We start from the raw sequence: 115,343 nt of genomic DNA, 5'->3' as shown, positions 1-115,343 counted from the left end.
AAACCACAATTTCGTCGGTATTATGGTTTAAGATGGATAATCTGGTTATATTATTTATTGATTTTTGTGTATTTTATGATTATTATTATATTGTCTTCGTTTTACTCATTTAGTCTCATTTTTTGACCTTCAATTTATAAGAAGGTCTTTTTTTGGTTTAAATTTGGTTCAATTATAAATATTTTATCTTAATAATCGCGAAGAACAGAGCGTAGGATTTTCCCAGATCTGGTCATTGGTAGTTTTTCACGAATTAAAACCCGGATGGGCATTTTAAATGAAAAACTGTTTCTGATGTACTGTTCTACCGCCGAGCAGTATTGTTCTCTTTCTTCCTTCGCCGAAAAAGAATCTTCGAGCGCAAGATATACTTTGAGGATCACGCTTTCACCATCCTGGCTGTTAACGATGACACCTGCTTCGAACACTTTGGGATAATTATAAAGAGCAGACTCTACTTGGTAATAACTTACAAATTTATCATTAACGATAAGACCGTCAAGCTCCCGGCCATTTAAGATTTCAAAGTCAGGTAGTGCTGCATATCCGGACATTGCGTTTTTCCTCCCTTCTTGTGACAAAACATTGCAGTTATAGACTAAGCTGTAAAATGCGTATAAATCTTATATTTTAGTCGTATTTGTATTATAATATTAAATGCGGCTTTTCCCTACCGATTTGAGGTTAATGGCATTGTTGGAAGGCTGAACAGCTCTAATTCTCATGTTAACTGTTTTCAGGAAGAATATCTTTGATTTACGTATTGACAGATACCTTTTTCAAGATATTTGGGTATAATGTAATAGGAATAGAATACCGGAAGGAAAGATGCACATTGCAATTACATATTCATTTTGTTGGCATAAAAGGAACCGGGATGAGCGCCCTTGCCCAGATTACACCGTTGATAGAAGATGCCGTGATTACCGGATCCGATGTGCCGCAAAGATTTTTTACAGACGTTGTATTAGAGAAGGCAGGCATTGAGGTCCTGAACTTTGACCCAGAGAATGTTGTCGGCGCTGATTTGGTTGTCACCTCTGCCGCTTACTGCGACAGTCACCCTGAGATTAGCCGGGCCAAAGAGCTTAACATACCGGTACTGACTTACCCTCAATTTCTGAGCAAACTGATGTCCAAGAAAAAAGGAGTCTGTGTAACTGGGACTCACGGCAAGACTACGACAACTGCCATGGCTGGAAAAATCCTGCTTGATGCAGGTTTGGACCCTACGATTGTCGTAGGCAGCGACGTGCCCTGTATTGGCGGCAACGCCCATGCCGGTCAGGGAGAACTCTTTTTAGCCGAATCCTGCGAATACCGGAGGCACTTCTTAAATTACTCTCCCGAGCACCTGATTATTACCAATATGGAACTGGATCATCCCGATTATTTTAAGGATTTGGATGATGTGGTCTGCGCTTTTTCCGAACTCGCCTGCAAGCTGCCTGCTGAGGGTAATCTGATTATCTGGCATGACGATCCGAATATAGATAGGATTAAGACCAGAGCAACGGTTACAACTTTTGGTTTCTCGGCCGATGCTGATGTCAGCGCTGCAAACGTTGTTTTCGATAATGACGGAAGCTGTTTCGATGTGATGATGAATAAAAAAAATATAGGTAAGCTGCATTTGACTGTTTCAGGAAAACATAACATTCTGGATGCCCTAGCTGCCATAGCCCTGACTTCTCGGCTCGGAATATCGTTGGATACCGTGCTTCAGGCGCTGAGCGGCTTTAATGGTACCAAAAGAAGATTCGAACGTCTTGGCACAAAACACGGGGCAGTTATTGTTGACGATTATGCCCATCACCCGACAGAAATCCAAACGACCCTGGACGGAGCAAGGCTTTCCTACCCCGACAGAAGAATCCGGGCAGTATTTCAGCCTCATACCTTCAGCCGGACTGAAAAACTTTTTTATGAGTTTTCTCAGGCCTTTCAGGATGCCGATGAGGTTTTGCTGGCAGAAATTTTTTCCTCGGCGCGCGAAAAAAAAGCCGGAGTCAACCCGATCTCTTCAGCAAAACTTGCCGACTTGATGAAAGAAAAAGGAATTACCACCCGTTATTTTCCAACGCTTGACGAAATCAGTTCTTATCTTGACCAAACCCTGGAAGAAGGCGATCTCGTTATTACGCTCGGAGCGGGTGATATTTACAAAGTAGGGCAAAACTTGGTCTCTTGAGCGCTGTTTCCTGACCGCTGAGTAACTTCAATGATTCATACAGGAGAAACCGATGAAAAATAAGTTGATTTTTTCTTTGCTTGTCATTCTATTTGGGATTTTTTTCATAAGCGGTTGTATTCAAATGAGCATTCCTGATGCTTCCCCTGATTCTCAGGGTTCGCAAACATCCGCAGAAAACGTTCCGATTGATACCTTTATGCTAAGAATCGGCGCTGCGAGTAAGGAGGCGATAAATTATCACGATGTTGCCAGCATCGCTGTTTTAGTGAATAAACAAAATCAGCTTCCCTCCGATTATGTTCCACCGGATCTGGTTGAAGTCAACATTTCTTTTACTTTTGAGGAAAAAGCTGAGAAAAGAATGCTGCGTCAGGAAGCTGCTGCGAAGCTCGAGGAATTATTTTCTGCTGCGAAAGAAAATGGTGTAATACTTTATGGTGTATCAGGCTACCGCTCCTATCAAACGCAGCAGGATTTATTTGCGAGTTTTACCCGGCGGTACGGAACCGAGGAAAAAGCCAACCAAATCAGTGCGAGACCCGGTGAAAGTGAACACCAAACCGGCCTGGCAATGGATGTATCCTGCCAGAGCGTTAACTTCGGTCTGGAAGAGACATTTGGAGATACGGACGAATATGTCTGGCTGAAAGATAACGCTCATCGTTTCGGTTTTATCATCCGCTACCCGAAGGGCAAAGAATACCTGACGGAATATACCTACGAACCTTGGCATCTTCGCTATATCGGACAAGACCTGGCCACGAAACTCTATGAACAGCATCTCACTTACGAGGAATACCTGTTCTTCAAGATTTGATCTTATTATTCGTAAACTTGCATAGATATGGCACGCGCGTTAAGTAAAAAAATATTCTTCACCGGCGAATACCGTTCCTGCTGAATTGCTCAATATGACATACAACGTCATTCCAGTCATAACAGCGGATGACACCTTCCGGAAGATTTCCGCGGTTATAAGGCGCATCCATCAGTAGCACCGGAATGCCCATGGAAACGATCTCCACTGAATTGGAAATAAAGTCATCGACGAACACATCAATACCGTGTTCCTTGACCGCAATGGTCTTGCTAAGCCCCCCTGTGAATATCTTTTCACCCGGGGGGATTTGTTTTTCTTCAAGCCATTTTTTTGTGATTAGTTCCTCAGCTCCCGGCTTTCTGGCTGTCACATAAATGATTTCATGCCCTGCTTCTGTTAAGGAAACGATGCTCTCGACTGACCCTTTGACCGGCTCCGGTGTTGAGAAGAGAACTTCCATATTTTTGTCAAAAAAGGTGTCAAGTTCATTCCAGTCAACGTCGTAGATTTTCGACATATCATCATTGTCAATTTCCATAATATTTTTGCCGTATTGCCTGTTGAGTTCTTCTGTGAACACAGGAAAACTGTCCGCGACGACGCCGTCTATATCTAATCCGATCCGTAGTTTCATCTAATCCAACCTCTCCGGTTTTTCTAATTCGATGGTTGGGGGCAATTGCCGTTTATGCTCACTCATTTTATGCAGTCTTTCGATTTTGGCGACAACATCGTCAGGAATCTTTTCTCCCAAAAGATATTTATCGATAAGATCATAGGAAAAACCCATCTCTCCCTCATCGGTCTGTCCCTGCCAAAGACCAGCAGTCGGTGTTCTGGAAGCTATTTTTTCCGGCAGGCCCAGTGCCCTTGCCCAGGCTCTTACTTCCGTCTTGGTAAGTGAGCTGATCGGCAGGAGGTCCACGCCGCCATCCCCATATTTCGTAAAATATCCGGTATAGCTCTCAGGGGCATTGTCTGTCCCGACAACCAGATACTCCCTGATATTGGCTACCGTATACAGCGTAGACATACGGAGCCGTGCTTTAAGGTTCCCTTGTCCTGCTTGCTGAATATTCAGAGGCGTCTGATTAGCTTTTAAAGCGGTCTTCATCTGGTCATAAATGGCTGCATGCGCTTCCCCGAGATCAATCTCGATCACTTCCATCCCAAGGGTCTCTGCAATCAAATAGGCATCCTCGCGATCCGCAGGATTTGATTGGCATGGCATGATCACACCAAGGCAGTAATCAGGAAATGCTTTTTTGCATAAAGCTGCCACCACCGCAGAATCTACACCGCCGGAAATTCCGCAGACCAAACCTTTGGTATTTGCCTCAGTGTTTTTCTCGCGCAGCCATTCCACAACCTGCTTTTGGCGTTCCAGTATTTCTTCAGTACTCCACACCGGTACGGCCTCCTTTTTTATTTCACAATAGTTTAATGATCATTCAAATATTTATCAAAAGTTTAGACATAAAATTTAAATTTTATATTTTTTTAAAACCCATTCTTTTAACTTAATCCACAATATCCACATTTTTATCCACAAAATTTTAAGATGACCGTTGGATTCTGTCAGCATTCTTTGCTATGTACCGTCATTTCAGCATCGCCGGCTATTTGTTATTTTCACAATTTTTACATTCTAATTACATATTCTTAACATATTCTTAAAATTTCTTGATTAATACTCTGAAGGCAGCAAAATGTACCATTATTCGTGCTAAATTTACACTTGATTGTTTTCTTAATTGTTTTTTACCACCTGAGTTGATCCAGATTTTCTTTACTAAACTGTATCGCTGTCTGAACAACCTCCGGTGCAGGACCTCCGGTAACGCTCCTCTTCTGAACGCAGGTTTGAAGAGAAATAGCCTCATAAAGATCTTCCTCGAAGAATTCGGATACTGTTTTCAGTTCTTCCAGCGTCAGATCCTCCAACGAACAACCCCTGTGGGAACATTCCAGTACCAGCCTGCCCACAATCGCATGGGCTTCGCGGAAAGGAACATTCTTCTTAGCCAGATAATCAGCCAAATCTGTGGCATTGGTAAAGCCCTTCTTAGCTTCCCTTGCCATAATATCGGCATTCACTTTCATGGTAGCCAGCATCGGTCGGATGACCAGCAGCGATTTTTGGATGGTGTCCACAGCATCAAACACACATTCCTTGTCTTCCTGCATATCTTTGTTATAAGCCAGAGGAAGTCCTTTCATAACGGTGAGCAGTGTTATGAGATCCCCATACACCCTGCCGGTTTTCCCTCTGACGAGTTCTGCGACATCAGGATTTTTCTTCTGCGGCATAATACTCGATCCGGTGGCATAGGCATCATCAATCGAAACGAAACAGAATTCGCCGCTCGACCAGATGATCAGTTCTTCACACAGCCTGCTCAGATGCATCATCATGATAGATGCCGCTGCCAGGAATTCCAAAGCAAAATCTCTATCGCTGACGCCGTCTAAACTGTTGAGCGTGACGCCGTCAAAATTCAGTTCAGCAGCTACTTCTTCCCGACGCAAAGCAAAGGTCGTACCCGCCAGCGCGCCCGATCCGAGCGGGGAGAGGTTCAGTCTCTTGCGAGTATCTCCGAACCGTCCCAGATCGCGCAAAAACATTTGGACATAGGCCATAAGATGATGGCTCAGGGTGATCGGCTGGGCCTTTTGCAGATGGGTATATCCGGGCATCCAAGTCTTAAGATGTTTGGAACACAAGTCAAGCAAGGTTTCCAGCAGCGCAGTGAGGAGATCTTTGGTGTTGTCGATTTCTTCTCTTAAGAACAGCCGAAAATCCAGCGCAACCTGATCATTCCGGCTGCGGCCGGTATGGAGCTTTTTACCGGCATCACCGATTCTCTCCGTAAGTAGTTTCTCAACGTTCATATGGATGTCTTCGGCTCCGACTTCAAATTCAACCCTTCCCGCCTGAATATCCGCCAGAATGCATTCCAGTCCCCCTATTATTTTCTCCGTTTCTTCGGCTGACAGGATACCTATTTTGCCGAGCATTCCGGCATGAGCGATGCTGCCCATAATATCAAATTTATAGAGGCGCCGGTCGAATGAGATCGATGAGTGGAAATCTTCGACCAGGGAATCGGTGTCTTTCTCAAAACGTCCTCCCCAAAGTTTCATTGATTTAACTCCTTCCGAATCAAAATTAAGTATAGTATAACGCAACAATATGACAGAACACAAGAATGCGCAATGTGCTTAGACAATTGACATCCTTGTGTTCTATGCCCGCAAATCTATGCTCGCGCACCGTTGCGTATCATGATTAACGTAAGCCTGATTTTCTCTCCATTAAAGCGCGGACTTTAAGAGGCAGTCCAAACAGATTAATAAAGCCTTCTGCGTCTTTCTGGTTGTAGACTGCATCTTCGCCAAACGTTGCGAATTCTTCATTATACAGTGAATAAGGGGATTTTATCCCTACCGGTGTACAGTTTCCTTTATACAGTCTCATCCTGACGGTTCCGGTAACATTTTTCTGTGTAACTTTTACAAACGCATCGAGTGCTTCTCTCAGCGGTGAATACCAGACACCATCGTAGACCATCTCCGCATATTTCAGCGCAATTTGTTCCTTATAATGCAGGGTCTGACGGTCAAGGGTCAACAGTTCCAGCGCCTGATGCGCGGCATAGAGAATTGTCCCGCCGGGGGTCTCATATACCCCGCGCGACTTCATCCCGACAAGCCTGTTTTCGACCATGTCGACAATCCCGATCCCATTCTTACCGCCCAGGGCATTCAATTTCTCGATCAGCTGAATCGGTGCAAGCTTCTCTCCATCGACAGCGACCGGTATGCCCTTCTCAAAATTGATCAGCACATACGCGGCCTGGTCCGGCGCCTGCATCGGAGAAACCCCGAGTAGATAGAGATCATCCTTCGGTTCATTCCAGGGATCCTCGAGGTCACCACCTTCATGGCTTAAATGCCACAGGTTACGGTCCATGCTGTACGGTCTGTCCTTGGTAACCGGGATAGGGATTCCGCGTTCTTTGGCATAATCAATCGCATCATCCCGCGATTTGATGTCCCACTCTCTCCACGGAGCAATAATTTTCAGATCAGGATTCAGTGCTTTGACAGCCAGTTCAAAGCGGACCTGATCGTTGCCTTTCCCTGTCGCGCCATGCGCAACAGCAACTGCGCCTTCTTTTTCGGCAATCTCCACAAGCCTTCTGGCAATAAGCGGACGCGCAAAGGATGTTCCCAGAAGATATTTGCCTTCATACACGGCTCCAGCCTGAAGTGTCGGATAAATGAAATCCGTAATGAATTCTTCTCTCAAATCTTCAATATACAATTTGGTGGCTCCGGTTTTAGCAGCCTTCTCATGAAGAGGTTCCAGTTCCTCTCCCTGTCCCAAATCTGCCGCCATCGCGACAACCTCATAGCCATAGTTTTCTTTCAGCCATGGAATAATGATGGACGTATCCAGTCCGCCTGAATAGGCAAGTACTACTTTAGCCATACGCTGTCTCCTTTATTTTATAATTATTACATGACCAGCGCCATAATCGCTTTATGGGCATGAAGCCGGTTTTCAGCCTCCTGGAATACCACGGATTGAGGACCTTCAATCACTTTGTCGGTGATCTCTTCTCCGCGGTGGGCAGGCAGACAGTGCATGACGATCGCTTCAGGATGAGCTGCCCCAAGCACCTCGTCATTGATCTGGTACGGCGCAAAAATTTTCTTCCTGATTTCGCTTTCTTCTTCTTGTCCCATACTGGCCCAGACATCGGTATAGAGAATATCCGCTCCCCTGGCAGCCGCCACAGGATCTTCGACGACCTGCACCGTACTTCCGCTGAGAGATGCATTCTTCCAAGCCAGATCCATAATTTCCGGAACCGGCTGGTATCCCTGAGGTGAGGCAATCACAATGTTCATGCCCATCTTGCTGCCGCCAAGCAGCAGGGAATTTGCCACATTATTGCTGTCACCGATATAGGTTAATTTCAGTCCCTGAATCTTGCCTTTTGTTTCTTTAATAGTCAAAAGGTCAGCCAGAATCTGTGTCGGATGCAGAAAATCGCTCAGGCCATTGATAACCGGCACGGAGGAATGCTCGGCAAGATCGAGAACCTCCTGGTGGCTGAACGTTCTGATCATAATGCCGTCGACCATCCTGGACAAGACCCTTGCTGTATCCTGGATCGGTTCACCGCGGCCCAGCTGGATATCGCGGGCGCTCAGGAACATTCCGGAGCCGCCAAGCTGATAAATACCGGCCTCAAATGCCACTCTGGTTCTCGTCGAAGATTTGGTAAAGATCATCGCCAAAACCTTTCCCTGCAGGACAGGGTGGGAAATCCCGGCATTTCTCTCAGCCTTCAATTCCATGGCGACGTCAACCATATATGAGATTTCTTCTGCTGTGAAAGCATTCAGTGTAATAAAATCTCTGCCTTTAAACTTGTCTTTGTTTAATTGAACCATCATTATTCTCCTTCATCTCAATAATACGCAATATTGCATTATTATACCTCATCATGCATAATTATTCAATAGCCCTGATGAAAAAGAAGCTATCCCCAGACGAGTAACCTTTACCCTCCTGAGGATTAAAAGAAGACTGAATCCACGGTCTATTTACCTGCTTGTTCAAAAGCATCTATAACGTCAGCTGGAATCTGTTCGACATAAGATGCAGAATACCAGTATCTTACGTTAGAATATTTGATCAGAGAATTCTCTCCACGAGTGTAATCAGATGATAAGACAGAGCTGCGACGATTGCTGTGGAAGGAATCGTCAGACACCAGGCAATCAGCATCTGCTGCGCAACGCCCCAGCGCACGGCCGAAATACGTTTGGCTGCGCCTACTCCCATAATGGAACCGGATACCACGTGCGTGGTACTGACCGGCAGATGGAGACCCGGAAACGCCGTCGCTACCCAGATAACGATCGAGGATGACAAATCTGCGGCAAATCCGTTGATCGGCTCAATTTTAAAGATTTTAGCACCAAGGGTATGAATGATTCTCCAACCACCCACTGCTGTACCACAAGCAATGGCTAATCCGCACAGGAGCTTTACCCAGAGCGGAACATCCATTGTCGACTGTACCCCAACGGCGACAAGCGCCAGCGTGATAATACCCATGGATTTCTGTGCGTCATTGGAACCATGGTTAAACGCAAGGAGTGCGGCTGAAACCATCTGCAGCCTCCGGAAGATACTGTTCGTTTTCATCGGCGCTTTATTGCGGAACAGGTAATATAGAATGGTCATGATCAGATAACCGAGTCCCATGCCGACGAGCGGCGAGCACAGCAGCGCCAAGATAATTTTCTTGATGCCGGCCCCCTGGACAACACCGAGTCCCGCTGCAGCGATCCCGGCTCCGAGGATTCCCCCAATAATTGCGTGGGAAGAACTGCTCGGAATACCAAAATACCATGTCAAAAGATTCCAGAAAATCGCTCCGATCAGTGCGGCGATCATCACTTCGGAAGTAACACTGTTCACATCGACAATGTCCTTTGCAATGGTCTTGGCAACCCCTGTGCTGTACATCGCGCCGATAAAATTGAGTACCGCGGCCATAATGATTGCGGTTCTTGGCGTAAGCGCTCTTGTCGAAACCGAAGTGGCTATGGCATTGGCAGTATCATGAAATCCGTTGATAAAATCAAATGCCAACGCAAATAGTACGACAACGAATAATGCAATATGCAGACTAGACATATTTTAATACGACCCCTTTTATTACAAGCGCAAGATCTTCACAACGGTCCGTGGCGTCTTCCAGATGTTCCAGTATTTCTTTCCATTTAATGATTTCAATCGGATTGCTTTCATTTTCAAACAGCTTGCCTACTTCACTCCGGTATAAACGATCTCCCTCGCTTTCCAGTTTATGAATTTTTTCTGTGTTTTCAAGAATAAGATTTAATTTGGTGCGAATATTGGGAAGGTTGTCCACAGATATTTTAATAATATGAATACAGTCATCCAGAACCCGAATCAGCTCCTCAACCCCGGAGTGGGGCGGCGTCGCTTTATACATAATCATCCGTTCCAAGGCACCTTGAATAAAGTCAATGATATCATCCATGTTTGTCGCCAACGAGTAGAGGTCTTCCCTGTCCATTGGCGTCACCAGTGTCTTATTCAGGTTATCAATGATCTTGTTGGTGATGTCGTCGGCACGGTGTTCCAAATCAATGAGTTCCTTCATCTTAACCGGGAAAGTGGTAGGATCCTTAACTGCTTCTTTTAATACCAGCGAGCTTTCGCAAATAAGCTGCGCGTTTTCCTTCATAAGTACAAAAAAGTCGTTTTCTTTTTTTGACACAGTCTTTACCTCCTCCTTTATCATAACCTGGTGAAATCTTCCCACACTATATTAGCACAAGGGCCGAGGATAAGATACTTAAATTTATAAAAACAGGCACTTAAAACAATAGGTAGAATAGACCGAAAGATTCAGCCAAAAGCTCTCTCCAGCATCAGCTTAATCCGGTTGATCTGGTTCACTTCACTGGCTCCGGGATCATAATCCACGGCAACGATATTGGTTTGGGGATACTGATCTTTCAGGGTCTTAATCATTCCTTTGCCGGTAATATGATTTGGCAGACAGGCAAACGGCTGCATGCAGATAATATTATTGGCGCCACTTTTGATTAGTTCCACCATTTCCGCAGTCAGCAGCCAACCCTCTCCGGTTTGGTTGCCCAGGGAAAGGAATGGTTTGACACTTTCCGCCATCTCCTGAATCGTCGGCGGGATATCGAATCTTTTACTATTCTTTAAGGCAGCCCTTAAATCTTCACGATAGCTTTCCGTATACTTGACCAACAGATTTCCGATGACTCTGGAAGATCGCTTACCGGCAAGATATCTGTAGTTAAATTCCTTCCCGTAGCAGCAGTAAAGGAAAAACTCCATCAATCCCGGAACTACCATTTCTGCACCTTCTTTCTCAATAAACTCGGCCATGTTGTTATTCGCCGCAGGGTGAAATTTTACGAGGATCTCCCCGACCAGTCCAACCCGTGGTTTTCTCTGCTGAATAATCTCAATATTTTCAAAGTCCTGAACAATTCCCTTCAGATTTTCACGAAATAAGCTGCGGTCTCCATTGGCAACATTGATCTTGCAGATATCTATCCACTTTCTCAGAAGCTGATCCGCTGTTCCCGCATTTGTTTCATAAGGCCTTACCCGGTAGAAAACCTTCATCAGCAGGTCTCCGTAGAGCATGGCCATGATTGCTTTAACCGCCATGGAGACTGTTAACTTAAATCCGGGGTTTTTCTCCAAGCCTGCGACATTAAGCGAGAGTATCGGAATGTGCTCCAGTCCTGAGACCTGAAGCGCTTTCTTTAATAGCCCCAAATAATTGCTGGCCCGGCAGGGTCCCCCAGTCTGGGTTATAATGACCGAGGTGTTGTTCAGATCGTATCTTCCGGATTTTAACGCCCTTAACAGCTGCCCGATAATAATAACCGAAGGGTAACAGGAATCATTGTTAACATATTTCAAGCCTTCTTCAATATCCTCTTTTTCAACTATAGCCAGTACTTCAAAACGGTACCCCTCCGAACGGGCGACCTCCTGGGCAAATTCAAAATGGATCGGCGCCATCTGCGGAGCAAGAATGGTATGTGTTTTACGCATTTCCTTGGTAAATATTGGTCTATGAACGGCATTTGGCCCCTTTGCCGGGCCCTCTATAGGATGATCATGTTTTATTCTGGCATCCATCGCAGCTTTAAGCGAGCGAAGCCTTATTCTGACTGCACCCAGATTGCTGACCTCATCTATTTTAATCATGGTATAGATTTTACCGGCTTTATGTAAAATTTCCTGGGCTTGTTCCGCAGCAATCGAATCCGGCCCGCAGCCGAATGAGTTTAACTGGACAAGCTCTAGCTCCGGTCTTCCGGCAACAAAATCTGCTGCTTCGTAAAGTCGGGAATGATACATCCACTGGTCCAGAACCCGGAGTGGCCTGATGACTTTTCCGAGATGGGCTACCGAATCCTCTGTAAGCACTGCCATTCCGAGGGCCGTGATGACTTTAGGTATGCCGTGGTTAACTTCCTGATCCAGATGGTAAGGCCTGCCGGAAAGGACAATCCCGCGATTTCCTGTTTCTGCAAGCCATTGCAAGACCTCTTCTCCTTTTTTGCGGATATCCCGTTTGAAATTCAGATCTTCATTCCAGGCTACGTCGACGGCCTGGATGATTTCTGCAAGGGTAATGCCTGAATGTTTCAGTTCTTCATACAATCTCTTACTAAGCTTTTTTTTATCTTCATACGGCAGAAAAGGATTCCAGAATTGGACACCGCTTTGCTTCAACTCGTCCATGTTGGCTTTGATCACTTCCGGATAAGCGTTGATTACCGGGCAATTAAAGCAGTTGTCCGCCCCGGCTATTTCTTTTCTCTCCTTCGGTATGCAGGGATAAAATATGAGTTTCACGCCTTGTTTAATCAATGACACGATATGACCGTGAACAAGTTTGGCAGGATAACAAACGGTATCGGAAGAAATTGTCTCCATGCCCGCCTCATAAACCTTCCGGGTGGAAACCGGCGACAGCTCGACCCGGAAACCAAGACGGGTGAAAAAGGTAAACCAAAAAGGATAATTCTCGAACATATTTAAAACCCTTGGGATCCCGATGGTTCCTCTGACTGCTTTTTCTTTGGCCAGCGGCGTATAATGAAAGATCCTGTTCAGTTTATAGGCATAGAGATCCGGAATTTCATCTGTTTGATCGCGTTCCGATCCTTTTTCACAGCGGTTTCCTGTAATGTGCCTGCGCCCGTCACCGAAACAGTTGACCGTAAGTAAACAGTGGTTCTGACAGTTTTCGCAGCGGGCTGCGCTGACTTCCACCGAAAAGTTATTGATTTGATCTGGGGAAAGCAGCGACGTAACCACTCCCTCCCGCCAGGCGTTCCCGGCCAAGAGGGCCGCACCAAAGGCACCCATGAGGCCGGCAATGTCCGGACGGACGACTTCTCGGCCAATGGTCCGTTCCAGGCTGCGAACCACAGCATCATTCAAGAAAGTCCCTCCCTGGACAATAACCTTTTCACCAAATTCCTCAGAGCTTTTTAACTTAATTACTTTATAGAGCGCGTTTTTGATCACGGAGTAGGATAATCCTGCCGAAATATCCGCGACCGTCATGCCTTCTTTTTGGGCCTGTTTTACTTTGGAATTCATGAAAACGGTACATCTCGATCCTAAATCGGCAGGATTTTGAGCCAAAAGTCCTTTGCGGGCAAAATCCGCCACATTCATTTCCAGTGACCTCGCAAATGTTTCAATAAAAGAACCGCAGCCGGATGAACAGGCTTCATTTAGCATAATATTTTCAATTACACCGTTTTTTACTTTGAGGCATTTCATATCCTGTCCGCCGATGTCCAGAATCAGGTTGACTCCAGGCAGAAAATGATTGGCAGCTGTGTAATGAGCAATGGTCTCGACTTCCCCCATATCAAAAAAAAGAGCTGCCTGAGTCAGTTTTTCTCCGTAGCCAGTCACGGCAGAATAAGCAATTTTCGTGTTTTCCGGGAGCCTGCTGTACAGTTCTTTCAGAATATTGACTGCTGAAGCCAAAGGGTTGCCTTCATTATTAGTATAGGCGGAATAAAGAAGGGCGCCTTGCGGATCGATCAAAACAGCTTTTGTCGTGGTAGATCCTACATCCAGACCTAAAAAACATTGGCCCTGGTACATCTCCAGCTGATTTGTGCTGACAATATTTTGGGCATGCCGCCTTACAAACGCGCGGTATTCCTCTTCATCTGCAAAAAGAGGATCAAGTCTAGCTGTTTCATACTGAAGCTTTTTTTTGTCTGTTTTCAATTTTTGACCAAGCTGTTCAAATGTAATATCTTTATCCTGAGCAGAGGCGAGGGCCGCTCCGATAGCTACATAAACTTCGGAATTTCCCGGCACAATCATATCTTCATCCTTCAGCCCCAACGTTTCCTGAAACCGAACTCGCAGCTGCGGCAGGAAGTGAAGTGGTCCTCCGAGGAAGCCAACTTTCCCTTTAATTTTATGTCCGCAGGCAAGCCCTCCGATGGTCTGATTTACAACCGCCTGAAAGATCGAAGCTGCAATGTCCTCCTTGCGGACTCCTTCATTTAAGAGAGGTTGAATATCCGTTTTGGCAAAAACCCCGCATCGGGCGGCAATCGGATAGATGACCCGGCTATGGGCAGCCAGCGCATCCAGACCAGCCGCATCCGTCTTTAACAGGACAGCCATTTGATCAATAAAAGCACCGGTTCCTCCCGCACAGATCCCGTTCATCCGCTGATCAAACCCCTTGTCAAAAAAGGTTATCTTGGCATCTTCTCCGCCAAGCTCAATGACAACATCCGTTCCTGGCAGATAACGATCCACTGCTTTGCTTCCGGCAATGACCTCCTGAATAAATGAAATGTCCAGATGTTCAGCCACAGCCAGTCCGCCTGAACCTGTAATTGCTACCGTCAGCGAAAATGCCGCATATTTCTGACCGGCTTCAGCCACCAGCCTTTGCAACGTGCTCCAGATATCCGAATAATGCCGGGTATACCGGCTGAACAACAGAACGCCTTCCTTATTTAAGACAGCGATTTTAACAGTGGTGGAACCTATGTCTATCCCAACATGAAGGTTATTCTTATCTTTGTCAGTGATTCTGTGATGATGCGAATCCAGATTACATTCCCCCTCAAACAAATTCAGCAGAATTATTTTTCCATCTGAGGGGGTTATTATTCATTGTCTACCTTACCGTCTGAAGTTATTAGAAAAATAATATAAATTTTTCTACCCACATTCTGTCCTTCGTGTTAATATAGTCTTATGAAATCACAATGGAATATTATTACCCAGAACAGATGGAGCTCTCAAAATAGAACCGCTGGAATATAAATGATGAGAATCCATAGATTTATGAAAAAATGACTTTTCGATTCCGTGAAAAAGCTAAATCATCAAGGAAGTTCCTTTTGAATTGGATTAAGGGGGATGGGTCATGGGTAAACAAATCTATCGGTCTCAAAACAAAGTGATTGCAGGGGTCTGCTCTGGAATTGCGGAATATTTTGAAATAGATCCTACGATTGTACGGATTATCTGGCTGCTCGCATTTTTTGCTGGGATCGGAATTCTTGCCTATCTCGTCTGCTGGGTAGTGATTCCTCAAAAACCTTTTGGCTCATTCGGCAGTTCTCAGAACTATGCCGACTCGGCAGATATTCCAAATAATGATCATAATCAGGCCATCAATAAGGACAAAAGCCTTAAAGTATTTGGCATTTCGCTGATCATTGTTGGTACTGTATTTTTGTCAGACAGACTCTTCGACTGGTTCGACATTGACATCCTGCTACCCATAGGTTTGATTGCCGTTGGCGTTTACGTATTGTTTGCGAGGAGAGATCATTGATGAAAAAAAACATTGCCCTGGGTGCGGTGATCATTCTGGTCGGTGTAATCTGGCTCCTTAGTAATCTTGATGTTTTTTCGTTTTCGATCATCGGGACTTTTTTCCTATCACTCAGGAAGCTCTGGCCTCTGCTATTGATTGGTGCCGGTGTCAGTTTATTGATTAACAAGAACTCCATGATGAAAATGATTGTTTGGATCATTATCGTCATCTGTATCATGTTTTATGGTATTTATGGAATGAATAACGGCACTTTGAATTACCCGGAATTTAAATTGCAAGAACATCTTTACTGATTACATTGACCTTAAGTTGTTTTTTGAAGGCCTTTTGTCTCTCCAGATGATACAATCTGTATCAGAAAGATAAATATTTTGTCTATTTTAATAATTTTGATCTAGCTATGACTTTTTCGTGTTGGCTTATTGCAAACTTTTCAGCCGTTTTATATTTTGGCACGCTTCTTGCATTTATTAATTTGGAAAATAGATAAACTTTATATATATTTGGATGATTTTTTTCGGTATATTGCTCACTGCAATAATATATTTTTACGAAAATGTATTATCTAAATATTTATAATTTTTATCCTATTTTATATTTAAGTAAGAATTTTATTTTTTGGACATGTGGAGGAGGAATTGCAGAATGAACACATTTGATGCTCTGGCAGCAAGAGGAGTATCCCGACGCGGCTTTTTGAAATTGATGGCTGCGACTACGGCAGCTTTGGGTCTCCCTGCTGCAGTATCTCCCAAGGTCACTCAGGCTGTTGAGACTGCCTTGGAAAAACCGCCGGTAATCTGGCTTCATGGAATGGAATGCACAGGCTGTTCCGAGTCACTTTTGGCAACACTGAATCCGTCAGCGGCTGAAGTGGTCCTGGATATGCTTTCGATCCGTTATCATGAGACCATTATGGCAGCTTCCGGCTATAAGGCCGAGGAAGCTTATCTGGAGGCCCTGAAAGAAAACTTTGTGCTCGTCGTCGAAGGAGCTATTCCCTCAAAGGAAGACAGGTATTGCATGGTGGGCGGCAAACCTTTCCGGGAAACCGTCCTGGAAGCTTCCAAGAAAGCTAAAGCCATTATTGCTGTCGGCAGCTGCGCAACCGATGGCGCCGGAATTCCCGGAGCCTGTGAGGTTGACGCTGTCGGCGTCCGTGAACTGTTGAAACAAAACAACATTTCAACTCCTGTCATCAATCTTCCATGCTGTCCGGTCAAACCGGCCACCATGCTCGGAACGATTGTTTACTACTTGACCTATGGTACGGTTCCGCCGCTCGATGATCAGGCCCGGCCGGTCGTTTTCTACGGTAAGCTGCTTCATGACAACTGCCCGCGCCGCGGACAATTTGAAGCCGGAAATTATCTGAAAGACTGGAACGATCCGGCCCAAAAAGACTATTGTCTAATCCTGAAAGGCTGCAAAGGCCCGAAGACGTATACCGACTGCGCACAGGTTTGGTACAACGACAATACCAACTTCTGCATCAACGCCGGTTCACCGTGTTCCGGCTGTTCAGAGGCAGGATTCTTTAAAGTCTTTAGCCCTCTTTATGACAAACAGGAAATCTTTGAACTTCCCGGCACTGGGCCGATCAATGTCGATACAGCCGGTAAGGTTATCGGAGGCGTTGCTGTAGCAGGCGTTGCTGTTCATCTCGCAGCTACGGCAGCAACAGGCCGTTTAGGCAAAAAAGACCATGGACATGAGGAGGAGTAAGGAATGTCTGCACAAAAAATTGTCATTGATCCAATTACCCGTATTGAAGGCCACTTGAAAATAGAAGTAGAGATCGAAAATGGTTTCGTCTCTAACTCCCGTGTCATAGGCACCATGTACAGGGGTCTTGAAAACCTGGTTGTCGGTCGCGATCCCAGAGATGCCAGTTATGTTACAGAACGTGCCTGCGGCGTTTGCTCAACAGTACATGGCTTAGCTTCCGCGCTGGCTTTGGACGCCGCTTTTGGTGCTGAAGTCCCCTACGGCGGCCGCCTTATTCGGAATCTGATTTACGGCGCAACGCTCTTGCATGACCACCCGCTCCATTTCTATCATCTGTCTGCTCTGGATTATTTGGATGTCATGGCGATTGCCCAATACAAAGGCAATGATGCTGGCTTGAAGGGCGTTAAGGACAAAATTTTGAAACTGGTTGCAGCTAACGATACAGCGCCTCTGACGCCGCGTTACAACCCCGATCAATATTGTGTCAACGATCCTGAACTTGTTACGATGGCTGTTGCGCATTACCTGAAAGCCTTGGAAATGCAGGCAAAAGCCAAGAAAATGTCCGCAATATTTGCCGGCAAACAACCGCACCAATCCTCGATCGTAGTTGGCGGCGTCACGATACTGCCGACACTGGAGCAAGTCTTTCAATACCGTTCTATGCTGATGGAGCAGATCGCCTTCGTTGAAAATGTCTACCTCCAGGATGTCCTGACCTTCGGAACCGGGCCGCTTCTGCCTCTAGCCCAGGCCGGCGTTGGCGGCAGTCATGGCAATTACATGTCTTATGGCGGCTTTGCCGGAGATGCAGAAGGGAAAGACTTGTTATTTACATCGGGTATCATTCTCGACAATAACCTGGCGACCGTTCATCCGTTCAGCATCGACAAAATCACGGAAGATATCACGCATGCCTGGTACAAGAGCGACAAAGGCAGAACTCCTTATGAGGAAGACACGGTTATTGACTTGGATAAGAAGGACGCCTATACCTATGTCAAAGCACCGCGCTATGAAGGCAAACCGATGGAAGTCGGACCGCTCGCCCGTATGCTCGTCATGCAGCCGAAAGTGCTTATGGACGTTATTACGAAATACAGCATCAAACCCGGCGCTGTTGCCCGTCATGCCGCCCGGGCGGTGGAAACCATTCTTATGGCTAAGAAAATGCTCGAATGGGTCGATTCCCTCATTGCCGAAATGGGCAAGTCGAACTTTAAGATCCATGATACCGATCATTGGGAAATCCCCGAAAGCGGTCAGGGCGCAGGCTTGATTGAGGTTGCCCGCGGGTCGCTCGGCCACTGGATTAAAGTTGAAGACCATAAAACATCAAATTACCAAATGGTCGTCCCCTCGACTTGGAACTTTTCACCGATAGATGGAAACGGCGTTTTAGGCCCGGTTGACAAATCCATGATCGGGGTACCGGTACCGGATCCGGACAATCCGATTAATGTAGTCCGTGTAATCCGTTCCTATGACCCGTGTCTGGCTTGTGCAATTCACCTAATCGATCCGAAAAGCAACGAAATCAAGAAATACCATATTGGCTTCTAAGGAAAGAGAGGGAACGTAAAATGGTCAAAGCGTCTGATCATCCGTTGTTTCAACGGATCACCCACTGGATCAACTTAATTTCTTTTGCGATTTTGATCCCGACCGGCTTTATCATCCACTCACCGGCTCAGGGAATCAATATGAACGTTGTTAGGAATCTTCACTTTATCTTTATGTATATTTTGGTGATTAACGGGATTGTACGTTTGTACTACTCCTTTTTCGGCAAACATAAAGATTACAAGGAGTTTTTCCTTAACAAGCTCGATCTGAAGACCTTTATCCCTCAGATCAAATACTATCTGTTTATCAGCAAGGAACATCCAAAAACCGGCAAGTACAATCCGATGCAGAAATTAGCATATATTGCTATTCCGTTTCTTATCGCGTTTCAGGCGATTACCGGAATCATCCTGTATCTGCCGATGAAGTTCCCGGGAGCTACCGAAGCCCTCGGAAGCCTGGCAGCTGTCAGAGGTCTTCACTATGTTTGTATGTGGGTCTTAATCCTGTTCATCGTTGCCCACCTTTATCTGGTGTTTACCGAAGCTATGGATCAGCTTGGCTTGATGTTTTTCGGTAAGACCGGTAAGAGAGAAAAACAAAAAGCAGGAAAGACAGATCAGACAGCTGTGAAGAGCTGATACGCTAAAAATTGTACTAAGCATTATTACCACTAAAAGTAAAGTTAGTACCAAGTCAACCCTAAACCTTATCTATTCTGTTAGCAGATTATTATATTAGGGTTGACAAGGTACTATCTTCATTCTATCACTAGCTTTATTTTACGAAACTTTATAGGAAAGGACTTTCACGTATGACTCCACCAAAAATTATGCTGATGGGCGTAGGCAACGTTTTACTAAGTGACGAAGGCTTAGGCGTTCAGTTCCTGAATGAATTTAAGCCCGAGGAACTGCCTGACAACGTCGAGCTGTTAGAAGGCGGAACAGCCGGTCTGGAACTGGTCCATCTGATCAAGGAAACCGATTTCCTGATCATTGTGGATGCGATCAATGCCCAGACAGAGCCCGGCAGTGTCTTCCGGTTCTGTCCGGAAGATATCCGGGTTTTCCCGGAGAAGTACCAAGTATCGTTTCATCAGGTGGGCATTCTGGAAGTTCTCGCACTGGCAGACATTCTGGGTAATACTCCCCAAACCCTGATCTACGGTGTTCAACCGAAAAGTCTTGAATGGGGCATGGACCTGTCCGAGGAGATTAAGGCGGTTTTCCCGCGACTCAAGGAACAAATGTTCAAAGAGTTTGCTCAGATTAATGCCGCATCCAGCTTCCTGGCTATTCCGCCTGCCGAATAGGCATAAAGCGCTTAAAGCGTAACTTTAAATCAAAAAAGATACTGCTGATAGTTTTATACTATTGGCAGTATCTTTTTGTGGCTCTATGTCAAATGTCGAGGTAAGCCCCTAGACAGAAGTCACTCTAAACCGATATGACGCTGATAATAGCTTTAGACTGTTATCAAAAGAAAGCACCTCAACTATTTCAGCTTATCCAGAAAACGATGCAGCCTTCTCATACCTTCGGTTATCTGTTCCGGAGAACTTGCATAGGAGATCCGTAAATATCCCGGCGCCAGGAAAGCACTGCCGGGTACGACGGCAACTAGTTCGGAATCAAGCAGCCTATTACAGAATCCGATATCATCTTTGATCTTCTGTCCTTCAAAGGACATGCCGATACAGTTCTTAATGTTTACAAAAACATAAAAGGCACCTTCAGGTTCCGGAAAGGAGATATGCGGCATTTCACGCAAAAGTCCGCAGATCAGATCCCGTCTGTCACTAAAAGCTGCCTTCATTCTCAGCACATCTTCCCCGCTTTCCCGCATCGCCCCGACCGCGGCCCATTGGGCAATGGAGCAGGCATTCGAGGTCAGATGGCTTTGAAACGAATTGATCTTGGATGATAACTCGAGCGGGGCAATCGAATAACCGATCCGCCAACCTGTCATCGCATAGGCTTTGCTCACCCCGTTAATGATAATTGTCCGGGAAGCCAGCTCCGGCATAAGCTGCAGCGGATTAATATGTTTGTTCTGGCCATAAACCAGCTTCTCATAAATCTCATCCCAAATCAGCCAGAGATCATGCTTTTGGGCGATCTCAGCAAGGCCTCTAACGGTCTTCTCGTCAAATAGGACCCCTGTCGGATTGGATGGAGAGTTCAGCAAAAGTGCGATGGTTCTGTCCGTAATTGCGGCTTCCACGCGGTCCAATCTTGGTACAAAACCACTATCTTCTGTTTCCACGATCACCGGTTTCCCATCTACAAGATGGATCTGTTCGATATAGCTTACCCAAGCGGGTGCAAGCAGGACAATCTCATCCCCTGGATCAACGATCGCTGCCAGCGCTTCATATATGCAAGGTTTGGCTCCCGGACCAACGACTACCTGTCCCGGATCAAATTTCAGACCAAATTCCTTTCGGTAATAAGCACAAATTTCTTGACGAAGCTCAGGAACCCCAGGTGTTGATGTGTAATGAGTTTTTCCTTTTTCCATCGCTTCCGCCGCATACTTGAAAGCGGACGGCGGGGACACAAAATCTGGTTCCCCGGATCCAAACGAAATAACATTCTTCCCCTGACTCTTTAGTTCTTTGGCTTTGGCATCAACAGCCAACGTAGCAGACGGCTTCATGCCCAGAATGCGCTGGGACAGCTTCATACTTTCAAATCCTTTCACCTATGGCGTTCTGTATATGATGCAGACATCATGATTGCAGGCATTATTATTGAAACTATTTATTATCATATCGTAAACAATCAAAAATTTCATCATATTTCTGCCATTTTGGCAAGATTTTCGACACTTTTAGCTCTGATCTTTTCTTTTAGATTCATAGTCTTCGATAGCTTTTTTCAGGGCCTGGGGACCCAGCACAGAACAATGGACTTTACTTGCCGGCAGGCCATCCAGCGCGTCGAAAACGTCTCTGCCGCCTATGTTTAAAGCCTCCTCAATACTTTTCCCTTTCACTAAAACCGTAAACATGCTGCTTGCTGCTACCGCCGCGGCACAGCCAAACACTAGGTAACTGATATCCGTCAGGATACCATCCTTTACTTTCAGATAGATCGTCAGCGAATCTCCGCAGGACACATCTCCAAAGATTCCCTCGGCATCTGCATCAGGCATGCTGCCCACATTTTGTGGGCACATAAAATGTTCAATAACTTTATCCGAATAATCCACGTTTCTTCCTCCGGTCTAATCTCAATCTGTTTTCTCCAGAATCGTTCCAACCCTTTCGACCTATATCTTTAATAGTCTACAACCAAAATTCTTTTTTCTCAAATCTAAACGAGCGTGGTCTACAAAAGAGTGTTCTTGCATAAACATAGTATGGCGTGCAGCGGCACAGGCAGCTGCAAATCCGTAAACAAAGTGCTGCATCCATAAAAAGGATATTTGTCAGATGTATAGAATTATCGATTAATTACGTCTAATATGTTGTTAAACACGCTAATCTGTTATCAGATACTTCTAGATATAATATTAAACTGACAATACCATCGTATTGTGTCGAAAGGATGGTTAATTGATGGCAAAGAATTTCAGGAACTTGATGAGTTGGAAAAAGTCAATCGGCATCGCCTTAGTTCTTGTGATGGCTATCAGCATTTTTTACGGATTTGACTTTTTCCGTCTGAATGACAGAACAGTTTTGGCCTCGGATATCGCTATTACTGCGGTTGACTTTGATCAGCTCGGGGTTGATACCACGACGACCTTTTTACTTACCAGCAAAGAAAGCCTGACTGAAAAAACAGTAAAGGCATCGCTCAAGCTTAGTCCGAAATTTTCCTACACCTTGGATAAACAGAATAACGGCAAGAGCTATAAAATTATTCCCGAGGGAGAATTAGCACCGAATACGATTTATCGTCTGGCCTTTGATCCGGAAGCATCGGGAAAGGAAAACCTCAGCTGGGCCTTCCAGACCAAAGCATCCTTTCAGGTGCTTCGTTCCCTTCCCGGAGATAAAAGCACCTCTGTTCCGGTAGACACAGGAATTGAATTGACTTTCTCTTCCGACAACTATGAAATTAGCAGCCTGAAGGATTATTTCAGTATCTCACCCGAGGTGAAGGGGGCTTTCGAAAAGCATAAAAAAACGCTGGTATTTACGCCGGAAGCACTGCAACCGGCCACCGTCTACACAGTCACGCTCAACAAAGGCTTTGTACTCCCCGGTACGACGGAAACCTTGTTCGAAGACTATCGTTTCAGCTTTGAGACCGGGACGGTTGAACAGAACAATCCTCCTTTTACGTTTGATCTGAACACAAGTCTGACCGAATTCAGCACCAGTGAGCAGCCTGCATTTTCCGTATATTTTACCAACAATACGTATTTGGGAGGTCAAATCATAGACACGCCTCCGCTTCATATCAACCTTTACCGCTATCCGGATCACCAAAGCTTTCAAGCCTCTCTCTCGAAACGGGATGTGCTGCCTGATTGGTCCTACTATACCTGGAACCATTATCTCGAAAAATTACCGTCAGCCTACATACTGGCTGAATATGACACCGAATTTCTGAAGACAGACCCTTACAATCAATACATCATGCTCCCAGAAACGCTGGAAGCAGGGTACTATTCCGCAGAATTCCAGGCAGACGAATCCGTCAGGCAAGTCTGGTTCCAGGTAACCGATCTTGCCGTCTACCTTGCCCAGGGACAGGATGAAAGCCTCTTTTGGGTTAATGATCTGCAGACCAAAACATCCGTTGCCGAAGCCACTGTCAGTCTTGAAAATAAGAAGATTACTGCCAGTACGGATAAATCCGGTACGGTTCTGATCAAGCAAAAGCTGTCCGGCGAGCAGAGAAGCTATGCCTGGATCCGGCAGGGAGGCAAAGAAATCCTCGTCCCTATAGAGACCTGGTATGAAGAAAGTAACACCGGCCAGATCAATCCGTCGGATTACTGGAAGTATCTCTATTTGGACCGAGCCCTTTATAAGCCTGGGGATACGTTGAACTTCTGGGGAATCGCTGCACCGCGATCCGGGAACAGTACGCAGGGCAGCCGGATTGAACCGCTTCGTGATCTCACGATTGAAGTGTATAGTTATGACGGCGCTTACTACCCGGGGGGTGAGATTTCCCCGGTCCTGACCCAGGAGACCGCAGTAAAAGATGATTGTTTTCAGGGTCAAATCAAACTTCCCGTTCTAAAACCCGGTTACTATGAACTGCAGGTTAAATCTGGCGATGTTCAGCTGCTCTCACGAAGCTTTTCCGTAGAAAACTACCAAAAACCGGCCTATCAAGTAACATTGACTCAAGATAAGAAAGCCATCTTCGCTGGAGAGAAGGTGAATTTTCAGTTCTCAGCCGCCTTCTTTGAAAGCACGCCTGTCCCAAGTCTGTCTTTGCACTACTTTTTGTCTGATCAGGAAGGTGACCTGACTACCGATGCCAAAGGAACGGCGATACTTTCCTATACCGGCAAGGCTCATGCAGAGAATTATACGGACTACGATTTCCAGACATGTGCGGCCAACGCCACCCTTCCCGAAGCAGGTGAAATCTACAATTACGCTGAATTGCTTGTCTTTAAAAGCAAAGTCTACATCAACGGCCAAGCGATCCGCCAGAAAGATACCTATACCCTCTCCGCCAAATTATCATCTGTTGATTTGACCAAGCTAAACAATGGAGAATTTGCTTCTGAAGAGAACTATCTTCAGGGACCGGTTGCCAATGCCCCGGTGAAAGCTAAGCTCTACCAGGAAGTCGTTACAAGAACCGAAACAGGTCAGTACTATGATTTCATCAGTAAAAAAGTAGTCAAATCTTATAATTATGACTATGCCACAAAACTGGTCAGTGAGTTTGCACTAACAACAGCTTCTGACGGAATGCTGAAATATACAGGTCAAATTGATCCGAAGGAATCCTACAATCTCTATCTTACAGCACAGGACAGTGATGGCCGATCCTTTACAAGACAATTAACTATCAGCAAACAGGATCCTCAGCCGGATAACGCTTATTACTTCCTGCAGGGAACACCTGGTATTGACGGTTATAATCCTGGGGACCAAGTTCAGGTGTCCATGATGGTCAATAACCAAGTTTTAAATCCTGCCGGAAGAAATATTTTATTCTACCACGGTCAAAAAGTCATTGATGCCTACCAGGTAAGCACTACCCCTAAGTACAGCTTTTTGTTTACCGATTTATACATTCCGAATGTTACCGTAGGCGGGGTCTATTTCGACGGGAACAGCTACTATGAAGCGAGCAGCGTCATGATATCGTTTGCAAGCCAAACAAAAAAACTGAATGTCGCGGTACAATCGGATAAGACTGAATATCGGCCCGGCGATAAGGTTCACTTAAGCCTTAAAGTGACCGACAGCAACAATGCCCCTGTTAAAAGGGCCCAGATTAATCTGAATCTTGTTGATGAAGCCCTATTCAGCCTGCAAAACCAGAGTGTTGACCTTTTAAACAGCCTCTATGGTGATAATCAGTATCTGACACTGATAACCAGAAAGTCCCATTATCACCCCGATTTCTATGGTTTTGCCGAGTCTGGCGGGGAGGGCGGTTCGGGACGTAGTGATTTTCGGGATACCGTACTCTTCACCACGCTGCAAACCGACAGTGGCGGGAATGCCTCAACGGACTTCACCCTGCCGGACAATCTGACATCCTGGCGGGTTACCTACCAGGCTTTTACTCAGAATCTTCAGGCTGGTAGCGGTACCTCGCAGCTTCCGATACGTCTGCCGTTCTTTGTCGAAGTGACACTGAACAGCCATTATCTAGCAGGAGATTCTCCAGTCGTCCTTACACGCTCTTATGGTGAAAAACTCAAAAACAGCCAAAATGTTTCTTATACCATGAAACTAATCAGTCCCAGCGGGAAGGAACAGACCTGGCGTCAAAGCGATACAGCATTTTCTGCTGCAGATTGGAAGCTGCCGGCCCTCGAAGCAGGTACTTACCGTCTGACCGTATCCGGCAGTCAGAATGGCCTTACTGACACACTGACCAAGGAATTTACCGCAGTGAAATCGTTTCAGCAGAGGATTGTGTCGGACCGAAGTCTTTTAACGGAAGGCCAGGGACTCAAGGGTTCTTCTGAAGAACCAACGACAGTGATCTTCAGTGATTCTGAGAAGAGCCAGTACCTCCGGGGTCTTTACCAGCTGATCTGGAATAATGGAAGCCGCCTCGAGCAAAAGCTTGCCGCCCAGGAAGCCACCAAGCTTTTGAAAAAGTACTTCTCCGACAGTCCCGAATCTAATATCCCTCTGGTTGGAGATAGGGAGGATCGGGATTCTCTGCTCCCTTGTCAGCGGCCCGACGGTGGAATCAGCATCCTCTCTTATGGAGAAAGTGATCCGGCCTTGTCGGCAATGGTCGCTTCCGCTGCCCCAGGTGTCTTTGATGATCAGGCCTTAATCCGCTATTTTTACAGAATTCTGGAAGCTGAAGACACAGGAGAAGCAGGAAAAGAGGGAGATCAAGGAAATCAGGGGAGTCAGACACCTGCGGCAGAAGATGAAAGTGTGATTCTTCTCGGGCTCGCTTCCCTGGGAGAGCCTGTTCTTCTGCAGATTGACAGCTATATGCAGAAGGAAGATCTGTCTGCGGAAGCAAAGATCAACCTGGCTCTGGCTCTGCTGGAAACCGGGGATGGAGCCTACGCCAAACAGGTTTATAAGGAATTGCTCAGCACTTATCAGCAGGACCTCGGTTCCGTACTGCGAATCAACGTAGGAAGCGATCAGGATGATATGATTCTGGCTACAACCCGGATGGCACTTCTGGCAGCACGCCTGGACCAGCCGGAAAAAAACAAGCTTTACCAGTATCTGCTTGAGAATCCGGGCAAAGATATTTTGAATACGCTCGAGCAGCTGGAAATACTCCGCTACAACCTTCAGTATATGGCCTCTTCGCCGGTAAGCTTTACCTATGAACTAAACGGAAAAAAAGAGACCAAAATCTTAAGAAATATGAACTTCTTTAAACTGACCATTCTTCCTGAGGATTTGACGGAGATATCATTCACCAGGATCAAAGGCAAGATTGGCATGGTGAGCTGCTACAACGTTCCGATTCAGGCCGGAGAAGGATCAGAAAATACCGATCTTGAGATCAGTCGTACCTACCGCGTCGGCAGTACGGAGACAAATACCTTCAATCGCCAGAACCTCGTCCAGGTCGTGTTAAGCTATAACATCGGCGATAAAGCGCCCCAGGGGCTTTATGAAATTGTGGATGTGCTTCCTGCCGGTCTTGCTCTTATCCCACGTCCCGAAAATTACAATGAAGACCCAACTGCCAAAAATCACTGGGATTATCCGACAGAAGTCAACGGCCAAAAGCTGGTCTTCCACGTCAGCAAGGACAAAGGCACGATTACGTATCTGGCACGAGTCATCTCACCTGGTGAATTCAACTGCGAAGCACCCGTTTTGAGCAACATTAAGAACAGTATCGTTTACACAAGCGGCAGCCTATCCAGGATTGTGATCAAATAAAAATGGGGGCATGACCTATTACGAATATTCGCTGCTTCGTTTTATGTAAAACCGTCTTAAACATGACTGCCTTACTATTATTATGCTTTTCTTTCTTACTCCTGTCCGGATGCGGCGGAACAAGCCTAACGGAAAAATCCTCCGGTGACGGCAGGATATCCGTTTCCTCCCATTCCGGTTTTATCACCCGGGAGGAATTAAATGCTATCTTGGCCGACCAGCCTGCTGTACCGTCCAAAGCAGATAAGAGAATCGTAAGTGCCGTGATGCCTCATCATCTGACAGCTGCCCGCCTAATTAACGATCTGATGCAAATACTTGCCGCGCAGGAGCCAGGCCTAATCATCCTGGTGGGCCCAAATCATCTTAACAACGGGAACCGGATTATTACAGGTCTGGATAACTGGGAGACTCCTGAAGGCCTTGTCGAAACGGATCAGCCGACGGTCACCCTTCTGCTTAAAAACAGCCTGGCAAGCAGAGATGAGGGAACCCTCTCTTCGGAACATTCCATTGGCTCTCTGGCACCGCTTATTAAGCATTATCTTCCCAAAGCAAAGATTGTACCGCTCATTCTGCATCATGATGTCACCCTTCAGGAAGTCAATACGCTGCTTACCGGACTAGAGCCCTGTCTGAATGAACATACGGTTCTGATCTCATCGGTTGACTTTTCGCATTATCTGACCCGGGTCGAGGCCCAAGGCAAAGACCGCGAAACCTTGAAATATATGCAGGAATTTAATTATCCTGCCCTCTTCAGGCTGGGCAATGATTACCTGGATTCTCCCGCATCGCTTGCCGCATCTTTCCGGCTGGCCGAGAAACAAGGAATCCGGGCTTTTCACGTTTTGGGCAACACAAATTCCGGTATACTCCTGCAAAACGATATGACTCAGACAACCAGCTATTTTACGCTAGTGTTCTACGCTGATACAGATAGTGATTAACCTTTGGGAATTAACGTCTTCTATTTAACTAGTGTAATTACAACAGTCTTAAACCTAAACAAAGGGGCTGTAACTGAACTCAGGCTACCAAGAGCGAGTCTCCAATATCTGAAGTAATTAATAGTTATATGGGTAAATCTGGGAAATAGAATCGGTTTAACGTTCCCTTTAAGTATCGACAGCTTGATCCCTGAAAATCATAAAAAGGAGGGCGTAACGGAACTTTGATAGAGTTTGGTTACGCCCTCCCTTTTCATTCATTTTAATCTGTTGGTTTTTATTATCTGTTCTTACTTCACGCCAAAGCTCCTTTGAAAGGCCTGCTCCAGAATTTCCATTGCCCGGTCAATTTCGTCAAACGTGACTGTAAGCGGCGGCAGGAAACGCAGGGTCTTGCCTCCGACACAGTTGATCAGCAGTCCGTTTGCACAGCAGTCGCTCACAATCTCGGGTCCTTTTTCTTCAATAGGCAGGCCGACCATCAGTCCGAGCCCCCTGACCTTACCGGGCAAATCAAATTTTTCAGCAAGCTTCTGCAGCTTATCCTGGAAATAATACCCCTTGTTCTCGACCCCGGTCAGAAAATCTTCCCGGGTCATGATCTCCATCACTTTGCAGCCGACAGCCGAGACCAGATGGTTGCCTCCGAAAGTCGAAGCATGGTCTCCCGGCTGGAAAGAAGCTGCTGCGTTGTCTGCTGCGAGCATCGCACCAATCGGCACCCCATTGCCCAGCGCTTTGGCCAGCGTCAGGATATCCGGCTTTACGCCGGACCACTCATAGGCAAACAGTTTTCCGGTCCTGCCCAGTCCGCACTGGACTTCATCAAAGATCAGCAACGCCCCATACTTATCGCATAATTCCCTGGCTCTTTGCAGAAACTCACGCGAAACAGGTTGGACACCGCCTTCCCCTTGCACAGGTTCGATCATTACAGCGGCAGTCTTTTCATTGATGGCCCGTTCCAATTCGCTCATATCATTCAGCGTGACATAGGAGAATCCTTCCGGCAGCGGCTCATATCCCTTCTGGTACTTGGCTTGGCCTGTGGCTGTTATCGTTGCCAGCGTCCTGCCATGGAACGAATTCTTCAGGGATACGATCTGAATTTTTTCAGCCCCAAAATGCTCCTTGGCATACTTCCTCACCAGTTTGATGGCAGCTTCGTTGGCCTCCGCTCCGCTGTTGCAGAAGAATACTTTATCCGCGAACGAATTGTCCGTCAGCATCTTCGCGAGTTTGACCTGCCCAGGGATCCAGTACAGATTGGAAGTATGCAGGATCTCTCCGGCCTGTTCGCGGATGGTTTCCACGATCTCCGGATTGGCATGCCCGAGTGAGGTTACAGCCAGACCCGCGACAAAGTCCAGATATTGCTTGCCGTCACTGTCCCAGACCAGCGATCCGGATCCTTTGACTAACGCCATTGGCAAACGGCCATACGTATTCATGACATTTTCTTTGCCCATCGCGATCATTTGTTCCGTATTCAGCTCTATATTCATATCGACCATCGACCCTTCTTCTCTATAATACAATTTATTGAATATTCTCCGTTTATTTAATCATCGTCCCGATCCCACCGTCAGTAAACAACTCCAGCAAAATCGCATGCGGCTGTCTGCCGTCCAGGATATGAACGGTACCTGTTCCCTGTTCCAGCGCGTTTACTGCACATTCTACTTTCGGTATCATTCCGCCTTTAAAGATCCCTTCCGTCATCATTGCCGGTACATCTTCCTTCGGGATAACGGAAATAAGAGACTCCCGATCATTGATATCTCTCATAATTCCCTTGACATCGGTCAAAAGCAGGAATTTGTCAGCTTTTAAGGATCCGGCGATGGTTCCGGCAGCCGTATCGGCATTTACATTATAGCTTTCACCATCATCTCCACCGGCCAGCGGTGAAATAATCGGAATATATCCCTGATCCAAAAGGCTGGTAATGATCCCCGGCGTAACCTTCTTGATCTCACCGACATACCCAAGATCGATTTCCTCGACCAATCCTTGTTCATTGGCCAATTGCATCGGTTTCTTCTCGGCGACGAGCAGTTTGGCATCCTGGCCGTTCAGCCCTACTGCCTTTCCGCCAAAGCTGTTTAGCATCGAAACAATCTCCGTGTTCAGCTTTCCGACCAGGACCATCGCTGCAATTTCCATGGTCTCTTTATCCGTAACCCTTAAGCCCTGCACAAACGTGCTTTCTTTGCCGACACGCTTCAGCATCGTATTGATTTCCGGTCCCCCTCCGTGAACAATAACCGGACGGATACCAACCGTATGCAGCAGCAGGATATCGAGCATGACCTTTTCTTTAAGCTCCTGATCAATCATGGCATGCCCGCCATATTTGATCACAACGGTAGACCCGGAGAATTTTTGAATATACGGCAAGGCTTCAATCAGAATATTGGCTTTATCTAAATTGCTGATCTTCGCACTGAAATCTTCCATTTTGATGCGCCTCCTTTACTCCTCTTCATAAGGTGTCTCTAGAAAACTCAAGTGTTTAACAGATAATTACCAGTAACTAACATCCATATTCAATGATCACTAATTACGCTGATATTATTACGTCCGGTAATCAGCGTTGATGTCGATATACTTATGTGTAAGATCACAGCCCCAGGCCACAGCCTGTTCGTTTCCGTCACCCAGAACGACGTCGACCTTAATGTCTGTATTCTTCAGCAAAACCGAAGCTTCCGTCTCGGAAAATGGCAGGCCCTGTCCGTGTGCAGCGACCTGCAACCCGTTCAGGTAGATATGCGCTTTGTTTGGATTAAAGTTGGCCCCTGAGTATCCTGCTGCAGCCAGAATCCTTCCCCAATTGGCATCTTCGCCATACATGGCAGATTTCACCAAATTAGAGGAACAGACACTGCGGGCAATCATTCTAGCTGCTTCCAATGATGCGGCCCCTGCGACTTTCACTTCCAGAAACTTGCTGGCCCCTTCGCCGTCTCTTGCAATCGCTTTGGCCATCGTACAGCAGGCTTCCCGGAGCATGGCAGAAAAGTTCTCCCATTCCTGACCTTCCGGCGCAACCCCCGATAATCCGTTGGCCAAGATCACGACCATATCGTTCGTACTGGTGTCGCCATCCACGGTTACCATATTAAAGCTTTCATCCGTTACTGCCTTCAACAGCCCTTTCAGCTTATCCTGCGCAACCTGCGCATCTGTCGTAATAAAACATAGCATCGTTCCCATATTAGGATGGATCATGCCCGAGCCTTTAGCCATGATGCCAAGCTTTATAGCTCCTTGGGCGCACTGCAGTTCTAAAGCGAGTTCTTTGCAAACCGTGTCTGTGGTCATAATAGCCAACGCCGCCTGGTGGGCGTATTCAGTTTTTTCACTTGCGGAGACTTTTCCCTTAAGTGCCTGAACTTCCTTTGCGGCCAGCCTGATCCCTGGGATGACTTTAGCCAGCGGCAGTTCCTGCCCGATTACCCCTGTGGACGATACCAGGATATCTTCCGGAGCAAGAGCGAGCTCTGTTGCGGTCACCCTGGCCATCTCCGTGGCAGCGTTGTCACCAATCTCGCCCATACAGGCATTGGCATTACCGCTGTTGACAATAACAGCCTGCGCTTTGCCGTCTGCAAGATGTTTCTTGGTGAGTACCAGCGGATGGGCCTTCACGACATTGCGCGTGAACATCCCTGCCGCACTGGCCGGGATCTCAGATAAGATCAGCGCCAGGTCGTATTTGTCTTTATGTTTTATGCCCGCTTTGACCCCGCAGGCATAAAATCCAAGCGGTGCGGAAATCCCGCCATTTATTTCTTGCCAAGGATACAATTCATCCGTCATTTTTATTCCTCCTTAGATCTTTTCTGTCTCTAGAAGTTTGGGGACAAAAGAAACGTCCATTTGTCTCCCTATGGCCAGAGCGCAGTGGTTTGAAGCCCAGTCGTTTCCGGCAGATCAAACAGGATGTTCATATTCTGGATGGCCTGGCCAGATGCTCCTTTGACCAAATTGTCAATGACGGAAACCAGGACGACCCTGCCGGTCCGCTGGTCATATCTTAGCTGAAGGAATGCGTGGTTGCTCCCATACGTATATTTCGTTTGGGGCCACTCTCTTTCCGGCATCACATGAATAAACGGTTCCTTCTCGTAAGCTTGCTGCCAGCAATCCCACAGTTCCTGCTCCGTTATGCCGCTCTTGACACCGGCATAGATGGTAGCCAGTATGCCTCGGGTCATTGGCACGAGATGTGGGGTAAAACTAATCACGACTTTCGCATCCGCCGCACCGCTTAGCTGCTGCTCGATCTCCGGTGTGTGGCGATGCACACCAACACTGTAAGCTTTAAAATTCTCATTCACTTCGGAATAATGAAGGTTCTGGACAATCCCGCGGCCTGCTCCTGAGACACCCGACTTGGCATCGATGATGATGCCGGTCGGATCAAGCAGTCCTGTCCGGAGTAGCGGTACCAGCGCTAGCTGAGATGCTGTGGGATAACAGCCCGGATTTGCCACAAGGGCTTTCCCCGCAATTTCATTTCTGTATAGTTCAGGCAGTCCGTAGACAGCCTCTGGCAGCAAAGCTGGATCAGCATGCTTAACCTTATACCAATTTTCATACTCCTGGACGTCTTTAAGTCTGAAGTCGGCTCCAAGATCCACGATTTTTATGCCGCGTTCCATCAATTCCCTGGCTCTGGCCGCTGCTATGCCATGCGGCAGCGCCATAAACACCACGTCGACATCAGGTATCTCCTCTGCCTCCAGCACGTTTTCCAGACTTTCCTGAAGGTGAGGGCAAATATCTGAAATACGCTTTCCCGCAGATGTAGAAGAGCCTAAATACGCCAGCGTGACCTCCGGATGGTTATTTAATAAACGAAGCAGTTCCTGCCCTGTATAGCCGGTTGCTCCAAGAATTCCAACTTTAATCATCCATATCCCTCCTGTAACGATAATGCAGCGTTTAGTTTATTAATAATTTATTTTAATAATTATACACTTACGTGAATAATTATTCAATACCTAAGTCCTTAAATTTTTACTTTTCTCCAATACTTCTTTTAAATTATTCTGATCAATTTTTCTATCTATTCTCTCAGTTTATCTTACTATACATTCCGTCTTTTTCCAAAAAAAATACTCTCCGTTATGCGAAAAGTATTTGAGATCTTACAACAGTATTTCGGCATCATCATAACATTAATGAATATGCACCTTCGTTCCCTGCGGTATGTTATCATAAATCCATTTGGCGTTTTCCACTTCTAGCCTGATACAGCCATGAGAAGCCGGTGTACCAAGTTTGGCCGCTTCTTCGGCAATCATTTTTTTCTGTTTATCCATCGGGACAGAATGGAAAAGGTACACACCCCAGTCTTTGAAAGAGACCCAGTATTTGGCACCCTGCTGGTATTTTTCGGAGAAAAACCATTCGCCGCGGTTTTGAATTTCAAAATCCCCCAGCGGAGTCAAATTATTGGCGCCTGTCGACGCTGTGAATTGTTTAATTTCAGAACCCTGATAATAGATCCGGACAATTTGTTCGGTCACATCAACATCAATCCTGTAGTCACTTTGTTGGGTTTCCTGAGATTTGGCCGTTTGATCCTGCTGTCCGTTCGCGGATTCCTGCTGCTTCGCTTCAGCTTTCTGATCATTTTCTGCACCCTGGTTATTCCCACCGCTGTTTTCAGCCGTTCCATTCTGTTGGTTATGATAAGAAGTCTGGTTATCTTGCGGGGTTGTCTGGTGCTGATTAGAATTGTACCGAGAAAACACACTGACTACTTCAGATCCGCCCAGAAAGCTCATTAACCCGGCAACAATAAATAATATAACTACCGTGGCAAGTGCGATTTTAGATTGTTTTCTTTTCAAAATGATCTTCTTCCTTTGCTGCATAATGGATTCATTTCTGATGTTCTTATTAAACCCTGAACCGATAGCCCGCTCCCCAGACCGTTTCGATATATTGCGGGTTGGAAGGGTCGCTTTCAATTTTATCACGCAGCCGGGCGATATGAACCGTGACCGTAGCGGAATCACCGAGCGCCTCAAGTCCCCAGACCTTTTCGAATAATTCGTCTCTGCCGAATACCCGGTTGGGATGCTTGGCCAGATATAAAAGCAGCTCAAATTCTTTCTGGGCGAGATTGGCTTCCCGGTTATGGATATAGACCCTGCGGGCTTCTTTCTCGATCCTGAGTCCACGGATCACAACAGCGTTGTTGCTTATCTGCTTTTCGCTGAATTTCTTCTTCAGTTTTTCATAATTCTGCAGATGCGCTTTGACCCTGGCGATAAGTTCACCGGGGCTGAAGGGTTTCGTGATATAATCATCCGCTCCGAGATTAAAGCCTTTGATTTTGTCGATTTCCTCTTTTTTAGCAGATACCAGAATCACAGGGACCTCTTTTTCATCTCTTAGACTGCGCAGAATCTCCAGACCATCCAGACCCGGAAGCATGATATCAAGGATTAGAAGATCATAGCCGTTTTCCTGGAACTGCTTCAGACCGGCAGAACCATCCGTACAAATGTCGGCTGCAAAACCTTCCACTTCCAGGTAATCTTGTTGCAGTTCCGCAATATTCAGATCATCTTCAATAATCAGAATTTTTTTCATAACAGTCCTCGTTTTGGATGGTTTTCTTCATGTAGACTTAGAGTTGACATGGTACTCGTCTTTAAGATAGGCCAGTGAAATCAGAATACTCATTCCTTCCTTGCCGTGGGACATTGCCCAGATAATCCCCTGATGCCCCTCGACGACCTGTTTGGCAATCGCAAGTCCGAGGCCGCTTCCCTCAATCCCTGTTCTGGCCTGATCGGAACGATAAAACCGGTCAAAAATATACGGCAGATCCTTTTCACTGACTCCACACCCATTGTCCTGAAACTCCATAATAATACTGGAAGGAGTCTCCCTGAGCAGAACCCTTATTACCGCCTCATCTTTGTCCATATACTTACGAGAGTTGTCCAGAATATTCATAATAATTCTTTTCATTCGTTCCCGATCAAGAAAAACGCAGCGCTTTTGGGTCAGATCACTGAACATTTCCGTGTGAATTCTATTGTTTCCGAGTTCAGGTTCACTTTCCAGCAAGCAGCTTTTAATGAATTCCTGAACATCGGTCCTTTCAAAATTAAACGGAATCTGGTTTAGATCAAGTTTGGCGTAGAGCAGCAAATCATCAATCATCTTATCAACCTGCTCAGCCTTTACATAGATGGTTTTCAAATATTTCTCCGTTTTTTCCGGGGTATTTGCGACGCCATCCAAAATGCCTTCAACATAACCCTTAATCGAAGTAACGGGAGTCTTTAGATCATGGGATATGCTGGATATCAGCATTTTTCTGTTGTCTTCGTATTTCAGCTGGGTATGGATCGATTCCTTGAGCTTAAGGCGCATAAGCTCAAGGTCCCGGCACAATGCTTCAATCTCCCGGTCACCTTCTTCGGCAATCTGGCAGTCCAGGTTGCCGGTCCGGATCTCATCTGCAGCATGTTGTAGATGATTCAGTGGCTGCAAAACCGCCCGCGAAAACTGATAGGAGATCAGGATGTTCGTAACAATGAAAGAGCAAAGGAACGTCAGGCCGATCACAATGAGGAACTGAATCAGGCCGTTAGCTGCCTGATCCGGCGGAACGAGCAGCAGCACGGTTCCCCCAGCAGTATCTGCAGGATCCTGCCCAATAATCTGAACCGTAAAGGACTGACCACTGATCACAATGCTTTCCTTGCCAGGCTTGTTTTGTCCTGCTTCCAAGGCCTTAGCCAGCTCAATTTTGCCAATTCCCGGTGCATCCAGCGAGGTATAGATCATGCTATCATCCTTCAGGATGATCAGTTCGCCTCCGATTTCGGCTATTTTCTGGCGCAACAGCCGCTGGAACTTTTCATCGGCAATCGCGTCGGGACTCTCCTGCTGGATCAGTCTTTCTGTATCCATCAGTACTGCTTCAATCTGAGAGGCCCGCTGGTAGCTTTCCCAGGAATATATATTGCCATATAGTTTGCTGTATATAAACAGATAAGCCATGGCGACCAGTGCTGTAATCAGCACCGGAATCGCCACGGTAGCTGCATTTGCTGCAATTAAACGCTTCTTAAGATTCATTGCCGGTCCTCTTATTCAGTCATTTAGCATCATTTTTAAGCAAATTCTGAAATCTAGAACTCTTTTTTATCAAACAAATAAAACCCCGCTGCAAAAAACATCAGTGCGTAGCCAAGCATCAGACAAAACTCCCGGCCAATCTTCGCCAGCGGCAAAGAATTGGCCAGCCACAAATTGTACCAGTCGAGCTGTGTGGTAACCAACAGGCTTGAGTACTCGGAAAAGAAAATACCAAAAGCCTTGATGGCCAGAAAAACAATAATTGCAACAAAAAATACCGACGTGCCGCTCTTTAGAATATTGGCCAAAAACACAATCCCTAGGGCCAATGTAAACAGCGGAAACAAGCTGATCACATAAACGAGCACGGTTCTCGCTACAGCGGTAAGCGTAGCGGAATTGGCATTAAACAGAAAACCGGCCAGCATGGAAAAGACCATTAAGATCAGCAGGTTGGCCAGAATAAAGACCGCAATGGCCGTGACTTTGGCCGTATAGATTTTCAGCCTGCTGACCGGCCTGGTCAGCGTGACGCGCATCAGGTTATGGGAGAACTCCCCGGAAAAACAGTCAATGGCAACGAGCGCTGTAAACAGCGGCAGAATCGTATTGACGACGACCGACAAAACCAGTACGGGAAATTCCACGCTGCCGGTGCCTCTTACACCAAAGCCGGTTCTGACACCAACGACGGCCAGCTGCCCCAGTACAATCACAACCAGTGAGATAATCAGCGCAACCAGGGCTTTTTTCTTTTTGTACAGCTTTTCAATTTCATTGATCAAAGCAGCTTTATACGCGGCCATTGCGTTCCACCTCACTGACAAAGTAATTCTCCAACGTGGCGTAATTTTGCAGAATCTTTTCCGTGCTGTCCACATTGAGCATCTTTCCGTTGACGATGACCCCGATTCTGCTGCAGGTAAGTTCAACATCATGGATCAGATGGCTTGAAATAAAAAAGGTGGTTCCTTCCTGTTCAGCCATCTGCTTAATGAGATTACGGACATCAATCATCCCCTCGACATCGAGTCCGTTCAATGGCTCATCCAGGATCAAAACTTTGGGCCTGGCCAGAATAGCCGCAGCTAAACCCAAGCGTTGCTTCATGCCTAGGGAGAACTTCCTGGGTTTTTCCTGTTTGTATTTGATCATACCGGTAAGCTCCAGAACCTCATCAATTCTGTGGTCATCGACTCCCGGGTAACACCGGGCACGCTGCCTTAAGTTTTCATAAGCGGTCAAGAACGGATAAGAGTCAGCAATTTCAATAATACAGCCAACTTCCGCCATGGCCTTCTCATATGATTCGGTAATACTATGCCCGAAAATCCTGACGTCACCGCGGTCCGGCCGGATCAATCCGGTCATGATCTTCATTGCCGTTGTTTTTCCTGCACCGTTTGGCCCAAGAAAACCAAAAATATCCCCCTGATCAATTTCCAGATTGATATCGTCAATGCCCCGGCCGTTTTTATACAGTTTGGTCAGGCTGCATATTTCAATCACTTTTTCCATATAATTGCCCCCATTGTGCACTGCAAGGAGCCTGCCGGGATTCCCCGGCAGCTCCAATTTAAAGTTATTGCTATTTGTTATTCGTTTTGTTACTTGTTATTCCTTATCTATCATCTAACATTGCATCTGTTCATTCCAGAACAGGCGAGAAGACGGAATCGTAAGACCCGCTGGATATGTTCAAGTTGAAATACACCTTGGCATTTACTTCATCCAGATAGATGCTTCCGGACCGGTTCGATCCGTCATTATCTCTGAATTCAAACATGGCATCCGATTTTGTCTGATTGGAAGTTGTGGCGTCAAACGTAAAGGTCAGAGCATTCTGAGCATACGTCTCAAAGCCTTCTCTGTATTTCTCGGAATATTCTCCGGCAATATTTGCGCTCTCAACATGGGCAATTTTCAGAATGCGTTCGCCAATCTTGACAAATTTACCGTCTTGCTCAATGATAATATCGTTTTTAAATGTCCCGATAAACTTTTCAGGATTGGAGATCTGAGGTCCGGCGCTGGTTCTTTCTGTTGTTCTCTGAACTTTTTTGCCGCTAAGGTCCGGCTTCTGAACAATTGTTTCATTGATATCCGTTAATTTAACAAGCGTTTCCATCGTAATTTCATGGACCTGCTCCTGTGCGTCCTTTCCGGATAATATCACTGTTGCCAGAATATAATCCAAGAGACCGTCGGAATTAACTGTGGCCGACCCTTCAATTTGTTTCACATAGATATCCTGCGTTAGTACAGGGATTCTGGCACTATAGCTGTTTTGTCCCGAAAGAGCCTGTTTGACCTGAAGGGAGGCCACCGCGTTGACCAAAGCCGGAATCTGTACTTCAGACAGGGAACCAGAAAGCGCTTTGCTGCCATCGGCATTCTCCTGAACGACCACATGGTCCTTCAAACTGCCGACAACCGCATCCACAATCTTCTCAACATCTTCCGCTTCATCCTGTTTAAAAGGATTGTCAAATACATCCGTTTCGCGCTCTTGGGTATATTCGGTATAGTAATAGGCTTCATTGCCGGTGCCGATATCCGTACCATTGATCCAGGTGTTCTTATCCGTATAATAATAAGAATCGGAAACCTTTCCGTCCTGACTCAGACTGCGGGAGCTGTCCTCGGTCGCCCCATTCAGCCGGTCAAATTTTTTGACATCGCTCTGGGAACTGATGATTTCACCGTTATACTTTATGGCAAATGAATAATCCAGGGTAAAGTTGTTAAATTTCTCTGAACAGCTCGCTGCGCTTTGCTTCAAGCCGTCCTTAAGCGTATCATAGCCGCTTTTGCTGACAATGTCCGCCAGTGCAGTCGTCGCAAACAACAGAATCCCGACGGTAAAGACTACCGGCAGCACCGCTTTTTTAGATATTCTCATCTTCACTTACTCCTTTTCAAATATTGGAAAGCTTCCTGATCTTATTTTACTCCCAATATCTTGAATATCCGTAAACAGAATCTAAACAATTTATAAACAATGCTTCCGGGCAAAATAGACAATTCTTCTTTCAATTTTTTACTCTTTGAAATAGATTTGAAATGGCGTTAAGCACGAGACTTGAAAGGTCAGGTGCGTTGCAGCTTCCAAAGTGATTATCTGATATATTCGGGATTAATTACGTATCTTCCTTTATTTATTGTTAAGATGATGATTTCAGGATTAATCGGCTGCCGCCACCGGCTGTTCCTTGGCCAGATAATTGCCCACTCCTTCGAAAATAGCCATGGCCAGCTGCTGCTGATAAGCACTTTCGTTTAATTTCTTTTCTTCTTCCGGATTGGACAGAAAACCGACTTCAATCGTCACGGCCACCATATCCGTATTCTTGAGGATAAAATAGCTTTGGTTCGCTTTTGCTTCCCGTTTTTTTGTTCCGACTTTATTCAAACTTTGCTGTATACTTTCAGCCAGCAGTTTTCCTCCCTCGGATTCCGGATGGTAAAACACTTGCGGGCCATGTTGTCTTTGATCGGAAAAACTATTGGCATGAATACTCAGATATATTTTAGCCTGGGATTCCATAGCGGTTTGAATCCGGTAGGCCAAGTCCTCTCTTTTGCGTTGAAGCAAGCTTAAAGAAGTCCCAAAATCCCGGTCCTGCTCCCTTAGCATCACAACTTTGCTTCCGGCCTGGGTGAACAGTACCTGCAGCCTTTTAGAAACCTGCAGGTTCACATCCTTCTCCAGGGTTTTATTGACGCCAACAGCCCCAGGATCAACCCCGCCATGACCGGCATCGATCGAAATGGTTACCCCGCCGAGTATCCAGCTCCATCCGGGAACATCCTTGGCGGCATGCGCTACTGTTTTCTGGCTGAGAAAAATTCCGGTTACGGCCAGAAGAACGAGAATGCTTGATGCCAGTATGATCTTTAGTCTTAGCATTCTCTGTCTGCGCTTCAGTCCGCTGATCCATGAATAATTTGGTTGTTTAGTCATGGTCTTCCCCCTCTCACCTATATCTATGGTGAAGGGTAGTGAATTATTCAGAAGGGAATGATTTCAGTGACCTTTGATTGGATAAGATTTGCCTGTCAGCATGTTCAGTGATTTTTGGCAATTATGCCACCTGTAAAACCTAGAAGTGTTTTCGCCTTGGGTTGCCTTACTTGGTCATACTGTTTTCAATGGTTTATTAACAGAATTTTTATTGAATAAATTTTATTCCTTCAACCAGACAACAATAACCAAACGATAACCAAATAATAAAAGAGTATCTACCGCGTTGCAGATTAATTTCCAAATATAATGCCTATAAAAAATCCCCCAACCTTTAGTTGAGGGATTTGTTGTTTGTCTGATATTAACGTTTCGAGAATTGAGGCGCTTTGCGGGCTTTTTTGAGTCCGTATTTGCGACGCTCTTTCATACGCGGGTCACGGGTAAGAAAACCTGCGCGTTTTAAAGCCGGACGAAGACTTTCATCTGCTTTAAGCAAAGCTCTGGCAATACCCATTCTAAGGGCACCGGCCTGGCCGGTTGTACCGCCGCCGTGAACTCTGGCAATTAAATCGTATTTCCCTAAAGTTTCAGTAACTTCTAAGGGCTGCTGAACAATCATCTCTAAAGTTTTCTTGCCGAAGTATTCACTTAGGTCTCTGTCGTTAATCGTATATTTTCCGTTACCGGCCAGAAGTCTGACCCGGGCAACTGCATTTTTCCTTCTGCCTGTACCTTGATACTGAAGCTGTGCTGACATGCTTTTACCTCCTTCCAACTATTTCATATTCCATACTTCTGCTTTTTGGGCCTGATGCGGATGTTCCGGTCCCGAGTATACTTTAAGTTTCTTATACATCTGTGCACCAAGTTTGTTGTGAGGAAGCATTCCTTTTACAGCATGTTCCATAGCTTTTTCGGGGGCTTTGCTCATCAGCACTCGGTAGGTCATTTCTTTCAGTCCGCCTGGATAACCGGTATGCCAGCGATACATTTTCTTATCCAGTTTATTGCCGGTAATCAACGTTTTATCTGCATTGACGATAATGACAAAATCACCTGTGTCAACGTTCGGGGTAAATATCGGCTTATGTTTTCCTCTGAGCAAGCGGGCGGCTTCAGCTGCCACTCTTCCCAAAGAAACACCGGCTGCGTCAATGACTAACCATTTACGGTCCACCTCATGGGCTTTCGCAAATTGCGTGGTGGTCATGTTGGTTCCCTCCATTTTTAATCGCGTCCATCATGTTTTCATGTACGATTTTTGAGTTCGTTATATCATCACCGGACGTGACGGGCTCATTCACGTTTCGGTAAAAGACTACTTAAAAATTTTAACTAAAATAACGTCTTTCGTCAACCTATGGTTTCCTATTTCTTAAAGTTCCGGAAAGATTTCACCGGGACTGGATGCGTCATAATTGACATAGGTCAAGGTGAGTCCTCTGGCCGGAGCAGTTTCACCTGCTTTGGTTCGATCCCTGGACGCTAGTACTTCAGGGATTTCTTCCGGCTGTGTTCGGCCTTTACCCGCATCCATCAAGGTACCGGCAATAATTCTTACCATGTTATATAGAAACCCGTCACCAATACAGGTAACAGCGATTTGTTCATCCAGCCAACATACTTTACAGCGGTACAGTGTCCGGACAAAACTTTTAGCCGAAGACCCGGCAGCGGCAAATGCACTGAAGTCATGTTTCCCTTCAAGCTGGGAAGCAGCCATTTGCATGGCGCTGACATTCAGCTGCAACGGCTCATGGAGAGAATACAGTCTTCTGAATACGTCAGGAATTCGTCCGTTATCGATTCTATAATCGTATCTCTTCCACTTGGCGCTTTTCCTGGCACTAAAATCTTCAGGCATATCCCTGGCCTCGCGTATTCTGATATCATACGGCAGAATACTATTCATGGCCTTAGGAATCTTCTCCTGCGGAATACGCGCTTCTGAGCAGAAATTAATCACTTGGCCGGCAGCGTGTACACCAGTATCCGTCCTGCCCGCTGTTGTGATTTTTATTTCTTCGGCAAAAAGCTTCTTCCAGACCTTTTCCAGTTCTCCCTGGATAGTTTGTCCATGTTCCTCTGGCTGGCGCTGGAATCCGTGGTAGTTTGTACCATCATAGGCTAATCGCAGAAGGATGTTGCGCATTTTTTTCTCCAGCAATCTTATAATATTGAACTGGACGGTATGCTTGTTTTCAAAAGAGCCAACAGGAAGTTCGAAGCTGAACATGTGTCAATGTTCAGAGGTACGATTCATGTGTGTGATTAATGGTTATCGATACGCTTATTTGGTTTCGTTACCCGGTATCAATCAATTCCTGGTATCCGGCTTCCGTTATCTGCGATCGAACACCGAACCTCGAACTTCGAACTTCAAAATTAGGCCTTCATCTTAGTCCACAAGCTCAACTAAAACCATTTCGGCAGCATCTCCACGACGATAGCCGTTTTTCATGATTCTGGTGTAGCCACCCTGCCTATCGGCATATTTCGGAGCTATTGTATCAAAAAGCTCTTTTACTACCGTCTCATCCAGCAAAAATTCCATCGCCTGACGTCTGGCAGCCAGGTCACCCCTTTTGCCCAGGGTAATCATTTTCTCTGCCAGGGAATTCAGTTCTTTTGCTCTTGCTTCTGTTGTCTCAATCTTTCCATGCTTCAGCAAGGAAGTTACAATATTTCTTAACATAGCCCTTCTGCGGCTCATGTTAACTCCAAGCTTACGGTATGCCAACTGTGATCCCCCCTTTAGGTTTAATCTTCCGGAGTACGGAATCCCAGCCCAAGTTCTCTGAGCTTGTGTTCGACTTCTTCCAGAGATTTGCGCCCAAGATTGCGTACTTTGATCATATCTTCTTCAGTTCTTTGTGTCAGTTCTTCAACGCTGTTTATGCCGGCGCGTTTCAGGCAATTATAAGATCTTACGGAAAGATCCAGTTCTTCAATGGTCATTTCCAGAATCTTATCTTTGGCCTCTTCTTCTTTTTCCACCATGATTTCAACATTACCCAGATTATCGTTCAGTCCGATAAAGAGCCTCAAATGTTCGCTCAAAATCTTGGCTGCGAGACTCGTTGCCTCTTTCGGGGTAATACTGCCGTTAGACCATACTTCCAGGGTAAGCTTGTCAAAGTCAGTCATCATACCGACCCGGGTATCTTCTACAGCATAGTTGACTTTATAAATTGGGGTAAAGATGGAATCGACAGGAATAACGCCGATTACCTGATCTGCTTTTTTATTCTTCTCAGCTGAGACATAGCCGCGGGAACGTTCGACGTTCATTTCCATGAAGAGGCGTCCGTCTTTATCCAACGTGGCGATCTTCAAATCTGGATTGAGAATCTCAATATCGGGACCGGTGATAATGTCTCTTGCGGTAACAACCCGTTCCCCTTCACATTCCAAACGCAGAACGCGCGGTTCATCCGTATGGCCTTTGAGAGCGAGGGATTTAATATTGAGAATGATCTCAGTTACGTCTTCCAAGACTCCTGGAATGGTTGAGAATTCGTGTAGTACGCCTTCTATTTTTACTGAAGTAACCGCGGACCCGGGTAGAGAAGAAAGCAGGATACGACGCAGGGAATTCCCCAAGGTAATGCCATAGCCTCTCTCTAAGGGTTCAATAATGAATTTGGCATAGGTATTATCTTCAGATCTCTCAACACATTCAATATTGGGCTTTTCGATTTCAAGCATCGGAATGCACCCCTTCTTTCCCGGAAAAGTTTAACGAGAATATTTCTCTACGATAAGATGTTCTTCAATCGGAATCTGAATATCTTCACGGGTTGGCATGTTGATGACAGTCCCTGTGATGCTGTTGATATCCAGGCTTAACCATGCAGGAACAGCACGATCCTTTAAGGATTCGGCCATTTCCTTGATTCTATTGTTGTCTCTGCTGCTTTCTTTAATCGAAATTGCCTCGCCAGTGCTGACGAGATAAGATGCAATATCGACGCGTTTGCCATTGATTGTGATATGACCATGTGTCACAAGCTGACGTGCTTCGGGTCTGGATGAAGCAAAGCCAAGTCTGAAAACAACATTATCCAAACGGCGTTCCAATAAACGGAGAAGATTTTCCCCGGTCATACCTTTTTGACGGGCAGCTTTGTCGAAATATCCACGGAACTGTTTCTCAAGAACGCCGTAGATCCTCCGAACTTTCTGCTTTTCTCTGAGCTGAATGCCGTACTCAGTCGGTTTTTTGCCTCTAGCCTGTCCGTGCATGCCCGGAGCATACGCCCGACGGTCCACAGCACATTTATTGGTATAGCAGCGATCCCCTTTCAGGAATAACTTCTGACCCTCACGCCGGCACAGACGACATACTGATTCTGTATATTTAGCCATGTTTTACACCCCCTATACTCTTCTGCGTTTGGGCGGCCGACATCCGTTATGCGGTACCGGAGTTACGTCCCGAATAAGGTTCACTTCCAGACCTGCCGCCTGCAATGCTCTGATTGCGGCTTCACGGCCTGATCCTGGACCTTTGACAAAACATTCAACAATTTTGAGCCCATGCTCCATTGCTGCTTTGGCAGCTGTCTCTGCAGCCATCTGCGCAGCAAAAGGTGTGCTTTTACGTGATCCTTTGAAACCCAAAGAACCGGAACTGGACCAGGAAAGTGCGTTTCCGGTCGTGTCTGTAATGGTGACAATCGTATTATTAAAAGTCGACTTAATATGTGCTATGCCGCTTTCAACATTTTTACGTTCTCTTTTTCTGGTACGAACAACTTTACGAGCCATGCTTCAATGCCCCCCTTTACTTTTTCTTCTTTCCGCCAATTGCTCTTGCGGGACCTTTGCGTGTACGGGCATTGGTTTTGGTCCGCTGTCCGCGCACAGGTAGTCCACGACGATGGCGAAGGCCACGATAACTGCCGATTTCCATCAGTCTTTTAATGTTAAGGGACACTTCCCGACGCAGATCGCCTTCGACCTTGTATTCTTTATCAATGGTTTCCCTGATCTTGGCGACTTCGTCGTCTGTAAGATCTTTGACCCTGGTGTCAGGGTTAATCTGTGTTTTTGTCAGGATTTTTTTGGATTGAGAATTGCCGATACCATAGATGTAGGTAAGTGCAACCTCAACACGTTTGTCCCGAGGTATATCCACCCCTGCGATACGTGCCATCTAAATTTCACACCCCCATGTTCGATAATTAGTTCCAGTTACTTGATTTTCATATTTAGCGTCCGACTTTGTTAGTGTTAATCGGTCCAAAGGCGACAACCCGCACATATTGCTAATCGATGTTCTAAGTTCGTTGTCCGGTATTGTCTGCTAGATCTTTGATGCTTAATCATCGATCTTCGAACCTCGAACTTCATCCTCGATCTAGCCCTGGCGTTGCTTATGTTTCGGATTTTCGCAAATAACCATTACTTTTCCGTGCCGTCTAATAATTTTACACTTTTCACAAATCGGTTTCACAGAAGGTCTTACTTTCACCTGTGATTCCTCCCTTGTCCTTACTTAAATCTGTATACAATTCTTCCTCTGGTCAAGTCATAGGGAGAAAGCTCCACCGTGACCCGATCTCCAGGCAAAATTCTGATAAAATGCATCCGAATCTTGCCGGAGACATGCGCCAGTACCTTATGACCATTGTTTAATTCTACCGTAAACATTGCGTTCGGCAATGGTTCCAGTACTTTGCCTTCGACCTCAATCACATCTTCTTTTGACATTTGCGCCTATCCCTCCTTTGACATTTATTTACCGGTCTTCAGCCTTCAATTCGAGTTAGTATTTCCGGGCCATTTTCAGTGATGGCCACTGTGTGTTCAAAATGCGCCGATGCTCGGCGATCTTTCGTTACTACAGTCCACTGGTTCTCAAGAGTCTCAACCTGATAGCCTCCTAAGTTGACCATTGGTTCTATCGCCAGGACCATTCCTACCTCGAGTCTCGGCCCCCTGCCGGGTTTGCCAAAATTGGGTACTTGAGGTTCTTCATGCATTTTTCTGCCGATTCCGTGACCTACATAGTCCCGAACGACCGACATTGTATTCTCTTCTACATACGTCTGAATAGCGTAGGATATATCAAACAGCCGGTTACCTTTCAGCGCCTGGGCAATTCCACACCGGAGAGATTCTTCAGTCACTGCCAGCAGATTTTGAAGTTCCCTGCTGATTTCTCCTACCGGCAGTGTGATCGCAGAATCACCGACGTATCCGTCAATGATTGCCCCGCAATCAATACTGATAATATCTCCACTTTTCAGGGCCCTTAAACCCGGTATCCCATGCACCACTTCTTCATTAATCGAAGTACATAGTGTTGCGGGGAAGCCGTTATACCCTTTGAAGGCAGGAATCGCATTGCATTTGCCAATGTAATCTTCCGCTGCTCTGTCTAGTTGTTCCGTAGTTACTCCCGGGGCAACCATTTTCCGCATCAGTTCCAGAGTTTCTGCCACGATCCGGCCAGCTTTCCGCATGCGGCCAAGCTGTTCCTTACTCTTCAGTTCAATCATGGCTTCTTACTCCAACACGCTGAGAACATCGCTGAAAACCTGCTTAATTTCTTTATCCCCTTGAATTCTCTTGAGCAAGCCTTGGTTGTTATAATATGCAATCAGGGGTTCAGTCTGTGTATTATATACCTTCAGCCGATTTTGTGCTGTTTCAAGTGTGTCATCGCTTCTCTGGTAGAGTGCACCACCGCACTTGTCACAAACGTCCTGTTGTTTAGGAGCGTTGAAGACAGTATGGAAGGTTGCACCGCACTGTTTGCAGACCCTTCTTCCGGTGAGCCGTTCCAAGAGATCTGCTTCGCCCAGTTCAATGTTGATAACTCCGTCCAGAGCAATTTTCATGTCGCTTAAGATTTTCGCCAATGCATCCGCCTGGGCAGCCGTACGGGGAAACCCGTCCAGAAGGAAACCATTTTGACAATCAGCCTGAGCCAATCTGTCGGCTACAATCCCAATCGTTACTTCATCCGGGACAAGGCCACCGGCATCCATGTATTCTTTGGCCTTCATTCCCAGGGCAGTCTGTTCCTTGATTGCGGCTCTGAACATGTCCCCAGTTGAAATGTGGGGTATATGATAATGCTCAATGAGCAAATCGGCTTGTGTTCCTTTTCCTGCTCCAGGAGGACCCATGAGTATCATTCTCATCTCGATCGCCTCCTACTTTAAAAATCCTTGATAGTGACGCTGCATCAGCTGATTCTCCATCTGTTTCATCGTATCAAGAGCAACGCTGACCACAATCAGCAGGGATGTTCCACCTAAATAGATGTTATCTATTCCGGTGAATCCCATGATCAGACTGGGGAGAACAGCAATCAGTGCCAGGAATATCCCACCTGCCAAAGTCACTCTGCTCAGGATTTTAAACAAATAATCTGAAGTCGGACGACCCGGACGAATTCCAGGAATAAAACCGCCGTACTTTTTAAGATTATCCGCGACATCTACAGGATTAAAGGTAATTCCTGTATAGAAATAGGTAAAGAAAATAATGAGCAATGCATACATGATCAAGTACGGTATTGAATAGGCTGAGCCATTCATTTGCAGCCATTTCTGGGCAAAAAGAGCGAAGGCTGAGTCCTGTGGGAGCCAGGTCGCAATGGTTGCCGGAAAGGCCATTAAGGAAATACCGAAAATAATCGGAATAACGCCCGCCTGATTAACTTTTAACGGAATATGAGAGCTCTGTCCACCGTATTGCTTGCGGCCGACGACTCTTTTGGCATATTGAACCGGAATTCTTCTTTGGCCCTCCTGGATAAATACAACAGCGGCAATAATCAGCGCTGCAATAACCACTAAGCCTACGATTGATATCCAACCGATTTCGCCAACCTGCAGCAGCCCAACCAAGTACTTGATTGCATCTGGAATCCCAGCAACAATACCGGCAAAGATAATGAGTGAGATGCCATTGCCAATGCCTTTTTCGGTGATCTGTTCGCCCAGCCACATCAGAAAAGCTGTACCTGCGGTCAGTACGATTGCAATCATAATGTAAATTAGAATCCTAAGCGACTCTTGAGGAATCGTAAGCGCACCTCTTAAGCCGATGGTCAGTCCAAAACCGTTGATGAAGCCAAGTACAACAGTACCATAGCGGGTATACTGAACAATCTTTTTTCTGCCCTGATCGCCCTCTTTTGATAGTCTTTCCAGATAAGGAATGACGACCGTTAAGAGCTGAATAATGATGGAGGCAGTGATATAGGGCATGATACTTAATGAAAATACAGAGAAGCGTTTCAGGGAGCCACCAGAGAATGTGTTGAAGAAATCAAACAATCCTCCACTGCCCATCATGTTTTGAAGCACTTCACGATCCATAAACGGAATCGGGATGTGAGACCCAATCCTAAAGATCAGAAGCATAAGCAAGGTGAACCCTATTTTCTTTCTAATGCTCGGAACTTTCCAGGCATCCTTCAGGGTTTCAAGTATCAATTTATTCCACCTCTACTTTTCCACCGGCAGCAGTAATCTTCTCTGCTGCTGTTTTGCTTACCTTATGAACTTTTACGGTTAATGATTTGGTCAATTCCCCGTCTCCGAGTACTTTGACACCATCCTTGACTTTATTGATGAGTCCAGTCTCAAATAAAGCTTCAATGGTAACTTCTTCACCATTTTCAAATCTTTCTTCAAGATCGGATACATTGATGACCTCATATTCTTTTCTAAAATTATTTGTAAAACCGCGTTTCGGAAGTCTGCGGGTAATGGGCATTTGGCCACCTTCGAATCCGGGACGGACACCACCGCCGGAACGGGCTTTCTGACCCTTGTTACCACGGCCGGCTGTATTTCCAAGTCCCGAGCCGTTGCCTCTTCCAACACGTTTGCGTGATTTGGTCGAACCTTCTGCAGGTTTGAGTTCATGGAGTTTCAATATGGACACCTCCTTACTTGGTGCTGCGATACATTATTTTAGAGTATTTCTTCCACTGCCTTACCGCGGGCTTTGGCAACGTCGACGTCGCGCTTCAGCGCCTTGAGGCCGGCCATCGTTGCATTGACAACGTTATGAGCATTGGAAGATCCCAGTGATTTTGTGAGTATATCTTTAACCCCTGCTACTTCGAGTACAGCACGCACCGGACCACCGGCAATAACTCCGGTACCTTTGGCAGCGGGTTTCAGCAGAACCTCGCCGGCACCAAATTGGCCGAGAATCGGATGCGGGATCGATGTTCCTTTTAAAGGTACAGCAATCAGATTCTTTTTAGCATCTTCTACGCCTTTACGAATAGCCTCCGGAACTTCGGTTGCTTTTCCGAGTCCTGCGCCGACAATACCATTGCCGTCGCCGACGACAACCAGAGCACTGAAGCTGAAACGTCTTCCGCCTTTGACAACTTTAGCAACACGGGCAATGTGTACAATTTTCTCGGTGAGCTCCAGTTTACTAGGATCGATATTTGACAATGATTTTCCCTCCTTTTCTAAAGATTAGAAGTCAAGTCCTGTTTCTCTAGCGGCTTCGGCCAGAGCTGCAACTCTACCGTGATATAGGCTGCCGCCGCGGTCATAGACCACTTTGGTGATTCCTTTATCCAGCGCTTCTTTTGCAATGAGTTCACCAACTTTTTTAGCTCCCTCAACGTTTCCTCCGGACAGCTCTGCTGCTTTAAACTCAGCATCGAGAGAAGAAGCTGCAGCCAGGGTGATTCCAAGGTCATCGTTGATAACCTGGGCATAAATATGATTTAAGCTTCTAAATACTGCCATACGCGGTCTTTCGGCTGTGCCCTGGATTCTTTTGCGGACACTTTTATGCTTATGTTTTAAAATTTGTCTGCGGTCACTCTTTTTAATCAAGCTTTTTCATCCTTTCTACGCGGCAAGAGATTTTGCCCTTACCTTATTTCTTACCGCCGGTTTTACCTTCCTTGCGGCGGATGACTTCTTTTTCGTATTTAATCCCTTTACCTTTATACGGTTCCGGTTCACGTTGCTTACGAACATCTGCAGCAAAATTACCGACTTGTTCCTTATCGATTCCTTTAATGATCACCTTGTTCGGTGCAGGAACTTCGATTTCAATCCCTTCATAGGGTTCCATTTCAACCGGATGAGATTTGCCGACAGTAAGCACAAGTTTTTTACCTGAAAGAGCAGCACGATAGCCTACTCCGACAAGGTCCAAATTCTTGCTAAACCCGTTCGATACACCTTCCACCATATTGGCAAGAAGGGTGCGGGTCAGTCCGTGAAGCGAACGGTAGAAAGGTTCGTCGTTGGGACGGGTAACGCTGATTGTTTTTTCTTCTACTTGAATACCGATTTCAGGCCGGAATTCTCTGGTAAGCGTTCCTTTGGGGCCTTTAACGGTAACGACCTGACCTTCTTGTTTAACTTCCACCCCGCCTGGAATGGTGATTGCTTTTCTACCAATTCGAGACATATTCTACACCTCCATCCTTTACCAAATATAGCAGATAACTTCTCCACCCAAACCTTCACTGCGTGCTTGTCTGTCAGGCATGATGCCTTTGGAGGTAGATATCACAGCAACGCCCAAGCCTCCTAAAACCTTAGGAATCTGGTCTTTTTTTGCATAAACTCTTAAACCGGGACGACTGATACGTTTCAAACCGGTAATGACTCTTTCCCGGTTAGGGCCGTACTTGAGGTATAATCTCAAGACCCCCTGTTTATTGTCGTCAATATATTCATAATCCTTGATAAAGCCTTCCTGTTTCAGCAGTTCGGCCAGAGCCTTCTTGATGCTTGAAGCAGGAATTTCTACTTTATCGTGGTAAACCATCCCGGCATTCCGGATCCGTGTCAGGAAATCGGCAATAGGATCTGATGTTGTTGACACTTTTATTTCCCCCTTTCTCCAATAATGCTTACCAACTAGCCTTCGTTACACCAGGCAGTTCGCCTTTATAAGCCAGTTCTCTGAAGCATATCCTGCATATTCCAAATTTCCTCATATAAGCATGCGGGCGGCCACATATTTTGCAGCGGTTATGCACACGTACAGAATATTTTGGTTGGTGACGAACAATCATCGACGTCTTGGCCATATCTTAAGCCTCCTTCATATCTAGTCCTTAAACGGCATTCTGAATGCTTTAAGCAGCTCTTTTGCTTCTTCATCCGTATTGGCCGTTGTTACAAAGACGATATCCATACCTCTAATTTTATCAATTTTGTCAAAGTTAATTTCCGGGAAAATGAGCTGCTCTTTAATGCCGAGGGTATAATTGCCTCTGCCGTCAAATGCCTTGGCGGATACTCCCTGAAAATCTCTGACACGAGGAAGCGCTACGTTCAGCAGCCTGTCAACAAACTCATACATCCGGTCACCTCTTAAAGTAACCTTCACGCCAATCGGCATGCCTGCACGAAGCTTAAATGCTGCGATCGACTTCTTCGCCCGTGTTACGACCGGTTTCTGACCCGTAATCGTCATGAGATCATCTACAGCGGAATCAATGGCTTTCGGATTTTGAATTGCTTCTCCCAAACCTATATTGATAACCACTTTTTCCAAACGCGGTGTTTGCATAATATTCTTATAATCAAATTTTTTCTGCAGAGCCGGGGTTATCTCATTTTTATAATAATCTCTTAAGCGAGCCACCAGAGTACCTCCCTTCCAGAATTACTTCTTATTTTCTTCCGGCAAATTGTGTCCGCAATTCTTGCAGACTCTTACTTTACCTTCTCCAGTAATCTTAACACTCTTCCTGGTGACAGAATTACATTCTGTGCAAAACAGCATCACATTGGAGCTGTGAATCGGAGCTTCTTTATCGACAATTCCACCTTGGGGCATATCTTTGGTCGGTTTCTGATGTTTCTTTACAACGTTGACCTTCTCGACCACAACTCTGCCCTTCTGGGTTAGAACTTCAAGAACCTTGCCTTTTTTTCCGGCGTCCTTGCCGGTTATCACCATGACCATATCGCCTTTTCTGACGTTTACTTTTGTTCTTTCGGCGGACATTATTTATTCACCTCCGTCCGGTTTTTTCTATAGTACTTCCGGTGCCAGCGAAACGATTTTCATGTAATCTTTTTCTCTGAGTTCACGGGCAACAGGTCCAAAAATACGCGTTCCTTTCGGACTCTTGTCATCTTTGATAATAACTGCCGCATTTTCGGAGAATCGAATATATGAACCGTCTGGTCTTTTAATTTCTTTGGTAGTACGGACAACAACAGCTTTGACAACATCACCTTTTTTGACAACGCCGCCTGGTGTTGCTTCTTTAACCGCAGCAACGATGATATCACCAATTGATGCGTAACGACGTTTAGAACCACCCAACACACGGATACATAAAAGTTTTTTTGCTCCGGTATTATCTCCCACTTTAAGGGTTGATTCAGCCTGAATCATTGGGCGGAACCTCCTTTCTTAGCTGCTTGATATTTCCTTGGCTTAGAGAATAACCGCTTTTTCAACAACTTTGACCAGTCTCCAGTTCTTTTCTTTGCTTAACGGTCTGGTCTCCATAATCAGGACGGTATCCCCTAGTTTAGCCTCGTTATTCTCATCATGCGCCTTATATTTTTTGGTAACCTTTACTGTTTTATGATAGATTGGATGTTTTTTTCTGGTTTCAATTGCAACAACAATCGTTTTATCCATTTTATCGCTGACAACTTTGCCATATTGCGTTTTGCGCATTGTTCTTTCCAATGTTTTTGCCTCCTTTCCTACCTTAAGCACGTTTGAGCTCGCGCTCACGGAGAATGGTTTTGCCTCTCGCGATCCCTTTACGGACCTCTTTGATCCGCATCGGGTTATCAAGTTGTCCGGTAGCTAATTGGAAACGCAAATTGAATAATTCCGTTTTGAGCCCGTCAATCTGTTTCAGGAGCTCTTCATCGGTCATATCAGGGAAATTCTTATTCTTCGCCATCTGCGCCACCTCCAACCTGTTCTTCAGTCTGATCCTCTTTGCGGACAAACTTGCATTTAATCGGAAGTTTATGAGCTGCGAGCCTTAACGCTTCACGGGCAACTTCCTCAGAAACACCGGCCAGTTCAAACATGACTCTGTTGGGTTTGATAACAGCAATCCAGTATTCCGGAGTACCTTTACCACTACCCATTCTGGTCTCAGCCGGTTTTGCAGTTATCGGCCTGTCAGGAAAGATATTTATCCATACTTTACCGCCACGCTTAATGTAACGGGTCATTGCAATACGAGCTGCCTCAATCTGCCGGTTGGTAACCCAGGCATTCTCGAGCGCCATAAGTCCATATTCACCGTAAACTACTTTAGTACCTCTCTGAGCCTTTCCTTTAAGGCTCGGACGATGTTGTTTACGATGCTTCACCCTGGTTGGTACTAACATTTTATAATCCTCCTTCCTCCTGAACGGACTTCTTAGTCGGAAGAACTTCTCCACGGTAAATCCATACTTTTACGCCGATTTTGCCATACGTTGTATTGGCTTCGGAAAATCCGTAGTCAATGTCTGCGCGCAGCGTATGAAGAGGAACTTTTCCCTCGTTATACCATTCTGTACGGGCAATTTCAGCTCCACCCAGACGTCCGCTGCATGAAATCTTGATCCCTTGAGCGCCTGCACGCATGGTGCGGCCTACGGTCTGTTTCATCGCTCTCCGGAAGGAAATACGTTTTTCAAGTTGCTGAGCGACACTGTCAGCCACCAGCTTGGCATCCAGTTCAGGCTTTTTAATTTCAACAATATTAACTGCAACCTGTTTGCCGGTCATTGTTTCTAATGCCTTGCGCAGGTTCTCGACTTCAGCGCCACCGCGGCCAATTACGATCCCGGGTTTTGCGGCATGAACAGATACTTTGACCCGGTTTGCAGCGCGCTCTATTTCAACTTTAGGAACTCCGGCTTGTTGGAGTTTGTTGGTTACAAATTTACGGATTTTTAAGTCTTCGTGGAGGAGCTCCCTGTAGTTCTTATCAGCATACCAACGGCCTTCCCACGAACGGATAATGCCAATACGAAGACCTTTGGGGTTAACTTTTTGACCCATGCTTTGCCTATTCCTCCTTCTTATCCCCGACGACAACGGTAATGTGACTGGTCCGTTTGCGGATCCTGTCAGCTCTTCCTTGCGCCCGAGGCATGATACGCTTTAAGGTTGGTCCTTGATCAACGAATACTTTGGTAACATACAGATCATCCGGACTCATTTCCAGGTTGTGTTCCGCGTTTGCTACTGCTGACTTCAGCACCTTGCCAACCGGTTCAGCAGATATATTCGGCGTAAATTTCAAGATCGCCATCGCTTCTTCAACTTTCTTACCGCGAATCAGATCTACAACCAGGCGCACCTTGCGAGGAGAGATACGGATAAATTTAGCAACTGCTTTTGTTTCCATTTTTCTTTACCTCCTCTCAACTAGCGTAAGCCGCTCGATTTTTCACTTCCGGCATGTCCTTTGAAAGTCCGGGTCAGTGCAAATTCACCAAGTTTATGCCCAACCATATCTTCTGTAATATAAACAGGTACATGCTTGCGTCCGTCATGGACGGCAATCGTATGACCAATCATCTGCGGGAAAATGGTGGATCGTCTGGACCAAGTCTTCAATACTCTCTTCTCGCCGTTTTTATTCATATCTTCCACCCGTTCTAACAAACGAGCGCTGACATAAGGTCCCTTTTTTAGAGATCTGCCCATTATGAGGTCTCCTTTCGCTTACTTCTTATCTCTACGCTTGACAATGAACTTATTGCTTTGGTTCTTCTTTTTCCTGGTCTTGGCGCCAAGGGCGGGTTTACCCCAAGGCGTGACAGGATTACGTCCAATCGGGTTACGTCCTTCACCACCGCCGTGGGGGTGATCACATGGGTTCATGACTGAACCACGGACTGTCGGACGAATCCCAAGCCAACGGGATCTTCCGGCTTTACCGATCGTCACGTTTTCATAATCCAAGTTCCCGACCTGGCCAATCGTGGCCCGGCACTCGATGTGGATCATTCTCATTTCTCCCGACGGGAGTCTGAGTGTTGCATAACTGCCTTCTTTGGCCATCAACTGAGCTGATCCACCAGCTGAACGGACTAACTGGCCGCCTTTGCCGGGTTTCATCTCAATATTATGAATCAGTGTTCCGACCGGAATATTCTTAAGCTTTAACGTATTGCCGACTTTAATATCGGCCTGTTCGCCGCTTACAATTTCCTGGCCCACCTTAAGTCCATTGGGAGCAATAATGTAACTTTTAAAGCCGTCAGCATAGTTCAGAAGAGCGATGTTAGCAGAACGGTTCGGATCATATTCAATGCTAGCAACCTTGGCAGGAACGCCATCTTTGATTCTTTTAAAATCTATCAGACGATAACGTCTCTTATGACCGCCGCCTTGGTGACGGACTGTCAAACGTCCTGTATTATTCCTTCCAGCCTTCTTGCGCAGGGGGGCGATAAGGGAACGTTCAGGCTCATTCCTGGTAATCTCATCGAAATTCAGTACAGTCATCTGTCTGCGTCCCGGAGATGTTGGTTTGTACGATCTAATTGGCATTTTTTTCTACCTCCTTTGCCTTAAAACTACAGACCTGCAAATCCTTCAATTTTGTCGCCGGCCTTCAGGGTTACGATAGCTTTCTTCCTGGTAGGTGTCATGCCCGAATAACGGCCCTGGCGTTTTTCTTTTCCTTTAACCTTCATGGTGCGAACGTCATCAACTTTAACTTTGAACATTTTCTCTACAGCTGATTTGATTTCAATCTTATTAGCTGCAGTGCTAACCCAGAAGGAGTATTTGTTTTCCTCTACCAATCCGACCGATTTTTCAGAAATGACCGGTCGAATCAGCACGTCACGAGCATCACGCATTGCTCAGCACCTCCTCAGTCCTCATCACAGCCGCCTTGGTAAATACCACAAAATCATATTTTAAAAGATCTATAACATTTAAGGCATCTGCTCTTGAGGTAAGCACTCCCTGAATGTTGCGCGCAGAGACCAGAACGTTATTATCGTCATTGTTCTCGACAACGAGAAGCGCTTTTTTATCAATTTTCAGAGCTTCCAGAAGTTTAACCATTTCTTTGGTTTTTGGCTGCTCAAAGCTGATTTGATCAACTACGATCAGACTGTTGTCAATCACTTTGCTGGAAAGTGCCGAGCACAGAGCCAGTCTCTTTACTTTCTTAGGAAGCTTTTTACTATAGTCTCTTGGTTTTGGTCCAAATACGATGCCGCCGCCTCTCCAGAGCGGTGAACGGATCGTGCCGGCTCTGGCCCGACCTGTTCCTTTTTGTTTCCAAGGCTTGCGACCGCCGCCTCTGACTTCACTTCGACCTAATGTAGAATGGGTGCCAACTCTGGCGTTGGCCAGCTGGGCTACAACAGCGGAATGCATAACATGGGTATTGGGCTCTATTCCAAATATCGTTTCATTTAATTCCATTTCTCCAACCGGAGATCCTTGCATATTTACAACCTGTACCTTAGGCATTGCTTTATCCTCCTTTCCTCACGGATTATTTCGCTTTAACCGATTCTTTCAGTATCAGCAGGCTTTTTTTAGCACCAGGTACGCATCCTCGAATAAGGATGTAGTTTTTATCAGTATCAACCCTTACAACTTCAAGGTTTTGAACCGTAACTCTTTCTCCGCCCATCCGTCCAGGTAAATTTCTTCCCTTGAAAACACGAGCCGGCCCTTTCGCGCCCATGGAACCTGTACGATGATGATATTTTGATCCATGACCCATGGGTCCGCGGCGGGCTCCATGACGCTTATGCATACCAGCAAAGCCCTTACCTTTGGAAGTTCCGACTACATCAACTTTGTCACCGGCTGCGAAGATATCTGCTTTGATTTCCTGACCAACTTCGAAGGAATCTGCCTCAGCAGTTCTGAATTCCTTGATGAAGCGCATGAATTTGACACCGGATTTTTTGAAATGACCTTTTTCAGGTTTAGTTGCAAGATTTTCTCTTTTCTCATCAAAACCAACCTGAATTGCATTATAACCGTCTGAAGCTTCAGTTTTTTTCTGCAGGACATAACAAGGACCGGCCTGAACAACAGTCACCGGAATCACTTTTCCATCTTCTGCAAAAATTTGGGTCATACCCACTTTTTTACCCAGAATTCCTCTAGACACGACGCCACCTCCTGTACACTTTGAAGTGCACCGTCTGAAACGGGGCACGAGAGTGTAATCAATTAATATATTATATGCGTTTAGCAACACTTACCCCAAAGGCGTTCCACACCTCCGGGTGTTTCGTGTCACAAACATATCTATTCTACCACATATTCTAAAAAAACGCCAGACTCTAATTATAATTTAATTTCGATATCTACACCGGAAGGCAGATCCAGTCTCATCAGTGCATCCACTGTTTTCGAGGTAGGATCAATAATATCGATCAATCTCTTGTGCGTTCTCATTTCAAACTGTTCACGGGAATCCTTGTTGACATGCGGAGAACGTAAAATAGTGTAAATACTCTTTTCGGTCGGAAGGGGTATTGGCCCATTGACGCTCGCACCGGTTCTTTTCGCGGTATCAACAATTCTTTCTGCCGACTGATCAAGCGTTTTGTGGTCAAAGGCCTTCAGCCGAATTCTAATCTTTTGGTTCATTTCTTTACCTCCTAAATATATCGCCTGTTAAACAGGACTATTGGCGCAAAAATTCCCTGCCTTACGGCGGAGTCACCGAAGACAGCAACCTTTTGCGTAGAGAGCATCAGGGAAGCTGTGCAGACAATCTCTGGCAGCTTCCCTTAATATCAGCAGCTAATTATTCGACAACTTTGGCTACAACGCCGGACCCAACAGTACGTCCGCCTTCACGGATAGCGAAGCGGAGTCCCTCTTCCATAGCAATGGGGGTGATCAATTCGCACTCGATGGATACGCGGTCACCAGGCATAATCATTTCTGTGCCTTCTGGGAGTTTGATTACACCAGTAACGTCGGTTGTTCTGAAGTAGAATTGAGGACGGTAGTTGTTGAAGAACGGCGTATGACGTCCGCCTTCTTCTTTACTCAGAATGTAAACTTCACCGCTAAACTTCGTATGCGGTTTAATACTTCCTGGTTTAGCCAGAACCTGTCCGCGCTCAATGTCTTTGCGCTCAACACCACGCAGCAGAGCGCCGATATTGTCACCGGCCTGAGCCTGATCGAGCAGTTTACGGAACATTTCAACGCCTGTGCAAACACTCTTACGCGGTTTTTCAGAAAGACCAACGATTTCAATTTCATCGCCGACTTTAAGGACACCACGCTCTACACGGCCGGTAGCAACAGTACCACGACCAGTGATCGTGAAGACATCTTCTACAGGCATCAGGAACGGTTTGTCTACAGCACGTTCCGGTTGAGGAATATAGCTGTCAACAGCATCCATCAGATTCCAGATTTTGCCGCACCATTCGCAGTCTCTCTGTCCGCATCCGCACTCCAGAGCTTTGAGTCCGGAACCGGGAATAACAGGGATATCATCGCCGGGAAATTCATATTCACTTAACAGCTCACGAACTTCCATTTCAACCAGTTCGAGAAGTTCAGGATCATCAACCATGTCAACTTTGTTCAGCCATACAACGATGTAAGGCACACCTACCTGACGGGCAAGAAGGATGTGTTCACGCGTCTGAGGCATCGGGCCGTCAGCAGCGGATACAACCAGGATGGCACCGTCCATCTGAGCAGCACCGGTGATCATGTTTTTAACATAGTCAGCATGGCCCGGGCAGTCAACGTGCGCATAGTGACGGTTTGCCGTTTCATACTCAACGTGAGCGGTAGAAATCGTAATCCCGCGTTCACGCTCTTCAGGCGCTTTGTCGATCTGATCAAATGCAGTTGCTACAGCACCGCCGACCTTGGACAAAACGAATGTAATCGCAGCAGTCGTTGTTGTTTTACCATGGTCAACGTGGCCAATTGTGCCTACGTTAACGTGCGGTTTGGAACGGTCAAATTTTTGTTTACCCATTGAAGTTTCACTCCTTAAAAAAAATTTAAAATTGATATGATTTGCAGCTAATTTCTATATTAAGCCCCCTGCCTCTTGGCAATGATGCCTTCGGCAATATTCTTGGGCACTTCCTCATAGTGGTCAGTCTGCATGCTATATACACCCCTACCTTGGGTGCGGGAACGGAGTTCCGTTGAATAACCAAACATTTCCGAGAGAGGTACGAAACCGCGAATAATCTGGGCGCCCGAACGGGTTTCCATTCCTTCGATTCTTCCTCTTCTCGAGTTAAGGTCACCAATGACGTCTCCCATATATTCTTCAGGAACCGTTACTTCAACTCTCATCATAGGTTCAAGAATTGCCGGATCTGCCTTCATTGCCGCAGCTTTAAATGCCATAGAACCAGCTATTTTGAAAGCCATTTCCGAAGAGTCTACATCATGGTATGAGCCATCAACTACCGTAGCCTTAACATCCAAAACTGGATAACCCGCGAGAATTCCATTTTGTAATGCTTCCTCAATACCCGCTCCAATTGGATTGATGTATTCTTTAGGAATAGATCCTCCAACGATTTTGCTTTCGAAAACAAAACCTGAACCAGGTTCAAGAGGTTGGAATTCCACCCAGCAATGTCCATACTGTCCACGTCCGCCGGACTGTCTTACATATTTACCTTCAGCTTTGACAGTCTTACGGATCGTTTCTTTATAGGCAACCTGCGGACGACCAACATTACAATCGACTTTAAATTCTCTCATCAGTCTATCTACGATAATCTCCAGATGAAGTTCTCCCATACCAGAAATAATTGTCTGTCCAGTCTCTTCGTCTGTGCGCATTTTGAAAGTAGGATCTTCTTCAGCGAGCTTCGCAAGCGAACCACCAAGTCTCTCCTGGTCGGCTTTCGTTTTCGGCTCAATCGAGATATGGATAACGGGTTCGGGGAATACCATCGCTTCAAGAATAATTGGATTTTTCTCATCACACAGGGAATCTCCGGTACTGACATCTTTAATTCCGACAGCTGCTGCAATATCTCCAGCGCGGACTTCATCAACATCCTCCCGGTGATTGGCGTGCATTCTCAGAATTCGGCCAATTCTTTCCTTCTTACCCTTCGTCGAGTTCGTGATATAAGAACCCGCGCTGAGCGTTCCGGAATAAACGCGGAAGAACGTCAATTTTCCGACATAAGGATCCGACATAATTTTAAATGCCAATGCTGAAAAAGGTGCGTTATCATCGGAATGACGCACGTCTTCCTCACCGGTATCCGGATCGACACCTTTAATAGCAGGCACATCGAGTGGTGACGGCATATAATCGACAACAGCGTCAAGCAAAGGTTGAACCCCTTTGTTCTTGAAAGATGATCCGCATAAAACCGGGATAAATTTCAATCCAATTGTACCTATGCGAATTGCGTTCTTAATTTCTTGTTCAGTAATATCTCCGCCCTCAAGATACTTTAACATCAATTCTTCATCGACATCGGAAACCGCTTCCAGTAATTTTTCACGGTACTCCATTGCCAGTGAAACCATGTCTTCAGGGATTTCGGATACATCACTTGCTGTCCCGAGGTCATCCGTGTACACCGTTGCTTTCATGGTAACCAAATCAACAAATCCGCTAAATTTATCTTCAGTTCCAATCGGAAGCTGAATAGGAACAGGATTTGATCCCAGGCGGTCAACAATCATGGAAACTCCACGGAAAAAATCCGCACCGACTCTGTCCATCTTATTTATATAAGCGATACGAGGTACACCGTATTTGTCGGCCTGGCGCCAAACTGTTTCCGACTGAGGCTCAACACCGCCAACTGAACAGAACACCGCTACAGCGCCGTCCAGTACACGCAGAGAGCGCTCGACCTCAACGGTAAAATCAACGTGCCCGGGTGTGTCGATGATATTAACATTGTGCCCTTTCCATTGACAGGTGGTAGCTGCAGAAGTAATGGTAATCCCACGCTCCTGCTCCTGAACCATCCAATCCATCGTGGCAGCACCATCATGCACTTCACCGATTTTATGAACACGGCCAGTGTAAAATAAGATGCGCTCTGTGGTTGTGGTCTTTCCAGCATCAATATGCGCCATGATGCCGATATTCCGAGTTTTCTCCAAGGGAACTTGCCTTGCCACTTATTATCAGCCTTTCTATCCAGATAAATAAACTCTAAAGTAACCCCAAGCTAATCATTGTGATTACCAGCGATAATGGGCAAAAGCCTTGTTTGCTTCGGCCATTTTATGGGTATCTTCTTTTTTCTTATAAGAACCGCCAGTATTGTTGGCAGCATCCATTAGCTCTCCGGCCAGTTTTTCCTGCATGGTTTTTTCTCCCCTTTTACGGGCATACTCAACCAGCCAGCGCAGGCCTAGGGTCAGACGACGGTCCACACGTACTTCGATCGGCACCTGATAGTTGGCACCACCGACTCTGCGTGCTTTGACTTCTAATACAGGCATAACATTTTTTAATGCTGTCTCAAATACTTCGATCGGATCTTTACCGGTCTTATCTTGAATAATCTGAAAGGCATTATAGCAATTCGATTCAGCAACACCTTTTTTGCCGTCAAGCATAATCTGGTTAATAAATTTTGTAACGGTCTTATTCTTATAGATTGGATCCGGCAGGATCTCTCTTTTCGCAATATAACCTTTTCTGGGCAACTGTATTCCTCCTTTCTAAAAACACTGCAATAAAATAGAGTGCAGCCAAAATATAACATATTTTAGGCTACGATACTTATACATTATTTTTTCTTAGGTCTCTTGGCCCCATACTTGGAACGAGCCTGACTACGGTTTTGAACACCGGTTGTATCCAATGCCCCACGAACGATATGATAACGTACGCCCGGAAGATCCTTAACACGGCCTCCACGAACCAGAACTACGGAGTGTTCCTGAAGGTTATGGCCGATTCCAGGAATATACGTGGTTATTTCAATGCCATTGGTCAGGCGGACACGGGCTACCTTTCTCAGAGCAGAATTCGGTTTTTTAGGTGTTGTGGTATACACTCTCGTACATACCCCTCTCTTTTGCGGAGAACCACCCGAAGGAAAATCCTTGCGTTTCAGTGAATTATGTCCCCATTGCAGAGCAGGAGCGGTCGATTTTGCAATAACCTTTTCTCTCCCTTTGCGGATAAGCTGATGAATTGTCGGCATAACTGCACCTCCTTCCTGTAATAATTATTCTACAAAAATCAGATGGTTTTTGGCAACCAAGAAAGCTGTTTATAGGAACCCTAGTCATTCAGAATGGCTGCGACTGCAGCACCCACTTTAATACCACAGGCTTTACCCAATTCAGTCATCGTAGGAACTTCCTTGATTTCAATTTGTCTGACAGCACACATCTCCAGGATCGGGCGAAGAAGCTTTTTATCTGCATCCTTGGCAAGATAAATACTGCCGACTTCACCTTTCTCCAGCGCCCGGCTGGTTTGTTTAAGACCAACCACAACTCTTTGCGTTTTTTTTATAGATTCATCAAGCATTTTAAAATGCTCTCCTCCCCTATCCTAAAATCAGACTATATTATTTTAGCAGTCACCTATATTCGTGTCAAGAATACAATTATGCTAGTACCTTGTCAACTCTGAAATTGTAATATAATGGTGAGCAGATTTTTTGTAAGACAAGACGGAGGATTGAGGCATACTAGCGTATGCCGATTGACGACAACGCAGTATTACAAGAAATCTGCCGCCAGGATATACAAGATTTAGGGTTGACATGGTACTACACTTCAGTCCTGGACTGAAGGGCCCCGCTGTCTGTGACCTTCAGGGTGCGGTATTTGGACATCCCGGTACCGGCAGGGATTAGTTTTCCGATGATGACATTCTCTTTCAGGCCAATCAACGGATCGACTTTTCCTTTAATAGCAGCTTCCGTGAGTACTCTGGTTGTCTCCTGGAAGGATGCTGCCGAGAGGAAGGAATCGGTAGCGAGAGAAGCCTTGGTAATTCCGAGCAGAACCGGACGGCATTCAGCAGGTTCTCCGCCTTCCTGCAAGACTTTCGCGTTTTCCTCCTCAAACTCGAAGATATCGATCAGTCCGCCGGGTAGAAGGCTGGTGTCTCCGGCTTCTTCTATCTTAACTTTTCTGAGCATCTGCCGGACCATCACCTCGATATGCTTGTCATTGATATCAACGCCCTGCAGACGGTATACCCGCTGCACTTCTCCGAGCAGATAGACCTGTACACCGATTATTCCCTTGATCTTCAGCGTATCATGAGGGTTAATGCTGCCTTCGGTCAATTCGTCACCAGGGGAAATGACCTGGCCATTCTTGACTTTGAGGCGGGAACCAAACGGTATGGTATAGATTCCTTGTTCCCCGGTTTCGCTCGTGACTTCCACTTCTCTGCGGCCTTTGACTTCTCTGATCGTAATCGTGCCACTGATTTCGGAGATAATCGCCTGGCCTTTGGGCTTGCGTGCTTCAAACAGTTCCTCTACCCTCGGCAGACCCTGAGTAATGTCGTCTCCAGCAACACCACCGGTGTGGAAAGTACGCATCGTAAGCTGGGTTCCAGGTTCACCGATAGATTGGGCAGCGATAATGCCGACTGCTTCGCCGATTTCAACCTGACGTCCGGTGGCAAGGTTTCTGCCGTAGCATTTCTTGCAAACGCCGTAACGGGTCTTACAGTTCAGCACGGACCTTATCTCAACTTTGTCATAAACATCAGCAATCGCTTTAGCTTGTTCTTCACTGATTTCGTAATCGGGAGAAGCCAGCAGTTCGCCTGTTTCAGGATGACGGATCTCTCTTACCAGGAAGCGTCCTACCAGACGTTCTTCCAGTTTTTCGATCATTTCACTGCCTTCCTTGATGTCTTCGACCATAATGCCTTTATCGGAGCCGCAATCATCCTCCCGGACAATGACATCCTGGGATACATCGACGAGTCTGCGGGTCAGATACCCGGAGTCGGCAGTTCTGAGTGCGGTGTCGGCCAAACCTTTACGCGCACCGTGCGAAGAGATAAAGTATTCCAACACAGTCAGGCCTTCACGGAAGTTGGCTTTAATAGGCAGTTCAATCGTTCGGCCTGACGGGTCTGCCATCAGTCCGCGCATCCCTGCCAGCTGACGCAGCTGCTGAATATTACCACGCGCTCCGGAATTGGCCATCATATAAACCGGATTAAACTTATCCAGTGATTCCATCAAAGCTTTCGTTACGGAATCATTGGCTTTAGTCCAGATTTCGATAACAAGGATCTTGCGCTCCTCATCGGTAATAAGACCTCGTCGGTACTGCTGTTCGGTCTTGGCAACAGCAATATCCGCCTCGGCCAGAATCGTTCTCTTGACTTCGGGAACCTGGATATCGTCAATACCGACCGTGACTCCGGCTCGTGTCGAAAACTTAAAGCCTAGATTTTTTATTCCGTCCAGCAATAAGGCTGTCTTCTCGTAACCACAAAAACGGTAAGTCTTGGCAACAATTTTATCTAAAGACTTCTTAGTGACCATTTCGTTTATATAACCGGCTTCTTCAGGAATAACGGTATTGAAAATGAGTCTTCCTGTCGTTGTCTCCAGAAGTTCTCCATCCTTGCGCACCTTGATCAAGGCTTGAAGATGGACAGCTTTGGAATTGTACGCCAGAACCGCTTCATCCAGATCCTTGAAGATCTTGCCTTCCCCAAGGGCTCCAGGTCTTTCCATTGTCAGATAGTAGCAGCCCAGAACCATATCTTTGGTTGGTGAAGCTACCGGGCGTCCGTCTTTCGGGTTCAGGATATTGTGCGCAGACAGCATCAGCAGCCGAGCTTCAGACTGGGCCTCAGCGGAAAGCGGCACGTGAACCGCCATCTGGTCCCCATCGAAGTCAGCATTGTAAGCCGTACAAACGAGCGGGTGAATCTGCAGAGCCTTACCTTCGACAAGGATAGGCTCAAAAGCCTGAATTCCAAGTCTGTGCAGCGTTGGGGCACGGTTCAGGAGCACTGGATGCTCAGCAATGACTTTTTCCAGGACATCCCATACTTCCGGTCTTACCCTTTCCACCATTCGCTTGGCGCTTTTAATATTATGAGCATAACCCTCATTAACTAAGTTTTTCATCACGAAAGGCTTAAACAGCTCAATCGCCATCTCTTTCGGCAACCCGCACTGGGAAAGCTTCAGTGTCGGCCCTACAACGATAACAGAACGACCGGAATAGTCAACACGTTTTCCTAAAAGGTTCTGACGGAATCTTCCCTGCTTACCTTTCAGCATATCACTTAACGATTTTAGCGGCCTGTTGCCGGGTCCGGTAACAGGCCGTCCGCGACGGCCATTGTCAATCAGTGCGTCAACAGCTTCTTGAAGCATTCTTTTTTCGTTCCGGACAATAATATCCGGAGCGCCAAGGTCAAGAAGCTTTTTCAGCCTGTTATTTCTATTAATAACCCTGCGGTACAGATCATTCAGGTCGGAGGTTGCAAACCTTCCGCCGTCCAGCTGAACCATCGGCCGCAGTTCTGGTGGAATAACCGGGATCGCATCAAGAACCATCCATTCCGGACTGTTTCCGGACTGTTTAAATGCTTCGACAACCTCCAGACGTCTGATCGCCCTGATTTTTCGCTGACCGGACACTTCCTTAAGCTCGGTGCGAAGTTCTTCGTTCAGTTTATCTAGATCAATCTCGGCCAATAACGCCTTGATGGCCTCAGCACCCATCTCTGCCTTGAAGCCACTGCCGTATTTTTCCCTGGCCTCCCGGTATTCTGTCTCGGTAAGAAGCTGTTTTTTCATCAGGGAGGTATCCTTTGGATCAACAACGATATACGCGACAAAATATAGAACTTTTTCCAGGGAACGCGGTGACATGTCCAGCAGAAGCCCCATTCTGCTCGGAATCCCTTTGAAGTACCAGATATGGGAAACCGGCGCAGCCAGCTCAATATGTCCCATTCTCTCGCGGCGGACTTTAGACCTCGTTACTTCAACACCGCATCGGTCACAAATAATGCCTTTATAACGGACTCTCTTATATTTACCGCAGTGGCACTCCCAGTCACGGGTAGGGCCAAATATTTTTTCACAGAAAAGACCTTCTCTTTCGGGCTTTAAGGTGCGGTAATTAATGGTTTCAGGTTTTTTTACTTCCCCATAGGACCATTTGCGGATCATCTCCGGAGAAGCCAACCCGATACGCATCCTCTCAAAATTATTCACATCAAGCACGGTATTCTCTCCTTTCGCCCATCAAGCTTTCTCGATCTAAACGCACACTTTACTTGTAATCCGGATCAAAATCGTCATCCATGTTGTCGCTGAAATCATTGTCCAGATCATTAACAAGATCATTACCAAGGTCAGACTCGGGAACACTCAGGACAGGGAAATCTTCAGTTTTGTCATTCAAATCGCCATCCAAATCTTCATCAAGAGTCTCATCTTCATTATCATAGCCAATGCCGCTTTCGTCATTGACATCAATCACGGAATACTGATCATCCATTCCCAGTTCATGGGCAGCTTCTGTGACATCATCATCCAGATCCTTAATTTCAATTTCCTGATCTTCTTCCGAAAGTACGGAAACATCAAGTCCAAGGCTCTGCAATTCCTTGATGAGTACCTTAAATGATTCTGGCACGCCCGGCTCAGGAATATTCTCACCTTTGACAATTGCTTCGTAGGTCTTGACCCTACCTACCACATCATCGGACTTAACAGTAAGTATCTCCTGCAGCGTAAACGATGCGCCATAAGCTTCAAGTGCCCAAACTTCCATCTCTCCGAAGCGTTGACCGCCGAACTGCGCTTTACCGCCGAGCGGCTGCTGGGTGACCAGCGAGTACGGACCTGTAGAACGGGCATGGATCTTGTCATCAACAAGATGGTGAAGTTTCAGCATATACATGTAGCCAACAGTAACTTCATTATCAAAAGGCTCACCGGTACGGCCGTCATAAAGAACGGATTTTCCATGTCCGGGAAGTCCGGCCTTTCTCAAGGTATCAAAGACATCATCTTCTCTGGCTCCGTCAAAAACCGGTGTGGCAATATACATGCCCAGTGCTTTCGCCGCCCAACCAAGATGGGTTTCCAGAACCTGTCCGATATTCATACGAGATGGAACACCGAGCGGATTCAGAACGATTTCAATCGGCGTGCCGTCCGGCATGAAAGGCATATCCTCCTGGCGCATAATTCTGGAAATAACCCCTTTGTTTCCGTGTCTTCCAGCCATTTTATCGCCGACGGATATCTTACGTTTCTGGGCAATATAGACTCTTACGAGTTGGTTGACCCCAGGGGCCAGTTCATCGCCGTTCTCGCGCTTAAATACTTTAACATCAACAACTTTTCCGGCCTCGCCATGCGGAACACGTAAAGAAGTATCCCTGACTTCTCTGGCTTTCTCACCAAAGATTGCTCTTAGCAGGCGTTCTTCAGCCGTAAGCTCCGTTTCCCCTTTCGGAGTAACCTTGCCCACTAAGATATCTCCAGGGCGCACTTCGGCACCGATCCGGATAATACCACGTTCGTCAAGATCTTTCAAAACATCTTCTCCGACGTTTGGAATATCTCTGGTAATCTCTTCAGGCCCAAGTTTGGTATCCCGGGCATCTGCTTCGTATTCCTCAATATGAATGGACGTAAAATAATCTTCTTTCACCAGCTTCTCGCTGATCAGAATAGCATCCTCATAGTTGTATCCTTCCCAGGGCATAAACGCTACCAGAACGTTTCGCCCGAGGGCAAGTTCTCCGTTATCTGTTGACGGGCCGTCGGCAATTACCTGACCAGCATCGATTCTCTGGCCTTTGACAACAATCGGTTTCTGATTGATACAGGTTCCCTGGTTGCTGCGCGTGTATTTCAAAAGTCTATTCCGGGTTGTTGTGCCGTCATTGTTTTGAATGATGATCTCATCGGAAGTAACCCGTAAAGCAGTTCCTTCTTTTGGAGAAACCAGACAGACACCGGAATCAACAGCAGCCTTATACTCCATGCCGGTGCCAATATACGGCGCATCTGTTTTGAGTAGAGGCACAGCCTGACGCTGCATGTTGGAACCCATCAGAGCACGGTTAGCATCGTCATGCTCGAGGAATGGAATCAAGGCGGTCGCAATCGATACCATCTGCTTCGGCGAAACGTCCATATACTGAATGTTTACCGGCGGAACCAGGACGAAATCTTCGCCGTGGCGCGCTTCGATCTTCTCGCTTAAAAACTCCCCATTTTCACCAACAGCGGCATTGGCCTGGGCAATAATATATTTTTCCTCTTCATCAGCTGTTAAGTAATGGATCTCATCCGTCACTTTGCCATTTTCTACTTTGCGGTAAGGTGCCTCAATAAAGCCATACTCATTAATGCGTCCATATGTGCTTAGTGAACCAATCAAACCAATGTTCGGACCCTCAGGCGTTTCAATCGGGCACATCCGGCCATAGTGGGAATGATGCACGTCGCGCACTTCAAATCCGGCTCTCTCTCTGCTTAAACCACCAGGTCCCAGCGCGCTGAGACGGCGTTTATGCGTAAGCTCGGCCAGTGGATTGGTCTGGTCCATAAACTGTGATAACTGGCTGCTTCCAAAAAACTCTTTAATTGCGGCCACGACTGGACGTATATTGATCAGCACCTGAGGTGTAATCCCCTCAATGTCCTGAATCGTCATTCTCTCTCTTACCACTCTCTCCATACGGGAGAGACCGATTCTGAACTGATTCTGAAGAAGCTCGCCAACCGAACGCAAACGTCTGTTGCCAAGGTGATCAATATCATCAATATGTCCTTCACCATTAATTATTTTAAGCATCCGAGAAATCGATGCGATGATGTCCTCGGATGTTAAATGCCGTATGTTCTTGGGAATATCCAGACCCAGTTTGTTGTTCAGCTTATAACGGCCTACTTTTGCCAGATCATATCTTCTGGGATCAAAGAACAAGGATTCCAGAAGACTGCGGGCACTCTCCACCGTAGGCGGTTCTCCAGGACGAAGACGTTTATAAATCTCAACTAGCGCTTCTTCCGTTGATTCCGTATTGTCTCTTTCCAGCGTAATTTTAACGTTCTCATTGTCATCGAACGCTTCGAGGATCCGGCCATTGGTTGAATAGCCAAGGGCTCTGACCAGTACCGTAGCCGGTAGTTTACGGGTTCTGTCAACCCGGACAAAAATATTATCATTAATATCTGTCTCAAATTCCAGCCAGGCACCACGGTTCGGAATAATTGTTGCGCCGTAAAGTTTTTTACCGCTGGTGTCGATTGTTTCAGAATAATAAACGCCGGGCGATCTTACCAACTGACTGACAATAACACGTTCCGCACCATTAATAATGAAGGTGCCTTTATCGGTCATCAGGGGAAAGTCCCCCATGAACACTTCCTGCTCCTTAACCTCTCCTGTTTCCTTATTAATAAGGCGTACTTTGACTCTGAGAGGTGCTGCAAACGTAACGTCACGTTCTTTGCATTCCTCGACCTCATATTTTGGATCGCCGAGGCTGTAGTCTATGAATTCCAAAACCAGATTTCCGGTAAAATCCTGAATTGGGGAAATGTCGCGAAACATTTCGCGAAGCCCTTCCTTCAGAAACCACTCGTAGGAATTCTGTTGAATTTCGATTAAGTTGGGCATATCCAGAACTTCCCGAAGCCTCGCATAACTTGCCCGTTCTCTTGTTCCAACTTTGATAGGATTCACCATGCCGTTTCACCCTTCCAGTGTTTTTTCCTGATCGTTCCAACAGAAAACTAGATAATCAAGAAATAATTATAATTGTTTGCGAATACCTTAATACAAATATCCATTACTATCCAAACACCAAAAAGCAAAGAGCAGATAGGCATAAACAACCAAAAGCAAGGCTTTTTGGGAAAAAACCTCGCTTCAATGTTTATGGAGCTGCCTCACATGAGATGCAATACATCCACACTATTATCTCCCAACTTTATTGGTTTGTCTTAACTTAAGATCACAGTGACAGTTATTAATCCTAACAAGTATACCGATATTTGTCAAGTATATTTTATTTACTAATCATCATCCCTGCAAGATTGTTCTGACATTATAGGTTAAATATCTATTATTATATATTAAATTCCAAAAAGTTAAAGGCATTTAGATATTTTTTGCCTGTTTCTACTCAATATTCCATTAGCCTGGTTCAGAACACATTTGACATCCATGAGCACCCGGCGTCAAATAAAAACTGAACCGGCTTAAGCATGGCCGGTTCAGTCTGCGGTACATTTTTCGTTTCAGATTATTTTACGTCTACGCCGGCACCAGCTTCAACAAGTTTAGCTTTGATGGCTTCAGCTTCTTCTTTGGCAATTTTTTCTTTGACAGGTTTCGGTGCGCCGTCAACAAGATCTTTAGCTTCTTTTAAGCCCAGGCCAGTGATTTCACGAACAACTTTGATGACGTTGATCTTTGCAGCACCAGCGCTGGTCAGGATAACATCAAATTCTGTTTGCTCTTCAGCAACAGGAGCAGCAGCGCCAGCTGCCGGGGCAGCCATAACAGCTGCGGGAGCAGCAGCGCTTACACCAAACTCTTCTTCGAAAGCTTTAACGAGCTCAGCAAGCTCAAGAACGGTCATACCTTTTACGGCTTCTAAAATTTCAGCAGTTTTGGACATTAAAATATCCTCCTTAAAATAATTCACATATTTTTTATTTTTGGACTAGTCATTAGATCTGTTAACATCCGGTACCGTCCAAACCTTCGTGTCAGATGTTGGATAGTCCCAGAGTCTGCGCATGCATCGGGCCTCGGGCATCGAATCCCGTGCCTCGACTATGCCTGGGCTTCTTTAAGTTTACGAACTTCTTCCAAAGCATAACCAAATTTGCGGATAGGCCCTTGCAGAACATTGACCATTCCTTGAAGCGGGCCTTGCATTCCAGCAAGTACTTGGGAAAGAAGAACTTCTCTGGACGGAAGATTTGCGAGATCTTTTACTTTTTCAGCGTTAATGACCTTGCCGTCAAGAACCCCCGCCTTAATGGTCAGGCTCTTGTTTTTCTTGCTGAATTCACTGAGAATCTTCGCAGGAGCAACAGGATCTGCAGAAAAGGCTAAAGCAGTAGGACCTTCCAGAAATTCATCCAAACCGGTAATCCCGATTTCATCTGCAGCCCGGCGAACCATTGTATTTTTCAATACGCGGTATTCAATACCGGCCTGGCGCAGTTCTACTCTCAAATTGGTCACCTGCGATACCGTCAGACCTCTGTAGTCTGCCAGAATCACTCCGTTTGCACCTTCAAACTTCTGTTTGATATCTTCAACAACTTTTTGCTTCTCTTCAAAATTTGGCATACACACACCTCCTTCCGAACGCATACTGTCGTATGCGTTTCGTTGCCATCCATTGCTGTCAATAAACAAGCCTCTGCTGGGCGCAGAGGCAAGATTATTAATGTCTTTCATGTCTTCAAAAGACGACCTTGTCTCCACCTCGGCAGGATATTAAGCTTAATAAAGCGCCTGCTTTCTACAGCGGAAAATGTTATTAATTTTTTTCAGTCTAGTCGGTATATCTCAGCCCTTAAAAAGTCTTTAGACAATTTTCAAAGGATTGATTTTCACTCCTGGTCCCATGGTGGAAGATACCGTTACGCTACGGACATACTGTCCTTTGGCAGCTGCAGGTTTTGCTTTTGTGACAACTTCGGCAATGGTTTTGTAGTTGTCCATCAGCTTATCCTGATCAAAAGAAACCTTGCCGATCGGTACATGAATAATACCGGCTTTATCAGCCCTGTATTCCACTTTACCGGCTTTAATTTCTTTAACTGCTCTTTCGACATCGAACGATACAGTTCCGGTCTTCGGGTTCGGCATGAGGCCCTTAGGTCCCAAAAGCTTACCCAGCTTACCGACAGTACCCATCATATCCGGTGTCGCTACAGCAACGTCAAAACCAAACCAGCCCTGTTGGATTTTCTCAACCATTTCTTCAGCTCCGACAAAATCAGCGCCGGCAGCTTCGGCTTCTTTGGCTTTGTCTCCCTTGGCAAAAACAAGTACACTTAAAGTTTTGCCTGTTCCATGTGGAAGAACAACCGCTCCGCGGATTTGCTGATCAGCATGGCGGGTATCGATTCCCAATTTGAAAGCAACTTCAACTGTCTCATCAAATTTTGCTTTGGCATTGGTTTTTACAACACCAATTGCTTCGGCCGGCTCAAACACAGCCTGATTATCAAATGCTTTTAAAGCATCAAGGTATTTCTTACCTCTTTTTGGCATCTTTCTTTAACCTCCTTGTGGTCTTCGGGCCAAACCCTCCCACATTGTTCAACGGAATCAAACAATATCGATTCCCATACTGCGTGCAGTACCTTCGACCATACGCATTGCAGCTTCAATGCTTGCTGCATTTAAGTCTTTCATCTTTTGTTCAGCAATTTCCCTAACCTGATCTTTGGTCACTTTCGCAACCTTTTGCTTGTTCGGAACAGCGGAACCAGACGGAATGTTGGCTGCCTTCTTAAGCAATACGGATGCCGGCGGAGTCTTCAGAACAAAAGTAAAGGAACGGTCTTCATAAATCGTAATCTCTGCAGGAATGATCAGTCCAGCCTGATCCTTCGTTCTTTCATTGTATTCTTTGCAGAAGCCCATGATATTAACACCGTGCTGACCCAAAGCAGGACCAACCGGAGGTGCCGGATTTGCCTTACCTGCGGTGATTGCCAATTTTACCAGCCCAATAACTTTCTTTGCCATAATTACACCTCCTTGCTGTGGAATATCTATTTAGTCAAGCTTTTCCACTTGCCCAAACTCAAGTTCGACCGGCGTCTCTCTCCCAAACATGGAAACCGAGACTCTGACTTTTTGCTTTTCTTCGAGGACTTCTTTCACAACACCAATAAAGTCTTTGAACGGACCGGAAATGACCCGGACAGACTGCCCGACAACAACGTCAATCTTGGTGCGGATTTTCTCGAGTCCCATTTGGCGTAAAATAACAGCGACCTCATGATCCAGAAGCGGAATCGGTTTGCTGCCGCTTCCTACAAACCCGGTCACCCCAGGTGTATTGCGGACCACATACCAAGAGTCGTCAGTCATGTCCATCTCCACTAGAACGTAACCTGGAAACACCTTGCGTTTGGAGATTTTTTTCTTGCCGTTCTTTATTTCGATCTCGTCTTCCATAGGAACTAAAACGCGAAAAATTTTATCCTCCATATTCATGGATTCCACGCGTTTTTCCAGATTTGTTTTCACCTTGTTCTCATATCCGGAATAAGTGTGAATAACATACCAGTTCTTCGTCATTAACCGAAAGCCTCCTAAGAAAGATTCATCCAATTGTCAAATGAATTGTTAAATACCAAGCAGGTTGGTCATTGCGTACGTCAGACCACTGTCTACAATCCAAATCAACAAAGCAACAATTGCCACAGAAACAAGCACGACACCGGTATACGTCAGCAACGTCTGACGAGTCGGCCAATGTACTTTCTTCAGCTCAAGCCCAACCTCACGAAAAAAAGCAAACCGTTTTCCGGGGTTCTTAAACCTATTAAGAAAGCCGCCTTTTGCACCTGTGGTATCTGCTTTCTTTGCCACTGCCATATCTTCACATCCTTAACGGAATATTCTTCCGGTTCGTACTATTTTGTTTCCTTATGAACAGTATGAGCTTTGCAAGTTCTGCAATATTTTTTGATCTCTATACGATCTGGGTCATTTTTCTTATTCTTATTGGACTGATAATTTCTGTTTTTGCACTCAGTACAAGCCAATGTGATTGCAACACGCATTTGGAACACCCCCCCGGCAATGGCATTAAACTGCATATTTTACAAGTCGCACAGAATAATTTAACACAATAATAAAGTCTTTGTCAAGGAAGATTCCTTTGTATGCCGCAAATAAACTGTGAAATTCTCTTGCCAAAATAGGCAGAACGAATTAGGATTGTATTATTGTCGATATTTATTCATTATATCATAACTGTGCTTAGAAAATAAAAAAAGAATTAGAGGTCTGTCTTATGTCCAATCCAGATTATCCAAACATTTTTGATGCCCATGCCCATATTTTTCCGCAGAAAGTAGCTCCCAGGGCAGTCGATTCCATCTTGTCCTTCTACGACGAACTTATTCAAGATATGGAGCCTGGAAAAGGAACCGCCTCCGATCTGATCGCTTCCGGCGCAGGCGTCGGGATCAACCGCTTTTTGATTTCCTCGACCGCTACGAGAACAGAACAAGTCGAGTCAATCAACGATTTCATTGCCAGTGTTTGCACCGATTCGCGGTTCGTCGGCTTCGGCACCATGCATCCTGAATTTCCTAATCCTCAACTGGAAATCGAGCGGGTACTTTCACTCGGTTTAAAAGGTTTAAAGCTTCACCCGGATTTTCAGGAATATAACATTGACGATCCATCTTTATTTCCTATATACGAGGCAGCAGAAGGCAAATTGCCTATCCTTTTTCATGTCGGAGATACGCGCACGGATTACTCCAATCCGCACAGACTTGCCCACATTCTGAAAATGTTTCCCGATTTGGTGGTCATTGCAGCCCATCTGGGCGGCTGGAGTCTGTGGGATGATTTTGACCACAGCCTGTTTGAGCGAAATGTCTACATCGACACGTCCAGCTCTCTGATGTTAATAGAAAAAGAAACAGCTGTTGATATTATTCGCTCCCATGGCATTGATAAAGTACTGTTTGGCACGGATTACCCAATGTGGTCACCCGAAGCCGAACTTGAGCGTTTCCTATCACTTGGCCTGACGAAAGAGGAAAACCAGAAAATCCTCTGGGAAAACGGCAGAAAACTGTTTGGCCTGCAGCCGTAAACCCTACAATACTATGAAATCAAGCTGCATCTAGTCTTCTTCAGACACTCATTTCCGTCTCCAGATTCAGCAGCCGGGAGGATTCCTTCGCAAACCAGCGAATGCTGTAGGTGACAACAGACAATTCAATCAGCGCATGATAGTAAAAGCTTGTCGAGGGTGTATTCTCCTGCCATTCATTCAGAATAGCGTGCAGTTTGCTCCAGACACGCAATTCGGGAAACTGAGCTGCCTCTTCCCCCTTGACTTTTTTCTGAAGCTGCAGATTGTAGCTTGTCGCACTGAACATCACATTGTGCAGCATTTCAAAAACATGTTCAAATTCAGGACTAACCGCCGGATCATTGGCTTCCTCCCGGCGGGTTTTTCGTTCTGCGGCAAGAAAAAGCAAGTCCTGTGATCTTTGCCAGAGGCCCCGGCTGTAATTTAAATATTCCTTATATAATGGTTTACGGGCCTTGGGGTCTTTCTTGTTTTTACCGAACCACAAGACGTTCCACTCTTTGCGGTATAAATCATACAAATTCTCAGCTTCTTGAAACAAGCTGTTGAATTCCGCTTTATTTTTATGCATTTCTTCTTCCGAAGCCAGATTCAGGTACAGATACCGGTTCACTGCATCGACAAACATCCGGACAGCAAAATTATTTAGTTCAATCAATTTATCCTCAAGCACTTTTTGGTAACGCGGAGGTGCGATCGTCAAATTGATCACATTTGCAGTCACCATACCAATCAGGATAGCCAGTGACCGTGAGACCGCGTGGGACAAAAACTGCTCCTGCGGTGAAGCCAGGATAAAAATGGCCGAGATCACTGCAAGAACGATCTGATTCGGCACTTTGATCACTTTGGTGAAAATAATAATCAGGATAATCGTTGCAAGTGCCATACTCAGAAACTGCAGCGGTATGGCCAGTCCGATCGCCACAGCCACAATAATTGCAATGATGTTTACTATAATTTCTTCCAGCGCATTTCGAAAACTTCTGCCGAGAGATTGCTGCATACAGACCACTGCCGATGTCGCAGCAAACAAAGATGGCTCAATATCCAAAAGGATACAGATATAAACACTGACCGCCACAGCGAGACCTGTCTTTAACGTCCTGGCTCCGATATTCATTCCACAGCTCCTTAAGGTTTATCTTTATGTTTATTGTCTTATGATAACACAACCCATCCCGAATAATAAACCCGCACTCCAAACACTTCTTTTTTCTCTGAAGCATACAGTATGAAAAAGGAAGTGTGTTTCTTGAAAATTCATGTTGTGAGCTCAGGACAGAGCATCTATTCGATTGCTCGCAAATACGGGGTCTCACCCCAGAAAATGATTGCAGATAATGAACTGACCAATCCAAACCAGCTAGTTATCGGGCAGACGCTGGTCATTTTGGAAAGTAGCGGAACACATACGGTTGCCGCCGGTGAGTCTCTTTATCTGATTGCCCAAAAACACGGAGTAACTGTGAATGCTTTACTCGCCACCAATCCTCGGATAACAGATCCGAGCCGTATCTATGCCGGTCAGACTATTGCCATTCCGGCAGCGGCTGCCAGCTATGGAACGATAGAAGTGAACGGGTATGCCTTTCCGAATATTAACAGAGACATTCTCCGAAAAAGTCTTCGCCATCTTACATATCTTAGTATCTTCAGTTATCAGGTCAACGCGGATGGCACCCTGAATACGATTCCGGATGAACCGCTGATTCAGGCAGCGAGAGAAGCCCGGACAGCTCCACTAATGGTCATTACGAATATCCAGCAAGGTGGAAGCTTCAACAGTACGCTGGCCAGATCCATCCTGACAAATCAGACTGCTCAGAATACTTTAATTAGTCAGGTTATCAGAACGCTGAGAGAAAAAAACTATTACGGCCTCGATATTGATTTTGAATATATCTATCCATCCGACCGGGAAAACTATAACAACTTTCTCCGAAGGATCGTTAATACGCTCCGCCCTTTAGGCTATCCTGTGACGACAGCTCTCGCTCCTAAGCTGACTGCCGATCAAAAAGGTCTGCTATATGAAGCCCATGACTATCCTGTTCACGGGGCTCTGGCCAACCACGTCATCCTAATGACCTATGAATGGGGTTACACCTACAGCCCACCCAAAGCAGTCGCTCCTGTAAATGAAGTGCGCAAAGTATTGACCTATGCGGTGTCGGCTATTCCGAGACAAAAAATCTTTATGGGTATCCCCAATTATGGCTATGACTGGACCCTTCCATACGTTTCCGGTACTGCCGCCAGAACAGTCTCCAACAGCGGGGCGGTAGATCTGGCCAGAACTGAAAAGACAGCAATCCAGTATGATTCAACAGCGCAGTCTCCGTATTTCACCTACTACGACGATGCCGGCAAAAAGCACGAAGTATGGTTTGAAGATGCCCGAAGCATCTATGCCAAACTGACCCTGGCCAAAGAATTTCGGGTCGGGGGCATAAGCTATTGGACAATTGGAAGATATTTTCCTCAGAACTGGCTTGTTTTGAGGTCTTTATACAGTATAAAAAAACTGCTTTAAAATTTTATGGTATAAGACTTGTTCACTCCTCAAACAATATACTGAAACAAATTCTTTTCAAGTGCAGACTAAAGGAGGAACAGTATTAATGAAACACAATCCGGATGACCGCAGAGATAATGTCGACAGAATCCAAAAAAATATTAATCACACGATCCAAAATATGGAGCTTGCTGATGAAATGATTGCGAAAACTGATGATCCTAAAAGTAAGAAAGATTTGAAAGGAAAGAATGAACGGAGGCGTGATGCGCTAAACGGAATGAGGGCGGAAATCCGGGATGAAGCCCTGGATAAAAAAAGAGAGTATGAATAGATCCAAAAAATAGCAGCCAGGCAACAGCCTGGCTTTGTTTTTAAATTAGACCTGTTAAATTTGTTCTATTTATTGATAACCCCATATCAATAATAGCTATCCCCAAAATTACTTACTATAATTTAGAGTACATATTGACTAGTACCTTGGCACTGGCATTGAATGGGGGTAATCCGAAAAAGTGAGTGCAATAAAAGTAATGGTCGTTGACGACTCTCTGTTTTCAAGAACACTCATTGTGGAAATACTTCGCGACAGCGGCTTGGAAGTTGTCGGCGAAGCCGATTCCTACGACAGCTTAATCGAAACATATGACAGGTGCAAACCCGATATCGTAACTATGGATATTGTTATGCCGGATATGGACGGATTTGAGTGCAGCCGTGCCCTTTTTGTAAAAGACCCCAATCCCGCTTGATTCTCTCCTGGCAATAAATAAACCGACTCCTGGCATAACAAATACCGGGGGATTAATTGATAAATCCTGAATAAAATCCTTGCACTTTCCAACTTGTCTTATAAATTTTATCTACTGGAATTTCGGAAAGAAAAAAGGCTTATAAAGCCTTTACCTTATTGTCTATGATTTTAATTTTTAAGCTGTTGTTGGTTAGTTCTTCCCTCAGTTCCTGGACGGCCTGCCAGGTCATGTCTTGCTTTTCCGCAATCTTTTCAACTTTGTCACTTAAGGTGCCGACCTGGTCACTTAGTGTCTTGTTTTCGGCACGTAAGGCTTTTTCCATCAAATTGAGCTTGTCTAATATCTGATCGAGTTTGTCCATTTTTACCAGCTCCCTGTTTTATATACTAGCATACCAATAGATAGAATGAAAGACCGGTTTTTTATAATTTGTGACACGATATTCAAGTTCTCCTATCAAATTGACTGTGTAGAGAAAATGAGAGAGACGATTTCGCCTTCCGGCTGGCGCCAGCCGGACGCAGTTAGACCGAGCCTTCCTTCCTCGTATGCAACCGATAATTTGATATGAATTCTTTAAGATCACAGTAGATGAAGTTTGGTACGATGATCGGAGTTATCGGAGAGTGTTTTGAATAAGGCTCTTGATTAAAACTAACTTCCAACCATTGAAAAGATTATCCCCGCCCAACCAAAAAGTTTTTGTATGGTCTCTATGTCACCTGAAAAGTCACCTATCTTTTTCATAACTTTTCGATATATTGATTCAGCTTCTTCCTTATCCTTGGCTTTGGCAATCGATAATACTTCAACTAATAAATCAAATATTTCATCTTGCTTCTCATCATTTTTTGATACTAGTAAAATTAACTCGGAAATACCAGATGTATTTTTTTCAATGCCTTGAAGTGCAGCAAGCACAGCTTCACGATGTTCCCTTTCTTCTTGTTTTTCTCTTGTAATTGCTTCTTCACGTTCTCTCATTGAGTCATTTATTGTATTCATTAGATTTGTATTTAGCTCTAGTCGAGGGATTTCAAGCTTCTGTAACTCAATTTTTGGCATTTTAAAATCGCTAAAATCCAAGTATACCCCCTCCTTTTGATAATCTATTCGACAAAAAGGAAGGTTTTCCCTGTTAGATGTAGAAACTTTCCATAAAAGGAGGGATATGTTATGAATTGGATACCGGTTGTTTCGTCCAACTTATCTGCTGTTGCATATGAACCATCGACTCAAACATTGTACATTAGGTTTCGCAGCAGCGGGTCATACGCTTATTTCAATGTCCCTGAAAGTATTTATAGAGGCCTTATGAACGCCCCATCACACGGGGAATATCATGCAGCACATATAAAAAATCACTACCGTTATCGAAAGCTTTAATCCTGGTTAATCAGGATAATAGCGGGCCCTTGAACAATTTTTTCAGTCTTATTACTTATTATTCGAACTTCTTCGTATACCTCAACAGAAATGCTCTCGACTCCATTTCTGCCCATCAGTTCATTTGTCAAATCCAATGTACTAATATTTTTCATCACTTACACCGCCTTTTTTAAATAATATCCGTAGAAACAATTATTTTATTCCATAGCAAAAGACCGTCCATTTCGGGCGGTCTTCGTTTGTTTTGGAGAATATGGGAAAAGAGCTAGAAGGCTCAATATTAGACATCTGTATTTTTTAGTCCCTTAACGATTGACGACATTATTGTCGCGGCATTTGTTGCTCCGCTAAAATTCTTTGTTTTAAATAAAACATGGACTTCTCCAGCAGAGTCTTGCTCTAACATTACTTCGACTCCATTATTTTGCATCATCCCGGCAAAGATTGTTGCCGCCATTTCCATATAATCTTTTTCATTCAGCACGCTTTTTTCACCTCCTTTTGCTCTTATCTTCGACAAAAGGAAGTATTTTCCTGCACATAAGTAAAGACCGTCCATCTCGGGCTGTTCTTGTTGTAAAAAAGCCTACTTACGATTTAAATCTTTCTTGTGGCCGATTTGGACAACTTGTCATAAATTATATTGAACCTTCATTTTTAACCCCTATCTTATGAAACGGAGGGATTCCAAGTATAAGCCTCCGCTTGAATCAAAATTGAGAGGAATGATAGAATTGGGGTTATTATTTAATAGAGTTGGAAATGTTCTATTGAGACGAACCCATGTTCATGAATTTGAAGGTAGTACGAAATTAGCAGAGGCGGGCGAAGATCGACACAATCACCGGGTTGCTGGAGTTTCTGGCGGGGTTATCCCATCGATAGGTGGTCATAGACATGCAATATCTACAAATACAGACTTTTTTGATAATCATCACCACGAAATAAGAGTAATTACAGGACCACCAATAAACGTTGGGAATGGTAAACATGTGCACTTTGTCCAAGGTAATACAACAGTAAATGATGGTCACTTTCATCCGTTTCAATTGGCAACCCTAATTGAGAGTCCCTTAACTCCGTTGACTTAAAAAATACTAAAATCTAGTCACTTATAAATGGGGTTAAGACCGTCCATTCTGGGCGGTCCTTTTTATGTTTATTTTTGCTCACACCACTTTACGATACAATTTTACCACCGCTGATATGCCATGTAAAATCCATGTTTTGATCACGCTTTGATCATGGGTAAAACACTCTAAATATCCGCTAAATATCTAGGTTTTAAGCCGTCTACGCCAAACAATAAAATACTAAGTTCACTAATCATCTCATTTTTCCAGCGCCGTACCGTGCCTTCCCCGCAGGGTATTTCTAGCGCTATTGTCCTAATTGACTCTCCCCATTCAATACTCCTTCTTGGCCTTATCCATATACAAACAATAAATAACCTCATATTTTTCTGGCTGTTGCTTTTCTATTTGCCCAATTCTTAATATTTCTAAGCAAGTCTCTATCTGCCTGATCATCACCCCGGTTCGAATTCGGCTTCTCTTAATCGCCTGAATGATTACTTCGTCCACTTCCAGGTCTTGTATTCGTGGAATAAAAAGACCCATAAATTTCTTGGTAAATGGGCCGGAAGAAAAGATAATCCAAATGCAGTTATTCTTGAGGGGATAATCCCTAATCTTATTAATGATGAAACATGGGGGAAGGTGAGATTAAGAATGGAAGCTAATAAGCATAATGCTGTAAACAAAGGTAGACGTGAATATCTCTTATCCGGACTGATAAAATGTCATAAGTGCGGTGGAGCCTTTATTGGCGTTACCACTATCAATAAGAAAGGATACGAGTACAAATCTTATAAATGCGCAAATAAAACAAGGCTCCATACCTGTGACTCGTGACTGCAAAAATATTGCAGCCAATGATATAGAGCCTCTTGTTGTAAGTCTTCTTAAGAGTTCAATTTTTTCAGGGGAAATGATAGAAAAAGCGGCAGATGCGATCGTTGAGACCAGCTCATCCCATAACTCTGAGAATTCTTCAGAATCAATTAAGAAAGAAATCACTGACTTGGATGTTAAAATCAGCAACCTTATGAAATTGTTAGAAAGCGGTCTTAATTCTGACGCTGTACGAGACAGAATAACAGAACACGAAGCCAGAAAGAAAATATTAGAGCAGCAGTTAAAAAAAATTATTCCCTTGCCACCTGTAAGTAGAGATGTCTTATTATAGAATTAAAAAAGGATGCCGATCGCATCCAAAATGATCCGAAGGAATTATTAAAAAAATATATCGTAAATATAAAAATCGCTGACGACAAGATCGAAATCAATGCCATAAGCGATGTAAGCACCATTGGTTGCGGGGGCCGGATTTGAACCGACGACCTTCGGGTTATGAGCCCGACGAGCTACCACTGCTCCACCCCGCGATGTTAAATAAACGTTCCAGCTCGATATCTCCAATTATAGAATGGTGGGCAGGGATGGATTCGAACCACCGTACCTTTCGGAACAGATTTACAGTCTGCCGCCTTTAACCACTCGGCCACCTACCCATTTCAATTGGAGCCGACGATGGGACTCGAACCCGCAACCTGCTGATTACAAATCAGCTGCTCTACCAATTGAGCTACATCGGCATTGGACACCAACGTATTGTATCAAAGATTACGGCCACTTGTCAACAATAAAAGTCATTTTTTTTCTGGAAGAATTTACAAAACAGAGTGTCTGATTTTATTCATATTGTATGGAATTTTAGGCCCCTCTGTGCTCCAGATACCTTTCCAACTTTCGCTTGACCCGCTGCAGTGCATTGTCAATGGATTTGACATGCCTGTCGAGATCTACGGCAATCTCCTGATAAGATTTGCCTTCAAGATAGGACATCAGCACTTCCCATTCGAGCGAACTTAAAATTTCGCCCATCTTTTCTTCAATATCGTCAAATTCTTCCCTGCTGATGATCAGTTCCTCGGGATCCGTGATCTTATTTCCAGAAATAACATCCAAGAGCGTCCTGTCGGAATCCTCATCATAAATAGGTTTGTTCAGCGATACGTACGAATTGAGCGGAATATGCTTTTGTCTGGTAGCCGTCTTGATCGCTGTAATAATCTGCCGAGTTATGCATAACTCGGCAAATGCTCTGAAAGAGGAGAGCTTGTCCCCACGAAAGTCACGAATTGCTTTATACAGCCCAATCATGCCTTCTTGAATGATATCTTCCCTATCCGCACCGATCAAGAAATACGATCTGGCTTTTGCTCTGACAAAATTCTTGTACTTATTGATCAAGTACTCCTGAGCTTCTGCGTCACCGATCTTTGCTAACTCAACTAGTTCCTCATCTGCTATGTACTCATTAGCCTCGAATTCTTCTGGAATCTCTGTCTGGATACTGTAAGTCAAGTCCATCCCTCCCGAAACCGATTCACGAAGGTAACGCTGAAGCCTCCATTATATGCTTATAACAAAACAATTATACCTGAAATGCACAAATAGCGTCAAGATGAAGATTGGCGGGATATGGCAGATTAAGTCTGATTTCTCTGTCTCCGTACCTCATACATGATGATGGATCCGGCTACGCTGGCATTCAAAGATGAAATTCTGCCACACATTGGTAAGGATATAATTTCATCACAGGTTTCCCGGATCAGTCTACCGAGTCCCTTATCCTCTCCGCCAATGACGATGACCCTTGGCCCTTTCAGTCCCGCCTGATAGATATCTTTGCCGCCGGCTTCCGCACCGGATACCCAGCAGCCCTCTTCTTTGAGATATTTCAGTGTCTGGACAAGATTGCTTACTCTGGCCACAGGCACATATTCCACAGCTCCGGCCGACGTTCTGCCGACAGCAGGTGTGAGTGCGGCACTTCTTCTTTTTGGAATGATCACCCCATGAACACCCGCTGCATCGGCAGTCCGAAGAAGAGCTCCTAGATTATGCGGATCCTCGATCTCATCCAGAACAAGGATAAATGGATCTTCCCCTTTTTGCCTTGCTATCTCCATAATATCGGATGGTTCTGCATATTCTTTGGCAGCAGTAAATGCCACCACTCCCTGATGCTTTTCTCCGGCAGTATATTTGTCCAGGACAGTATTCTCCACAAATTGGTACGGTATGCCACGCGTTTTAAGCAGATGCAGGATGTCCGAATTTCTTCCCTGCCCCTTTTCATTTTTGACCAGCACTTTATTTACCGGATTCCCGGATTTGATCAGTTCGGTCACAGCGTTGCGCCCGCACACAATATTTTCTTCCAAAGCCGGTTTCTCCTTTCGAAAGTTTGCTCGTAGCATACTAACCTCTAAAATTTGTATATTACGACGTTCACTTTCTTACATATTTTACAACACTGTACTGAATGTCATTATAAGTTTGCAATTCACCCTCGGACTCAACTCTCCAATTGTCATCTTCATCGACATTCCTAAGATGCTTATCCGCAGGGAATGTGTGCCTGATTTTTGTCACATACAGTTCATTCAGATAGGGCATGAGCAGCTGAAAAAGTGATTCTCCGCCAATCACACAGATATCGTCCGAAGGGTATTTTTTCAGCTCCTGAAGCAGGTCCTCCAGCGAATGGCAGATTATAACTCTGTCGTCCTGAAAATCCCTGTTTGTACTCAGGACGATATTGGTTCTGTCCTTCAAAGGTTCTTTCCCTGGCAATGATTCATAAGTCCCTCTGCCCATGACCGCAACCTTGCCGAGGGTCATCTGCTTAAAAAACTTCATATCTTCCGGAATTCTCAGCAGCAGGTCTCCTTTATAGCCAATACCCCAGTTTTGATCTACCGAAACGATTGCTTTCATTCCTTAGCCCCCTGAAAAATTTCCAGATCGACGCAACAAATCATCTGTGGATAATAAAATGCTGCATGTGAATCGCAGCCGTTACTTTTGCCTGAAACAGAACAGATCTCTTACTTCCTGCTGTTTGCCGCAGGTCATCTTCCCTTCATGGCATTTGCTGACCAGACAGGGCGGCAGTGCTTTTTCATAGAGTACACCGGATAATTCTCTGAGGATCTTCAGTTTCTTGACAGCGAGCTTTCTGATTTCCCACTGGGCGTTTAGGCAGGTCCTTTCCGAGAGCATCTGATTGTCTATCCTCGCATTTGTGGACATAATCATTTTTAAAAGCTGGCAGTTCAGGATAAACGGCATAGCTTTGCCCAGCCCCAATTTTTGATAAATCTCCCTGGAAAATGTCCGATAGGCTTCCGTCAGATTTAAGAACTCCTCCAAAAACGGAGAATCGCGAATGCTGTCCGGAACGATTACCGGTCTTTCTGTATCGCTGAAAAGGTTACTGAAGTCTTCCCGGAACATTTCCGGCAGACGATGACGGACCTGCTGGTGATACGTCACCAAGGAACACATCATCCCAAAAGTGGTCCGGACCTGTTCGGCAATACTTTCATGACCGTAACCAAGCACTCTCTGGACAATTTCTTTCGCCTTAACTGGAGCTTCCTCCCCCCAGGACAGCAAAACCTCGGAAGACGCCCTGCTTTGGGTGCTGGTCAGAGCGCCCAGACCAGCCTTAATGTCCAAATCCTGACAACTGGATAATAAGATGAGGTCATCTTCGGGATTAATTCTCGCCAAATCTGTCCGATAGAAGTCCTCAATGATTGTTAATTCTGCCGTACTGTCATAGTCATCGGAGAACAGCACGCGTAATTCAGCCGGAAGGAAGGCTTCCAGCTCATTTTTCAGGGTCTCGAATATCCCTTCATATTTCCTGTCATTGAATAAAAGAAAGAACTCCCATAGTTTGTCCCCGGACATCGAAACGGATAGATTCGTCTTTGCCGCGAGCGGCAGTATATAGCGGGCATCTTCAATCGGAATCGCGTAAAGGTAATGCTCAGGCTTAGGTCTCCCTTTAAACCCGCCTTCCTTCAGTGCACACATTCTGGTATACAGATCCAATGCTTGCTGCCCGAGCTCCAAGGCTCTGTGGCAATCTTCAGGCGGTAGGTCAGGAAAAGCAAACGCGTCCTGATCAAGCGCCACATATCTTTGACTTTGTTGGACATAGGATGCTTTCAGCTCACAGAGCAGCATGCTCTGAACCCGGTTGATACCTTCGGCAACAAAGAATATATTGGCCGTTTTCAGAACTTTCTTTAGTTCCGTGGCGGATATCCCGCTTAAATGACTCCGTTTAATCCAGGCTGCGACTCGGTCCAGTCCGGTATGTTCAAAGTTCGTGATCTTCATGTTTCGACTCCCCCCGTTTCCCGGTTTCTTCGGGTAAAGTACCTCTTTCTGTTTTCTTGCTATTTTCTGTCGCCATTGTCTCAAGAATCCCGTCTATGTTGTTTAGAACCGCGCCCATCCGAGTATTTTTGCCAGTAATATGCCAGTAGCCGATAAGCGCTTCGAAGGCTGTAGAATGCCTGTAGGTGACAACATCAACACTACGTGGATAGTGGCCCTTCGCATTCCGACCCCTCAGAACAACCTCTGTTTCCGTTTCATCCAGTTCGTTCATGAGATGCCTCAGAATACCTGCTTGCGTTTTGGCCTGTACATAGAAAATAGCCCGCTTATGCATGAGTTGTACCTTGGCAATGTCCTGCTCCAGAAGATGCTTGCGTACCCATAATTCGTAAACGGCGTCACCTATATAGGCAAGCAGCAGGATATTAATATCCTGCCACCGTTTATTGATTTGTACCGACCAAATATCCGGCATGCCGTTATCCTGTTCAGGTTCGTTTTGCTTAGGCAAATGTTATCATCCCTTAACTATTTCAAATACCAGCGGGCACCCTCAGGGGTATCTTCAATCACAATCCCAATTTCTTTAATCCTGTCCCTGATGAGATCCGCAGTCGTCCAGTCCTTGTTCTTACGGGCATTGGCCCTGATCTCCATCACAAGCTCCATGACCTGGGCCAGTTTTCCGGAATCCTCCTGTAAAACTTCAGCCTCTGCTTCCAGATCAAATCCAAGTATCCCAGCCAGCTCTATCAAAGTCTGTGCTGCTTCAGCCAAAGGTTCAGTCTTAATAGAAACTTTGGCAAGGTACGTATTGATTCCTTTGGCCAGCTCGAATAAGGCTGCATAAGCCTGGGCCGAATTAAAATCATCGTCCATAGCCTGTTCGAAAGCATTCCTGGCCTCCAGACTGGCCTTAGCCATTTCATCATCCGCCTTCTGGTTCCGGTTCACAGCAATGATACCGAACGTCATGCCCTCTTTACCCTGTGCTTTGCCCAGGGCTTCTTTGGCCAGACGCACGCTGTTTTTCAGGCGGTCCAGTCCTTTTGAGGCCATGACCAGCTTCTCATCATCAAAATCCAGCGGACTGCGGTAGTGTGTTCCGAGCAGATAAAAACGGATAACATCTCCCGGGAATTTTTCGGTAACATCTCTGACCAGAAAGAAATTCCCCAGCGATTTGGACATTTTCTCCTGATTAATAGTAATAAACGCATTATGCATCCAGTACCGCGCAAACTGCTGGCCCTCCAGACAGCCTTCGGACTGCGCAATTTCATTCTCATGATGCGGAAAAACCAGGTCGCCTCCGCCCCCATGAATATCAAACCCAGGCCCGAGGTATTTCAAGGACATCGCTGAACATTCAATATGCCAGCCGGGCCTTCCTTTACCCCAGGGGCTCTCCCAGAAAGGTTCTCCCGCTTTGGCTTTTTTCCATAGCGCAAAATCCATTGGGTTATGCTTCTTGTCATCCACCTCTACACGTGCTCCGGCCTGCATATCTTCAAGCGTCCGGCCGGACAGCTTGCCGTATCCAGGGAATTTGTCGACAGCAAAATAGACATCCCCGTCAATATTATAGGCTAAGCCCTTTTCCTCCAACCTGCGGATAATGTCAATCATCTCCGGGATATGTTCCGTGGCTTTCGGGTGGATATCGGCAGGAAGAATATTCAAAGCCTTGGCATCCGTAAAGTACTCATTAATATATTTGCCGGCCAGCGCTATCGGGTCACAGTCTTCTTCAGCTGCCCGGTTAATAATCTTATCATCGACGTCGGTAAAATTCTGGATATACGTAACGTCAAACCCTTTATGGATCAGGTAGCGCCTGATCATATCGAATACTACCAGCATCCGGGCATTTCCCAAATGGAAATAATTATACGTCGTAGGGCCGCAGGCGTACATTGAAGCCTTTCCCGGTTCTCTCGGAACAAACGCTTCTTTGCGGCGTGTAAGTGTATTATATAGTCTAATCGCCATCACGATTTCCTCCTTGTACTTACTTCGAGTAAGCAGCCGTTTTCTCCAATCGCCCGTAAATATTTTCTTTACCCAGCAGTTCCATGATCCGGTCGAGATCCGGGCCATGCATCTGCCCCGTAAGCGCAATCCTAACCGGCATAAATACATCCTTGCCTTTCAGGTTAAGTTCTTTGGTGATCTCTTTTAATATGCTCTTGGCTGCCGGTGCGTCGAGCAGCGCGGCTTCCCGGACCTTGGCTGCAAAAAGCTTCAGCACTGCCGGTACGGTATCTGCCTTCATAATCGCTTCAGCTTCCTCCGTCAGCACATCAATTTCTGTTCCAATAAAATAATGAATATAGGACTTAACCTCGCTTAAGCAGTTGATTTTTTCCTTGACGGCGTCAATAAAGCCGGTCACCCACTGCTGTTCGGCCAAAGAAAGCTCATTCGGAAAAAGTCCTTTTTCTCTCAAAAACGGCAGCACCAACCGGGCAAGGTCTGCCGAAGCAGTCTGTTTCAGGTAGTGCGCATTGATGTAGTTCAGTTTATTCAAATCAAAAACTGCCGGGCTCTTTGATACTTTTTCCAATGAAAATTCTTTCTTGAGTTCTTCGATCGTAAAAAATTCCTGCTCACCGGAAGGCGACCAGCCTAAAAGTGCGATAAAGTTCACGACGGCCTCTGGCAAATACCCTTTATGGAAATAATCCATGACAGCAGTATCCCCGTCCCGTTTGCTCATCTTCCGCCCTTCAGTATTCAAAATCAAGGAGATATGGGCAAAATCCGGTACTTTCATTCCAATGGCCTCATAAATTAAGACCTGACGCGGTGTATTGGATAGATGTTCTTCTCCTCTGACGACATGCGTGATGCCCATCAGGACATCGTCGATGACCACGGCATAATTGTATGTTGGGATTCCATCTGATTTGACAATGATATAATCCCCGATGCCATTACTTTCAAAAACGACTTTCCCTCTGACCAGGTCATTGATCACGATATCCTGGCCTTCCGGCACTCGGAAGCGGACAACAGGTTTCCTTCCTTCCGCTTCATAAGCCTGGCGTTGTTCTGCGGTCAGCGTCCGGCATTTTCCGAGATAGCGCGGGGTCTCCCCACGGGCACTCAGCTCCTGACGCTCCTGTTCCAGTTCTTCTTCCGAACAGTAGCACAGGTAAGCATGTCCGCTCTGAAGAAGCTTATCCGTGTATTCACGGTATGTATCGAGCCTTTCCGTCTGCCTGTAAGGGCCGGAATCTCCGCCGGCGTCTATCCCCTCGTCCCAGGTGATCCCCAGCCAGTGCAGCGCTTTCATGATATCCTGTTCCGATTCCCGGCTCGACCGTTCCAGGTCGGTATCCTCTATCCTAAAGACAAAGGTCCCACCTTTGCCTCCTGTAAACAAATAATTAAAAAGAGCTGACCTTGCTCCTCCGATATGCAGGGGACCGGTCGGGCTTGGAGCAAACCTTACTTTCACCGTCATAATCGACATAACCTCATTTCTACTTCGTACTGCTTGTCTTCATCAAGTATTAATAAAATACAAGATATAAAAAAATAAAAATAATAGCGTTTAATATTATATCAGGTCATACAGGCAAAAGACAAACGATTGCCTGGGAACTGATTCCTTCTTCTCTGCCCTCGAAGCCCAGGTACTCCGTCGTCGTTGCTTTGATCGATATACAGTCCGGACTTGCGTTCAGAATCTCAGCAAGATTCCTTCTCATCTGCGCAATATAAGGCAATACTTTCGGTTTTTGAGCAACAATAATACTATCCAGATTCCCAAGCCTGTAGCCTTCGCCTTGCGCAAGCTTTACAACTTCAGCCAGCAATGCCAGACTGGAAATGCCCTTGTACCGGGCATCGCTGTCGGGAAAATGTTTGCCAATATCACCAAGCGCACAAGCCCCGAGAATCGCATCCATTACGGCATGCGTCAGAACATCCGCATCAGAATGCCCCAAAAGTCCTTTGTCATGGGGAATTTCTACTCCGCCCAGAATCAACGTCCGTCCCTCAACCAGTGCATGGACATCGTAGCCCAGTCCCATCTTCATTTGAGGCACCTCTCTTCTTCTGTGCAGGATGGACTCCGCCCAAAGCATATCTTCAGGCGTGGTCACCTTGATATTCTCGTAACTGCCTTCAACAACCCTGACCGGTAAGCCCTGCCACTCAAACAGAGAAGCATCGTCCGTGGCCAGGTACTGCTGTTCAAAGGCAAGTTTGTGTACTTTTTCTAAAAGGTTCCGGTTAAAAATCTGCGGTGTCTGAATCGCCCGAAGCTGTTCCCGCGGGGGTGTTTCCATAACTTGGCCCTGAGTATCCACCTTTTTCACAGTATCTTTCAAAGGTACAGCCATGACAGCCGCTTCAGAGTCAGCCGTTTTTTCAAGAAAACGGTTCAGATCATCCAGTGTTAATAAGGGTCGGGCACCGTCATGGACGATCACGCTGTCCACTTCAGGACTTAAGGACTGAAGCGCCCGGTAAACGGATTCCTGCCTTTCGGCGCCTCCCTCAACCACTGCCGTCACCTTTTTCAGGTTGTATTCTTCCATCAATTTTTTAATTGTCAAAATATCTACCCTTGCCGCAGGAATAATGATTTCTTTAATTAGCGGACAAAGTTCCAGCGTTTTTAGAGTAAAAACAAGGATAGGGGTCCCGGCAAGTTCAAGCAGAAGCTTGTTGCCTTGACCCCCCATCCTTTTTCCCCGCCCGGCGGCAGGTACAATAGCCGCAATATTAGCCGAATGCATTAAACTCATGGGAAAACTCCTCAGATGATTTTTCCTGCATCCCTTTGGGTTTAGCAAAGATCATCCTACCCGCGGCAGTTTGCAGAACAGTCGTAACCAGCACGGTGGTCTGTTGCCCAATGTACCTGCGTCCTCCGTCAACGACAACCATCGTTCCGTCATCCAGATAAGCTACGCCCTGTCCAGCCTCTTTTCCTTCCTTCATAATCTGAATATACATCTCTTCGCCCGGAAGGACAACTGGTTTCACAGCATTGGCCAATTCATTGATATTTAAGACTTTTATCCCCTGAAGCTCGGCCACTTTGTTCAGGTTATAATCATTGGTCAATATCGGTGCGTCCAGAATATTCGCCAGTTTGACAAGTTTACTGTCCACTTCAGCGATGTCTTCAAAATCACCTTCGTAGATCTCGACCTTGATGACCGATTCCTTGGAAATCTGATTCAAGATATCAAGTCCTCTCCGACCCCGGTTTCTTTTCAGGGCGTCTGAAGAATCGGCAATATGTCTGAGCTCTTCCAGAACAAAACCAGGAACCAGAAGAACCCCATCTATAAAGCTCGTTTTGACAATATCCGCAATTCTGCCGTCAATAATCACACTGGTATCAAGCACTTTATAGCCTGCAGCAGCGGACTGCTTCCCGTGCCCCTTATCTTTATTCTTTTCTTTTTCAGCACGTTCCCCTTTCAGTTTGGGTAAAAAGTTGAAAAATCCAAGAATATCATCCTTGCGCGTGATCCCAATAATCAAGCCGACGTAGCCAAGTAACAAGCTGACGACGACAGACAGAATTGGGCCGAGAAATGGAATACCCACAAAAGTAATGCAAATCAGGCGGGCAATCAGCAAACCGACAATACCCCCAAGTGAACCTCCGACCAGATCGTGAATCGGCATGCGGGTAAGTCTGCTTTCCAGCCATTTGACAAGGCCAATAAAGACTTTCATACATACAGGGGCGAGAAAGAAACCAAAAGCAGATAACACAATAAAAATAATAATATAAGTCCAGTATAAGTGAATCTCAAAACCTAATGTCTGACTAAGCTGACGAATATCGACAACCTTTAATAACAAGTAATCTACGTAAATTCCTGCTGCACCGAACAGCAGCGTAATGATGCCGCGAACAATTTTGCTAAGCATCAAATTCACCTCCCTTTTTCTATATTTTGGCTAAAAACAATTCTGTTTATACCAGGAGCCTGAAATTTTCCTAATCTGTCCCTATGAAATTGTTTAGCGGTATTTTCCCCTGTATCTCATCATTATATCAGGTTGTATTTCTCTTTCAAAGTAAACGACAAATTATTTCAATATATCTTAATTCAAGAAATATTTCCCGATTTGATGAAATTGACAACAGCTTCTGATGCTGTCTATAATGAAATTGGCAGAAAGGAAGTGTATGTACTATGAGTCCAATCAATAATGATTTTCAAGAAACGGTTGATGCTATGCTAATTCGACACCAAAGCATCTTGGATATTTTATCAAAAGGACAAGAGGCTTCTTCCCGGGTAAACAGGGCTATCACGAAGGCTGTAACTTCTTGCGGCTGTGTCTCAGTGGATGCCCACAAAAGTCTAATTCCGGAAAATGCTACCATATCAGATCTTAAGTTTCTCCTGAACAGTCATCTAGAAGGAAACCTTTGTTCCAACTGCCGTGAAGTTGTCGAAACCGAACTGGGAAATCAGCTTTTTTACATCTCAGCTCTTGCCAATATTCTGGGCTTGTCTGTAAACGAAATCCTGGAAAAGGAAGAAAGCAGACTCAAAACACTTACAGTTTTTAATTTTAGATAGCCGAGCTTAAAAGAAGATTAAAGAATGCGGAGATATTTTCTGTCATTTTGTATATTTGTATATCAGTTACTAATGCCATATCAGTGATGCCTTGGAATGACTGCCGTGGATGTCTTTTGACATCCTTTTTTATTTTGGTATCAAAATTATCTAAAAAAGAAAATCCAGCACTTCCTCAATGTTCTTAACCGGAATGATCCGGCAATCGGTCCTCCCGATACTGTCTGCATTGACTTCTGGTACCAGGCAATTTCGGAAACCAAATTTTTCCGCTTCTCTGATCCGCTGCTCAATATGAGAAACCCCTCTAATTTCTCCGGTCAGACCGAGTTCCCCGATTAAGGCCATATTTCCAAGCGGCTGATCTTTAATTCCCGACATCACAGAGGCGATGACGGCAAGATCCGCTGCCGGTTCATCCACATCGAGACCCCCGGCAATATTGACAAAAACATCCCGGGCGCCAAAAGCGTATCCGGCCCGTTTGTCCAGAACTGCCAGAAGCATCAGCAGGCGGTGGTAATCCATCCCGTTTACGGTTCTTCTCGGCGGCGTGAAGATGGACGATGTTACCAAAGCCTGGACCTCCACTAAGAGCGGCCTTGTTCCTTCCATTACGACAGCCACCCCGGAACCAGCGGATACCTGTGTATGATCGCCCATAAAAAACATGGAGGGATTTGTAACATCAGCTAGACCGCAGCCCCTCATTTCAAATACCCCAATTTCGTTGGCCGGACCGAAACGGTTTTTAACTGCCCGCAGCAGACGGAAAATATGGTGCTGATCTCCTTCAAAATACAGGACCGTATCGACCATGTGCTCCAGAACCCTGGGCCCGGCAATCGCACCCTCCTTTGTAATATGGCCGGCCAGGAAAACCGTAATCTCATTTTCTTTGGCCAGTTTCAACAAGAAAGAAGCCCCTTCTCTGACCTGGCTGACGCTTCCGGGTGCAGACTGGACGTCTTCGAGCAGCATCGTCTGAATTGAATCAATAAAAATGACTTTATAGCCTTTGTTCAGTACCTCCGAACGTACTGCTTCCAGGGAATTATCGGCGAGTATATGTACCCGGGAAGAAGAAAGTTCCATTCTGTCAGCCCTGAGTTTGATTTGCCGTGCAGACTCCTCTCCCGACACATAAAGCACATTTTCCTTCCGGGAAAGATATTCTGCCATTTGCAGAAACAGCGTGGATTTGCCGATTCCAGGCTCTCCGCTTAAAAGAACAAAAGATCCTTCGACAACCCCTCCCCCAAAAACCCGGTTAAGTTCCTGACTTCCGGTATCAAGTCTCTGCCCTTCCATCGTTTGGATTTCAGTCAGAGGGATCGCCTGAACGATCCCTCTGTTTTCTGTAGGTTTGGATTTTTCTACGCGTTCCTCAATCAGTGTATTCCATTCACCGCATCCGGGACACCTTCCGAGCCATCTCGCGCTTTCCTGCCCGCATTCCCGGCAATAGAACTTCGTCTTTGGGCCTGCCAAAATTCCTTCCCCCTTAGACCTTTTCCAGTTTCTTTCTGCCCTTTTTCTTGACGGCAGCGGGTTTCACAAAAACGACTTCTTTGTCGGAAAGTTCGACCTTAATCGTATCGCCTGCGTTATAAGTTCCTTCAAGAATCTTTTCAGACAAGGGATCCTCAATCATTTTTTGGATGGCCCTCCGTAAAGGACGCGCCCCATAAGTCGGATCATTACCCTCTTCTGCCAGATGCTCCAGAACCTCATCATCCAGGACCAGTTCAAGCTCCTGCTCTTTTAGTCGTTTGCTGACATCCTTGATCAGGATTTTTGTAATCTTCACAAGATCGTCTTGCTTGAGCGGATGGAATACCACCATTTCATCCACTCTGTTCAAAAATTCCGGACGAAAAGTCTTCTTAAGTTCCTCCATGATCCTGGAACTCATGGATTTATATTCGCTTTCTTCGTTTCTTCCGGAGACAAAACCCAGAGATTCTTTTTTGAGGAAAGAAGCTCCGACGTTGGACGTCATAATCAATACGCAGTTGCGGAAATCCACAAGCCTTCCCTTAGAGTCCGTGAGCCTGCCGTCTTCCAGTACCTGCAGCAGAATATTAAACACTTCAGGATGGGCCTTCTCTATTTCGTCAAACAGAATGACGCTGTATGGTTTCCTGCGGACCGCCTCCGTAAGCTGACCACCTTCATCATGACCGACATATCCCGGAGGCGAACCTACCATCCTGGATACGGCATGCTTTTCCATATATTCGGACATATCAACTCTTATCAGCGAATTTTCATCCCCAAACAGAGATTCAGCCAAGGACCTCGCCAGCTGGGTTTTTCCGACTCCTGTCGGTCCGAGGAAGATAAACGAACCAATGGGCCGCTTAGGGTCTTTGAGTCCCGCCCTGGCCCGTCTGATCGAACGGGCAACAGCCGTGACCGCCTCATCCTGTCCGATCACGCTCTCATGCAGAAGGGATTCCAGTTTCAAAAGTCTGAAGCTTTCTCCTTCTTCAAGTTTATTCACCGGGACTCCTGTCCAGCTCGATACGATTCCGGAGATATCCTCTGGCCCCACGACCATCCGGTCCTTGTCTCGGCTTTCCTCCCAGTTCTTACGAATCTCGCTGAGCTTTTCGCGTTTCTTTTGCTCTTCGTCTCTGATTTCGGCGGCTTTTTCGAATTCCTGCCTTTTTACGGCTGCTTCTTTTTCTTTCTTCAGATTTTCGATTTCTTCCTCCAGCTCTTTCAAATCCGACGGTGCCGTAAAACTGTGAATGCGAACTTTGGATGCAGCCTCATCAATTAAATCGATGGCTTTATCAGGCAAAAATCTGTCGGAAATATACCTGTCGGACAAGCGCGCTGCCACATCAATCGCCTCATCGGATATCTTCACCCTGTGATGGGCTTCATACTTGTCCCTTAAGCCCTTCAGAATGGCCACGGTTTCCTCAACTGTAGGCTCTCCTACCTTAATCGGTTGAAAACGTCTTTCCAAGGCTGGATCACGTTCAATATGCTTACGGTATTCATCGAGCGTCGTTGCTCCGATACATTGCATTTCTCCTCTGGCCAGGGCCGGTTTCAGAATATTGGCTGCGTCAATGGCTCCTTCGGCAGCCCCCGCTCCGATCAGCGTATGGAGTTCGTCGATGAAGACGATCACGTTGCCCGCCAGCCGGATTTCTTCCATGACTTTTTTCATTCGCTCTTCAAATTCACCGCGATATTTTGTCCCTGCTACCATCGAAGAAAGATCGAGTGTCACAACCCGTTTATCGGCAAGGATCTCCGGCACTTGGTTGTTGACAATCCTTTGGGCCAAACCCTCGGCGATGGCCGTTTTTCCGACCCCGGGTTCTCCAATCAATACAGGGTTATTCTTCGTCCGGCGGCTCAGCACCTGAATGACTCTTTCAATTTCATTTCCCCGACCGACGACGGGGTCAAGCTTCCCTTCAGCGGCCATAACCGTCAAGTCCCGTCCGAACTCGTTTAAAGTCGGTGTTCCGCCTGCCTGTCCGGGTTTGCTGTTATTCGCAGCGGCACTTCCGGGCATTGATGTACCTTCGGTTTCTCCTCCCAGGAGCTCTACAACCTGCTCCCATATTTTTTCCGGACTGATCTTAAGATCCGCCAGGACTCTCGCAGCAATTCCTTCTCCCTCAATGATCAGGCCAAGCAGAATGTGCTCGGTTCCGATATAATTGACCCCCTGGCGTTGAGCCTCTTCGGTGGCAAGCTGAATCACGCGCTTCACTCGCGGAGACAATCCGACCTCTCCACTGATAGGGGTTCCTACGCCAATGATCTGGGTAATCTTTGCGCTTACCTTGTCAGGAGCCAATCCAATCCCGGTCAGCGCCTTCGCGGCAACTCCTTCTCCTTCTTCAATCAAAGCCAAAAGAATATGCTCAGTCCCTATAATCTTATGGCCCATGCGTTTGGCAATCGCCTCAGCAAGCATAAATACTTTTTCTGCCTTTTGCGTAAATTTTCTTGACATTCTGATCCTTCCTTTCCAAACTTATCGGCGTTTAATTTACATTCTCACTCATTTTGTGATGGTAGATTCCACGCACAAAATTAGCTCTTTCTGCGTTAATATGATAAGCATCCAGCTGCTTATTGAGATTATATTGCAGACATCCCTGCATTGAGTTGATCAAGACAGACACGAAACCTGCAGAAACTCTAGACAAAATGCCCATATCAATGCCCAGCCGGTCCTCCGATAGAAGTGAATAGATCTCTTCCGTTTCAAGGATCCTGACATTTTCCAAAGTCCCCCGGGCCCTCCATACTTTGTCTTCGACGATAAGCGGAGATTCTTTGCGAACAACTTCCCGCATCTGGACTTCCCGTTCCATCAGCTGCCGCGTCACCGCATCAAGATGTGCCAAGGTGTCCTCTTCACTCTTACCTAACGTAACCTGGTTGGATATCTGAAAGATATTTCCGAAGGGCCTGGAGCCTTCACCGTACAGGCCGCGTACTGCCAACCCAAGCGAAGTCAGGGCACCCAGAACCTGCTGGACCTGATTGGTCAGCACCAGGGCCGGCAAGTGAACCATTACGGATACTCTCAGGCCGGTTCCAACGTTGGTGGGACATGTCGTCAAATAGCCAAGCTTTTCTTTATAAGCAATATCCAGATGCGCTTCCAGATAATCATCGACCAATCCTGCAAGATGCCAAGCTTCCCTCAGGCTGTTCCCCGGCATCAGCACCTGAATTCTCAGGTGATCTTCTTCATTGACCATGACTGCAATTTTATGGCTTTCGGACAAGGCCAGACCGCGTGCATATTCAGTCTCGTTAAAACCCGGGCTGACCAGATGCTTTTCAATCAGTACCTTCTTCTCCACCGGAATAAGCATTTTCAATGGAATATAAACAAGCTTTTCCCCTTCAGCGGTAAAACCGTCCAGAACGCTGGAAATCTGTGCTTCAATTTTTTCGGCATCATCATAGGACATGACGTGAGGGAAAGGATTGTCCGCGATATTTCTGGCCAATCTGATTCTGGAACTCAATACAATCGGAATGTCCGGCGTATCCTTCATCCAGAAGCTGTCTTTGGCAAGCAGTTCCCGATAAGTCATTTGCTCTCACCTCCGACAGTATTCTCCATTTCTTTAATCCGGTCTCTTAATATAGCTGCCTCTTCAAACTTTTCTGCTTTTACTAGCTCCAAGAGTTGTTCTTTCAATTTGACTATTTCCTGTTTGTTTCGGAACGAAGCGCCTCGTCTTACCGGCACTTTCCCGACATGCATCCCTCTTCCATGGATCCGGCGCAGGAGCATTTCCATTTGGGGCTCGAATTCATCGTAACATCTGCTACAGCCCATTTTCCCGGCTTGCTGTATCTGGGAAAAAGTTCTTCCGCACCCGGGACATTTTCCGGGCTGGCTGTCTACGATCGTCTGATCATACTGTCCTGCCGGATTTACCCCAAATAATGCCTGTAAAAAATCCGATACCATTCCAGGGTAGAGATTGAAGCCGGTACCAGGCGCTTTCTGCGCACATTCCTGGCAAAGATGAAGCTGCGCCGCCTGTCCATTAATGATTTTGGTCAGATGAACCACAGCCTCCCGTTGTTGACAGTTCTGACAAAGCATTGCTATCCCCCCGATCAATCATTAACATCGTCCCGGCACATATTCGCCAGTATTTCTTTCATCATACGGGCCCTAAGCGTAGAAGGCAAATTCGTCACTCCAACCAAAAGCCGGTCGGCAAAAATCGTTTTTACCAAGATTGCTTCTCTTTTGGTGAACAGATCTTCTTCTCTGAGTCTGTCCACAAGATTGTTGGCCCGATCCTGGGAAAGGTCATCCCCGATGAGTTCCGACATGAGTCTCTGGAATTTACCCTCAGGATCAAGTCCCAGCCTAACAATCCTTAAATAACCGCCGCCGCCTCTTCTGCTTTCAACAAGATAGCCGCGTTCTGCAGTAAACCTCGTTGTAAGAACATAGTTAATCTGGGAAGGAGCACATGAAAAGAAATCAGCAAGATAACCTCTTTGCAAGACAATGTACCCAACTTCGGCCTGCTCTATAATCTTTTTGAGGTACTCCTCGATTCTGTCCGCCAAATTACTCATCGTCATCCATCCTTATTTCAATGTTGACCTTTGCTGACTTTATGACCTTTTTTGACCTTTGTAACTATTTTAACCCTTTTTGATCATTTTGAAAACTATTTTATTTAAAAAAACCTATCCAAAGATAGGTTTTTATACTCGCTGACTACAAAAAATTTAACATTGCTGTACTTAACGAAAAGTCCTCAATCGCTGATAAAGAAATACCACAAACCGAAGGTGACCGCTGCGACAATCGCAACCAGAATAACAAGCTTTAGTCCACCAAAGCCGCTTTTCTGTTCGAACTCAAAATCTAGGTCATCGTCATCGTCTGCACTCGGGTCATTTTTACTGTTCATGATATAACTATTTAAATCAGAAAAGCGGCTTCTTTCTTCCGCCCCTACTTCTGTTTCCTCCAGAGTACCCAGATCAGTCGGTCTTTTCGGGATCATAGCGGTATCTTCTGCGTTGTAGGCTTCATCAGCTTTATTCAAATCATCCACTGCCTCAGTATCAGCAAGCGGGCTGAAGCTGTTCGGACTTGTTTCCGCCGGATCATTGATTTCGCTTATACCCTCTATTCCATTAAAATCATCTTCCAGGGAAGCCGCTTGGGAGATAAACAGTCTCTGCAGTTCATCCTGCCCCGAATTTTGATCACCAAGCAGAATTGTTCTGATCTCCTCATTGTCTTCATCCGAATCTCCGGCAAAAACAGGCCCTGCTTCCGCTTGATCCTCTTCCGGAGACTTCCTGGCCGTCCGGCCATATTCTCCGTTGGTCTGGTCAAATTCCCCGGTGTTCTGGTCATACTCGTCCATAGCACTGTCATTAATATCAGCCTCATCTTCAAGACTAAACTGCCTTCTGATGCTTTCCGCATTTTCCTCGGACAGTTTGGGCTCTATATCTTTCCAATACAAGCCTCCCTCCAACAATTGCCGGAGTTCCTCAGGATCAAGCCAAATCTCTTTTTTCTTATCATTTTTCATTCTAATATTTCCCCCACAGGTTGAAAATTCAGTCGAGTAAAGTATTATAAAGTATTATTTAGTAGTTCTACAAAGAAATTGTTTATCCTTCGTGCCGTATTTCTCAATTCAGATAAAATTTGCATCTTATCTTTTTCAGGATAAAATAGGATTAATAACTTTGATTAGAGAAAGAAGGAACCCTATGCCGTCTCTTTATCCGGAATTTAAGTTTTGTCCCGTGTGTTCTGCCGCACTGGAGTATAAACTAATTGAAGACAAAAAGAGGCAAAGCTGCCCGGCCTGTGACTATATCCACTGGGGGGAATACTCCCTGGGCGTAGGCGGTCTTTTGCTTCAAGACGACAAAGTACTCCTCGTCCAAAGAGCGCATAACCCCGGTAAAGGAAGATGGACCATTCCCGGCGGCTATGTAGAACAGAATGAAAAAATTGCCCAAGCGGTTGTCAGGGAAGTCCGTGAGGAAACCGGTATCCTATCGAAGCCTGTAAGCATTCTGGCAGTCCGCGATTACCCTGAAGATATCCCGAACGTGAAACACAATATTTATATTGTCTTCTTTCTTCGCGGTCTGGGCGGTCAATTAAAACATGATCCGGTCGAGGTAATCCAGGCCGGTTTCTACTCGCTCGAAGATTGTCGTAATTTACCTATCGCCCCGATGAGTCTTGAAGTGATCACAAAAGCAATCGAACACACCGGAAAAGAAAATCCTTTCCCAGGACTAATTCACAAAGAAGGAGTCCCTGTATTCGGTGCGCTTTCCGAACTATTCACTTTAATCTAAAAATAATTAAATTTAGGGTTAATCGTGATACTGATTATTAAGGGATATTTTACAATAAGTAAAATATCCCTCCCTGTCACAAACTATGATCATGCTAAAACGATATTTAATTTACGGGCTGATGGGCTGGAGCCTCGAAATAATCTGGACAGGACTTGATTCTCTTATTCACGGGGATTTTCGGCTAATGGGCTTTACCAACCTTTGGATGTTTTTTATATATGGTTCCGCTGCTATTCTTGAACCTTTACACGATTTAATTTCAGGATGGAGGTGGCCTTTGAGGGGACTCGTTTGGCTCACAGCAATCTGGGGGATAGAATATTTTAGCGGTCTGTTTCTACTTAAAATTCTGGGGGTCTATCCTTGGCGGTATACGGATCCGCTGGCGATAAACGGACTCATTACACTCAGCTATGCCCCGGTATGGTTTATCGGCGGCCTTCTCTTTGAGCGGGTTCACCGTAAACTTGATGCTTTCGTTATACTCACAAACAGATATTCAGAAAGGTAAACGGTAAACAAGCTCAAGGACATACCCATATAATGAATGATACCTGGATGTGTATGCCTGGGTTATTCTGAGAGGATTTTTGCTAATTCTTCGGGGGTATTTACAGGCTCCCTGCAAGCAAAATCCCTGCAGACGTAAACCGATAGGTCCCTACCGACAGGGTAATCATCCATTCTTGGGATTAACTGTCCTAACGAACCGTCATTGTAGGCCACTGCAGCATATGGATGAAAATCCTTAAAAATGACGGTCTGCATTTTTTCTAGCGTTTGATTAGCGGAAGATCCCGACAATACCAGTTCCTCGCCTTGATTTAAGGCGTATTGGATCGCCTGAAGGAAAGCTGTGTATCCCGGAGGATAGTCCTCAACAGTCGTCCGGAATGAATTGATTTGTTTTTCAGCCCGTTCTTGCCATTTTGACAGTCCGGTAAGTCTCCACAGCCTCACTAGATTGCAGGCGCTCATTGAGTTCCCGGAAGGCATTGCACCGTCATAGATCTCCTTAGGCCTGAGTAGCAGTTCCTCAGCATCACAACCGGTAAAATAATATCCCCCGTTCGTTTCATCCCGGAACAGTTTTTCCTGCTCTTCCTGAAGAAATATCGCCTGCTCCAGGTATTCTGTTTTTCCGCACGCCGTATAGAGTTCCAGCAACCCGTGGACTAGAAAAGCATAATCATCGAGATAACCGGGAATACCTGCTTCCCCCTCCCTGTACCTGGCGAGCAGTCTGCCGCGGGAATCAAACATCTTGTCTCTGATAAAACCTGCGGCATTTTCTGCGGTTAGAAGAAGACTCTTTTTATCATTTTCCCAAGAGAGATCACCTGAGAGCACCTGCACTCCTTTGGCTAAAGCCCCAATCATCAAACCATTCCAGGAAACCAGGATCTTATCATCTTTAGCCGGGTGGACTCTTTTTTCTCTTGCTGAAAACAGAATGGTATTACAAATGTCCAACATCTCGTCCAGTTCGTCTCCAGTCAGACTATAGCGGGAAGCGAGGTCTCCAACACCGACATGAAAGATGCGTGAAGGAATATTTTTTCCTTCATAATTACCTTCATCCGTTATGCCATACGCATCACAATAGATATCCGCCACTTCTTCTTTTTGCTTAGAAAGAGGTTTAAATCCGTTTTTAAGCTCTCTTTCTTTTTGAAGAGATTCAATTCCATCCTGGAGTGTTTTTCTAATCTCATCTTTGGACCAAAGATAGTATTTGCCCTCCTCCCCTTCAGAGTCGGCATCTTCCGCACTGTAAAAGCCTCCTTCCGCAGAAGTCATATCGCGCAGAATGTACCGGAAAATATTCTGTGCAACCCGGCGGTATTTTTGGTTTTTCGTCCGCTGAAAAGCTTCTAAACAGACACGCGCCAGACCGGCGTTGTCATAAAGCATTTTTTCAAAATGAGGGACCAGCCAGTAACGGTCTGTGCTATAGCGTGCAAAGCCAAACCCGATATGATCGAAGATCCCTCCGTCAGCCATGCTGTCCAATGTTTTTTCAACCATCGCCAGTGCTTTGCTCTGTGGCTCTTCCATTGAATACCGCAGTAAAAAACCCAGGTTATGGGGAGCCGGGAATTTCGGAGCACTGCCGAATCCCCCGTATTTTGAATCAAACTTGTTTTCCAGCAGTTCATATCCTTTGCCCAGTAGGGTCTTACCCCAGATCGCTATATCACCGCTGTCTTTTTCTTTCTCTGTAAATGGCAGGGTCTGCTTGTTCTTTGGCACGGCAGACGTGGCGTTTTTATCCCCATGATAATGCCTGGTAACTGTTTCGTAAAGTTCCGCTGCCGTTTGGATGACTTTATCTTTCTCTGTCTGCCACAACTGACCTACCTGACTCAAAATATCCATGAGACCAGGACGTCCGTAATGGCTGTGTTTTGGGAAATAAGTTCCGGCAAAGAAAGGCTGTTTATCCGGCGTCATCAGCACTGTCAGCGGCCAGCCCCCTGCTCCGGTCATCACCTGACAATAGGTCATGTACAGTTGGTCAATATCCGGTCTTTCTTCGCGGTCCACCTTAACCGGAATATAACTGCGGTTCAGAATTGCGGCGACTTCTTTATCCTCAAATGATTCCCGTTCCATCACATGGCACCAGTGACATGTGGAATAGCCGATGCTTAAGAATACCGGCTTGTTTTCCTCTTTGGCTTTTTGGAAGGCCTCTTCACCCCAGGGGAACCAATCCACTGGATTCAATGCATGTTGCAACAGGTATGGCGATTTTTCCCCTGCCAATCTGTTTGCGTTTCCGTGTACTTCGTTCATTTGGCATCAACCCCTTTCTTACCGTGTAGCTTTTCTTGTATATTATTTCCCCATTGAGGTTTTTTATCATTTGATATTAAGCGTGAACAATGCTTTGTACGATGAATATGCTGTTATTACACGAATGAGGAGGAGACAAAAATATGACGCCTATAAACTCTAAAGAGTATTGGGACAGCCGGTTTGATGTTAATTGGGAAACGGCAGGGGGAAAGAATCAGACAAGATTTTTCATGAAACTGCTGTTGGAGAACCTGCCCGAAGAAGTGTGTAAATACATTAAGGATGAGAGTCCCTTTATCCTGGATTGGGGCTGCGCTCTGGGACAAGGAGTTGAGGAGATTAGCAAAAGATTTCCAAACGCTCATGTGACCGGTCTGGACTTTTCAGAGATTGCTGTCAAAAAATGCAAAGCTGATTACCCATCCGGCAATTTCCGTTCGGAGATCCTCGATCCTCAGAAAGATCGCTTTAATGTTATTATCTCCAGCAACTGTTTTGAGCACTTTCCGAACCCGGCTGAAGTATTTGCTCAACATCTCTTAAGTACCGGCCAATATTATATACTTCTAGTTCCTTATAATGAAAAGCCTCCGATTTGTCCTGAGCATCAGATTATTCTTTCAGAAAACAGTTTTCCCTCAGAAATCAATGGCTTTGGGAGATGCTTTTTGAAAATTATAGATTCCCAAAACAGAGGATGCTGGTGCGGCCAGCAAATGTTAATGATCTATAAAAGGCTTTCAGCCGCACAAAACAATTTAAATCCGTAGTTCTCTGATCTTAGCGGTTTCCCTTATACTCTCCGTTCAATGTAAGGAAGAACATCCTCACTAACCCTGACCTCATACGAGTGCCTTCTATGCACATACTCCTGCCCCAGCCGGGCAACCCTGATACGTTCCTGGTCATGGGCCAAGTAAAATAACACTTTGCTCACGGCCTCTTCTTTATCCCTGGCAAGTTCAAGGTGGGTTCCCTCACGGAAAATATAGGCACTCGCCTTGGTATATTGACAAAGATAGAATCCCCCGCAAGAAAGCACCTCATAATTCCGCATACTGGTCTGCGTAATACTGGAGGAATCACACTGAAATCCTAGAATGATTCTGGCAGAAGCACATAGATCCGGCAACTTCTCATTGGGAAGAATCCCTGCGAAATGGTCTTCATTATCTCCTAGAAAAGCGCGGGCCTGTGGATCACTGTCCCAATTGTATCCCCAAATGCGATACTTATGACCTAATCCCAGCAAAGGCTTTAACAAAATGTTAAAGCCCTCTATTCTGGAAGCAAAATTGTACCAACTAGCCTGCACAGCAAAATCCAGGTCACACTCGGGCCTATATACCCCGCTTCGGTGGAATTCAGGATTGCAGCCAAACATAAGGAGATGGGCCTGAATTCCTTGATTCCGGTATTCACGGATACACTCCAAAGCGGTCGTAAATACAATATCGGCCATTTTTGCTATAGGCAGTGTTCTAGCAAAACCCACCGGATCTTCAATACTCCAGTAAATAAACCCGGAGCCATACTTTTCACAGGCCATAGAAATGCCAAGTGCCAGTTCCCCCTGATAGCCTTCCAGGATAACATAATCCGGTCCATATCGGGCTATGCATTTGTCAATATAGCTATTAATCTTGTCCTGCTCGGTATAGGGAACGCGGGTAACCTGTCCGTCCAATTCCAGAGTCACCATTTCGTCACCCATACAGGCCATAGGAAATATTTTTGTTTCCTCTCCATTTTTCTCAAAACCAGGCATCAGCCCATACTTCATGATCGGTGATGCGGAAAAGCAGGCAATTTTCAACAACTGTTCCCCTTTCAAGACAAGACCATTGTCGTTCTGTTATTACACCGCCGCATAGGAAACTTTGATATCGATATAATTTGTCGGATCAGTCCCATCGGTGCCAAGTCGGTAATAAAGCCCTTCATTTGCTGATATCGAATCACAATCCACATCTTCACATATTAGCGCGCCATAGGATGCACCCGGAAAACTCGTACTTCTTACGACTCTGGTAAAGGTAACTTCATCAGGGCTCCGGTATAAGTCAATTTCAATACAACTTGTAGAACTCATCGAGCAATAAATTTTATCAATACAATTAATTGTATATGCAAAACCAACAAAATCTGTTGGCAGAATCATCTGGTAGGAACCCCTTATACTTTGTTGGGCATCTGTTGCATTGTTTCCATCAAGAAAATATCTTGAAAAGCCGGCACGCCTTAAAGCGTTCAGAGAACAGCCGCTACAGGTTGTCGACAGGGTTATGGGTGTATTGGAATCCTCTTCTCTCTCCACAATATAAATATTCTGACCTGCCGCCACTTGGACATCGTCAAGTGCAAACCTCTGACTTGTCCAATAGGCTGTGCATTCAGGGTTATTACTCTCGCCTGCTGCATATAAAATATTGGCATCCGCCTCACCACGGATAGCTTTTGCCAATAATTTAACCGTGTCAGCCAAGGCAACCTGAATCCCAATATGAACATTTCCCGCAGGAGGTGTTGCTCCGAGAGTATCTAAAAACGTATAGATCCTGCTGCCGAGTGTCAAGGTTTCCGAGTCATTGATCGCAGTAAAAGCTGCCGAGCCCAACCTACTGCAAAGATCGGGAAAGTATGCCATTTTTTCTACCTCCATTTATTAGACTTGTACTACAAAATATGCAAAACTCCGAAATCTGTTACTTGGCAATATTAACTCTTTGGATACAGTAAATTTAGCGACTCATGCAATGCGTCAGCTGAAACAGAGGATGATCCTTTTATTACACCTTCCAGGAAAGCTTTGTTACTCAGGCTCATCGTATCTTCCGGCTTGGTTTCCAATGCCAAGCTATTGTAGTATAAGGCTTCTTTGGGATGCCCCACCCGGTAATAGCACGAACAAAGCTCCGTATAAGGGATAAAGTCCCAACAATCATGTTCAACCATGCTCCATGTTTGGTTTGGTTTTTTCAATTTAGTAGCCAGTTCAAACCAAAAAATGGCCTTTTTATAATCTTCTCTGCTCTTATAATAATAACCAAGCCTGCAGCAAACTTCAGCCCGCGGTGTATCGTACTTAAAACTTTTGTGCAAGGAATCCAGCACTTTGTCATGGTTGTTTTGGGCAGCATAGCAAATAGCCAACCGGATACACGCATCCAGATAATAGAGCATAATATCTTCACTGCCGTCTAACAGATTCTCAAAATAGTGGATGGCCTCGGCAAATCTTCCGCAATTAAAAAGTTCTCTCGCAAAATAGTAAAGGTTTCTGACATTTAACTTTTTCCCCTCAGCCAGTATTTTTTCATAAATGCTCAAATTCCTTGGCGAATTGCACTTTATGCCCGTATGACAGATACAGATATCTGTCGTTAAAATTTCACCGTTAAAATCCAAGTACTCGTGCACCGGCTCCCGCCACTGGAAATTCTTGCTCCTCTTAACCAGGCGTTCCCTATAAAAAGTTGAAATAGAGTCACCTATTACCCCGGTGTTCACACAATACTTCATCAGCACAACATCCACATTGGGATTAAGCACATGCTTCAATTGCAGCAGGGCAAGCTGGTCATGATTTTTCAGGAGATCATCGGCATCCAGCCACAAGATATAATCCATACTAGCCTTGGCAAAAGAAAAATTCCTGGCAGCCGCAAAATCGTCCGTCCAATCCCAGTCATAGATTCTAGCCTGGTACAAACAAGCAATTTCCTTGCTTTTATCGTCCGACCCGGTATCCACCACGATAATTTCATCTACAATATTCTTCACACAATTAAGGACATTGGGCAGATGTTCTTCTTCATTTTTGACGATCATACATAAGCTGATGGTAATCATAGCACCCTCCTCTTTGCTACTATATTCAAATGCCAAACGATGAGGAACATTTTCAATTCTTATTTGATATAAACATCCGGCCAGCGTGTTTATTGCTGACCGGATGAAAAATGACTTTGATTTTCTGCCGGTTAATGAAGTTTTCCATCAACGCGTTTTGTTATTAGGGTAATAACGGTACAAATTCACCTGCTCTAAAGGTATTCGCCGGACTCAATTCCCCACTGGCCAGCCGGAAAGCCGACCAAATATAGATCCCATCCTGGACATTGGTTAGTGTAACCTCATACCTATTCAAGACTGTTGCATTAAGATTCAAACTAGCAAATTCTATTACATTGCCTGGCCCAATGGTCAGTAGCGTTGGCGTCCCAAGTGCCGAAATCCCCGTGCCTGAAGAAAAATCAAAGACCGTAAGCGTTACACTGACAGTAGCTGTTCTATTATTCAAAACCTCGACGTAAAAATCATCATTATTATTCGGATTATCCCGTTGAGCAATACCGGTGGTCAAATCCTGACTGAAACTTTGTTTCAATATTTGGAATACTTCGGTTTTAATCTCTTCTAAACCAAAGGTCGGGCTATAAATAGCCGTGTAGATCCCTTCGACCAGGGTCCCGATACTGAAGACTTCGGTCTTAATCTCCGCTAAACCAAACGTCGGGCTATAGACTGCTGTATAGATTGCTTCGATAAATGTGCTACCAGACAAATTTTCTACTGTCGTGAAAATGGCTTCAACCAAGGTTCCAATTGAAAATACTTCTGTCTTGATCTCGGCTAACCCAAATGTTGGACTGAATACTGCTCCTTCGATCGCTGCTACTTCGGATTTGATCTCACCTAAGCTGAAGGTTGAGCTTACCAAGGTCGTGTAGATCCCTTCGACCAGGGTGCCAATACTAAAGACTTCTGTCTTGATTTCCGCTAACCCAAACGTCGGGCTAAACACTGCTCCTTCGATCGCTGCCACTTCAGATTTGATCTCACCTAAACTGAAGGTTGAACTTACTAAAGTCGTGTAGATTCCTTCAACTAGGGTGCCGATGCTGAATACTTCTGTCTTGATCTCCGCTAAACCAAACGTCGGGCTATAGACTGCTGTATAGATTGCTTCGATAAATGTGCTCCCGGACAAATTTTCTACTGTCGTGAAAATGGCTTCAACCAAGGTTCCAATTGAAAATACTTCTGTCTTAATCTCGGCTAACCCAAATGTTGGACTGAACACTGCTCCTTCAATCGCTGCTACTTCAGACTTAATCTCTTGCAGACTGAAAGTGGAACCGACTAACGCCGTGTAGATGCCTTCGACCAGTGTTCCGATGCTGAATACTTCTGTCTTGATCTCCGCCAACCCAAACGTCGGACTGAACACTGCTCCTTCGATTGCTGCCACTTCGGATTTGATCTCACCTAAGCTGAAGGTTGAGCCTACTAAGGTCGTGTAGATGCCTTCGACCAGGGTGCCGATGCTAAACACTTCGGTCTTGATCTCGGCCAATCCAAACGTTGGGCTGAAGACCGCCCCTTCGATCGCTGCTACTTCGGATTTGATCTCACCTAAACTGAATGTTGAGCTTACTAAGGTCGTGTAAATTCCTTCGACTAACGTGCCAATGCTGAATACTTCTGTCTTGATCTCGGCCAAACCGAATGTCGGACTAAACACTGCTCCTTCGATCGCGGCGACCTCGGATTTGATCTCTGCTAATCCAAAGGTTGCACCGACTATGCTCGTGTAGATACTCTCAATCAGAGTACCAATACTAAACACTTCGGTCTTAATCTCCGCCAAACCGAATGTCGGACTGAATACCGCTCCTTCGATCGCTGCCACTTCAGACTTGATCTCTGCTAATCCAAAGGTTGCTCCGACTATGCTCGTATAGATGCTCTCCAGCAGAGTACCGATACTAAACACTTCGGTCTTAATCTCTGCCAATCCAAATGTCGGGCTGAACACTGCTCCTTCAATCGCTGCCACTTCGGATTTGATCTCACCTAGGCTGAAGGTTGAGCTTACTAAAGTCGTGTAGATGCCTTCAACCAGGGTCCCAATACTGAAGACTTCGGTCTTGATTTCAGCCAATCCAAACGTCGGGCTAAACACTGCTCCTTCAATCGCTGCCACTTCAGACTTGATCTCTGCTAATCCAAAGGTTGCTCCGATAATGCTCGTGTAGATACTCTCAATCAGAGTACCAATACTAAACACTTCGGTCTTAATCTCCGCCAAACCGAATGTCGGACTGAATACCGCTCCTTCGATCGCTGCCACTTCAGACTTGATCTCTGCTAATCCAAAGGTTGCTCCGATAATGCTCGTGTAGATACTCTCAATCAGAGTACCAATACTAAATACTTCCGTCTTAATCTCTGCCAAACCGAATGTCGGGCTGAATACTGCTCCTTCAATCGCTGCCACTTCAGACTTGATCTCTGCTAATCCAAAGGTTGCTCCGATGATGCTCGTGTAGATACTCTCAATCAGAGTACCAATACTAAACACTTCGGTCTTAATCTCCGCCAAACCGAATGTCGGACTGAATACCGCTCCTTCGATCGCTGCCACTTCGGATTTGATCTCACCTAGGCTGAAGGTTGAGCTTACTAAAGTCGTGTAGATCCCTTCGACCAGGGTGCCAATGCTGAAGACTTCTGTCTTGATTTCAGCCAATCCAAATGTCGGACTAAACACTGCTCCTTCGATCGCGGCGACCTCGGATTTGATCTCTGCTAATCCAAAGGTTGCTCCGATGATGCTCGTGTAGATACTTTCAATCAAGGTGCCAATGCTGAACACTTCCGTCTTGATCTCCGCCAACCCAAATGTCGGACTAAATACTGCTCCTTCGATCGCGGCGACTTCGGATTTGATCTCACCTAAACTGAATGTTGAGCTTACTAAGGTCGTGTAAATTCCTTCGACTAACGTGCCAATGCTGAATACTTCTGTCTTGATCTCGGCCAAACCGAATGTCGGACTAAACACTGCTCCTTCGATCGCGGCGACTTCGGATTTGATTTCTGCTAATCCAAAGGTTGCTCCGATGATGCTCGTATAGATGCTCTCCAGCAGTGTGCCAATACTGAACACTTCTGTCTTAATTTCAGCAAGTCCGAATGTTGGGCTATCTAACTTTTTCTCAATATTCTGGACTTCAAACTCGATAAGCTGAACCTCGGATTTGATCTCCTGCAGGCCAAAAAATGGATGGTAAACAGCGTCTTCTATAGATTTTACTTCTGTTTTAATTTCTGCTAGTCCAAAAGTTGGGCTTTCAAGCAATTTTAATATTTTCTTGCAGTCAGAATGCTTATGACAGTGTTCCTTTTTTTTACAATGGAATTTAAATGCCTTATTGCAGAGAAATAGTACGCCTGCTGCAGTAACACATATTTTTTTATTATTAACAATCACGATCTTTTTTCTGCCTGGCAAATTCTTGGGACATGTTTCATTATCTGGCTTTCTTTCATGAACAATTTTTAACGTCTCACCACATAAGAAAAGTCCCCCCAGTACCTCAATACATATTAATAACTTCTCACATATTTGTTTGATCGTTGTTAAAGAATTCTCTTTTCGTAATACCGCTTCAACTCCAGGACTTTCTTTGATATTGTCCATCTGAGACCTTATTGATACAAAACCGTCTTCAATAACATTAATTATTGATTCTAGTATACCGGGTTTAGCACCGGTTTTATTAGAAATAAATTTTAAGGTATCCAATATAGATTTATAGCTATTAAATGCTCTCGCGCTGGAAGCCTTAATTTCTGAAAAATAAAGTCCTCTTTCAGAACTATCTGGACTTTGTATATCCCCAACATCTTTTATATTGCTTACTGACGATTGAATATCTCTTAATTCATCTTTTATGATTTGTAAGCAGTCAATAAAATTTTTGCGAGATATTCTTCCACTTGCTCTTTGTTTATTTTCGGGGTTATCAACCACCATTCTTCCTCCTTTTTATTATTAGAAATTCTTTTTTGTGTTAAATTTAACCAATATTTCAGTACATGCTTATAAATATGCTTTTTAGGACATGAGGTGTGCAGATAAATCTTAGACTTTAAAGAATTACAAGAAAATAACCGAAGATTTTTCTTCGGTATAGCTTTTACTTACTATAATTTTTAGAGGATAAAAATTTATTGAATGGTCGATTGCTTAAATCGCATGGGGAACATAAAATTTATAACCGAAACAATCAGACCCCGGAGCAATATTGTTACTCGCTCCGGGGTCTGCCAATTTTAAAAACTGAAGTTTTGAGATATTCGTGTAACTCAATGGACCTGATACATCCCTTTGCTTTGTATATAGTTATAAATAGATTCGGCATGTTGCTCTTTCGTCTGAATATCATTTAATACATACTTTTGATGATCTATAATCTTACTGAATTATCCTAAAGATACGAAAAAGACAGAGGATACTGTAAAACTACTTTGTAGTGGTTGGCGATACCCTCTTTCATTTTTTAGTGAACCGTATACATTCCTTTATTTTGCATATACCTGAAGATTTCTTCCCCCTGCCTTTGCTTTTCACTCTGTATACTATTCAGGTCCTGACGGAGGGAGGTATCCTGGATTTCAAAAATTACTGTATTATAGGCCCCAGAGAGATATTTTTCTGTTGAGAGCATATCATGGCAAAGCATCGAATCTTTTTGACCCGTCATGCCCTGAAGCTGGCCTGATGTTCCGGAAGTTTGGCTCAAACTTTGATCAATTTTTTGGACATGCTGCTGTTCATGCTGCGCCATGTTCTGAAAGAGTTGTTTGAGTTGCGGATCTTGAGCTTGATTGGCAAATTCGCTGCATTTTTGAGCAAACATTTGCTCGTGGCTTTTCAGGTCTTCCAAAAGCATTTTTTCTTTCTGGCTTAATTGCATTTTAGTTCCTCCTATTATCAATATTCATTATATTTTGTTAAAAACCTATGATTATTATGCAAAAAGTTAAAATCGAATTGTTCTTCTTTGTATAATCTATAAGTATATTGCAAGACTATAGAAGGTAACGAACGATTAAAATCTAAATGAAGGGAGAAATACATTTGTTCAAACATGATAAGCAGCTACTGAAAGATGTACGCGTCGACGGTCCTAATCCAAATTATGCATCTTTAATGTTAGATCAATTAGGCGGACCGCATGGTGAACTCAAAGCAGCTTTACAGTATCTGTCTCAAAGTTATCGCATTAAAGATGAAAAGATTAAGGATCTTTTCATGGATATTGCTTCAGAAGAATTGAGTCATATGGAAATGGTCGCCCAGACAGTCAATCTATTAAACGGCCACACGCTTGAGGCCATGAATACTTCTGTTGGTACCGTGGAATCACATGTCATCGGCGGACTTGCCCCCATGTTAACCAATGCTTCCGGTTATCCATGGACCGGAGCATATATCGAATGTACCGGCGATCTCGCTGCAGATTTGCTGTCAGATATATCGGCTGAAACAAGGGCAAAAGTAGTTTATGAATATCTCTACCGCCAGATTAACGATAAAGGGGTAAGAGAAACGATTGACTTCCTTTTAAATAGGGAAGAAGCACATAACACGCTTTTCCGGGAAGCATTCAATATGCTCCAGAATACAGGCTCACTTCAGGACTGGGGAGTTACCCAGGATTCCAAGGTATACTTTGATCTCTCAACACCTGGAAAGTACTTCAATGAACTTAAAGACCCCCAAGCGCCAAGATTCAATACTCCTGATCAACGCCACTAGAATCGAGTAGGATGCTACTGCAAAGCCTGTAGCATACTTTCACACAAGTTATCGTCCATTCTAGGCAAACTATAAAAAAACAACCCGGGAATCATCGGGTTGTTTGTGTTTTTCCTGTCATTAATTCTATCATTTGTCCTATCTTATATTAGAACTCAGGGTTTTTCCATTTTTTATACCTGGTCAATTCCTTGTCTAACTGGTTGAATATTAGCGCAAGAACAGCAGCATCATCGACTAGTCCCAGTGCAGCAATCCAATCAGGAACAAGATCAACAGGGGATACAAAATAGATAAGTCCGGCAATTACAGAAATTATGGCAGTCTTGGAGATCGTTCTGTAATCACCGTTTAACCAGTCTTTTAATAAAGAAAAGAGCAGCTGAATTTTATCCCAGATATTCTGGATTACATCGCGTTTTTTATTGTTATCCGCTTTTTTCAGAGCTTCAGTAAGCAAATTTTCCGTCTTTACAGGGTTGTCCACATAGTCTTTAGCCTTGTTCTGCCAGCGCTCCATCTCCTGTGGCTCAATTATGATCTCTGCATCTTCGTATTGTTCAATTTCCTTAATATCATCAGCCATTTTTCTATCCTCCTGAATGCACCTTTACGACGAAAACTTTTGGCGAAGAGCAAAAATGACACTTGGTAAAACAGTGATGAAAATAATCGCAAAAATGATTAATGAAAAGTTCTGTTCGACTGTCGGAATGTTCCCAAAATAATATCCGCCCATCATAAAAAGTGAAATCCAGGCCAAAGCCCCACATATATTGTAGAGCATGAACTTCCACAGCCTCATGTTGCTGATCCCTCCGACAAAGGGTGCAAATGTCCGGATAATTGGTAAGAACCGTGAAAGAAAAATCGTTTTCCCGCCATGTTTTTCATAAAAACCATGGGTTTGAATGAGATATTTCTTTTTAAAGAGTCTGTTGTCTTTCCAATTGAAGGCTTTCTGTCCAAAAAATCTTCCAATGAAATAATTCTGCGTATTTCCTGCGATTGCCGCAATAAGCAGTAAGATAAAAGCAAATTTAATATCCATCGCCCCTGTTGCTCCCAGAGCCCCGATGACAAAAAGCAAAGAATCCCCCGGCAGAAACGGTGTTACAACAAGTCCGGTTTCACAAAAAATGATTAAAAAGATAATCAGATACGCCCAGACACCGTACGTTTGGACCAACATATCCAGGTATTTGTCAATATGTAAGACAATATCAATCAAACTCGTAATAAATTCCATCAAATTCTCCTTCATTCAAACAAGCATTTTAAATAAACACGTTAGATTTTTGAATCATTTCCTTGCCTTTAATATAGTAATATAACCATGACAAAAGAACAAGAAACGGCTAATATTAAATCTTGATAATCAGATTAGCAGCCTGCTCTTAAAATTGTCTTAGAATTCTATCAAAAATATGTAATAAATCTCAATATGATTAGCACAAATAAGCAGAACAAGCAATTTCGATATTATGATTGCCCTTAAACTGCTGAATCTTTATCGCGTCTTGGAGTATTTCACTCTGATTAGAGATATACTGTCCGACGATCTCTTCAACCTCGGGAAGTGTATTCAAATCTTTTAAATAAACCATAAAAGAATAAATCTGATTTAAACTGCTCCCTGCCGACTCCAGAGTATTCTTCAGGTTCTCCAAGCACTGCCTGACAGCCTGCTTGAAGTCACCATCAATAAGCCTTTGGTCAAGTGGAGAAAAGGGCTGTATAGCAGAACCGTGATAATAATTTTCTATGATAACCCCTTGTGAGAAAGGCCCTTCAGACAGAAAAAGCTTTCCGTTATTGATATATTTTTTTTGACCTCGGTAGGCTGAAAATTCCAGTTCAACATCGGCTGTGCTTTCTAAATCTGCAATTTGGATAAAAACCCGGATAGGGTAATTACCTTCTTTAAAATATAAAGAAAAGACTTCATCAATCTGGGAACCAAGTCCGATATTTCTAACCATAATGAGTACTGAATAAATATCTTCCAGCTTAAAATCTTTTTTTCTCATAAAAACTCTGGCCATTTCAAGTATTCTTTTCGTTTGAGTTCTGATGTCTTTATCTGCTAAGTTATTAACAAAATAGTCAATGAGCTCCAGGCTGGAAAAAAATAGATAGTTATCGTCTTCACCATTATGCCCGGGCTGATTTTCTTTAGTCCGAAGTGTATCCATCATTTACTCTCCATTTACTGCTATTTCTCAATCAATTTACCCTATAGTATACTGAATTATTCATGGAAAGCAAAGGGGTACATTGTTTACATGTACTCCTTTAGTTACCTGCGCTGTTCCCTTACCATCCTTAGCACCACGGCACTAAGCCATCCATATATGAAGAGACTACATCATTCGATGTAGTCTCTCGTTTACCTGGCAACGTCTTATCTTCCCCAAAGAGTATTTTCAGCCCAGGAGGTCTTAACTTCCGTGTTCGGGATGGGAACGGGTGGTACCC

At 45.3% G+C, this 115,343-nt stretch carries 120 protein-coding genes, 3 tRNA genes, 1 rRNA gene, 1 pseudogene and 1 other annotated feature; of the genes and pseudogenes, 22 read left to right on the top strand and 103 right to left on the bottom strand.

Translation table 11 applies throughout. From position 1 onward, the window contains the following. Nucleotides 1–188: 188 nt before the first annotated feature. The gene (locus tag NC238_02790) at nt 189–554 is read right to left on the bottom strand and encodes a hypothetical protein (protein ID MCM1564883.1); all 366 of its coding nucleotides are present in this window, start codon (nt 552–554) and stop codon (nt 189–191) included. A gap of 323 nt (nt 555–877) precedes the next feature. On the opposite strand from NC238_02790, the gene murC reads away from it, so the two are divergent. Together murC and NC238_02780 are read left to right on the top strand one after the other, a co-directional pair. Further along, the gene (murC, locus tag NC238_02785) at nt 878–2,191 is read left to right on the top strand and encodes a UDP-N-acetylmuramate--L-alanine ligase (GenBank protein MCM1564882.1); all 1,314 of its coding nucleotides are present in this window, start codon (nt 878–880) and stop codon (nt 2,189–2,191) included. A 52-nt stretch (nt 2,192–2,243) separates the two neighbouring features. Next, nucleotides 2,244–3,011, top strand: a complete 768-nt coding sequence (locus NC238_02780; protein MCM1564881.1) for a M15 family metallopeptidase — start codon at nt 2,244–2,246, stop codon at nt 3,009–3,011. A 58-nt stretch (nt 3,012–3,069) separates the two neighbouring features. Here the strand turns inward: NC238_02780 and NC238_02775 are convergent, their stop codons facing one another. The 8 genes from NC238_02775 to NC238_02740 form a co-directional block, all read right to left on the bottom strand. Next, complete coding sequence (locus tag NC238_02775) at nt 3,070–3,648, bottom strand: hypothetical protein (GenBank protein ID MCM1564880.1); 579 nt, start codon at nt 3,646–3,648, stop codon at nt 3,070–3,072. Continuing rightward, a complete protein-coding gene (gene nadE / locus NC238_02770; GenBank protein MCM1564879.1) occupies nt 3,649–4,422 on the bottom strand; it encodes an NAD(+) synthase in 774 nt (257 codons plus the stop codon). A 353-nt stretch (nt 4,423–4,775) separates the two neighbouring features. After that, a complete protein-coding gene (gene argH / locus NC238_02765) occupies nt 4,776–6,158 on the bottom strand; it encodes an argininosuccinate lyase (protein MCM1564878.1) in 1,383 nt (460 codons plus the stop codon). Nucleotides 6,159–6,303: 145 nt separating this feature from the next. Further along, nucleotides 6,304–7,509: an argininosuccinate synthase gene (locus tag NC238_02760; protein ID MCM1564877.1), complete on the bottom strand. Its 1,206-nt coding sequence runs from the start codon at nt 7,507–7,509 to the stop codon at nt 6,304–6,306. 26 nt (nt 7,510–7,535) lie between these two features. After that, nucleotides 7,536–8,480 (bottom strand): ornithine carbamoyltransferase, encoded by a 945-nt coding sequence (gene argF, locus NC238_02755; GenBank protein MCM1564876.1) that lies wholly within the window; start codon nt 8,478–8,480, stop codon nt 7,536–7,538. 244 nt (nt 8,481–8,724) lie between these two features. Next, the gene (locus tag NC238_02750) at nt 8,725–9,735 is read right to left on the bottom strand and encodes an inorganic phosphate transporter (protein ID MCM1564875.1); all 1,011 of its coding nucleotides are present in this window, start codon (nt 9,733–9,735) and stop codon (nt 8,725–8,727) included. Then, nucleotides 9,728–10,345 carry a DUF47 family protein gene (locus NC238_02745; protein MCM1564874.1) on the bottom strand — a complete coding sequence of 206 codons (618 nt, stop codon included), beginning with the start codon at nt 10,343–10,345 and terminating at the stop codon, nt 9,728–9,730. Before NC238_02745 ends, NC238_02750 begins: the two co-directional genes overlap by 8 nt. A gap of 131 nt (nt 10,346–10,476) precedes the next feature. Beyond that, on the bottom strand, nt 10,477–14,709 hold the full coding sequence (locus NC238_02740) for a 2-hydroxyacyl-CoA dehydratase (GenBank protein MCM1564873.1): 4,233 nt from the start codon (nt 14,707–14,709) through the stop codon (nt 10,477–10,479). Nucleotides 14,710–15,049: 340 nt separating this feature from the next. Between NC238_02740 and NC238_02735 the strand changes: the two genes are divergently transcribed. From NC238_02735 to NC238_02710, 6 genes are all read left to right on the top strand, one after another. Continuing rightward, on the top strand, nt 15,050–15,463 hold the full coding sequence (locus NC238_02735; GenBank protein ID MCM1564872.1) for a PspC domain-containing protein: 414 nt from the start codon (nt 15,050–15,052) through the stop codon (nt 15,461–15,463). Then, nucleotides 15,463–15,759, top strand: a complete 297-nt coding sequence (locus NC238_02730) for a DUF5668 domain-containing protein (protein MCM1564871.1) — start codon at nt 15,463–15,465, stop codon at nt 15,757–15,759. Before NC238_02735 ends, NC238_02730 begins: the two co-directional genes overlap by 1 nt. A 352-nt stretch (nt 15,760–16,111) precedes the next feature. Beyond that, entirely contained in the window at nt 16,112–17,191 is a 1,080-nt protein-coding gene (locus NC238_02725) for a hydrogenase small subunit (GenBank protein MCM1564870.1), read from the top strand. A 3-nt stretch (nt 17,192–17,194) separates the two neighbouring features. After that, nucleotides 17,195–18,760 (top strand): nickel-dependent hydrogenase large subunit, encoded by a 1,566-nt coding sequence (locus tag NC238_02720; GenBank protein MCM1564869.1) that lies wholly within the window; start codon nt 17,195–17,197, stop codon nt 18,758–18,760. 20 nt (nt 18,761–18,780) lie between these two features. Further along, nucleotides 18,781–19,404: a Ni/Fe-hydrogenase, b-type cytochrome subunit gene (gene cybH, locus NC238_02715; GenBank protein MCM1564868.1), complete on the top strand. Its 624-nt coding sequence runs from the start codon at nt 18,781–18,783 to the stop codon at nt 19,402–19,404. Nucleotides 19,405–19,577: 173 nt separating this feature from the next. Continuing rightward, a complete protein-coding gene (locus tag NC238_02710) occupies nt 19,578–20,078 on the top strand; it encodes a HyaD/HybD family hydrogenase maturation endopeptidase (GenBank protein MCM1564867.1) in 501 nt (166 codons plus the stop codon). 182 nt (nt 20,079–20,260) lie between these two features. Here NC238_02710 and NC238_02705 read toward each other — a convergent pair whose 3' ends face one another. Both NC238_02705 and NC238_02700 read right to left on the bottom strand, forming a co-directional pair. Further along, the gene (locus NC238_02705) at nt 20,261–21,451 is read right to left on the bottom strand and encodes a pyridoxal phosphate-dependent aminotransferase (protein ID MCM1564866.1); all 1,191 of its coding nucleotides are present in this window, start codon (nt 21,449–21,451) and stop codon (nt 20,261–20,263) included. 147 nt (nt 21,452–21,598) lie between these two features. Continuing rightward, the gene (locus NC238_02700) at nt 21,599–21,979 is read right to left on the bottom strand and encodes an iron-sulfur cluster assembly scaffold protein (protein MCM1564865.1); all 381 of its coding nucleotides are present in this window, start codon (nt 21,977–21,979) and stop codon (nt 21,599–21,601) included. 349 nt (nt 21,980–22,328) lie between these two features. On the opposite strand from NC238_02700, the gene NC238_02695 reads away from it, so the two are divergent. Then, nucleotides 22,329–27,296, top strand: coding sequence for an Ig-like domain-containing protein (locus tag NC238_02695; protein MCM1564864.1), 4,968 nt, complete (start codon nt 22,329–22,331; stop codon nt 27,294–27,296). A 62-nt stretch (nt 27,297–27,358) separates the two neighbouring features. After that, entirely contained in the window at nt 27,359–28,246 is an 888-nt protein-coding gene (gene amrB, locus NC238_02690; GenBank protein MCM1564863.1) for an AmmeMemoRadiSam system protein B, read from the top strand. Nucleotides 28,247–28,536: 290 nt separating this feature from the next. Here amrB and NC238_02685 read toward each other — a convergent pair whose 3' ends face one another. The 58 genes from NC238_02685 to rpmG all read right to left on the bottom strand — a co-directional run bounded on the left by NC238_02685 (nt 28,537) and on the right by rpmG (nt 74,038). Next, nucleotides 28,537–29,760: an aspartate aminotransferase family protein gene (locus NC238_02685; protein MCM1564862.1), complete on the bottom strand. Its 1,224-nt coding sequence runs from the start codon at nt 29,758–29,760 to the stop codon at nt 28,537–28,539. A 43-nt stretch (nt 29,761–29,803) separates the two neighbouring features. Then, nucleotides 29,804–30,706: an acetylglutamate kinase gene (argB, locus tag NC238_02680; protein ID MCM1564861.1), complete on the bottom strand. Its 903-nt coding sequence runs from the start codon at nt 30,704–30,706 to the stop codon at nt 29,804–29,806. Between the two features lie 117 nt (nt 30,707–30,823). Next, nucleotides 30,824–32,071: a bifunctional glutamate N-acetyltransferase/amino-acid acetyltransferase ArgJ gene (gene argJ, locus NC238_02675; protein MCM1564860.1), complete on the bottom strand. Its 1,248-nt coding sequence runs from the start codon at nt 32,069–32,071 to the stop codon at nt 30,824–30,826. 68 nt (nt 32,072–32,139) lie between these two features. Then, nucleotides 32,140–33,168 (bottom strand): N-acetyl-gamma-glutamyl-phosphate reductase, encoded by a 1,029-nt coding sequence (argC, locus tag NC238_02670; protein MCM1564859.1) that lies wholly within the window; start codon nt 33,166–33,168, stop codon nt 32,140–32,142. A 267-nt stretch (nt 33,169–33,435) separates the two neighbouring features. After that, complete coding sequence (locus NC238_02665; protein ID MCM1564858.1) at nt 33,436–34,113, bottom strand: L,D-transpeptidase; 678 nt, start codon at nt 34,111–34,113, stop codon at nt 33,436–33,438. A gap of 49 nt (nt 34,114–34,162) precedes the next feature. Further along, on the bottom strand, nt 34,163–34,861 hold the full coding sequence (locus NC238_02660) for a response regulator transcription factor (GenBank protein ID MCM1564857.1): 699 nt from the start codon (nt 34,859–34,861) through the stop codon (nt 34,163–34,165). Nucleotides 34,862–34,888: 27 nt separating this feature from the next. Continuing rightward, nucleotides 34,889–36,364, bottom strand: coding sequence for a HAMP domain-containing histidine kinase (locus NC238_02655; GenBank protein MCM1564856.1), 1,476 nt, complete (start codon nt 36,362–36,364; stop codon nt 34,889–34,891). A 53-nt stretch (nt 36,365–36,417) separates the two neighbouring features. After that, nucleotides 36,418–37,170, bottom strand: a complete 753-nt coding sequence (locus tag NC238_02650) for an ABC transporter permease (GenBank protein ID MCM1564855.1) — start codon at nt 37,168–37,170, stop codon at nt 36,418–36,420. Continuing rightward, a complete protein-coding gene (locus tag NC238_02645; GenBank protein ID MCM1564854.1) occupies nt 37,157–37,882 on the bottom strand; it encodes an ABC transporter ATP-binding protein in 726 nt (241 codons plus the stop codon). Before NC238_02645 ends, NC238_02650 begins: the two co-directional genes overlap by 14 nt. Before the next feature lie 130 nt (nt 37,883–38,012). Beyond that, nucleotides 38,013–39,266 (bottom strand): hypothetical protein, encoded by a 1,254-nt coding sequence (locus tag NC238_02640; GenBank protein ID MCM1564853.1) that lies wholly within the window; start codon nt 39,264–39,266, stop codon nt 38,013–38,015. A 282-nt stretch (nt 39,267–39,548) separates the two neighbouring features. Continuing rightward, the gene (locus tag NC238_02635; GenBank protein MCM1564852.1) at nt 39,549–40,328 is read right to left on the bottom strand and encodes an N-acetylmuramoyl-L-alanine amidase; all 780 of its coding nucleotides are present in this window, start codon (nt 40,326–40,328) and stop codon (nt 39,549–39,551) included. A gap of 364 nt (nt 40,329–40,692) precedes the next feature. Continuing rightward, nucleotides 40,693–41,088: a 30S ribosomal protein S9 gene (rpsI, locus tag NC238_02630; protein MCM1564851.1), complete on the bottom strand. Its 396-nt coding sequence runs from the start codon at nt 41,086–41,088 to the stop codon at nt 40,693–40,695. An 18-nt stretch (nt 41,089–41,106) separates the two neighbouring features. Next, nucleotides 41,107–41,541, bottom strand: a complete 435-nt coding sequence (gene rplM / locus NC238_02625) for a 50S ribosomal protein L13 (GenBank protein MCM1564850.1) — start codon at nt 41,539–41,541, stop codon at nt 41,107–41,109. Between the two features lie 165 nt (nt 41,542–41,706). Further along, nucleotides 41,707–42,483 (bottom strand): tRNA pseudouridine(38-40) synthase TruA, encoded by a 777-nt coding sequence (truA, locus tag NC238_02620; GenBank protein MCM1564849.1) that lies wholly within the window; start codon nt 42,481–42,483, stop codon nt 41,707–41,709. 246 nt (nt 42,484–42,729) lie between these two features. Beyond that, nucleotides 42,730–43,071, bottom strand: coding sequence for a 50S ribosomal protein L17 (gene rplQ / locus NC238_02615; GenBank protein ID MCM1564848.1), 342 nt, complete (start codon nt 43,069–43,071; stop codon nt 42,730–42,732). Between the two features lie 20 nt (nt 43,072–43,091). Then, nucleotides 43,092–44,039 (bottom strand): DNA-directed RNA polymerase subunit alpha, encoded by a 948-nt coding sequence (locus tag NC238_02610; protein ID MCM1564847.1) that lies wholly within the window; start codon nt 44,037–44,039, stop codon nt 43,092–43,094. Nucleotides 44,040–44,069: 30 nt separating this feature from the next. After that, nucleotides 44,070–44,699, bottom strand: a complete 630-nt coding sequence (gene rpsD, locus NC238_02605; protein ID MCM1564846.1) for a 30S ribosomal protein S4 — start codon at nt 44,697–44,699, stop codon at nt 44,070–44,072. A gap of 12 nt (nt 44,700–44,711) precedes the next feature. After that, nucleotides 44,712–45,101: a 30S ribosomal protein S11 gene (gene rpsK, locus NC238_02600; protein MCM1564845.1), complete on the bottom strand. Its 390-nt coding sequence runs from the start codon at nt 45,099–45,101 to the stop codon at nt 44,712–44,714. A 16-nt stretch (nt 45,102–45,117) separates the two neighbouring features. After that, nucleotides 45,118–45,489, bottom strand: coding sequence for a 30S ribosomal protein S13 (gene rpsM / locus NC238_02595; protein ID MCM1564844.1), 372 nt, complete (start codon nt 45,487–45,489; stop codon nt 45,118–45,120). A gap of 204 nt (nt 45,490–45,693) precedes the next feature. Continuing rightward, nucleotides 45,694–45,807 carry a 50S ribosomal protein L36 gene (gene rpmJ / locus NC238_02590; protein MCM1564843.1) on the bottom strand — a complete coding sequence of 38 codons (114 nt, stop codon included), beginning with the start codon at nt 45,805–45,807 and terminating at the stop codon, nt 45,694–45,696. Between the two features lie 20 nt (nt 45,808–45,827). Further along, on the bottom strand, nt 45,828–46,046 hold the full coding sequence (gene infA / locus NC238_02585) for a translation initiation factor IF-1 (GenBank protein ID MCM1564842.1): 219 nt from the start codon (nt 46,044–46,046) through the stop codon (nt 45,828–45,830). A gap of 38 nt (nt 46,047–46,084) precedes the next feature. Beyond that, entirely contained in the window at nt 46,085–46,837 is a 753-nt protein-coding gene (map, locus tag NC238_02580; GenBank protein ID MCM1564841.1) for a type I methionyl aminopeptidase, read from the bottom strand. A 6-nt stretch (nt 46,838–46,843) separates the two neighbouring features. Continuing rightward, nucleotides 46,844–47,485, bottom strand: coding sequence for an adenylate kinase (locus NC238_02575; protein MCM1564840.1), 642 nt, complete (start codon nt 47,483–47,485; stop codon nt 46,844–46,846). 12 nt (nt 47,486–47,497) lie between these two features. Continuing rightward, nucleotides 47,498–48,787: a preprotein translocase subunit SecY gene (gene secY, locus NC238_02570; protein ID MCM1564839.1), complete on the bottom strand. Its 1,290-nt coding sequence runs from the start codon at nt 48,785–48,787 to the stop codon at nt 47,498–47,500. Nucleotide 48,788: 1 nt separating this feature from the next. Next, nucleotides 48,789–49,232, bottom strand: a complete 444-nt coding sequence (gene rplO / locus NC238_02565; GenBank protein MCM1564838.1) for a 50S ribosomal protein L15 — start codon at nt 49,230–49,232, stop codon at nt 48,789–48,791. 38 nt (nt 49,233–49,270) lie between these two features. Further along, nucleotides 49,271–49,768 carry a 30S ribosomal protein S5 gene (gene rpsE, locus NC238_02560; GenBank protein MCM1564837.1) on the bottom strand — a complete coding sequence of 166 codons (498 nt, stop codon included), beginning with the start codon at nt 49,766–49,768 and terminating at the stop codon, nt 49,271–49,273. A 24-nt stretch (nt 49,769–49,792) separates the two neighbouring features. Continuing rightward, nucleotides 49,793–50,161: a 50S ribosomal protein L18 gene (gene rplR, locus NC238_02555; protein ID MCM1564836.1), complete on the bottom strand. Its 369-nt coding sequence runs from the start codon at nt 50,159–50,161 to the stop codon at nt 49,793–49,795. Nucleotides 50,162–50,204: 43 nt separating this feature from the next. Next, nucleotides 50,205–50,747 carry a 50S ribosomal protein L6 gene (gene rplF, locus NC238_02550; GenBank protein MCM1564835.1) on the bottom strand — a complete coding sequence of 181 codons (543 nt, stop codon included), beginning with the start codon at nt 50,745–50,747 and terminating at the stop codon, nt 50,205–50,207. Nucleotides 50,748–50,765: 18 nt separating this feature from the next. Further along, nucleotides 50,766–51,110 (bottom strand): 30S ribosomal protein S8, encoded by a 345-nt coding sequence (gene rpsH / locus NC238_02545; protein MCM1564834.1) that lies wholly within the window; start codon nt 51,108–51,110, stop codon nt 50,766–50,768. Between the two features lie 85 nt (nt 51,111–51,195). Further along, nucleotides 51,196–51,375, bottom strand: a complete 180-nt coding sequence (locus NC238_02540; protein ID MCM1564833.1) for a type Z 30S ribosomal protein S14 — start codon at nt 51,373–51,375, stop codon at nt 51,196–51,198. 20 nt (nt 51,376–51,395) lie between these two features. Continuing rightward, entirely contained in the window at nt 51,396–51,935 is a 540-nt protein-coding gene (rplE, locus tag NC238_02535; GenBank protein MCM1564832.1) for a 50S ribosomal protein L5, read from the bottom strand. Nucleotides 51,936–51,956: 21 nt separating this feature from the next. Further along, a complete protein-coding gene (gene rplX, locus NC238_02530) occupies nt 51,957–52,301 on the bottom strand; it encodes a 50S ribosomal protein L24 (protein ID MCM1564831.1) in 345 nt (114 codons plus the stop codon). Nucleotides 52,302–52,328: 27 nt separating this feature from the next. Beyond that, entirely contained in the window at nt 52,329–52,697 is a 369-nt protein-coding gene (gene rplN, locus NC238_02525; protein ID MCM1564830.1) for a 50S ribosomal protein L14, read from the bottom strand. Between the two features lie 42 nt (nt 52,698–52,739). After that, the gene (gene rpsQ, locus NC238_02520; protein MCM1564829.1) at nt 52,740–53,000 is read right to left on the bottom strand and encodes a 30S ribosomal protein S17; all 261 of its coding nucleotides are present in this window, start codon (nt 52,998–53,000) and stop codon (nt 52,740–52,742) included. A gap of 22 nt (nt 53,001–53,022) precedes the next feature. Next, complete coding sequence (gene rpmC, locus NC238_02515; protein MCM1564828.1) at nt 53,023–53,223, bottom strand: 50S ribosomal protein L29; 201 nt, start codon at nt 53,221–53,223, stop codon at nt 53,023–53,025. Further along, on the bottom strand, nt 53,210–53,662 hold the full coding sequence (gene rplP, locus NC238_02510; protein MCM1564827.1) for a 50S ribosomal protein L16: 453 nt from the start codon (nt 53,660–53,662) through the stop codon (nt 53,210–53,212). The genes rpmC and rplP overlap by 14 nt, the downstream gene beginning before the upstream one ends. Before the next feature lies 1 nt (nt 53,663). Beyond that, nucleotides 53,664–54,323 carry a 30S ribosomal protein S3 gene (gene rpsC, locus NC238_02505; protein ID MCM1564826.1) on the bottom strand — a complete coding sequence of 220 codons (660 nt, stop codon included), beginning with the start codon at nt 54,321–54,323 and terminating at the stop codon, nt 53,664–53,666. A gap of 7 nt (nt 54,324–54,330) precedes the next feature. After that, nucleotides 54,331–54,672, bottom strand: a complete 342-nt coding sequence (rplV, locus tag NC238_02500; protein MCM1564825.1) for a 50S ribosomal protein L22 — start codon at nt 54,670–54,672, stop codon at nt 54,331–54,333. 20 nt (nt 54,673–54,692) lie between these two features. After that, nucleotides 54,693–54,974, bottom strand: coding sequence for a 30S ribosomal protein S19 (rpsS, locus tag NC238_02495; protein ID MCM1564824.1), 282 nt, complete (start codon nt 54,972–54,974; stop codon nt 54,693–54,695). Between the two features lie 18 nt (nt 54,975–54,992). Beyond that, the gene (gene rplB, locus NC238_02490; GenBank protein MCM1564823.1) at nt 54,993–55,823 is read right to left on the bottom strand and encodes a 50S ribosomal protein L2; all 831 of its coding nucleotides are present in this window, start codon (nt 55,821–55,823) and stop codon (nt 54,993–54,995) included. Nucleotides 55,824–55,849: 26 nt separating this feature from the next. After that, nucleotides 55,850–56,137, bottom strand: coding sequence for a 50S ribosomal protein L23 (gene rplW, locus NC238_02485; protein ID MCM1564822.1), 288 nt, complete (start codon nt 56,135–56,137; stop codon nt 55,850–55,852). Beyond that, nucleotides 56,130–56,762 (bottom strand): 50S ribosomal protein L4, encoded by a 633-nt coding sequence (gene rplD / locus NC238_02480; GenBank protein ID MCM1564821.1) that lies wholly within the window; start codon nt 56,760–56,762, stop codon nt 56,130–56,132. The genes rplW and rplD overlap by 8 nt, the downstream gene beginning before the upstream one ends. Nucleotides 56,763–56,787: 25 nt before the next feature. Further along, the gene (rplC, locus tag NC238_02475) at nt 56,788–57,417 is read right to left on the bottom strand and encodes a 50S ribosomal protein L3 (protein MCM1564820.1); all 630 of its coding nucleotides are present in this window, start codon (nt 57,415–57,417) and stop codon (nt 56,788–56,790) included. A gap of 179 nt (nt 57,418–57,596) precedes the next feature. Further along, entirely contained in the window at nt 57,597–57,902 is a 306-nt protein-coding gene (gene rpsJ, locus NC238_02470; protein ID MCM1564819.1) for a 30S ribosomal protein S10, read from the bottom strand. Nucleotides 57,903–58,062: 160 nt separating this feature from the next. Beyond that, nucleotides 58,063–59,265, bottom strand: a complete 1,203-nt coding sequence (tuf, locus tag NC238_02465) for an elongation factor Tu (protein MCM1564818.1) — start codon at nt 59,263–59,265, stop codon at nt 58,063–58,065. Nucleotides 59,266–59,324: 59 nt separating this feature from the next. Further along, on the bottom strand, nt 59,325–61,403 hold the full coding sequence (fusA, locus tag NC238_02460) for an elongation factor G (protein ID MCM1564817.1): 2,079 nt from the start codon (nt 61,401–61,403) through the stop codon (nt 59,325–59,327). Nucleotides 61,404–61,466: 63 nt separating this feature from the next. Beyond that, nucleotides 61,467–61,937 carry a 30S ribosomal protein S7 gene (rpsG, locus tag NC238_02455; GenBank protein MCM1564816.1) on the bottom strand — a complete coding sequence of 157 codons (471 nt, stop codon included), beginning with the start codon at nt 61,935–61,937 and terminating at the stop codon, nt 61,467–61,469. An 83-nt stretch (nt 61,938–62,020) separates the two neighbouring features. Continuing rightward, on the bottom strand, nt 62,021–62,440 hold the full coding sequence (gene rpsL, locus NC238_02450; protein ID MCM1564815.1) for a 30S ribosomal protein S12: 420 nt from the start codon (nt 62,438–62,440) through the stop codon (nt 62,021–62,023). 80 nt (nt 62,441–62,520) lie between these two features. Next, complete coding sequence (locus tag NC238_02445) at nt 62,521–62,772, bottom strand: ribosomal L7Ae/L30e/S12e/Gadd45 family protein (protein MCM1564814.1); 252 nt, start codon at nt 62,770–62,772, stop codon at nt 62,521–62,523. A 244-nt stretch (nt 62,773–63,016) separates the two neighbouring features. Continuing rightward, nucleotides 63,017–66,442 carry a DNA-directed RNA polymerase subunit beta' gene (gene rpoC, locus NC238_02440; protein ID MCM1564813.1) on the bottom strand — a complete coding sequence of 1,142 codons (3,426 nt, stop codon included), beginning with the start codon at nt 66,440–66,442 and terminating at the stop codon, nt 63,017–63,019. 76 nt (nt 66,443–66,518) lie between these two features. Beyond that, nucleotides 66,519–69,959, bottom strand: a complete 3,441-nt coding sequence (gene rpoB / locus NC238_02435; protein MCM1564812.1) for a DNA-directed RNA polymerase subunit beta — start codon at nt 69,957–69,959, stop codon at nt 66,519–66,521. Nucleotides 69,960–70,518: 559 nt separating this feature from the next. Next, nucleotides 70,519–70,896 carry a 50S ribosomal protein L7/L12 gene (gene rplL / locus NC238_02430; GenBank protein ID MCM1564811.1) on the bottom strand — a complete coding sequence of 126 codons (378 nt, stop codon included), beginning with the start codon at nt 70,894–70,896 and terminating at the stop codon, nt 70,519–70,521. A 158-nt stretch (nt 70,897–71,054) separates the two neighbouring features. Further along, nucleotides 71,055–71,579 carry a 50S ribosomal protein L10 gene (gene rplJ / locus NC238_02425; GenBank protein MCM1564810.1) on the bottom strand — a complete coding sequence of 175 codons (525 nt, stop codon included), beginning with the start codon at nt 71,577–71,579 and terminating at the stop codon, nt 71,055–71,057. 54 nt (nt 71,580–71,633) lie between these two features. Further along, nucleotides 71,634–71,778: a sequence feature (ribosomal protein L10 leader region), on the bottom strand. 41 nt (nt 71,779–71,819) lie between these two features. Beyond that, nucleotides 71,820–72,512, bottom strand: coding sequence for a 50S ribosomal protein L1 (rplA, locus tag NC238_02420; GenBank protein ID MCM1564809.1), 693 nt, complete (start codon nt 72,510–72,512; stop codon nt 71,820–71,822). 57 nt (nt 72,513–72,569) lie between these two features. Further along, on the bottom strand, nt 72,570–72,992 hold the full coding sequence (rplK, locus tag NC238_02415) for a 50S ribosomal protein L11 (protein ID MCM1564808.1): 423 nt from the start codon (nt 72,990–72,992) through the stop codon (nt 72,570–72,572). 30 nt (nt 72,993–73,022) lie between these two features. Then, complete coding sequence (gene nusG / locus NC238_02410; GenBank protein ID MCM1564807.1) at nt 73,023–73,550, bottom strand: transcription termination/antitermination protein NusG; 528 nt, start codon at nt 73,548–73,550, stop codon at nt 73,023–73,025. A gap of 48 nt (nt 73,551–73,598) precedes the next feature. Next, nucleotides 73,599–73,850 carry a preprotein translocase subunit SecE gene (secE, locus tag NC238_02405; protein ID MCM1564806.1) on the bottom strand — a complete coding sequence of 84 codons (252 nt, stop codon included), beginning with the start codon at nt 73,848–73,850 and terminating at the stop codon, nt 73,599–73,601. A gap of 38 nt (nt 73,851–73,888) precedes the next feature. Further along, the gene (gene rpmG / locus NC238_02400; protein ID MCM1564805.1) at nt 73,889–74,038 is read right to left on the bottom strand and encodes a 50S ribosomal protein L33; all 150 of its coding nucleotides are present in this window, start codon (nt 74,036–74,038) and stop codon (nt 73,889–73,891) included. Nucleotides 74,039–74,271: 233 nt separating this feature from the next. Between rpmG and NC238_02395 the strand changes: the two genes are divergently transcribed. Further along, nucleotides 74,272–75,087: an amidohydrolase family protein gene (locus NC238_02395; protein ID MCM1564804.1), complete on the top strand. Its 816-nt coding sequence runs from the start codon at nt 74,272–74,274 to the stop codon at nt 75,085–75,087. A gap of 40 nt (nt 75,088–75,127) precedes the next feature. On the opposite strand, the gene NC238_02390 is transcribed toward NC238_02395, so the two are convergent. Beyond that, the gene (locus NC238_02390) at nt 75,128–76,213 is read right to left on the bottom strand and encodes an aromatic acid exporter family protein (protein MCM1564803.1); all 1,086 of its coding nucleotides are present in this window, start codon (nt 76,211–76,213) and stop codon (nt 75,128–75,130) included. Nucleotides 76,214–76,345: 132 nt separating this feature from the next. Here NC238_02390 and NC238_02385 point away from each other — a divergent pair, with 132 nt between their 5' ends. The 3 genes from NC238_02385 to NC238_02375 all read left to right on the top strand — a co-directional run bounded on the left by NC238_02385 (nt 76,346) and on the right by NC238_02375 (nt 78,360). After that, a complete protein-coding gene (locus NC238_02385) occupies nt 76,346–77,626 on the top strand; it encodes a glycosyl hydrolase family 18 protein (GenBank protein MCM1564802.1) in 1,281 nt (426 codons plus the stop codon). Nucleotides 77,627–77,714: 88 nt separating this feature from the next. Continuing rightward, the gene (tlp, locus tag NC238_02380) at nt 77,715–77,942 is read left to right on the top strand and encodes a small acid-soluble spore protein Tlp (protein MCM1564801.1); all 228 of its coding nucleotides are present in this window, start codon (nt 77,715–77,717) and stop codon (nt 77,940–77,942) included. A gap of 181 nt (nt 77,943–78,123) precedes the next feature. After that, nucleotides 78,124–78,360 carry a response regulator gene (locus tag NC238_02375; GenBank protein ID MCM1564800.1) on the top strand — a complete coding sequence of 79 codons (237 nt, stop codon included), beginning with the start codon at nt 78,124–78,126 and terminating at the stop codon, nt 78,358–78,360. Nucleotides 78,361–78,499: 139 nt separating this feature from the next. Here NC238_02375 and NC238_02370 read toward each other — a convergent pair whose 3' ends face one another. After that, nucleotides 78,500–78,724, bottom strand: a complete 225-nt coding sequence (locus tag NC238_02370; GenBank protein MCM1564799.1) for a hypothetical protein — start codon at nt 78,722–78,724, stop codon at nt 78,500–78,502. Nucleotides 78,725–79,017: 293 nt separating this feature from the next. Further along, entirely contained in the window at nt 79,018–79,449 is a 432-nt protein-coding gene (locus tag NC238_02365) for a hypothetical protein (protein MCM1564798.1), read from the bottom strand. Nucleotides 79,450–79,539: 90 nt separating this feature from the next. Between NC238_02365 and NC238_02360 the strand changes: the two genes are divergently transcribed. Continuing rightward, nucleotides 79,540–79,749 carry a KTSC domain-containing protein gene (locus NC238_02360; GenBank protein MCM1564797.1) on the top strand — a complete coding sequence of 70 codons (210 nt, stop codon included), beginning with the start codon at nt 79,540–79,542 and terminating at the stop codon, nt 79,747–79,749. On the opposite strand, the gene NC238_02355 is transcribed toward NC238_02360, so the two are convergent. Together NC238_02355 and NC238_02350 are read right to left on the bottom strand one after the other, a co-directional pair. Next, nucleotides 79,746–79,904, bottom strand: a complete 159-nt coding sequence (locus NC238_02355) for a BC1881 family protein (protein MCM1564796.1) — start codon at nt 79,902–79,904, stop codon at nt 79,746–79,748. The genes NC238_02360 and NC238_02355 overlap by 4 nt on opposite strands. A gap of 128 nt (nt 79,905–80,032) precedes the next feature. Further along, on the bottom strand, nt 80,033–80,236 hold the full coding sequence (locus NC238_02350; protein ID MCM1564795.1) for a hypothetical protein: 204 nt from the start codon (nt 80,234–80,236) through the stop codon (nt 80,033–80,035). Between the two features lie 250 nt (nt 80,237–80,486). On the opposite strand from NC238_02350, the gene NC238_02345 reads away from it, so the two are divergent. Both NC238_02345 and NC238_02340 read left to right on the top strand, forming a co-directional pair. Further along, nucleotides 80,487–80,843: a YmaF family protein gene (locus NC238_02345; protein ID MCM1564794.1), complete on the top strand. Its 357-nt coding sequence runs from the start codon at nt 80,487–80,489 to the stop codon at nt 80,841–80,843. Nucleotides 80,844–81,576: 733 nt separating this feature from the next. Then, a complete protein-coding gene (locus tag NC238_02340) occupies nt 81,577–81,999 on the top strand; it encodes a hypothetical protein (GenBank protein MCM1564793.1) in 423 nt (140 codons plus the stop codon). Nucleotides 82,000–82,123: 124 nt separating this feature from the next. Here the strand turns inward: NC238_02340 and NC238_02335 are convergent. The 13 genes and pseudogenes from NC238_02335 to NC238_02275 all read right to left on the bottom strand — a co-directional run bounded on the left by NC238_02335 (nt 82,124) and on the right by NC238_02275 (nt 91,925). Continuing rightward, nucleotides 82,124–82,198: transfer RNA gene (locus tag NC238_02335), tRNA-Met, on the bottom strand. Nucleotides 82,199–82,240: 42 nt separating this feature from the next. After that, nucleotides 82,241–82,324 (bottom strand) — tRNA-Tyr (locus NC238_02330). 8 nt (nt 82,325–82,332) lie between these two features. Then, nucleotides 82,333–82,408: transfer RNA gene (locus tag NC238_02325), tRNA-Thr, on the bottom strand. Nucleotides 82,409–82,526: 118 nt separating this feature from the next. Continuing rightward, nucleotides 82,527–83,180, bottom strand: coding sequence for an RNA polymerase sporulation sigma factor SigH (gene sigH, locus NC238_02320; protein MCM1564792.1), 654 nt, complete (start codon nt 83,178–83,180; stop codon nt 82,527–82,529). 125 nt (nt 83,181–83,305) lie between these two features. Further along, nucleotides 83,306–84,043, bottom strand: coding sequence for a 23S rRNA (guanosine(2251)-2'-O)-methyltransferase RlmB (gene rlmB / locus NC238_02315; protein MCM1564791.1), 738 nt, complete (start codon nt 84,041–84,043; stop codon nt 83,306–83,308). Between the two features lie 67 nt (nt 84,044–84,110). After that, entirely contained in the window at nt 84,111–84,599 is a 489-nt protein-coding gene (locus NC238_02310) for a dihydrofolate reductase (protein ID MCM1564790.1), read from the bottom strand. A gap of 81 nt (nt 84,600–84,680) precedes the next feature. Beyond that, nucleotides 84,681–86,015, bottom strand: a complete 1,335-nt coding sequence (locus tag NC238_02305; GenBank protein ID MCM1564789.1) for an FAD-dependent thymidylate synthase — start codon at nt 86,013–86,015, stop codon at nt 84,681–84,683. Next, a complete protein-coding gene (locus tag NC238_02300; GenBank protein ID MCM1564788.1) occupies nt 85,996–86,529 on the bottom strand; it encodes a hypothetical protein in 534 nt (177 codons plus the stop codon). The genes NC238_02305 and NC238_02300 overlap by 20 nt, the downstream gene beginning before the upstream one ends. Before the next feature lie 17 nt (nt 86,530–86,546). After that, nucleotides 86,547–88,010 (bottom strand): cysteine--tRNA ligase, encoded by a 1,464-nt coding sequence (gene cysS, locus NC238_02295; protein MCM1564787.1) that lies wholly within the window; start codon nt 88,008–88,010, stop codon nt 86,547–86,549. A gap of 19 nt (nt 88,011–88,029) precedes the next feature. Beyond that, nucleotides 88,030–89,487 carry a glutamate--tRNA ligase gene (gene gltX / locus NC238_02290; protein ID MCM1564786.1) on the bottom strand — a complete coding sequence of 486 codons (1,458 nt, stop codon included), beginning with the start codon at nt 89,485–89,487 and terminating at the stop codon, nt 88,030–88,032. A 106-nt stretch (nt 89,488–89,593) separates the two neighbouring features. Continuing rightward, nucleotides 89,594–90,067, bottom strand: a complete 474-nt coding sequence (ispF, locus tag NC238_02285; protein ID MCM1564785.1) for a 2-C-methyl-D-erythritol 2,4-cyclodiphosphate synthase — start codon at nt 90,065–90,067, stop codon at nt 89,594–89,596. Between the two features lie 81 nt (nt 90,068–90,148). Further along, nucleotides 90,149–90,718: pseudogene (gene ispD, locus NC238_02280) on the bottom strand (2-C-methyl-D-erythritol 4-phosphate cytidylyltransferase). A 40-nt stretch (nt 90,719–90,758) separates the two neighbouring features. Further along, nucleotides 90,759–91,925 carry a PIN/TRAM domain-containing protein gene (locus NC238_02275; GenBank protein MCM1564784.1) on the bottom strand — a complete coding sequence of 389 codons (1,167 nt, stop codon included), beginning with the start codon at nt 91,923–91,925 and terminating at the stop codon, nt 90,759–90,761. Nucleotides 91,926–92,194: 269 nt separating this feature from the next. Between NC238_02275 and NC238_02270 the strand changes: the two genes are divergently transcribed. Beyond that, the gene (locus tag NC238_02270; GenBank protein MCM1564783.1) at nt 92,195–92,587 is read left to right on the top strand and encodes a DUF1573 domain-containing protein; all 393 of its coding nucleotides are present in this window, start codon (nt 92,195–92,197) and stop codon (nt 92,585–92,587) included. A 150-nt stretch (nt 92,588–92,737) separates the two neighbouring features. Here the strand turns inward: NC238_02270 and radA are convergent, their stop codons facing one another. The 6 genes from radA to NC238_02240 all read right to left on the bottom strand — a co-directional run bounded on the left by radA (nt 92,738) and on the right by NC238_02240 (nt 99,660). Further along, entirely contained in the window at nt 92,738–94,078 is a 1,341-nt protein-coding gene (gene radA, locus NC238_02265) for a DNA repair protein RadA (GenBank protein MCM1564782.1), read from the bottom strand. A 13-nt stretch (nt 94,079–94,091) separates the two neighbouring features. After that, nucleotides 94,092–96,575 (bottom strand): ATP-dependent Clp protease ATP-binding subunit, encoded by a 2,484-nt coding sequence (locus NC238_02260; protein ID MCM1564781.1) that lies wholly within the window; start codon nt 96,573–96,575, stop codon nt 94,092–94,094. A 31-nt stretch (nt 96,576–96,606) separates the two neighbouring features. Then, the gene (locus tag NC238_02255) at nt 96,607–97,674 is read right to left on the bottom strand and encodes a protein arginine kinase (protein MCM1564780.1); all 1,068 of its coding nucleotides are present in this window, start codon (nt 97,672–97,674) and stop codon (nt 96,607–96,609) included. Next, complete coding sequence (locus tag NC238_02250) at nt 97,671–98,195, bottom strand: UvrB/UvrC motif-containing protein (protein MCM1564779.1); 525 nt, start codon at nt 98,193–98,195, stop codon at nt 97,671–97,673. Before NC238_02250 ends, NC238_02255 begins: the two co-directional genes overlap by 4 nt. A gap of 14 nt (nt 98,196–98,209) precedes the next feature. After that, the gene (locus NC238_02245; GenBank protein MCM1564778.1) at nt 98,210–98,689 is read right to left on the bottom strand and encodes a CtsR family transcriptional regulator; all 480 of its coding nucleotides are present in this window, start codon (nt 98,687–98,689) and stop codon (nt 98,210–98,212) included. Nucleotides 98,690–98,868: 179 nt separating this feature from the next. Beyond that, a complete protein-coding gene (locus tag NC238_02240) occupies nt 98,869–99,660 on the bottom strand; it encodes a hypothetical protein (protein MCM1564777.1) in 792 nt (263 codons plus the stop codon). A gap of 184 nt (nt 99,661–99,844) precedes the next feature. Here NC238_02240 and NC238_02235 point away from each other — a divergent pair, with 184 nt between their 5' ends. Next, on the top strand, nt 99,845–100,447 hold the full coding sequence (locus NC238_02235) for an NUDIX hydrolase (protein ID MCM1564776.1): 603 nt from the start codon (nt 99,845–99,847) through the stop codon (nt 100,445–100,447). A 91-nt stretch (nt 100,448–100,538) separates the two neighbouring features. Then, nucleotides 100,539–100,961: a putative ABC transporter permease gene (locus tag NC238_02230; protein MCM1564775.1), complete on the top strand. Its 423-nt coding sequence runs from the start codon at nt 100,539–100,541 to the stop codon at nt 100,959–100,961. A 62-nt stretch (nt 100,962–101,023) separates the two neighbouring features. On the opposite strand, the gene NC238_02225 is transcribed toward NC238_02230, so the two are convergent. Then, nucleotides 101,024–103,249 (bottom strand): thioredoxin domain-containing protein, encoded by a 2,226-nt coding sequence (locus tag NC238_02225; GenBank protein ID MCM1564774.1) that lies wholly within the window; start codon nt 103,247–103,249, stop codon nt 101,024–101,026. 143 nt (nt 103,250–103,392) lie between these two features. Here NC238_02225 and NC238_02220 point away from each other — a divergent pair, with 143 nt between their 5' ends. Continuing rightward, nucleotides 103,393–104,022, top strand: coding sequence for a class I SAM-dependent methyltransferase (locus NC238_02220; GenBank protein ID MCM1564773.1), 630 nt, complete (start codon nt 103,393–103,395; stop codon nt 104,020–104,022). Nucleotides 104,023–104,045: 23 nt separating this feature from the next. Here the strand turns inward: NC238_02220 and NC238_02215 are convergent, their stop codons facing one another. The 5 genes from NC238_02215 to NC238_02195 all read right to left on the bottom strand — a co-directional run bounded on the left by NC238_02215 (nt 104,046) and on the right by NC238_02195 (nt 112,020). Continuing rightward, on the bottom strand, nt 104,046–105,068 hold the full coding sequence (locus NC238_02215) for a glycosyltransferase (GenBank protein ID MCM1564772.1): 1,023 nt from the start codon (nt 105,066–105,068) through the stop codon (nt 104,046–104,048). Between the two features lie 42 nt (nt 105,069–105,110). After that, nucleotides 105,111–105,899, bottom strand: coding sequence for a hypothetical protein (locus tag NC238_02210; GenBank protein ID MCM1564771.1), 789 nt, complete (start codon nt 105,897–105,899; stop codon nt 105,111–105,113). A 71-nt stretch (nt 105,900–105,970) separates the two neighbouring features. Continuing rightward, nucleotides 105,971–107,104 carry a glycosyltransferase gene (locus tag NC238_02205; protein ID MCM1564770.1) on the bottom strand — a complete coding sequence of 378 codons (1,134 nt, stop codon included), beginning with the start codon at nt 107,102–107,104 and terminating at the stop codon, nt 105,971–105,973. 163 nt (nt 107,105–107,267) lie between these two features. Further along, nucleotides 107,268–111,077 (bottom strand): hypothetical protein, encoded by a 3,810-nt coding sequence (locus NC238_02200; GenBank protein MCM1564769.1) that lies wholly within the window; start codon nt 111,075–111,077, stop codon nt 107,268–107,270. 526 nt (nt 111,078–111,603) lie between these two features. Then, nucleotides 111,604–112,020: a spore coat protein gene (locus tag NC238_02195; protein ID MCM1564768.1), complete on the bottom strand. Its 417-nt coding sequence runs from the start codon at nt 112,018–112,020 to the stop codon at nt 111,604–111,606. Nucleotides 112,021–112,184: 164 nt separating this feature from the next. On the opposite strand from NC238_02195, the gene NC238_02190 reads away from it, so the two are divergent. Then, on the top strand, nt 112,185–112,865 hold the full coding sequence (locus NC238_02190) for a manganese catalase family protein (protein MCM1564767.1): 681 nt from the start codon (nt 112,185–112,187) through the stop codon (nt 112,863–112,865). A gap of 148 nt (nt 112,866–113,013) precedes the next feature. Here NC238_02190 and NC238_02185 read toward each other — a convergent pair whose 3' ends face one another. The 4 genes from NC238_02185 to rrf form a co-directional block, all read right to left on the bottom strand. Then, complete coding sequence (locus NC238_02185; protein ID MCM1564766.1) at nt 113,014–113,451, bottom strand: YkvA family protein; 438 nt, start codon at nt 113,449–113,451, stop codon at nt 113,014–113,016. 24 nt (nt 113,452–113,475) lie between these two features. Further along, nucleotides 113,476–114,114: a DedA family protein gene (locus NC238_02180; GenBank protein ID MCM1564765.1), complete on the bottom strand. Its 639-nt coding sequence runs from the start codon at nt 114,112–114,114 to the stop codon at nt 113,476–113,478. Nucleotides 114,115–114,313: 199 nt separating this feature from the next. Next, a complete protein-coding gene (locus tag NC238_02175) occupies nt 114,314–115,063 on the bottom strand; it encodes a Rid family hydrolase (GenBank protein ID MCM1564764.1) in 750 nt (249 codons plus the stop codon). 193 nt (nt 115,064–115,256) lie between these two features. Beyond that, nucleotides 115,257–115,343: ribosomal RNA gene (gene rrf, locus NC238_02170) — 5S ribosomal RNA — on the bottom strand; the annotation flags it as partial.

Source organism: Dehalobacter sp., from assembly GCA_023667845.1.
Taxonomy (GTDB): domain Bacteria; phylum Bacillota; class Desulfitobacteriia; order Desulfitobacteriales; family Syntrophobotulaceae; genus Dehalobacter.
Note: the sequence above shows the minus strand (reverse complement) of the source record. Positions and strands in the feature narration are given on the sequence as shown.

What these genes read in the sequence shown, in the direction of transcription:
- NC238_02790 (MCM1564883.1), bottom strand. Translation starts at nt 554, where the DNA reads ATGTCCGGATATGCAGCACTACCTGACTTTGAAATCTTAAATGGCCGG.
- murC (MCM1564882.1), top strand. Translation starts at nt 878, where the DNA reads ATGAGCGCCCTTGCCCAGATTACACCGTTGATAGAAGATGCCGTGATT.
- NC238_02780 (MCM1564881.1), top strand. Translation starts at nt 2,244, where the DNA reads ATGAAAAATAAGTTGATTTTTTCTTTGCTTGTCATTCTATTTGGGATT.
- NC238_02775 (MCM1564880.1), bottom strand. Translation starts at nt 3,648, where the DNA reads ATGAAACTACGGATCGGATTAGATATAGACGGCGTCGTCGCGGACAGT.
- argH (MCM1564878.1), bottom strand. Translation starts at nt 6,158, where the DNA reads ATGAAACTTTGGGGAGGACGTTTTGAGAAAGACACCGATTCCCTGGTC.
- NC238_02760 (MCM1564877.1), bottom strand. Translation starts at nt 7,509, where the DNA reads ATGGCTAAAGTAGTACTTGCCTATTCAGGCGGACTGGATACGTCCATC.
- argF (MCM1564876.1), bottom strand. Translation starts at nt 8,480, where the DNA reads ATGGTTCAATTAAACAAAGACAAGTTTAAAGGCAGAGATTTTATTACA.
- NC238_02750 (MCM1564875.1), bottom strand. Translation starts at nt 9,735, where the DNA reads ATGTCTAGTCTGCATATTGCATTATTCGTTGTCGTACTATTTGCGTTG.
- NC238_02735 (MCM1564872.1), top strand. Translation starts at nt 15,050, where the DNA reads ATGGGTAAACAAATCTATCGGTCTCAAAACAAAGTGATTGCAGGGGTC.
- NC238_02730 (MCM1564871.1), top strand. Translation starts at nt 15,463, where the DNA reads ATGAAAAAAAACATTGCCCTGGGTGCGGTGATCATTCTGGTCGGTGTA.
- NC238_02725 (MCM1564870.1), top strand. Translation starts at nt 16,112, where the DNA reads ATGAACACATTTGATGCTCTGGCAGCAAGAGGAGTATCCCGACGCGGC.
- NC238_02720 (MCM1564869.1), top strand. Translation starts at nt 17,195, where the DNA reads ATGTCTGCACAAAAAATTGTCATTGATCCAATTACCCGTATTGAAGGC.
- cybH (MCM1564868.1), top strand. Translation starts at nt 18,781, where the DNA reads ATGGTCAAAGCGTCTGATCATCCGTTGTTTCAACGGATCACCCACTGG.
- NC238_02710 (MCM1564867.1), top strand. Translation starts at nt 19,578, where the DNA reads ATGACTCCACCAAAAATTATGCTGATGGGCGTAGGCAACGTTTTACTA.
- NC238_02705 (MCM1564866.1), bottom strand. Translation starts at nt 21,451, where the DNA reads ATGAAGCTGTCCCAGCGCATTCTGGGCATGAAGCCGTCTGCTACGTTG.
- NC238_02695 (MCM1564864.1), top strand. Translation starts at nt 22,329, where the DNA reads ATGGCAAAGAATTTCAGGAACTTGATGAGTTGGAAAAAGTCAATCGGC.
- amrB (MCM1564863.1), top strand. Translation starts at nt 27,359, where the DNA reads ATGACTGCCTTACTATTATTATGCTTTTCTTTCTTACTCCTGTCCGGA.
- NC238_02685 (MCM1564862.1), bottom strand. Translation starts at nt 29,760, where the DNA reads ATGGTCGATATGAATATAGAGCTGAATACGGAACAAATGATCGCGATG.
- argB (MCM1564861.1), bottom strand. Translation starts at nt 30,706, where the DNA reads ATGGAAGATTTCAGTGCGAAGATCAGCAATTTAGATAAAGCCAATATT.
- argJ (MCM1564860.1), bottom strand. Translation starts at nt 32,071, where the DNA reads ATGACGGATGAATTGTATCCTTGGCAAGAAATAAATGGCGGGATTTCC.
- argC (MCM1564859.1), bottom strand. Translation starts at nt 33,168, where the DNA reads ATGATTAAAGTTGGAATTCTTGGAGCAACCGGCTATACAGGGCAGGAA.
- NC238_02660 (MCM1564857.1), bottom strand. Translation starts at nt 34,861, where the DNA reads ATGAAAAAAATTCTGATTATTGAAGATGATCTGAATATTGCGGAACTG.
- NC238_02655 (MCM1564856.1), bottom strand. Translation starts at nt 36,364, where the DNA reads ATGAATCTTAAGAAGCGTTTAATTGCAGCAAATGCAGCTACCGTGGCG.
- NC238_02650 (MCM1564855.1), bottom strand. Translation starts at nt 37,170, where the DNA reads ATGGCCGCGTATAAAGCTGCTTTGATCAATGAAATTGAAAAGCTGTAC.
- NC238_02645 (MCM1564854.1), bottom strand. Translation starts at nt 37,882, where the DNA reads ATGGAAAAAGTGATTGAAATATGCAGCCTGACCAAACTGTATAAAAAC.
- NC238_02640 (MCM1564853.1), bottom strand. Translation starts at nt 39,266, where the DNA reads ATGAGAATATCTAAAAAAGCGGTGCTGCCGGTAGTCTTTACCGTCGGG.
- NC238_02635 (MCM1564852.1), bottom strand. Translation starts at nt 40,328, where the DNA reads ATGACTAAACAACCAAATTATTCATGGATCAGCGGACTGAAGCGCAGA.
- rpsI (MCM1564851.1), bottom strand. Translation starts at nt 41,088, where the DNA reads ATGTCAGCACAGCTTCAGTATCAAGGTACAGGCAGAAGGAAAAATGCA.
- rplM (MCM1564850.1), bottom strand. Translation starts at nt 41,541, where the DNA reads ATGACCACCACGCAATTTGCGAAAGCCCATGAGGTGGACCGTAAATGG.
- truA (MCM1564849.1), bottom strand. Translation starts at nt 42,483, where the DNA reads ATGCGCAACATCCTTCTGCGATTAGCCTATGATGGTACAAACTACCAC.
- NC238_02610 (MCM1564847.1), bottom strand. Translation starts at nt 44,039, where the DNA reads ATGCTTGAAATCGAAAAGCCCAATATTGAATGTGTTGAGAGATCTGAA.
- rpsD (MCM1564846.1), bottom strand. Translation starts at nt 44,699, where the DNA reads ATGGCTAAATATACAGAATCAGTATGTCGTCTGTGCCGGCGTGAGGGT.
- rpsK (MCM1564845.1), bottom strand. Translation starts at nt 45,101, where the DNA reads ATGGCTCGTAAAGTTGTTCGTACCAGAAAAAGAGAACGTAAAAATGTT.
- rpsM (MCM1564844.1), bottom strand. Translation starts at nt 45,489, where the DNA reads ATGGCACGTATCGCAGGGGTGGATATACCTCGGGACAAACGTGTTGAG.
- infA (MCM1564842.1), bottom strand. Translation starts at nt 46,046, where the DNA reads ATGTCAAAAGAAGATGTGATTGAGGTCGAAGGCAAAGTACTGGAACCA.
- map (MCM1564841.1), bottom strand. Translation starts at nt 46,837, where the DNA reads ATGATTGAACTGAAGAGTAAGGAACAGCTTGGCCGCATGCGGAAAGCT.
- NC238_02575 (MCM1564840.1), bottom strand. Translation starts at nt 47,485, where the DNA reads ATGAGAATGATACTCATGGGTCCTCCTGGAGCAGGAAAAGGAACACAA.
- rplF (MCM1564835.1), bottom strand. Translation starts at nt 50,747, where the DNA reads ATGTCTCGAATTGGTAGAAAAGCAATCACCATTCCAGGCGGGGTGGAA.
- rpsH (MCM1564834.1), bottom strand. Translation starts at nt 51,110, where the DNA reads ATGGTTTACCACGATAAAGTAGAAATTCCTGCTTCAAGCATCAAGAAG.
- NC238_02540 (MCM1564833.1), bottom strand. Translation starts at nt 51,375, where the DNA reads ATGGCCAAGACGTCGATGATTGTTCGTCACCAACCAAAATATTCTGTA.
- rplX (MCM1564831.1), bottom strand. Translation starts at nt 52,301, where the DNA reads ATGTCCGCCGAAAGAACAAAAGTAAACGTCAGAAAAGGCGATATGGTC.
- rplN (MCM1564830.1), bottom strand. Translation starts at nt 52,697, where the DNA reads ATGATTCAGGCTGAATCAACCCTTAAAGTGGGAGATAATACCGGAGCA.
- rpmC (MCM1564828.1), bottom strand. Translation starts at nt 53,223, where the DNA reads ATGGCGAAGAATAAGAATTTCCCTGATATGACCGATGAAGAGCTCCTG.
- rplP (MCM1564827.1), bottom strand. Translation starts at nt 53,662, where the DNA reads ATGTTAGTACCAACCAGGGTGAAGCATCGTAAACAACATCGTCCGAGC.
- rpsC (MCM1564826.1), bottom strand. Translation starts at nt 54,323, where the DNA reads ATGGGTCAAAAAGTTAACCCCAAAGGTCTTCGTATTGGCATTATCCGT.
- rplV (MCM1564825.1), bottom strand. Translation starts at nt 54,672, where the DNA reads ATGGAAACAAAAGCAGTTGCTAAATTTATCCGTATCTCTCCTCGCAAG.
- rpsS (MCM1564824.1), bottom strand. Translation starts at nt 54,974, where the DNA reads ATGGGCAGATCTCTAAAAAAGGGACCTTATGTCAGCGCTCGTTTGTTA.
- rplB (MCM1564823.1), bottom strand. Translation starts at nt 55,823, where the DNA reads ATGCCAATTAGATCGTACAAACCAACATCTCCGGGACGCAGACAGATG.
- rplW (MCM1564822.1), bottom strand. Translation starts at nt 56,137, where the DNA reads ATGCGTGATGCTCGTGACGTGCTGATTCGACCGGTCATTTCTGAAAAA.
- rplD (MCM1564821.1), bottom strand. Translation starts at nt 56,762, where the DNA reads ATGCCTAAGGTACAGGTTGTAAATATGCAAGGATCTCCGGTTGGAGAA.
- rpsJ (MCM1564819.1), bottom strand. Translation starts at nt 57,902, where the DNA reads ATGAACCAAAAGATTAGAATTCGGCTGAAGGCCTTTGACCACAAAACG.
- tuf (MCM1564818.1), bottom strand. Translation starts at nt 59,265, where the DNA reads ATGGGTAAACAAAAATTTGACCGTTCCAAACCGCACGTTAACGTAGGC.
- rpsL (MCM1564815.1), bottom strand. Translation starts at nt 62,440, where the DNA reads ATGCCGACAATTCATCAGCTTATCCGCAAAGGGAGAGAAAAGGTTATT.
- NC238_02445 (MCM1564814.1), bottom strand. Translation starts at nt 62,772, where the DNA reads ATGCTTGATGAATCTATAAAAAAAACGCAAAGAGTTGTGGTTGGTCTT.
- rpoC (MCM1564813.1), bottom strand. Translation starts at nt 66,442, where the DNA reads ATGCGTATCGGGTTGGCTTCTCCGGAGATGATCCGCAAATGGTCCTAT.
- rpoB (MCM1564812.1), bottom strand. Translation starts at nt 69,959, where the DNA reads ATGGTGAATCCTATCAAAGTTGGAACAAGAGAACGGGCAAGTTATGCG.
- rplL (MCM1564811.1), bottom strand. Translation starts at nt 70,896, where the DNA reads ATGTCCAAAACTGCTGAAATTTTAGAAGCCGTAAAAGGTATGACCGTT.
- rplJ (MCM1564810.1), bottom strand. Translation starts at nt 71,579, where the DNA reads ATGCCAAATTTTGAAGAGAAGCAAAAAGTTGTTGAAGATATCAAACAG.
- rplA (MCM1564809.1), bottom strand. Translation starts at nt 72,512, where the DNA reads ATGCCAAAAAGAGGTAAGAAATACCTTGATGCTTTAAAAGCATTTGAT.
- rplK (MCM1564808.1), bottom strand. Translation starts at nt 72,992, where the DNA reads ATGGCAAAGAAAGTTATTGGGCTGGTAAAATTGGCAATCACCGCAGGT.
- nusG (MCM1564807.1), bottom strand. Translation starts at nt 73,550, where the DNA reads ATGACGAAGAACTGGTATGTTATTCACACTTATTCCGGATATGAGAAC.
- secE (MCM1564806.1), bottom strand. Translation starts at nt 73,850, where the DNA reads ATGGCAGTGGCAAAGAAAGCAGATACCACAGGTGCAAAAGGCGGCTTT.
- rpmG (MCM1564805.1), bottom strand. Translation starts at nt 74,038, where the DNA reads ATGCGTGTTGCAATCACATTGGCTTGTACTGAGTGCAAAAACAGAAAT.
- NC238_02395 (MCM1564804.1), top strand. Translation starts at nt 74,272, where the DNA reads ATGTCCAATCCAGATTATCCAAACATTTTTGATGCCCATGCCCATATT.
- NC238_02390 (MCM1564803.1), bottom strand. Translation starts at nt 76,213, where the DNA reads ATGAATATCGGAGCCAGGACGTTAAAGACAGGTCTCGCTGTGGCGGTC.
- tlp (MCM1564801.1), top strand. Translation starts at nt 77,715, where the DNA reads ATGAAACACAATCCGGATGACCGCAGAGATAATGTCGACAGAATCCAA.
- NC238_02370 (MCM1564799.1), bottom strand. Translation starts at nt 78,724, where the DNA reads ATGGACAAACTCGATCAGATATTAGACAAGCTCAATTTGATGGAAAAA.
- NC238_02360 (MCM1564797.1), top strand. Translation starts at nt 79,540, where the DNA reads ATGAATTGGATACCGGTTGTTTCGTCCAACTTATCTGCTGTTGCATAT.
- NC238_02355 (MCM1564796.1), bottom strand. Translation starts at nt 79,904, where the DNA reads ATGAAAAATATTAGTACATTGGATTTGACAAATGAACTGATGGGCAGA.
- NC238_02310 (MCM1564790.1), bottom strand. Translation starts at nt 84,599, where the DNA reads ATGAAAGCAATCGTTTCGGTAGATCAAAACTGGGGTATTGGCTATAAA.
- NC238_02305 (MCM1564789.1), bottom strand. Translation starts at nt 86,015, where the DNA reads ATGAAGATCACGAACTTTGAACATACCGGACTGGACCGAGTCGCAGCC.
- cysS (MCM1564787.1), bottom strand. Translation starts at nt 88,010, where the DNA reads ATGGCGATTAGACTATATAATACACTTACACGCCGCAAAGAAGCGTTT.
- gltX (MCM1564786.1), bottom strand. Translation starts at nt 89,487, where the DNA reads ATGACGGTGAAAGTAAGGTTTGCTCCAAGCCCGACCGGTCCCCTGCAT.
- ispF (MCM1564785.1), bottom strand. Translation starts at nt 90,067, where the DNA reads ATGAAGATGGGACTGGGCTACGATGTCCATGCACTGGTTGAGGGACGG.
- NC238_02275 (MCM1564784.1), bottom strand. Translation starts at nt 91,925, where the DNA reads ATGCTTAGCAAAATTGTTCGCGGCATCATTACGCTGCTGTTCGGTGCA.
- NC238_02270 (MCM1564783.1), top strand. Translation starts at nt 92,195, where the DNA reads ATGAGTCCAATCAATAATGATTTTCAAGAAACGGTTGATGCTATGCTA.
- NC238_02260 (MCM1564781.1), bottom strand. Translation starts at nt 96,575, where the DNA reads ATGTCAAGAAAATTTACGCAAAAGGCAGAAAAAGTATTTATGCTTGCT.
- NC238_02255 (MCM1564780.1), bottom strand. Translation starts at nt 97,674, where the DNA reads ATGACTTATCGGGAACTGCTTGCCAAAGACAGCTTCTGGATGAAGGAT.
- NC238_02250 (MCM1564779.1), bottom strand. Translation starts at nt 98,195, where the DNA reads ATGCTTTGTCAGAACTGTCAACAACGGGAGGCTGTGGTTCATCTGACC.
- NC238_02245 (MCM1564778.1), bottom strand. Translation starts at nt 98,689, where the DNA reads ATGACGATGAGTAATTTGGCGGACAGAATCGAGGAGTACCTCAAAAAG.
- NC238_02240 (MCM1564777.1), bottom strand. Translation starts at nt 99,660, where the DNA reads ATGAAAAATGATAAGAAAAAAGAGATTTGGCTTGATCCTGAGGAACTC.
- NC238_02235 (MCM1564776.1), top strand. Translation starts at nt 99,845, where the DNA reads ATGCCGTCTCTTTATCCGGAATTTAAGTTTTGTCCCGTGTGTTCTGCC.
- NC238_02230 (MCM1564775.1), top strand. Translation starts at nt 100,539, where the DNA reads ATGCTAAAACGATATTTAATTTACGGGCTGATGGGCTGGAGCCTCGAA.
- NC238_02225 (MCM1564774.1), bottom strand. Translation starts at nt 103,249, where the DNA reads ATGAACGAAGTACACGGAAACGCAAACAGATTGGCAGGGGAAAAATCG.
- NC238_02220 (MCM1564773.1), top strand. Translation starts at nt 103,393, where the DNA reads ATGACGCCTATAAACTCTAAAGAGTATTGGGACAGCCGGTTTGATGTT.
- NC238_02210 (MCM1564771.1), bottom strand. Translation starts at nt 105,899, where the DNA reads ATGGCATACTTTCCCGATCTTTGCAGTAGGTTGGGCTCGGCAGCTTTT.
- NC238_02205 (MCM1564770.1), bottom strand. Translation starts at nt 107,104, where the DNA reads ATGATTACCATCAGCTTATGTATGATCGTCAAAAATGAAGAAGAACAT.
- NC238_02200 (MCM1564769.1), bottom strand. Translation starts at nt 111,077, where the DNA reads ATGGTGGTTGATAACCCCGAAAATAAACAAAGAGCAAGTGGAAGAATA.
- NC238_02195 (MCM1564768.1), bottom strand. Translation starts at nt 112,020, where the DNA reads ATGCAATTAAGCCAGAAAGAAAAAATGCTTTTGGAAGACCTGAAAAGC.
- NC238_02185 (MCM1564766.1), bottom strand. Translation starts at nt 113,451, where the DNA reads ATGGCTGATGATATTAAGGAAATTGAACAATACGAAGATGCAGAGATC.
- NC238_02180 (MCM1564765.1), bottom strand. Translation starts at nt 114,114, where the DNA reads ATGGAATTTATTACGAGTTTGATTGATATTGTCTTACATATTGACAAA.
- NC238_02175 (MCM1564764.1), bottom strand. Translation starts at nt 115,063, where the DNA reads ATGATGGATACACTTCGGACTAAAGAAAATCAGCCCGGGCATAATGGT.